Origin of the sequence: Flavobacterium kayseriense (genome assembly GCF_014305095.1) — a bacterium.
GTDB lineage: Bacteria > Bacteroidota > Bacteroidia > Flavobacteriales > Flavobacteriaceae > Flavobacterium > Flavobacterium kayseriense.
Genome location: NZ_JACRUI010000002.1, coordinates 346,029 through 461,371, shown reverse-complemented (window position 1 = coordinate 461,371; position 115,343 = coordinate 346,029). Strand labels below are relative to the sequence as shown.

Below are 115,343 nucleotides of genomic sequence, written 5' to 3'. Positions count from 1 at the left end.
AATTCATTTAGTCAGATCGGTCTTAGATACCGCTAGTTTACATGTAAGCCTTAAAAGTTTTACAAATACATCGCTCAGTAAAGAGCAAGTTCAAAGTGCTAATCGTTTTTATCGATTTGACGAAACCGAAAGTGCAGAATTTAAATATTTTTTAAATGTCGTTTTAAATTATGAGACGCAGGAAAAGTTTATTGATCATCTTTTTTTGTCTCATTTTGATGAAGAAAATGTTTTGCAAGATTTGTACATGAATACCGATCAGGTAAGGGAACTGATTAATTTAGGTTATATAGGTAGTCACACACATTCCCATTTGCCTTTAGGGCGCTATGATTATGATACTATAAAGAGGGAATTGAGTATTTCAAAAAAGTATCTTGAAAAGGGTAGTAATAAAACGATTGATTTTGTTTCTTATCCTTATGGTACAGCAGAAACAGTTACAGAGCTTGTTGCGACAACAGCAAAGGAAGTAGGTTATAGATTTGGTTTTACTACTACAGCCTCCATTAATGAAGAAAATGCTGATTATTTATTGCTGCATCGATTTGATTGTAATGATTGTATTGGAGGGAAGAATTATAAATAAATTTGTATGATTACACGTGAAGCTAATCTAAATGATTGGACAGAGTTGGAAATTTTCTTTAAAAGAATATACAGAACAGGTCATCCGTTACACCAAAGAGAATTTTGGAATTGGCAATTTGGAGATCAAGCTTTTGGTAGGTCGTTTATTTGTCTTGATGATGATGGGGCAATTGTGGGGCATGTTGGCGCTAATTTTGGAGGGAATCTATCTTGGATTATTAATGTGTATCTTGATGAAGCATGCCGAGGTAAAGGAATTCTTGGGGAACTCTACAGCCTTGCAAGAAACTATTATCCGCTAGCAGCAACAGCAGCGAACGAAGCAGGTTTAGGATTGTATAGAAACATGCGCTGGTTTAGATATTATGATTTGGTTCGTTATGTGAAGATAAATCCAAAAGTAGAGGATAAGAGTTTCGCAAATGTATGTCGAAATGTAATTGTTGATGTAGAAAGATTGAAAAATATTGACACACATTATTTTAAACAGCCCGGAATAAAAGGGATTGTGTTGTCTGATGGATCTAGAGCTGTTAGCCAAGAAAAGGTAGGTGGTTTACGTGTAGTTGCTATTTCAAATCTTGAAGAATTAGAAAAACAAACATGGGAATTAGGTTATAATTGGGTTGATTATATTACTTCATGGAACGATTTAAATATTAAAAACTTGGAAAAAATGGGTTGGGTGTTGGATTGTAAGTCAGTAGTACCTTGGAGGCTAAACCCAATTCAGGAGAATCGGTTTTGTGATATTACGTTTTTATCTGAGGAGCCTTTAGATCGAGATTTTATTGTTCATCGATCTTTTTCTGATCACGGTAGGGTAGGTAGTTTATAAGATACAATATGAAAAATTTAGGAGTTGTCATTACAGATGGTGTGGGATTTAGAAACTTTATTTTAAGTGATTTTATTAAGGAAGCAAATGATAATTTTGATTCGGTTATACTATTTTCATGTTTACCTAAAAGAGTTTTTGTTGATTTGAATTTAAAATGCAAAGTAGTTGAGCTAGCTGTTTTTGAAGAGACTTTCAAAACCTGGTTTTTTAGAAAAATCAAAGAGGTAACTCATTTACAGATATTTGCTGGGAGTAATTTTGGAATTTTAGATAATTTAAATCAATCTAAATCAAAAGAATTTAGCCCGAGGGGAATCGCAATAAGATGCATGCATCTTTGGTCAAAATTTATTAAATCTGAAAACTGGATTTTACGATATAATAAATGGCAACAATTTACCTTTAAGGGAAATAGTCTAACAGCCCAATATCAGACGCTTTTAGAAGAACATAAGATTAGTATGTTGTTCTTTACCCATCAAAGACCTCCATTTATAGCGCCATTAATTTTTGCTGCTGAAGTTTTGAAAATTAAGACGAGTACTTTTATTTTTAGTTGGGACAATCTGGCTTCAAAAGGTCGAATGGCTGGGAATTTTAATTACTATTTTGTTTGGAGTCATTTAATGAAAATAGAGTTGCTTCATTTTTACAAATCGGTACAAAAAGAAAATGTTTTGGTTGTAGGAACGCCACAATTTGAAGCTTACACCAATGATAAATTTGGTTATTCTAAAGAACAATTTAAAGAAAAATTCAAGGTAAGTAAAGATCAAAAAATCATCTTTTTTACCTGCAATGACGCAAGCAGTAAAAACGATATCATCTATCTAGAGATTTTGGCAAATTTTATTTTGGCAAACAAATTAGTAGAAAAGGTAGCTGTAATTGTAAGAACATCACCTGTTGAAGATGCTTTGCGATTTAAGTTTTTGGCAGATAAGTTTTCTTTCTTAATTTGGAATTTTCCAGATTGGAATGTTAGCAGGACTAATCATCAAGAATCTTGGAGTCAAAGAGTGCCTTCTGTAAGTGATTTGAATGATTTAAAATCATTATTGAAATATTGTGATATATGCATTAATGTTTTGTCAACAATTACTTTGGATGCTTTTATTTTTGACAAACCTGTTATTAATCCTGTTTTTGGAAATGAAGCTAACGGAATGTTTGATGACCAAAAATTTTTAAACTATGCTCATTTGGCTAACTTAGTAGACTCTAAATCAAGTGATATTGTAAAGACTACAGAAGAGTTTTTAGCAGCACTTAACAATGTTTTAAAAAATAAGGAAGATAAAAGTATTTTGAGAGCAAAGTTTCTGGAGTTGCAAATTAGCGAATCTCTTGAAGGAACTAGTAAGCGTATTGCTCAATCTCTAGCACAACTCAATGGATAGTTTAAAGAAAATAGCAGTACTCTGTAATTATGAATTACTTCCCGAAAGAGTGGGTGGTATGGATTATTTCTTTTGGGAGTTTGATGCGACTTGTAAGCAGAATAACATTCAAGTGGATTGGTTTTTCCCGAATACGTCCAATCATGGTGATTATAACAAGCTCACTATTTATGAAAGCGGAAATCATAGTATCGAAGCTTTTTTTCTATATTTTAGCAAAAAGAACGAGCCTACTTACACCCATATTATCACGCATTTTATAGCATTGTGTACGCCTTTTTTTAAAAAAACAAAAAAGTTGTCAACTGCAAAAGTGATAGCAGTAGATCATAATCCAAGACCATTGAATGGTTATCCTTTAAAAAAGAAAATCGAAAAAAGACTAAAAGGACTGCTGTATTCCCGATATATTGATCAGTTTATTGGAGTGTCTCCTTTTTCAATTGCTAGTATGATTAGTGAGTTTGGTAACCATATACAATCCAAAACGAAGCTTGTTTATAACGGATTGCAACAAGCCAATTTTAAACAGAAAACCAGTTTTAGCACAAATAATCGTTTTATAGTAGCTTCGCATTTACGAATAGACAAAGGAATCCAGGATTTGATCATGGCGGTTAAATTATTGAACGATGAGGTCACATACGATTTTACCATTGCCATTTACGGCGAAGGATATTACCAAACTACTTTAATAGATTTGATAGAAAGATACCATTTGGAGGATTATTTTAGTTTTAAAGGCAGTGTTTCTAATCTTAAAGATATTTATGCCAACTATGATTATTTAATTCATCCATCGCATGGAGAAACTTTTGGCTATGCGGTTTTAGAGGGGCTATTGGCTCATTTGCCAGTTGTAACTACCGTTAATCAAGGGAATGTTTTGGGATTAGTAATCGATAATCATAATGGTTTTTTGTTTCAAGAGCAAGATGTTATAGGATTAAAAACAATTCTTCAAAATATTTTGAGTTCCAAGGTAGCTATCAATAGCAATGCATTCACCGCTAATTTAATTGATTTCTCACTTGATACCATGGTTAAAAATCATTTAGAATTACTTTCTTAAAAAGAAAAATAACAATCCTGAACTAGTATATTTGCGCCTTTCATTTATTTGACCTTATGTTTTTTAACTCCTTAACCTTTGCGGTTTTTTTACCCATCGTTTTTGTTCTGTACTGGTTTGTTTTTAATAAAACCAAAAGCAGCCAAAACCTACTTTTAATTCTAGCAAGCTATTATTTCTACTCTTGTTGGGATTGGCGTTTTTTGTTTTTATTGGTTTTCTCTACTTTTCTCGATTATTATACGGGTATCCAAATAGAAAAAAATAAGAACGAAAAAATCAGGAAATTTTGGTTCTGGTTAAGCATCGGAATCAATTTAGGATTGTTGGCCATTTTAAAATACTATAACTTTTTTGCGAGTTCATTTGCGACACTTTTAAGTGATTTCGGACTTAAATCAAGTCCGTTTTTGTTAGACATGGTCTTGCCCGTAGGTATTTCGTTTTATACATTTCATGGCCTGTCTTATGTGATTGACATTTATTATAAAAGAATAAAAGCCGAATACAACTTTGTAGATTACTCCCTTTTTGTGAGCTATTTTCCACTCTTGGTTGCTGGCCCTATTGAGAGAGCTACGCATTTGCTGCCTCAGGTCAAGTTAAAAAGGACGTTTGACTACGAGAAAGCCAAGCAAGGTGCGTATCAATTTATATGGGGATTGGTAAAAAAAGTGGTCATTGCGGATACTTGTGCAACCTATGCCAATGCTATTTTTGACAATTATACCCAAATGAATTCCTGGTCCTTAGTGTTGGGAGCAGTTTATTTTGCTTTTCAGATTTACGGAGATTTTTCAGGCTATTCGGATATGGCGTTAGGAATGTCTAAGCTGTTCGGGATGGATTTACTTCGTAACTTTAATTACCCTTATTTTTCGAGAGATATTGCTGAGTTCTGGCGTCGCTGGCACATTTCCTTGTCCTCTTGGTTTAGGGATTATTTATATATTCCGTTGGGAGGGAGTAAAGGGTCTAAATCGAAACAAGTACGCAATGTCTTTATCATTTTTGTAGTCAGTGGTTTTTGGCACGGAGCCAATTGGACGTATCTGGCTTGGGGATTTATCAACGCCTTCTATTTCTTGCCGCTTTTATTAGGCAATAAAAACCGTTCTAATATGGAAATGGTGCAGTTGCAATGGAATTTCGCTTCCGCAAAAGAGATCCTGCATATCTTTTACACTTTTGCATTAGCATGCTTGGCTTGGATCTTTTTTAGAGCGAAGTCGATTACAGATGCCGTACTGTACATTAAAAGAATTTTTACTGAAGGTAATTTTAGTTCGCAATACCTTACTAACGAACGCTACAATTATGAACTATTGTTGATGATTGCACTTTTTGTTGTAGTCGAGTGGAACAATCGATTCAAAGAAGAACCGCTATCAGGTAAAAACAGTTGGTTGAAAGTAGCTTTAGCAATTGTCGCTATTGTAGCCTTAGGAACCTACTCCGATTACAAAGAATTTATCTACTTCCAGTTTTAAAATTATAAAGTACTAATTGATATGAAAAAGTTTTTACTTTTTATTTTAAAAATAAGCATCGTTCTTGTAGTTGTTGCAGTAGCGTTAGACTTTGGTTTCACGACTATCTATAAACAGTCAAAAAGCAGAGGAAAAATCGATTATGTTTTTAATTCTTCTGCTCGTAAGTATGATGTAGTTATTTTAGGTTCGTCAAGAGCCAACAATCATTTCGTTTCTGATTTATTCGAAAAACAAGGCTTAAAAACATTCAATTACGGGATGAGTGGCGGGCATTTATTTGAAGCTTCATTATTGCTTAAATTGATGATAGAACGAAAATACCAAATCAAAAATGTAATTCTTGAAGCCGATTTGAATTTATCAAATGACCAGCAATCAGAGGGGGTTTCGGCCAAATATTTACCGTATTTACATAGCTCCGAAACCGTACGTAAACATTTTGAAAACGAACAAGATTTCAACGAACTTTATTATATTCCGTTTTACAGGTATTTGAAGTTTGAAACCAAAATTGGGTTTCGTGATATGTTCAAAGTGGCAACCAATGAAAAAACGTCAATTTTAAATCACAAGGGCTATTACTCTTTAGGGAAAACCAAAGGGAATATGAAAAACAACATTACTAAGTTGAAACCGTTGGCTAAAAATAAATATTATGAAGAGATAAAAGCGTTATGTAAAGCCAATAATATTAATTTTATTGCGGTAATGACGCCTATGTGTGAAAATGTAACAGGCATGAATTATTTTGAGAAAGTACACAAAGCCTATCCTGAAATTCATAATTATGAAAATGCAGTGGTAGAGAACAAGTACTTCTCCTCTTGTGGTCATATGAATGATGAAGGTGCGCGCCTATTCACGAATAGTATTATTCACGATTTTTTTAAATCTAAGAAATGAAAATAGCTTTCCTTACACCAGAATATCCGCATGTTCTTACTGGTAATTCAGGAGGAATAGGAACTAGTATCAAGAACCTAGCGGCAGGACTTGTTGCTGCTGGTTGTGAGGTGCGTGTTTTAGTGTATGGACAAGCTCAGGATGCAGTTTTTATGGATGAAATGGTAGTAATTCAACGTATAAAAAATATCAAAATCAAAGGCTTGTCTTGGTTTTTTACTCGAAAAAAACTTGAACGAATTATTAATGAATTACATGAAAGTAACCAAATCGATTTAGTAGAAGCCCCAGATTGGACAGGAATTACCTCTTTTATTAGTCCGAAAAAATGCCCGATAGTGATTCGCCTGAATGGTTCAGATACCTATTTCTGTAATTTAGATAATCGTTCAGTTAAGTGGAAAAATAAATTTCATGAAAAACGGGCAGTACAAAAAGCAGACGCGGTACTCTCCGTTAGTCAGTTTACCGCTGACCAAACCAATGCTGTTTTTGGGCTAAATAAAAAAATTACGATCATACCTAATTCCATTGACATAAATTCGTTTAATCAAAACAAAGATAGCGTCGTTGTGCCCAATACCGTTTTGTATTTTGGAAGCCTCATTCGAAAAAAAGGATTACTAGAATTACCTTTGATTTTTAATAAATTAATTGAAATAAATCCAGCTGTAGAATTGATTATAGTTGGTAAAGATGTGTCAGACATTATTTCGGGTGCTGCTTCAACTTGGGAAATGATGCAAGAACGGTTTACTCCAGAAGCTTTATTGCGGGTCAATTATGTTGGGGCTGTGCCGTATGCAGCAATTCAACCTCATATAAATGCAGCAACAGTTTGTGTTTTCCCCTCTTTTGCAGAGGCTTTACCAGTCTCTTGGATAGAAGCTATTGCGTTAAGAAAACCGATTGTAGCTTCCAATATTGGCTGGGCTACAGATGTGATTGATGATGGAATAAATGGATTTTTGGTACACCCAAAAGAACATTCACTTTATGCTAGTAAGATAAATTCGATATTAGAAAATGCAGCTTTGCAGCACAGATTAGGTTTAGCCGCCAGAGAAAAAGCAATAGCGAAATTTAGCGTTGCTGTTGTAGCAAAACAAAGCATGGATTTTTATAAAAATGTAATTTTTGATAATGATTAATTTAAAAGAATTTATAACCGCTAACGGAGAAGTTATACTCTATACCGGAAATCCCAATTTTGATCAGTTAGAAGATTTATCAAAAGGTGCGGGAGATATTTGGCATAGCTCATTTGAACAAGGTTATAAAAATGCTTTTCCAGAATTAGTATATCAAACAGCCGTGTTTTTTTGGTATTTAAATGATTTTAATGGTTTAGATCAATGCGTTAGTTGGAGGGTGAATCCAAATGCTTTTGCCGTACGTAAATCAGTTTGGGAATTAACAAAAGGATTTGATACAGACTACGAAAATATTCAAATGCAAGCGTTGGAATTTGGATTTAGATGCAATCGTTTTCTTGGAGCAGTACCTTTATATGTTAAAAATTTATTTTCAAATACAGTTACAGAAGATGTAAGGATATCAAGAAGAGATCGTCATGTTTTTTTTCGAAAAAATTACAAATCAAGCCATGCTCTTTATATGATTTTTAGGATGGGTTTTTGGAGAATAAACGAATGGGTTAGTTTCTTTAAAAGTAAAAAACGATATGAGAAAAAGGATAACTCAAATAGCATTCCTCCAAGACAACTACAAACAATAGAAGGGCGTCCTACAGTAAGTTATATTATTCCTACCATGTTTAGACAGGAATATACAGTACAATTATTGGACGATTTATCATGTCAGAGTTACAAACCAACTGAAGTTATCGTTGTTGACGCAACCCCAGAGACGATAAGAAACGAAAATGCGTACCAAACAAAGAAGTATCCCTTTGAATTGAAAATTATTTGGCAGCAATCAAAAGGGAGTTGTAGAGCGCGAAATGAAGCTATCTCAGCAAGTACAGGTGAATACATTGTTTTTGGGGATGATGACATTAGGATACCTCAAAACTTCATCGAAAATCACATTCGGTTTTTACAAACGTATAAAGTTGGCGCCTGTAACGGATTAGATATTCTAGCTGACCATTACAAGCAAGACCTATATGACCTACAAATAAAAATTGAAAACTGCAAGGCATCGCAACTTCTTGCGGGATGTTCCCAAATGTTTTCTAATGCTAACTCCTGTGTGAAAAGAGAATTTGTAAATCAACTCATTGGGAACGATGTTAATTTTGATGGAGGTTATGGCGAGGATAGCGATTTTGGAATGTCATTAAGTAAAATAGGCGTAATAGTGTTGGCTAATCCTTTTGCGGTTAATTTACACTTAAAACCACCTAGTGGAGGGTATCGCTTCTGGGGCAATCAAGCGAGGATTGTGGGTAAAAAAAGAAAAAGTCAACCCTGGGAATTAGATATCCCAGTTGGAATCATAAAGCCCATTCCAAGCCCAACAGTGATGTATGGCATAATGAAGCATTATAATGCTGATCAACTTACGGAATATAAGTACAAACATTTTTTGCATTATGTATTACAAGGAAAAAAAAGTAGTTTTTTATACCGTTTTCTTCGAATACCTTACAAAAACATACAGTTTAAAAAATCCGTGTTTTATGCTCAAAGGTTACTTAATTTAGGAATTAGACACCAATAACTAATGAAATTCTCCCTAATTGTTTGTACTTATTTGCGTCCTGAAGCTTTGCTGCGGTTATTGCTCTCAGTACAACAGCAAACGCTATATCCAGACGAAATTTTAATTATAGATGGGTCTACAAATGATGCTACGAAAACAGTGGTGCAGCAGTATGTTTTTGATAATCTAGTATATTATAAAGTATTAGACCATGAAAGAGGATTAACCAAGCAACGCAATTATGGGATATTGAGAGTAGGAGATGCAATAGATGTGGTGTGTTTTTTGGATGATGACACGGTTCTTGAAGCAAATTATTTTGAGCAATTGATACTAACTTTTGAAAATGACAGGTCCATTACTGGAGTTGGAGGTGTAGCAATAAATGAAAACAGGTGGAAATTATCCAAACCCAACAAACAATACAATAGAAAAAAAACATATCAATTCGATGGTTTTATTTATGAGGAAGGGTTACGAAATGTAATGCGAAATTATTTAAAGCTACAATCAGATTTAGATCCGGGAAGAATGCCTGATTTTTCTCATGGCAAAACTTGTGGATTTCCTTTAAACGGAAAATCGTATGAGGTAGACTTGTTAATAGGTATGTCGATGGCTTTTAGAAAAGTAGTGGTTGATAGTATTAAATTCTCATTTTACTTCGAAGGATATGGTTTGTATGAAGATGCTGATTTTAGTATTAGAGCGTTACAATTTGGAAAAAATGTTATTAACACTAAAGTGCAATTACATCATTATCATGATGCTGCGGGTAGACCGAATCAATACTGGTATGGCAAAATGGTGGTACGCAATGGTTGGTATGTATGGCGAACTAAGAATCCCAAACCTTCGGTAAAACATAAATTAAAATGGCACGCCATTACTATAGTATTAACGGTGATTCGATTTACAAATGTAATTACAAGTTCGAGTAGGAAAGAAGCACTCACCGAAGCCCTGGGTAGAACGATTGGCTGGTGGAGTTTATGGATAAGTAAACCAAAATAATTTTTTAGAGTTGCGATTACTCTACCCTTTTATGAAAAAGATAGAATTATTAAATATTCCTAATTATTATACCTCCTACTATTTAGTAGGGTTACAGCAAGTGTGTAATCTATCTTTTAAAATGGATTCAAACTTTATTGAATACAATAATAAACCAGTTCTTCTTTTTAGAATTGACGGTAAAATTGTAGTAATTGATAATGATGATCCTGTAGGAGTGCATCAAGATTTATATGAAATATGCAGTTTGTATTTTGTTACAAATAAGTTAGTAGGACAGGCTTCATATGAGCAGTCTAAGATCAAACCATTGTATCCTCATTATCCGGTCAATATAGTGGTACTATATTGTCGTATTTTTGGTGTGGAATTATTTAGACATTTAAAATTAAAAGAGGTGATTAGGCAACTCTATATTCTAATACGGAGGCCAGTTTACAAAAAGTATAAAGAGCGTTTTAAGAAAGAAAATTTTGTTTTTTTTTCGTCAAATATTTGGAGAAAAGAAGCAGAGACAAATGAAATTAGAGCAGCTTTCATTCGTTATTGTAAATCAGACACCCGATTACAATTTAAAGGCGGCTTCGTTCCAAGATCAGATGGCTTTAATTATGGTTATGATAAGGAGCTTAATAAGGTGAGGTATTCACCAAGTCAGTTTTCTAAATGGAGTGCTAAATCGATGATAGCATTAAATAATCCAGCGGTTTGTGGTGCTGTAAGTTGGCGACTAGCCGAATACCTGAATCAAGGATTGTTTGTCTTGTCATTTCCATTTAAAGTTGAGCTACCAACTGATTTTGTTAAGGACTCTGGGCTTTTTTCAATTACAACTTCAGCGCAGTACAAAGATGTAATAGATTATTTATTTGAAAACCCTGACGCTCACGAAACCATTGCTGCAAAAGGGAAAAGCTATTTTGATGCTTATTGTACACCCATAGCACAAGCAAATTACATTATTAATGCTATTTTTGAATAGTTACTGTTACTAATGCTACTAGCATCATAAGTTAAAACCATGAATTTTCTCATCATCACGCATGTTTCTCATATTTATCAAGATGAAAAGTATCATGCGTATGCTCCATATACAAATGAAATGAATGTTTGGGCGAAGTATGCTGATGAAATTACGCTTCTAGCGCCCCAGTCTTGCAAAGTACCCACAGCAATTGACTCTGTTTACCAACACAATCATATCAATTTCATGAAATTAGAGAATTTTGATATTCTCACTATAAAAAGCATAGTCTTGGCAGTAAGCAAAGTCCCAAAGATTTTGGTGCAAATGTATCAAGCCATGCAAAAGGCAGATCACATTCATTTGCGTTGCCCCGGAAATATTGGTTTGTTGGGATGCTTTGTGCAAATTCTTTTTCCTAATAAAAAGAAGACAGCAAAGTATGCAGGCAATTGGGATCCAAAAGCAAAACAACCTTGGACTTATAAATTGCAGCAGAAAATACTTCAAAATACTTTTTTAACCAGAAACATGCAGGTCCTGATATACGGAGAATGGGAAGGGCAAACGAAGAACTCTAAGTCTTTTTTTACAGCAAGCTACAGAGAAGAGGAAAGAGTATGTATATCTCGCGCCTTTTCAAATACCGAACTTCGTTTTATTTTTGTTGGATCTTTGGTCAAAGGAAAAGATCCTATGTATGCAATCCAGTTAATTGAACAGCTTTACAATAAAGGGTATGCCGTTACTTTAGATTTATACGGAGAGGGTGCAGAACGGGAGTATTTAGAGCAGTATATTTTAAAAAACAACGTGGATAAAATCGTTACTTTAAAAGGAAATCAAGACAGAGAAAATCTAAAAAAAGCCTATCAGAAAAGTGATTTTGTGGTGCTTCCCTCTAATAGCGAAGGTTGGCCAAAAGCGATTGCCGAAGGAATGTTTTGGGGTTGTGTTCCGCTTGCAACAAATGTTTCTTGTGTTTCCACAATGTTCAATAGGGAGGAGAGAGGACTATTATTGACAAAAAAATTAAATGAAGATGTTGCTACACTCGTGTTGCTTATAGATAATCCAGAGGTATACAATTCGAAACAAAAAGCAGCAATCACTTGGTCACGGCGATACACACTAGATCTTTTTGAATCTGAAATTAAAAAACTGATTCTATAATGCGTATTGCTCAAATCATAGATTCTCTTGAAGCTGGTGGCGCAGAGCGTATGGCTGTTAATTATGCGAATGCTTTGACTGAAAAAATTGATTTTTCAGGTTTAGTTTGCACGCGTAAGGAAGGAGCTCTTCAACTGCAATTAGATAAAAAAGTAGTGTACTCATTTGTTCACAAAAAGAGTGCTTTAGATTTAGTTGCTATATGGAAATTACGTCGCTATGTAAAACGAAATAAAGTTGGTTTATTGCACGTTCATAGCACTTCTTTTTTTATGGCACTAGTGCTAAAATTGATTTGTCCATCTATAAAACTAATTTGGCATGACCATTATGGACAGAGTGAATTCTTGGCTTCAAGAAATAAAATACTGTTTAGAATAGGGCTCCCTTTTTATCACGGGGTAATTAGTGTCAATAAAAAATTAAAAAAATGGACTACGCAGTCCTTTCATTTTAAAAATGTGATATACTTACCTAACTTTTCGTCTCAAGTCATTAAAGCGACTCATCAACCAGATACTATTTTAAAAGGTAAGCAAGGTAAGCGCATTGTGCTATTAGCAAATTTAAGGCCTCAGAAAAATCATTTTTTATTAATTCAAATTGCAAAGCGAGTAAAATTATCTCATTCTGACTGGACATTTCATTTAGTAGGAAAAGATTTTAAAGATGCATATGCAGCGCAAATTAAAAAAGCAGTAATAGAAAATAAATTGGATGATACGGTTTTTATTTATGGTAGTAAAGAGGACGTTAGCCATATTTTAAGTCAAAGTACAATTGGGATTTTAACATCTTCCTCAGAAGGCCTGCCGCTTGCGTTGCTAGAATATGGGAACGCTACTATTCCTGTAGTAGTTACTAATGTAGGTGAGATTGCTGAGGTTGTAACTAATAATACAAATGGATATGTAATAGCAGGTAATGAACAACAGTTCTATGAAAAATTAGTAAATCTGATGGAAGATCAGGAGAAACGAGCTACTTTTGCCAAGGCATTATCGGTCACTATGTTAGAGAAATTTGGAATGAACAACATCATAAAACAATATTTAAAGTGGTTAGACAACAACATTAAATGAAAAAAGAAGAACAGGTATATTTTTATTTGATTTTATTCCATGTTGTATTGGGAGCACTTGTTTATGCCTTGCCATTTATAGCTAAATTATATGGTTACAGTATTTTTTTATTAGGTATTTACATTGTTATTAAATCCCAAAACAAAAAGGATGAAGCTCTTCTGGTGGCAGGCTACGTGGTTGGAAGTGAAATTTTGCTGAGAATGACTGGTGGAAATATCACCTATGAATTTTCGAAGTATGAAGTGCTTATTTTTATATTCATGGGGATGTTTTACAAAGGGTTTTCAAAAGGAGCTGTCCCCTATTGGGTTTTTCTATTGCTGTTGGTGCCTGGTGTAGTGATGACCGGCTTTGTATTGAATTATGATACTAATATCAAAAATTCAATTGCATTTAATATTTCAGGACCTGTGTCTTTAGCTTTCGCATCATTGTACACCTACAGAAGAAAAGTGTCTTTGGAGAGAATGAATAACATTCTCCTCTGTATAGGTTTACCAATTATTAGTTGTGCCGTTTACCTTTCTTTATATACACCTAATATAAGAGACGTTATCACGGGTACCGATTCTAATTTTGAAACATCCGGAGGTTTTGGCCCCAATCAGGTGGCTACTTTTCTAGGGTTAGGTATGTTTATCTTTTTTTCTCGCATTATTCTAGAATCAAAAACGAAGGTTTTATTGGTTATTAATCTTATTGTAGCTTTAAATATTAGTTATCGAGGTATGGTCACTTTTTCTCGAGGAGGTATGATTACCGGTTTTTTAATGATTGTCCTCTTGTTAGTATTCCTTTATTTTAAATCTAATTTTCAAGGAAAAGTGAAATTAAATTATATTTTCGGACTCATTTTAGTGGCAATGGTTGGGGTTTGGAGCTATACGTCGTATCAAACAGGTGGACTTATAGAAAAAAGATATGCTAACCAAGATGCAGCTGGACGAGCGAAGGAAAGTCAATTTACGGGTCGAGAAGATGTTGCCCAAAATGAAATCAAGCAGTTTTTAGAAAATCCCATCTTTGGAGTAGGCGTAGGGAAAGGAGTTGAAAATAGACAAGTTCAAACAGGTACTTTCATACTATCACATGATGAGATAACTAGAATGCTCGCTGAGCACGGTTCATTAGGCGCTTTAGGTTTGTTGATTTTATTTGTGACGCCTTTGGTGTTATATCTTGAAAATAAGTTTAATATGTATTTATTGTGTTTCGTTGCATTTTGGTTCTTAACCATTAATCACGCCGCAATGCGAACCGCTGTTCCTTCGTTTATTTATGCTTTATCATTACTTAATGTACAACTCATACCAACGAGACCACAAAAAGTAAGAGATACATACAAACACATCTAGAAACCTGTTAGTAAGTAGTTAATAGTTTTGTTTTATTTAAACTCGTTCTTATTTCAAAATTCTTACATTGCGACTATAAGTATACTGTAGTATGTCAAGTCCTAAAATCCATTTTGAAATATCAGAGCGAAAAATGATCCTGTATCTGTTCGATCTTATTTTCGTTTGGCTTGGCTTGTATACAGTTGGTTATTTTTTTGATTTTGAGTATCTTGAATCCCTTACTACAGAGGGAGTTCCTGCACTTGTTTTGGCGATTTACTTAAGCGTTTTTGGACTTATTTTCGAAATGTATAAATTACAAGTTGCTAGTAACGAGTTTCAAATTTTACGAAGCACGATCCTTACGGCTTCCACCACCGCTTTTGTTTACTTACTGACTCCCATTTTTTCACCTGAACTACCGTCGAATCGTATTCAAATACTGGCCTTCTTTGTGATGCTTTTTAGTAGTTTGATGGTTTGGCGACTGTTTTATGTTCGTTTTTTAGCTTCAAATCGTTTTATGCAAACCGCGATTCTTGTATGCGAAAACCAAGAAGTAGAAAAATTGATCTTAGGTCTAGAAGATATCGATCCTCATTATAAGATTATTGGCTATGTTAGCGCAGACGAGGTCGAGTGTGATAATGCTAGAAATCATTACGTTGCTCAAATCATGAGAAACAATTTAGCCAGTTTTGTTAAAGAACATAGCGTATCAGAAATCGTTATAGCTTCTCAAAGAACCGATGGTATTACGACTGTTTTGTACCAGCAACTACTTCATTTACTGGAGTCGGGTAATGTGATCAGGGAATATACGCAAGTCTACGAGAGTAAGACTCAGCGAATTCCGGTTCACTACATGGCTAGGGATTTTTATAGTTTTTTTCCATTTAGCAGAAGCAATCAAAATAAACTATACCAAACAATAGTTCGAGGCCTTGATATTATATTGTCCATTATAGGGGTAATTTTTGGAGTAGCTCTTTTGCCCTTAATCGGGATAGGTAATATTTTAGGAAATCCCGGACCTTTGTTTTACGTTCAAAAGCGAGTGGGTAAAGATGGAGTTGCTTTTGATATTTTGAAATTGAGGACAATGGTCAAAAACGCAGAAAATGATGGAGCTGTTTTTGCCTCTTGTAATGATAGTAGAATAACTCGATTTGGAAAGTTTTTGAGGAAAACTCGAATGGATGAAATTCCCCAATGCATAAATATATTAAAGGGCGATATGGCTGTGGTAGGGCCTCGTCCTGAAAGACCTGAATTTGTTAAGGAAATAGCAGATAGAATGCCCTTTTATGAAACCAGACATGTTATTAAGCCAGGACTAACGGGTTGGGCACAAGTAAACTATTCCTATGGAGAAACAATCGAGGACAGCTTGATTAAGTTGCAATATGACTTATACTACATCAAACACAGAAGTTTTTACTTAGACCTTAATATTGCTTTAAAAACAATAACTACAGTCTTATTTTATAGAGGACAATAATTGTTTCCTCATTTTACTATTTCCTGCATTATACTAACTTATAGTATAATTGGGATTCTTTTTTTGTTTTTTAAAGCAAGTCGAGTCAATAAAAAAGCGCTCGTTATAATCAATGGCAGAACAATTAAAAAGTGTGCCTTATTGATTAATAGTAAGCAGTACACTAACAAGCAAAGTATATTAAATAGGGCTGTCTTGTAAATCCATCTTGAATTATCCCTAACGTAAAAAACAGATAGTAACAACAGTCCTGGATTGAACAGTAAGATATTGTAGTTGTATTCTAATTCCAAATGATCAGAGTAGAATCCCATAAATATAAAGAATAATCCTAAAATTCCCATCGTAATAAAGTAAAATTGATTTAGGGATTTTTTATTTACTACCGCAATAAGAACTAATACGATTATGTACGTGTATGCATTATTCCACCATGAGACAGCTGCTATTTCCTTAAATTCTAATAAAGTTTCTTGCTGTTGTGCTAAAGGTTTGTTTTGAAATTGAGTTGTTTTTAAGCTTTTAAGTAATTCAAACGGAAGAAAAATATTGGTACCCAATCGATCTACTTTTGTACCAAAGATGATACTCGTGCCTAGTTTTTCATAAAAATGATTGTCAAAATAAGGATATAAAATAGAGCGGTACGTAATATCTGTATCTGCCTTTTTAGTTATTACAGTGCTGCCAAGAGTTTTGTTAATGATGTCTACCACCATTGAGGTACAGTTTTTATCAATAAACTTATACGTATAGTGACTGTCGCCAGAAGCTAATGAAATAGATAAGTTATCAAACAATTGTTGTTTTTTGTCAGTAGATATAAGTAACTCTTGCTCGTATACAGAACGTTTCTCATAGGTGTATTCGTTTATAAAATCAGTGTAACTATGAGCCACAGCAAAATATTCTAAATCTCCTTTAGCAAATTTTGCAACAAAATTAGGTGTGTTGAAATCAAATGCACCATAATTAAAAACAGCATCTATAGAATTTTCAGGATCTGAAATCCGAATGGCGGTGTGCCCAAAAAGGGAGTAGGATTCGTTACCGGTACCGCAAGTAATTACACTCACGCGACTGTTCTGAGATAACAATCTAGTTTGACTAAAACTAAGTGATGTGAATAAAAATAGGAGTATAGAGAATACCGTTTTTGTAATTTTAAAAATAATGGAAGTCATTTGTTTTTTGTTATCAGTTTCTAAAAAGAGCCAAATCTATTTTAAGCGAAAAAATATTAGAGTACAACGCTGTGCTTTGATTTCCTAAATCAGTTAATGCATAATCAATTTGAATGCCTTTGTATTTGAATCCTAAACCTACGTTGGGTTGAAAACCCACTTTTTCGGAAGTATCAAGTTGCTGTACATTTTGGAAATTACCCACACCTGCTCGAACAAAAACCAAGTCCGTGTATCCAAATTCTAATCCTAATGCAGGATCGATACTCACGTATTTTGTCGAAATAATGTCATTAGTTTGTGTGAAACGCATATTGGCATTGGCAGCAGCCATTATACTGTAGTCATATCGGATAATAAATTTTTTAGAAAGTCCTAGCTGCGCTTTAGGTAATGTTATTTCAGTACTTTCTGGTAGCTCTTGATTTTGTCCAGGAACCGCATCAGCAATTTTTTGGTACTCTTTTTCATTAATATTCCAAACATTGTAGGTAGTTGTAATATCGCGAAGCATCAGACCAAACTTCCAATCGTTTTTCTCAAATTGTAGACCCACATCAAAACCAAATCCCCACGAATCAGCAAATTTTCCTATAACTCTTCGAATGATTTTTGCATTTACACCGTATTGAAAGCCGGGTACGGGCAACTTGCGAGCGTAAGAAAAGGTAAACCCATAGTCAGCAGTCGAAAAAAGACTTATGCGATTGTAATCAATATTGCCTTCGCTATCAATCAATTCAGTTGTGTTTAAAATGTCATCAACACCAAAGCGTATTACCGATATTCCCCAAGCAGATCGATCATCTATAGGACTGGCATAAGCTAGATAATCGTATTGAGCAATATTGGCAAAATAACTAGCATGCATTAAGGCGACTTGATTGTCATCTAGCTGCACCAAACCTGCTGGATTCCAGTAGCCTGAATTTACATCGTTCGTAGAGGCTACTGCGGTATTAGCCATTCCCAATGCAGCAGCATCAACTCCAATATTCATAAACTCATTCGAGTATTTCCTGGCGGTCTGCCCGTAAGAAATACAAGTAAGGAGGAGGAATAGTAGAACAAACTTTTTTTTCAATTGAACCGGATTTATCAAGCGTAACAAACGAGTTTATATTTTTATCAAAAATATAATTTTTTAATGAGCTTAATAGGTGATTTTTAAATTAAATGGGAAACTATAAAAGGGAGTAACAATCTTTGATAAAACTAGGATATGATTCACTTATTATGCTAATTTTGTTTCTCTGATTTTAAAATCCTAATTGACTATGAATATTAAAAAACACATACCTAATTTAATTACGCTCATTAACCTTTTTTGCGGCTGTATTGCAGTTGTATTTATTGCTGAGCAAAAGTTCGAATTGGCTTTTTATTTTGTTAGTTTGGGTATATTTTTTGATTTTTTTGATGGCTTTTTTGCGCGATTATTCAAGGTGGCTGGTCCCTTGGGTTTACAGTTAGACTCTTTGGCTGATATGGTTACAAGTGGCGTCGCACCGGGTTTTGTAATGTATTTTTTGATGTCAAATAGCCAACACGAAATTTCATCAAGTCCTTATGTTCCTTTTCTAGGATTTATTATCACCTTAGGCTCTTGTTATCGCTTGGCTAACTTTAATATTGATATAAGACAAACCAATTCATTTGTAGGATTGCCTACGCCTGCAAACACCTTGCTAATCATGAGTTTGCCTTTAGTAATTGTTTACAGTGATTCATTAATTGTTTTAGAGATTTTAACTAATCAATGGTTTTTACTGATTGTCACCTTATTTAGTGCTTATATTCTGAATGCCGAGATCCCTTTGTTTTCCCTGAAAATTAAAAAATTCAATTTAAAAGACAACGCTTTACAAATAGTTTTTTTAAGTTTTTCAGTCGCTCTAATACTATTTCTTCAGTACATGGCGATACCTTTAATCATTATTTCTTACGTTATTTTGTCTATAATAAGTAATCGATTTTCTTTAGATGAAAAGGCAAAACGTTAAACGAAAGTATCAAGCTAGACGGTCAGTCAAAAAAAGTTCTTTTCGACAAAATGTGATTAAGTATTCACTTTATGTCTTGTTTGTTAGTTTTGTATTGGCAACTGGATATCATTATCGTAATGGTTTGGCTTATTATTTGAGTTTTAAATCGAACAAAATTGCCAAACAAGATAAAGAAGCGAAACGTATTTCGGATGTACGTAACTTTCAAGTTTTGCAAAATAAAGGAACCAAAGCGGTTGGAATAGATGTATCAGAATATCAAGGAGCTATTGATTGGCCTGCAGTGAATGCGATCGAGGAAAAATTCCCAATTCAATTTGTTTTTGTAAGAGCTACTGTGGGTAACGATCGTGTAGATAAAGCTTTTGATGAAAATTGGCTTGGCGCCAAAGATAGAAAGATAATTAGAGGAGCTTATCACTACTATCGTCCTAACGAAAATTCCTTAGAGCAGGCTGCCCTTTATATTAAAACGGTGCGGCTGTACAAAGGAGATTTACCTCCCGTATTAGACATTGAAAAACTTCCTGAAAATCAATCGGTTGCTCGCTTAAAAATAGGGTTGAGGCGCTGGTTAGAAGCGGTAGAGTCGCATTATAAAGTGAAGCCAATTATTTATACTGGCGAAAAATATTATGATGATTTTTTGAAAGAAGAATTTTCAGATTACCTTTTTTGGATCGCTAATTATAATTTTTATCGAGAGAAAATGAAAGAGGATTGGCTCTTTTGGCAATTTACAGAGAAAGGCTCCGTGCCAGGAATCAATGGGAATGTAGATGTCAATATTTACAATGGCGATTTTCAGCAATTGCAGTTTATAACCGTAGAATAAAGTTTGTTTTGTTTGTTCTGTTTTTTGGGCGTGCCTCAACTTCCACTATCGTTTCAGTTCAGTCGGGCTATTCGTTTCAATCTTTTTGGGCTAAAAAGCCTTAAAAAGGATTTCCACTGCTATCCCTCACGCGAAAGGAAAAAAGGCAAGAAAATCTATGATTTTTTAAGTACAATGAAGAGTGTTACAAAAATGAAAAAGGCCATCATTCCAACAAAAAACAAAACCGACTTTGTATTAGCAAAATTTACGGTCCATCCCATACATTCCTGCCTTTTTGGGGGTAATAGTCTCTTGTCTTGTTTGTTGTAATAAAAAATACCGCATCTCCAAATATCAGGATCTTTGTGCCATTTTTCTAAGGTTTCTTTAGATGGTTTTTCGGGTGTTTCCATTTCCGATTTTGGTTTAAAGATGTTTAGAACAGTAGTTAAAACTCTAGTTTTTTCTTGCGAAGTTCAAAGTTTTGACCAAGATAAACACGACGTACCATTTCATCCTCTACTAATTCCTCAGGAATACCAGCTTTCAGGATACCACCTTCAAACATCAAATACGTTTTGTCTGTAATAGCAAGCGTTTCTTGTACGTTATGGTCTGTTATCAAGATCCCTATGTTTTTGTTTTTTAGTTGGGCTACAATACGTTGAATATCTTCTACCGCAACTGGATCTACACCAGCAAATGGCTCATCTAATAGGATGAATTTTGGATCGGTTGCTAGGCAACGAGCAATTTCTGTTCGGCGTCGCTCTCCTCCGGATAATAAATCACCACGGTTGGTACGAATGTGCTCAAGGCTAAACTCTTCAATCAAACTTTCCATTTTGGCTACCTGTTCTTCTTTGGTCAATTTAGTCAATTGTAGTACGCTCAAAATGTTGTCTTCGATACTTAATTTTCTAAAAACAGAGGCTTCCTGCGCTAAATAACCTATACCTTGCTGAGCACGTTTGTACATAGGATAATCTGTAATATTTAGATCATCAAGATATATGTTTCCTGAATTAGGTTTAACTAATCCAACAATCATATAAAACGAGGTTGTTTTTCCAGCTCCATTTGGACCCAGCAAACCAACAATTTCTCCCTGATTAACCTCTACCGATATGCCTTTTACGACGCTTCGTCCTTTGTATGTTTTTACTAAATTCTCCGCTCTTAAGATCATCTTTTTTGTTTTAAACTTTTCAAAGTATATTAAAGCCAAACGTTCCTTTGTTTAAGCGTAGCAAATTAACGAATAAACAAAGGAACATCTTAATTCCTTAACAATTATTTAGTTTCCTGAATTATTTTGTGGGTACCAGTTTTGTTACTTTTTTTAGTTGCTTATTTTGTAGCATTCTCATCCAACGCTTCCCAAAATTCATAAGCTCTACGCAAGTGCGGTACTACAATTGTACCACCCACTAAAGTTGCGATACCCATAGCTTCCATCATTTCTTCTTTAGTGACACCTTCTTTGTGACTTGTCTCTAAATGGTATTTTACGCAATCATCACATCGTAAAACAGCTGATGCTACTAAGCCTAAAAGTTCCTTAGTTTTAACATCTAAAGCTCCAGCAGCATAGGCATTGGTATCTAGGTTAAATATTCTTTTGACGATTTTGTTATTGTCAGCCAAAAGTTTTTCGTTCATTCTAGAACGGTATTCGTTAAATTCTTCAATAATATCAGCCATTTTGTTCTATTTTAGATTTTGAAACAAATACTGAAATCCAGATACTTGCTTCGTATATTAATAACATCGGGATCGCTACTATGGTTTGGCTTACAACATCTGGCGGCGTAACAATTGCCGCAACTATAAGCACCAAAACAATAGCGTATTTTCGATAGGTTCTTAAAAAAGAAGGGGTTACAAGCCCTAGTTTTGTTAAGAAGAATATAATTATGGGAAGTTCAAAAAACAAGCCGCTCGCAAGGACGGATGTCTTTACCATTCCGATATAGGAGTCAAGTGTGAATTGATTTAAAACCACCTTACTAACCGTAAACGTGGCTACAAAATTTACTGACATCGGGATTACTACAAAATAGCCAAACAAAACACCAATAAAGAATAAAATAGAAGAGAAAAAGATAAAGACTTTTGCATTCTTTTTTTCTTTCTCGTAAAGTGCAGGTCCAATAAACTTCCAGATTTCCCACAATATATAGGGAAAACTAAGTATGAATCCTGCAAGGATACAGATCCAAATAAATACGTTTACTTGTCCCTCCATTTGTGTGTTTTGTATAATGAAAGGCATCTCGGTAATGCATATACTATCACCTATTCCAATGTAATTTGAAAGGTCACAAAAAAAAGTATAAGTGATAAAAGTGGGTCTTGTAGGTCCGAAAATGATAGTATCAAACAAATAGTCGCTTATAAAATAGGTTGCGATTCCCATTATAATGATTGCGATAGTACTTCTTACGAGTAGCCATCTCAAATCTTCAAGATGATCTAAAAACGACATTTCGTTTATATTCTTTTTTGCCATTATAGTATTCCTTCTTTTAAAATATCGTGTAAATGCAATACGCCTTGGTATAATCCTGCTTCATCAATTACTACTAATTGTGTGATTGCATGATCTTCTAAAATATTAAATGCAGCTACAACCATATCAGTAGATTGAACCATTTTAGGGTTTTTAGTCATAATATCTTTAGCGGTCAAATCAGTGAAAGTCTCTCGATCGTTTAACATCCTACGAATATCGCCGTCAGTTATAATACCAATTACTTTCTCATTTTCTACTACTGCTGTAACACCCAATCTTTTTTCAGATATTTCAAAAATAACCTTTTTAATAGAAGCATCAGGAGTAACCATTGGTTTTAACGTGTGTTCGAGCATATCTTGCACGCGCAAAAGTAATTTCTTACCTAGGGCACCTCCTGGATGATAAATAGCAAAATCTTCTGGTTTAAAATTGCGTATTTCCATTAAACAAACAGCAAGCGCATCTCCCATAACTAATTGGGCTGTGGTGCTACTAGTAGGAGCGAGGTTGATAGGACAGGCTTCTTGGTCTACTGTAGTATTTAAAACGTGATCAGCTCCTTTTGCAAGAAATGAAGTCATGTTGCCTGTAATGGCGATCAATGTGTTTTCAAAACGTTTTAATAGTGGGACTAATACTTTTATTTCAGGACTGTTACCGCTTTTCGAGATGCAAATAATAATATCATCCTTTTGCATCATTCCTAAATCTCCATGAATGGCTTCAGCTGCATGCAGAAACATGGATGGTGTTCCAGTCGAGTTAAAAGTGGCAACCATTTTTTGTCCAATGATTGCGCTTTTTCCAATTCCGGTTACTATTAATCGACCTTTAGAATTGAATATTGCCTGTGTTGCATTGTAGAAACTTTCATCTAAGTAAGAGGCCAGTTTTATAATTGATTCACTCTCAGTTAAAATGGTTTTTTTGGCTAATGCCAATATATTTTCTTTTGATATCAAAACAGAATATTTAAAAATTTGTGTGTGTGAAAGAAATTAGTATCTTTATGTGGTGCAAATTTATACAAAATACCATTATAATAAAGAATGAATTCAAACGAAATTGATATCCATAAAGAATTAAAGAAATATTTTGGCTTTAGCCAATTTAAGGGATTGCAGGAACAAGTGATCCAAAGTTTGTTGGCTGGACAAAATACTTTTGTTATCATGCCAACAGGCGGTGGGAAGTCGCTCTGCTATCAGCTACCAGCTCTAACAAAAGAAGGAACCGCAATCGTTGTTTCGCCTCTTATTGCTTTAATGAAAAACCAGGTTGATGCCATTAGAAGTTTGTCTTCAGAGAACGGTGTTGCACATGTATTGAACTCCTCTCTCACAAAAACGGAAATTACTCAAGTTAAAAAAGACATAACCTCAGGTTTGACTAAGTTGCTATATGTGGCTCCAGAATCCTTAACCAAAGAGGAAAATGTTCAGTTTTTAAAAAATGTTACCATCTCTTTTGTTGCTATAGATGAAGCGCACTGTATTTCAGAGTGGGGACACGATTTTAGACCAGAATACAGGAATTTAAAAAATATTATAAAGCAATTGGGTGATATACCCATTATAGGGCTTACTGCAACTGCAACTCCAAAAGTACAAGAGGATATCTTGAAGAATTTGGATATGGTAAATGCTAAAACATTTAAGGCTTCGTTCAATAGACCTAATTTGTATTATGAAGTTCGTACAAAGACAAAAAATATAGAGTCGGATATCATTCGTTTTATCAAACAGCACAAAGGGAAATCTGGTATTATCTACTGTTTAAGCCGTAAAAAAGTAGAGGCTGTTGCCGAAGTTTTACAGGTAAACGGTATTAGCGCTGTGCCGTATCATGCCGGTCTAGATGCTAAAACGCGAGCTAAACACCAAGACATGTTTTTGATGGAAGATGTTGAGGTTGTTGTTGCCACGATTGCGTTTGGAATGGGAATTGACAAGCCCGATGTTCGTTTTGTGATACATCATGATATACCAAAATCGCTCGAAAGTTATTATCAAGAAACAGGTCGCGCTGGTCGTGATGGTGGAGAAGGACATTGCCTAGCCTACTATTCCTATAAAGATGTAGAAAAGCTAGAGAAGTTTATGTCAGGAAAACCTGTTGCTGAGCAAGAAATAGGTTTTGCTTTATTGCAAGAGGTAGTTGCTTACGCAGAAACGTCAATGTCTAGAAGAAAGTTTTTACTCCACTACTTTGGAGAAGAATTTGATGGCGAAAATGGCGACGGTGCAGACATGGATGACAATGTTCGTAATCCAAAAACTAAAATAGAAGCACAGGATCAGGTTGTGCAATTGCTAAAAGTGGTACGTGATACTAAACATATCTATAAATCAAAAGAAATTGTTTTTACACTGATAGGAAGAGTTAACGCTGTGATTAAAGCGCATAGAACAGATGTTCAATCATTTTTTGGTTGTGGTGCAAGTCATGATGAAAAATATTGGATGGCATTGCTTAGGCAAGTGCTAGTTTCGGGTTTTTTATCTAAGGACATAGAAACCTACGGTATTGTAAAAATCACCAAAAAGGGACTTGATTTTATCGAAAATCCATCCTCCTTTATGATGTCTGAGGATCATGAATACAATGAAATAGGTGATGAAGCGATTGTGACAGCTGCTAAGTCTACAGGTGCAGTAGATGAGGTTTTGATGGATATGCTTCGTGATTTGCGCAAAAAAGTTGCTAAAAAACTAGGTGTGCCACCATTCGTCGTTTTTCAAGAACCTTCGCTAGAAGATATGGCTTTAAAATATCCTATTTCCCAAATTGAATTAATCAATATACACGGAGTTGGAGAAGGAAAAGCAAAAAAATATGGTGCAGAATTCATTGCACTCATTAGTAAATATGTAGAGGAGAACGATATTTTTAGACCTGATGATCTTGTGGTGAAATCTACAGGAACAAACTCAGTCAATAAACTTTACATTATTCAAAATATCGATCGCAAGTTATCTCTTGATGATATTGCAAAAGCAAAAGGACTTACAATGGATGCTCTTATTAAAGAGATGGAGCAAATAGTATATTCAGGTACAAAACTTAATATAAAGTACTGGGTTGATGATATGCTCGACGATGACCAACAAGAAGAAATTCATGACTATTTTATGGAGTCTGCGACTGATAAAATTGAAGATGCATTAAAAGAATTTGAAGGAGATTACGATATTGATGAATTGCGATTCATGCGTATTAAATTTATTAGCGAAGTAGCTAATTAAGTAATTCAATTTTTAATTTTTTTCATCATTTCTTTATTTTTAGAACACTCTATGGTTTTAAGTATTATTATTCCCACCTACAACGAAGCAGCGATTATTCGAAATACAATCGAATTTCTCCAACGCAATCTAGTAAGTAACAATGTTGAAATTATAGTTTCTGATGGCGGCAGTACAGATCAAACTGTCGCAATAGCTAAAAGTCTTGGCGCAAAAACAGTCCTTTCTCCAGTTAAAGGTCGCGCGGGACAAATGAATCACGGCGCCAAAAACGCCTTAGGTGATGTGTATTTTTTTCTACACGCAGATAGCGCTCCAACCCATTCCTCTTATAATCTAATTAATGATGCTATTCAGAAAGGTTATAATTGTGGGAGTTTTAGAACCAAGTTTGATAGCTCTAGTGTGTTACTAAAAGTTAATGCTTTTTTTACACGGTTCAATTACCTTTTTTTTAGAGGAGGTGATCAAGGTATTTTTGTGACAAAAATTTTATGGGATCAAATTGGAGGGTATAAGGAAGAGATGGTAATCATGGAGGATTATGACTACATTGCTCGTTTATGGAAGCAAGGTTCTTTCAAATTAATTCCTAAAGCTACTATAATTTCAGCTCGGAAATATGAAGAAAACTCCTGGCTTACAGTTCAATTAGCCAACTTACAAGTGGTCAGGATGTATAAAAATGGCGCGTCTCAAATGGCAATGATAGCTAAATACAAAGAACTTTTAAGGTACAGAAAAAATGCATTTTAAAAATAAAGTGGTTTGGATTACTGGCGCCTCTTCAGGGATTGGAAAAGAATTAGCCATTCAATTAGCACAACAAGAGGCAATTCTCATTCTAACCTCTTCTAATATAGTTTCCCTAGAAGATGTGAAATTAGAATTGAAATCAACTCCTGTCCATATTTTACCTTACAATCTTTTAGAATTGGATGCTATTAGTGTTTTAGTTGATAAAGCAGTATCGCTAGAAGGACGTATCGATTATGTAATTCAGAGCGCAGGTATTAGTCAGCGATCATTAGCAAATGACACAACAATGGATGTGTACAAAAAGTTGATGGATATTAATTACTTTGCACCAGTAGCAATTACCCAAGCAATTTTACCTTACTTTAAAAAGAATAATAGTGGTAGTATGACTGTTATCAGTAGTATCGCAGGACTTATTGGTTTTCCCTTACGTTCAGGATATGCAGCATCTAAGCATGCCATTAAAGGATATTTAGAGACGTTGCAATGTGAATTGTTTAAAACCAATATTACCCTTTCTCTCGTATATCCGGGTAGAATAAATACTAACATTTCAAAAAATGCTCTTGTGGGCGATGGAAAGCAGTATGGGGCAACCGATGAAAATAATGAGGTAGGGATGGATGTTACTATTTGCGCAAAAAAAATTATAAAAGGATTGCGCTCGAACAAAAAATCAATTATCATTGTTAAGGCAGAACGCATTTTGTTCTGGTTGTGGTGGTTTGTGCCTTCGCTGTATTATAAAATTGCGCACTACAAAGGATTACAGAACAAATAATATTAGCTTATGCATCATTTTTTATCAGGAATTCAACAAGTGGGAATAGGGGTTACTAATGCCGTTGCAGCAATGCACACATACAAACACTTATTTGGCATGGACGTGTTGATTTTTGACGACCAGGCGAAAGCTAATTTAATGACACAGTATACCGGTGGAACGATATTTAACAGAAGAGCAATTTTAACTATGAATCTCCAAGGAGGAGGCGGTTTTGAGATATGGCAATACTTAGATCGTATTCCTCAAGAGTCAGCGCCAATTGAAATGGGAGATTTAGGTATAAACGCAGTTATTCTGAAATCAACCAATATTGAGGCGTCTCATCAAAGATTAAAAAAGGTAGAAGGAGTAACAGTTTGGGATGTTATAAATTGTAAGCACAGTGGTGCTTATTTTTGGGTTACTGATGGTAATAGCAACACCTTTAAAATTATTACTTCAAGCGATTGGTTTCAAACAGGGAAACATGATTTAGGAGGAGTAGTGGGTGGTGTTATTGGAGTAAGTAATATGGAAAAATCAATGCTTTTTTACCAAAATGTTTTAGGTATAGATACAATTCTATATGATTTTGAATATACTGTAGATGATTTATTATACCGTAAAGTAGGATTGCAAAAAAGAGCCACAGGTAAAGGTGCCTTCAATAAATTACTAGGAGATGTTACAATCGAATTGGTGCAACTTAAGAGTAAAGAAGCTAAGAAAATCTATGAAAACCGTTATTGGGGAGATTGTGGTTTTATACATCTTTGTTTTGATGTTTTAGATATGAAAAGTCTTAAGGTCCACGCCGAAAAGCAACAGTGCTTTTTTACGGTAGATAGTAATAATACTTTTGAGATGGATAATGCTTCAGGGAGATTCTGTTATGTCGAAGATCCTGACGGAACATTAATAGAGTTAGTAGAAACACATAAAGTTCCTATCTTGAAAAAAATAGGTTGGTTTTTGGATTTACAGAAAAGAAATAAAGAAAAACCACTGCCTAATTGGATGATAAAAATGTTGGCTTTAAGTAAAGTAAAATAATTTAGATAGCTTTGTATTGTGAATAAGTCCACGCTGATATTGGAAAGGATATAAACACAAGCATCGCTACATATAAATTGAATATTATACCAGTGACTGCAGCAATAATCAGCACAATAAGTGGATAAAATAGAAGCAATAAACCAAAAAGAACCGAGTCATAAAAAACGGTATTTTTGGTTTTTTTATGGGCTATATTTTTAAAAATGATATAAATACTTCTATTCAGTAGATATCCTAATAAAGCTGGCAAAGCGAGTAAAACTTTTTTAGTAATTGTAGCACGATTTTCAAACAAGTGAATTTCCTTTTTTTCTAATTGAATTACTAAATTGTTTTCTAAGCCTTGTTTTAGTTGTAGATTAAATTGAGAATAAAACTCAGATACCTTTGCTGTAGAATCCTTTGTAGGACCAAACTCGGAATTAAAATTTACCAGTACTTCCTTTGGATTGCTTGTAAAGGAAGAGTAATTTAAATTTGTAGGTTGAATTCTTAAATTAGGTACGCCCTCTTGATGTGCAAGTAAAGCCAATCGAGCTGTTCCTTTTTTTAAGGGTCTTAATCTCCATTCATTTACACATAGGCCTTCTGAAAAAATCAAAATAGTCTGGTTTTGTTTTAGAAGCTCAATACATCGTTTAAAAGTGTCCTCGTTTTTTCCTAAATTGTTTTTTCCTTCAGTTAATCTGTAAATAGGTATAAGATGTAATGCAGTAAGGACCTTTGCAATTAAAGGGCTGTTAAAGGCATCTCCTCTGGCCAAAAAATAAATGGGTTTAGGATAATTGACTGCTATCACTATTGCATCAAAAAAAGAATTGGAGTGATTAGCCCCAATTATTTTTGGATAATTATAAGAAGTATTTGTATTAAAATTAACTACAGTTTTACTGCAGTATATTCGCATTGCTATTTTAGCGCCAATTTTAAAAAATGAATACAAATTAAATGTTTTGTTGAGGTTTGTATAAGTAACGATTTATAAAAAATTATTTAAATCGATAGTCCAATCATAATCTTTGTAATCTAAATCAGGTTTAACATCATTTGGTATGATATTAAATTGTTTAGCTATTTTAATAACTCCTTTTTTACAGCCAAAGTCACCTCTAAACCAGCTCATTAGGGCAGGAACAACTAGGTTGTTTTTGTCTTTAGTGTAGGTAGTATTCGCTTTTAGATATTTATCCGTCGAAGCATCTAACTGTTTATCTAAATTTTTAGCATCATACATTCCCACAGGAGGACAACTTTTTGCTCCACAGTTTAAACTGAAATGAATACGATAATCTACATCTTTTACGCGGAATTTTCTATCTAATTTAGAGGGGAATAGTTTGTGTAACGTGCCTAAACTCCATTTAATACTAGATCTTCTTAGAAAGCCATGTTCGATTATGTCCAGACTCACCTTGTTTCCTGCAATTACAAATTGCTCTGATTTAAAAAAAGCACCTCGATCTTTATATTGTTCTGGGTCTTTACGTAAAGAGATATTTGTAAAACCATTATAGACATTAATAAAGAATGCTTTTTTAGCGGTATCGCCTTCTAATTGTTTGATTAATGTGTTTTCATCGGCTTTAGCGATTAAATCCATATAACCTGTTGCCTCTTTAATGTTTTTGGCTTTTGCAGCTTCAACTAATTTTTTTGAGATAGCGATGTAGTCAGTGGTTTGCGAAAAACCAAACTGCACAGTTAAGAGCAGTAGTATAGCTAGTAATTTTTTCATGATAAAATGTTTCGTTTATTCTATGTACGTAATTTACGTTTAATAGTTTTCGTCGATCTTTAAATGGGAAAATATTAACTTTTATTACAATCTCATATAAACGGCTAGTGATTGTAGTTTATTACCAGAATTCCTCTTGATTAATCAGGTACTATATTTAAAATGCTATTTTTCTAAATAAATTTCTCCACGATGAGGTTTTAAGGCATCTCGAACTTGTATCATGTTGTCATCGGTCACAACCATAAAAGCGATTGCTAGCATCTCGTCTTTGATTTCGAAACCAGTTATATTTAAGGGTAGCTTTTCTATTGCAATGTATTCCTTAAGATGTACCTCATGATGTTCAGCTGTTTTTGCTGATGCGGGTCCTCGAAAATCCCAAATTAATTTTATTTGTCTAGACATGGTATTTGAAACTGTTTTATATGCAAAGTTACAAAGTTTAGTGCCTCAAAAACTAAAAGGCCTAAAACTAAGAATGAAATCCACACTAAAATAGTATTTTTGCATCTTGTTTTCCGATATTCAAAAAACAAATAATAGAATTACTACAAAGAAAATGGCTCAAGAACTCCTGCTACAAGTAACACCTGAGGTTGCTGCAAATGAAATTTTGCTGAAAGAATACCTAGGGAAGCAATTAAAAGTACAATCCGTAGATATCCAGCAAGTCGTTATTTTGAAACGATCTATTGATGCGCGTCAAAAAGCAATTAAGATTAATTTGAAAGTATTGATTTACTTAAAAGGAGAGTTATTTCATGAAGAAAAGATTCAGCTACCGGATTATCCTAATGTAAGTACGAAACAAGAGGTAATTGTAGTAGGTGCAGGTCCTGCCGGATTGTTTGCTGCTTTGCAATTAATTGAATTAGGTTTAAAACCAATAGTAGTCGAACGTGGGAAAGAAGTTAGAGGTCGTCGTCGCGATCTAAAAGCAATTAATGTAGATCACATTGTCGACGAAGATTCTAATTATTGTTTTGGTGAAGGTGGTGCGGGAACGTATTCAGATGGTAAATTATATACTCGTTCTAAAAAAAGAGGCGATGTCACCCGAATTTTAGAATTATTAGTAGCCTATGGGGCAACGCCTGATATTTTGGTAGACGCGCATCCGCATATTGGTACGAATAAATTACCTCAAATTATCCAAGATATTCGCGAAAAAATTATTGAGTGTGGTGGGCTTGTTTTATTTGAAACGAGAGTCACTGATATAGTGATCAAAAATAATGAAATTGAAGGTGTTGTAACTCACAAAGGGGAAACGATCCTTGCTAACAAACTGATATTAGCCACAGGACATTCAGCACGAGATATTTTTGAACTATTAGACAGAAAAAAAGTTTTTATTGAAGCAAAACCTTTTGCTCTAGGAGTTAGGGCAGAGCATCCACAATCATTAATAGACAGTATCCAGTACAGTTGTGATTATAGAGGAGAATTATTGCCGCCTGCTCCTTACAGTATTGTTAAGCAAGTAGGAGGTAGGGGAATGTACTCTTTTTGTATGTGCCCTGGAGGGATAATTGCGCCATGTGCTACTAGTCCTGGCGAAGTGGTAACTAATGGCTGGTCGCCTTCAAAAAGAGATCAAGCTACTGCGAACTCAGGAATTGTTGTCGAATTAAAATTGGACGATTTCAAACCATTTGCAAATCATGGTGCACTGGCAGGCTTAGAATTTCAAAAAAGTATCGAGCAAAAAGCGTGGCACCTTGCGGGAGAAACTCAAAAAGTACCTGCTCAGAGAATGATCGATTTTACAAAATCAAAAATTTCAACAGATATTCCTAAGACTTCCTATGTTCCTGGAACGACCTCAGTAGAATTGGGTCAAGTGTTTCCTGGTTTTCTAACGCAAATATTGAGAGAGGGTTTTACGGAATTTGGTAAATCAATGCGTGGCTATTTAACAAATGAGGCTATTTTACATGCGCCAGAATCTAGGACGTCATCCCCAGTTCGTATTCCTAGAGATCCTTTAACCTATGAGCATCTGCAAATAAAAGGGTTTTATCCTTGTGGAGAAGGAGCAGGGTACGCGGGCGGAATAATTTCTGCAGCTATTGATGGAGAGAAATGTGCGCAAATGATTGCTGCTTCATTAAACATATAAGCCTCCAATTGAAACAGTATTGGAGGCTTGTAAAGTTTGTTTTGGTTCTGATTTTAAATAAAAAGAGGTATTCTTGTTTTAAAATCTATTTTTTAGTCTGCATTTCCATGTAATCTACTGTTAGATTTGCCATAGTCTTTACTCCCAAAACGAATCCACTTTCGTCAATATAAAAATCAGGAGTGTGATGTGGTGCAGTTTCACTAATAGGTTTTCCTTTAGGGGCTCCTCCTAAAAAAAAGTAAAGTCCTGGAATTTTATCTTGGTAAAACGAAAAATCTTCCGCTCCCATAACTGCGGGAGTAAGAAGTACTTTGTCTTTTCCAGCTACTGCTTTTAAAGTCGGTAACATTTTTTCAGTCAAATTAGGATCGTTGTAGGTTACGAGAGTTTGTTTTGTAATTACTATGTCGGCTTTTGCTCCAGCGCTCTCGGCAATTGAACTTACAACTTCTTTCACTCTTTTATGAATCATGTCTTGTACTTTACTGTCTAAGGTTCTAATGGTTCCATACATATTGAGTTCTTCAGGGATAACATTGCTTCGGACACCTGCATCAATTTTTCCAACACTAACGACAGCTCCAGTTTCGGCTATGTTTAGATTTCTACTAATAATAGTTTGTAAACCAAGAACGATTTGAGATGCAGTAACAATTGGGTCAATTCCTAACCAAGGATAAGCACCATGCGTTTGTTTACCTGTAATTTTTATTTTAAACCAATCCGAAGCAGCCATAGTTCCTTCTGGACGGTATTTTATTGTTCCTACTTCGGTTTGTGCATTGATGTGCAATCCAAAAATCACATCAACTTTAGGATTGCTCAAAACACCTTCTTTAACCATTAATTCGGCTCCTCCTTCTTCACCATCTGGAGCTCCTTCTTCTGCCGGCTGAAAAATAAATTTTACGGTTCCTTTTAGCTCTTTTTGAATCGATGCTAAAACTTCTGCAGTACCCATTAACATGGCAATATGCGTGTCGTGCCCACAAGCATGCATAATATTGACCTTTTGACCATTGTATTCCCCTTCTTGTTTTGATGCAAAGGGAATATCGACTCTTTCCTTAACTGGTAAAGCATCTATATCTGCTCTAAGTGCTACTACTGGTCCTGGTTTTCCTCCTTTTAGTATTCCAACAACTCCAGTTTTAGCAATTCCAGTTTGAACCTCCATACCTAAAGATCGTAGGTGAGCAGCTATTTTCTCGGCTGTTTTAAACTCTCGATTACCAAGCTCTGGGTTTTTGTGGAAGTCTCTTCGCCATTCAATTACTTTGGATTCTAATGATTCTGACTTTGAATTAATTTTGGTCTTTAATGCTGTATTTTGAGCAATTGAAGAGCAAAATGATAATAAAACGATACTTCTAAAGATTGTTTGTTTCATGTTATGGTTATACTTGATTATGGAACAGTACTAGTTCGAGAACTACACAAATATACTGAAAATCATATGCGCTATAGCGCTTAATAGTGTAAAAAGAAGAGTTTGTGGCAGCTGAAATACATTATTTTTTTGCGTTGTACACAATATTGTGGATAATTTTCGATAGATAAAAATAGCTGTATGGTACCAAAAAGTTTAAAAGAGTAGGCAAAACCAATAAGGTTAAGTTCCCACTATTGATTGGTATTGGGTATAAACAATATGAAAGAGAACGTTAAAGCCCGCTCTGTTGTCCGTCTTTTTTTTGTATTTTTGTTCTGCTAAACCTAAATATGATAGAAGAAAACGTAATTTTAGTAAACGAGCAAGACGAGCAAATTGGCTTAATGCCAAAGCTTGAGGCTCATGAGAAAGCAGTTTTACACCGTGCATTTTCTGTTTTTATTTTAAATAGTAAAAACGAAATAATGTTACAGCAAAGAGCGCATCATAAGTATCATTCACCACTACTTTGGACTAATACTTGTTGTAGCCATCAACGTGCTGGTGAGACAAATATAGAGGCAGGAAGTCGGAGACTCTATGAAGAAATGGGTTTTAGGGCAGAGCTCAAAGAACTTTTTCATTTTATTTATAAAGCACCATTTGACAATGGTTTAACGGAACATGAGTTAGATCATGTTATGATTGGATATTGCAACGATGAGCCAATAATTAATCCAGAGGAAGTTGAGAATTGGAAATGGATGGGTATTGATCAAATCAAACAAGATATGATCATTTCTCCAGAGCTATACACGGTTTGGTTTAAAATTATATTTGACGAGTTTTACCACTATTTAGAAGATCATAAAATTTAGGGTATCCCTAATTTTAAATACAACAAAATAATATGAGGGTTACAATTAGTAGAAAAGCACATTTTAATGCAGCGCATCGCTTATATAGAAAAGATTGGACATTCGAAAAAAATGATCTAATTTTTGGCAAATGCAACAATCCTAATTATCATGGACACAATTACGAGTTAATTGTTAATGTAACTGGTGAGATAGACCCAGAGACGGGTTTTGTGATGGATGTTAAAATCCTAGCAGATTTGATAAAAGAAGAGGTGGAAAATAAATTTGATCATAAAAATCTCAATTTAGATGTTGCTGATTTTCAAGATTTGAATCCAACAGCAGAAAATATCGTGGTTGTTATTTGGAATAAACTTCGAGCTAAAATCGAAAACAAGTATGATTTAGAAGTAGTTTTATTTGAAACTCCAAGAAATTTTGTAACCTATAAAGGACTATAATGGCATTAAAAGTAGGTGATAAAATCCCCAATTTTACGGCGATAAAAGTTGATGGTACTGTGTTTGAGAGTACATCCATAGTTGGAGAAAAGGTGGTAGTAATTTATTTTTATCCAAAAGATAATACGTCACAATGTACTGCGCAGGCTTGCGACTTTAGAGATAAATATCAGGATTTTAAAGACTTAGGTGCAGAAGTTATTGGTATAAGTAGTGACGGCATTGCTTCTCATGAAAAATTCAAGCAACAATACAAATTACCTTTTATTCTTTTATCTGATCAAGATAAAAAAATTCAAAAAATGTTTGGAGTTCCAAAAGCACTATTTGGTATTTTGCCCGGTAGAGTAACCTATGTTGCTGATAAAAATGGCATTATAATCATGATTTTTAATAATATCATGGCAGCAAATCATATACCTAAAGCACTTAGAGCAGTGAAGAAAAGCGTATGATAAAGGAGAAATGCTTCTAAGTTTTATTAATAAAAGATAATTGTAAAAAGATTAATAATGAAATTATACCCTCTACAGTTTGAACCTATATTCAAAGAACGAATATGGGGTGGAGAAAAACTGAAGACAATACTTCATAAACCTATCAAATCCAAAACTACAGGTGAAAGTTGGGAACTATCAGGTGTGGAAGGATCTGTGAGCATAGTTTCTAATGGTGTTTTAAGCGGGAGATCATTAGCTGATTTAGTAAATGAAAATCCTAACGAAATTTTAGGCGGTGTTGTTTATGAAAAATTTGGTGTTCAATTTCCACTTCTATTTAAATTTCTCGATGCTAAGGAAGATTTATCTATTCAAGTTCATCCTAATGATGAATTAGCTAAGAAAAGACATAATTCTTTAGGTAAAACAGAGATGTGGTACGTTATGCAGGCTGATGCTGGTTCTAAGGTTATTGTTGGTTTTAAAAAAAATTCTAATGCTGGAGAATGTGTGCGGTATCTAAACGATGGAAACTTGTCGTCGCTTCTCGATGAAATAGTAGTTAAAGAAGGAGATGTGTTCTTTTTAGATACAGGGACTGTGCATGCAATAGGTGCCGGTTTGGTTATCGCTGAGATTCAGCAAACATCAGATGTCACATACCGATTGTATGACTTCGACCGAAGAGATGCGCAGGGTAATAAAAGAGAATTACATGTTGATCAAGCATTAGAAGCTATTAATTATGAAAAGGTAAAAGCGCTTACCTCCTATACAAAGGAGGTTAATGAGGCAAATGTAGTAATTGATTGTCCTTACTTTACAACCAATTTCGTTCCTTTATCAGGTACTTTACCGGTAAAAAAGACAGGAGACACATTCACAGTGTATATGTGTGTAGATGGGACATTTACAATTACCTATGAGGGGATTGTTTACAACTATAAAAAAGGAGATACAGTTTTACTACCTGCAGCAATTCGCGAATATGAGTTAAATGGAAAAGCTTCAATTTTAGAAATTTACATTTCATAGTCGCTAATAGAAAGATTATATGTACTTTTGCAGACGCAAATTAAAATTTAAAAAAAATGGCAAACGTTAAGAATTTAAAAAAAGACATAAACTACGTTTTAGGTGATATCATTGAAGCGGTTTACTTGTTTGAAATTTCTACTACAGGAAAACCAACAACTGAAACTAACAATTTAATTGATGAGGCTATCGCAGCTTTTGACGTTTTGATCACAAAAGTGAATGCAAAAAACGTTGAAAACAAAAAAGCACATTTCAAACAAATCAATGTTGAATTGGAACAAACTGCAAATCAATTGATTGCTAAAATCAATGAATTGTAATCAAAAAAAACGATAAAAAATAGCAGATTTGTTTTGGAAAAGACGAATTCATCTGTATATTTGCACCCGTAATGAGACGCCAGCGTAGCTCAGTTGGCTAGAGCAGCTGATTTGTAATCAGCAGGTCGTGGGTTCGAGTCCCTCCGCCGGCTCATCGTAAAACCATCTAACTTTTGTTAGGTGGTTTTTTATTTTAAGTTAAAAAGTAAGGATTTATAATATTTTTTTGAATCAGTAAAAGATTCTAAAATAAAATAAGTTTTTAGTTTGGAGAATTAAAATTCATCTGTATATTTGCATCCGAAATGAGACGCCAGCGTAGCTCAGTTGGCTAGAGCAGCTGATTTGTAATCAGCAGGTCGTGGGTTCGAGTCCCTCCGCCGGCTCATAAAAAAAACCACTTAACAAAGTTAAGTGGTTTTTTTAATTTAAGTCTATAAAAAAGGAAGTAGCTCTTCGTTACTTTCGATTTTATATAAAAATGCTTGTTTTAAGCTAGGGTTATATTTGAGATTACAGCTTCTGCTCCTTCTAATAGATCACTTCTAAAATGCACTGTAGAATCATTTCGTTCTGCTAACTTTTTCACGAGATTCAATCCTATTCCTGTACTTGAATCAGCTCTTGATGAATGCCCTAAAGTGTAAAACATATCAAATACTTTGTCTTCTTGGCCAGCAGGAATACCTGGACCGTTATCTTTAATTGTGATAGCGCTATCTTCTTCAGAGAAACTAATAGTTATTTTGGTTACCTCTTTGTCGTTGTATTTGATAGCATTTGAAATTAAATTCTGAATTATTTGTTTGAAAGCAATTGGCTGAAACTTTATGTGGTGATCTAAATTAATTTTATCAATAAGCACTTCGTCATCAATCAGAATTAATTTTAAAACCGCATCTACTTCTGAGCGTATCTGCAAATTCATCTTTCCCTCTGTGTTCTCAACATTTTTAGAATAGTACAAAAGATCATCAATTAATTTTGACATAGAGCTAGCTGATGTCTTAACCATCTCAAACAAGTCTGATGCTCCTTCCTTTAATTCTAAAATATGGTCTTCCTCAATAAACTCGATCAATGATTTTATATTTCCTAAGGGTGTTTTTAAATCGTGTGCAATAATATTCGCAAATTGTTCTAATTCCTTGTTTTTTTGAATAAGTTGGTCATTTACTTTTTTTAATTCCTGATCATAATCCCATATTTTTAAAAAAGAATCCACTTTTTTACGGGTTACTTCAGTAACAAGTGGTTTAAACAGAAAATCTACAGCACCAAGTTCATACGCTTTGTTAATATGCTTGGGTTCATCACTTATTGCTGTAACAAATATGGTAGGGATATTAGATGTATTAGGATGTTGTTTTATTATTTCTACAAATTCATAGCCATCCATTTCTGGCATTTGTACGTCTACTAATATTAATGATATTTTCTCTCTTAGTAATATTTGCAAACCTTCGCTTGCTGATAAACAGGTTATTATATCTCGGTTGTCATTAACTAGCATACTTTTTAAAGAGATAAGATTGGCAGGCTTATCGTCTATCAATAATAAAGTATGCTTTTTTTTATTTGTACTCATTATTAAGTAGTTTTATTATGTTTATAGTATTTAATTCTAAGTGGTATTTGTATATTTTTTTTGCCGCATTTGGCATATTATCATAGTCAGCTTCTGTACAGTCTTGAATTACGGTTGTACCATGATTTTCTGCTATAATTTTTAAACCTGTCGCTCCGTCATTATTAGATCCTGATAATAGGATAGCTAAGCATCTCTCTTTTAAAATAAGAGAAAAAGATTCAAAAATTACGTCTATTGAAGGTCGGCTATAATTTACGGCCTCAGATACATCTAACGAAATTGATAAGTCTGATTCTAGTAAAACATGATAATCCGATGGTACCGTGTAGAGTATTCCTTTTTGAAGTGGATCATTATTTTCAATTTCTTTAACGCGGTAGTGTGTGTTACTTTGTAAAATAGCTTCAAAAATGGATTCAGCATTTTTTAGCCGATGCAATACAATTACTATCGGAGTATCTATTGATTTGTCTAACCCTTTTAAAATCGTTAGTATACAATCAAAAGCGCCAGCTGACCCGCCTATTAGAATTACATCATTCATTATCGTATTTTTTGATAAATTTTTTCATTTCGATCTATTTCTTTAAAATTCTCATACACAACACTAAAACGTAAAGATTCTTTTTTTCCTAAAACTAAAAAACCATGAATAGGTAAACTATCATAAAATAGTTTTAATACTTTATTTTGTAATTCATTGTCAAAGTAAATCAATACGTTGCGACACAATATCAATTGACATTCCTTAAAGACGCCATCGGTAACAAGATTATGATTTGTAAATAAAATATTTTCTTTTAACTCTGAATTAATTATAGAATCCTTTTCATCAGATACGAAATAATCGTTCAAAGAGTTTTGACCTCCACATTCAAAATAGTTTTTAGAATATTCTTTAAAATTAGTAATAGAATATATTCCTTTGCGAGATTTTTCAATAGCATTAGGACTTATGTCTGTTGCGTATAATCTAGTCTTGTGAATGAGATTGTTTTCCTTTAGTAAAATATTTACGGAGTAGGTTTCTTCACCAAATGAGCATCCAGCGCTCCAAATGTTAATATTTGGATAGCTGTCTAGATAAGGGAAAACATTATGGACTAATGATTTATAAAAGCTAGGGTCTCTAAAAAACTCACTAACATTAACTACAATTTCATCAATGAAGTTTTTAAAAATTACAGGATTATTTATTAATTCGTACTTTAATTCCATGTTGGATCTAATGCCATTTATTTCCATGAAGCGATTTACCCTGCGGAGCATCGATGCTTTAGAATAGTTGGAGAAATCATAGTCAAATTGCTTTTTTATCATAAAAAGTAATTCCTGTAAGTCAGTTAGATAAATCATTTGTAAATCCATATACTGATTAATGAAATAAGCTTCTGAATATCAATAGGTTTAGATTGATAATCTGATGCTCCTGCTTTGATAATCTCGTCACGATCTCCCTTCATTGCCTTAGCTGTTAAAGCTATGATTGGTATCTTTTTCCATCGAACATTCTCTCTTATTTTTCTTGTCGCTTCAAAGCCGTCCATTTCAGGCATCATTATATCCATTAAAACGATGTCAGTATTCGGATTACTTTCTAACGCATCAAGAGCTTCTAGGCCATTAAACGCAGTTGTTATTATAGCGCCTTTACTAGTAAGCGCGGCAGATAAGGCGTAAATATTTCTAATATCGTCGTCAACAATCAATATGTTTTTATTGTTAAGAACTTCTCCTCCCGCTAGATTAGGAGCAGTCCTATAAGCAGTTTCTGCTGTCGTTTCGATTTTATTTAAAAACAACATTAGTTCATCTTTTAAACGTTCCGTTGCATTGTTTGTTTTAATGATGATGCTATCTACACTTTTCTCTAGTTCTAACTGCTCTTGTTCAGTTAATGATTTCCCCGTATTAATTATGATCTTTATGTTCTTATTTTTGGATTTGTTTTTCAGGTCTGAAACTGCTTTAATATTGTCAGAGTCTGGAAGTCCTAAATCTATGATGGCACAGTCTATATCGTCATTCTTCAATATTTCCTCTGCTTCAGAGCGGGAATAGGCTTGCAAGCAAATGATATTGTTGTCATTTGAATGAAGTAGTTGTTTGATTGAATAGTTTAAGTTTTCATCATCCTCCAATACTAATATTTTTTTGAAGACCTTATTTATTTGGTTGTCTATAGATTCAAATGCTGATTTTAGCTTTTCAGGTGTAATTGGTTTAACTAAAAAGTCGAAAGCTCCCATTTCTTTTGCTAGTTTCTCTCTCTTCATTCCTGACATGACATGCACTGGAATATGCTGAAGATCTTTATCGTCTTTAAGCCATTTTAAAACCGTCCATCCGTCTACTCCTGGTAATTTCATATCTAAGATTATCGCCTTTGGATTGTACTTCTTAGCATACTGAAATCCAGTTTCACCTTGGTGTGCAATGATTGCTTTAAAACCATTGTTATGGGCTACTTGAAACAGGACTTCGGCAAATGAGGGGTCATCTTCAATAATTAGAATAGTTTTGTCGTCTAGGCCTGCTTTATTTCGGTCATCATCGATAGTGGCAGAGAGATCAACATATTCTTCTAATGGATTTGGATATTCACTTTCGATTGATTTGCTACTTATTTTTGAATTGACAACTGTTTCATTACTTTCAATGTCTATTTCCTCTATTCTTGCAGGAAGTAACACGCCAAAGGTACTTCCTTGGTTCAGATTACTATCAAAATAAACTTCCCCTCCCATCAAAAATGCTAATTGCTTAGAAATATATAATCCAAGGCCAGTTCCTCCATATTTTCGGCTAGTTGAACTATCAGCTTGCTGAAAACTTTGAAAGAGTTTTTTCTTGTTTTCTTCGGATATACCGATGCCACTATCTTGAATTTGGATTGCCATAATTTGATCTGGCGCCAATAATGCAAGAGAGCTAGAGGTGTATTTAAAATTTTTATCGGGTTGACTAAAAGTCATCGTGACCACTCCACTATCTGGTGTAAACTTTAAAGCGTTAGATAGAAAATTCTTAAGAATCTGTTCCGTTTTTCCAATATCAGTATAGATAGCTCTTGGACAATCATCTGCGATGACGGTATTGAATGTTATTTGCTTTTTTTCCATCTGAACTCGGAACAGGCTATCCATATCCGAGAAAATTCTTTCTACGACAGTTTCTTCAGGATAAAGTTCTACTTTTCCCGCTTCTATCTTAGAGATATCTAAAATATCTGTGATTAGGTTTAAAAGGTCTTTTCCAGAAGAATTGATTACAGATAAATTTTCGATTTGTGAGTTACTCAGGTTACCAGCGGTATTGTCTTTTAATAAGTCTGATAAAATTAGAATACTGTTTAAGGGTGTCCTAAGTTCATGTGACATGTTTGCCAGAAATTCTGATTTATAAGAACTAGCTTTCGCTATTTCCTCTGATTTAATATTTAACTTTTCTTGTGCTACAATTAATTCCTCATTTTTTTTCTCTATTTCGTAATTTTTGTTCTCAAGTTCACGACCTTTTTCTTCTAAATAAGCGTTTGTTTGCTCTAGCTCAGCGGCTTGATTTTTTAATTCTTCTTCTGATTGCTGTAAAAGCATGGAGTGCTTATTCAATTCCTCATTGTTTTGCCTGAGCTCTTCCTCTTGTACTAATAAAATGCTGTTTTTGCGATTTATTTCTTCAACAGATGCTTTAAGCTCTTCGTTTCTAATAAATACCTCGATCGCACTACCTATGTTTTCCTGTAGTGTGTTTAATAAGGTTTGGTCTATATGGTTAAAGTATTCGAGAGATCCTATTTCGATTACACCAATGACTTTATTTTGATAAGCAATTGGAGTTATTAAAATATTATAGATTGCTGATTTTCCTAGTGATGAAGATAAATAGGAATACTCTTTATTCAAATCATTTAGACATTGCTGCACATTACTTTTTGCTACTTCACCAACTAATCCTTCCCCAATTTTTATTAGTTGAGGAATATTTTTATTTCCTGCGTAACTAGCGATGTTAATTAACTGGTCTTTGTGTTCTATGTAATCAGTCAAATAAAGAGTTGCTTGACATCCTCTAGTTTGTGCTGTTAATACTCGACAAAGATTTGCGCCAAAATCGGCTAAAGTTTTAGAATCCAGTATGATTTTGTTTACTTCAATGATATTCTTTTTTAGGAGATTATTTTCTTTTTCTTCATCGCTGTATTTTTTTAGGTCTAAAGACATCGTGTTAAGCGATCTATTTAAAACATCTGATTTGCTGCGTAGAGCGACAGTTTTACCAAAAACGCCATTACTAATTGTAGTCGACAAATCTATTTGTTCCTTTATACCTTTGCTTAGGTCTTGTAATGATGCATTAATTGCGCTGAATTCTTCATTTCCAGACAGCATAAATTGGCGGTTAATATTTCCTAAAGCAATTTTTTTAATTGAATTCGAAATTATGTTTAAGGCAGTTGCTGTATTTTTAATTAAATAATAAACTAAAATGATTGTAATTAGTAGTAAGGACAATAGTAAAACTACTGTTAGGATTGTATTTATGAAAATAGATTTTTTCTGCTCTTGTGCAAATTGAATGATGTTTTCTACTTTCTCATCTCTAAGTTCCTTTAATTTGTTATTTACTGCAGTCGAAGTTTGCCACCAAGCTGTTGCTGATAAATTTAATTGAGAAGCCATAATTAGATTCGCAGTTGCTGCGAAAGTTTTGAATTCCTTACTGTTTTTGTAATTTAGAATTTCATTATTGATTCCGTTATTGTTCAAAATCGCTAATTTGTAATTCGAATTGTAACTTAAATGCTTCGCATTTTCAAAGTAGTAAACTAGAGCCGTATCGCTACTGTTTTGCGTAATTTTATCCAAAACAGTACCTCGCATTAAATTCGTAGCTGCTTTCGCTTCAATGTAGCATTTTAAATTACTAGCAAGTTTGGCAAGTTCAGTATCATCACAGTTAATGATTTCTCTTTCTATTAAATTATCTAGAATTAAATTTATTTCATAATAATTTTTATAGGTTGCAGGCAAGGAAGTTGTGTTTTCAGTCCTTAGTGCGCTTATCTTATTAAAAAATGAATTGATTAGATTGATGTTTTTTATGACAGTGGTATCATTTGATTCGAACTGAGATAAGCGATTATTTACTTGTTCTAATTTTTTAGTATATTCTTCTACTATATTAGAGTTGACTTTTGAGTACTCATAAAGTGCTCTTTCGTCATTAATTAGGGTTTTAGTCTTAGATAAATAGGCTATAATTTCTAGGTTTTCAAGACTGTGTTCTAACCTTAAATAGTTTCTGTAAGTTATATTTAAGTTAGAGACAGTAAAATAGAGTAATCCAGATATTGGAATTAGTAAAATTAATATAATCTGATTTTTGAAGGGTAAATTTTTCCACATATCAATCAAGTAGGTTAAGTAGCTAATATATTTAATTTTTTTATCACTTAATAGTTTTTATGTTTTAATCTCTCAGTTTTTGAAGGTGTTTTTGGAGAATGAGAGCACAAAAAAAGAGCATTTCAATTTTTTGAAATGCTCTTTACAAAGTATTGGTCTATTATTATTCTTGTTTCTTAATGTTCGCAATATATGTTGTAAGTTTTTTTCCGTAAAGCGATTTTGCCACCTTTGGTGTCATTGATTTTTGAATAGTATCTAAATATTTTACATTAATATCATAAATTTCAGCCAAGGCGATATAAGGTGCAATTTCATATTCTCTATGATTTATAGCAAAATTGGTTGCAAATAGATAGCTTCTTTTTGTGTTTGAATCTTGTTTTTGTGTTAAACTATCGATTGCTGCTGCATTTTGTCTTTTAATGGCTTTGAATTTTTGCTCAATTAAAGTTAAGTTTTTATCCTTAAAACGATTGCTGATTTTTTTATACTCTTCGAATAAATCATGATTTGTAGAACCAGTTACTTTTGCAGACATTAAATACGAGTCAAGATTTGTCTCTACTGTCATATTGCCAGGCTCTGCAAAAAACATCAAATTATTATCTAGAGAATTAGTAACTCCTCTATCTAGAAATAGATAAAGCATTTCAGGAGATTCTAAATTTAGATCACTTTTAAAATTAGAATTCCCATCAATAGAAATAGTATCAATAGGTACTAATACAGTGTCAACAACACGTTGGATGTACAATGTTCCTTTTTTAAGTCCTTTTATATTCCCACTAATATGTAGATTAGTGTTTGACTCTGTTTTGTTGCAAGATGTAATTAGCGCTAGTGTAACTAGTGCGAGAAAAGTTTTTTTCATTGGTTCTAAATTTTGCTGCAAAATAAAGAAAATAGTTGGAAAGAGATGATACTCTTCAAGGGTTATTTAAGAAAAAAAATCCCAATTTAATTTAAATTGGGATTAGAAGGTTTTGAACTAGTTTTTCAACCAAGCCTCTCTAAGACTTGCTTTACTAGCATCAGTAGCTGTAAGCGATTGTTTCTCTTCAAACGGGAGACTCACTAGGCCTTTAATGATCTTTGAAACACCATTTCGTTTAATGTTTACTGTGATATTACTTTTCTCTTTCCACTTTTGACTTTCACTAATCAGGTCATAAATGTTGTCTAAGTTATACGGTTTTTCATTAATCGATTCGATTATGTCACCACCTTTTAAATCTAACCCTGTAAAAAACGCATTTAGCTCTATATTAGGAATAACAATGATCTCTTTGGTTTCTTGATTTACGGTTATGTATGGTACTTGTCCTTTAAGGAAGATAGACGCAGGTGATTTGATATTTGAAGTAGTTACTCCTACTTTTGCAAGATAAAAATCATAAGGAATTGGCGTTGTCCCGGCCACGTAGGTCTTTAAAAATTCACCTACTTCAGGATAGGTTAGTGTCGTTATTCTATCAAAAAGTTCGTTGTCATTAAACGCTTTAGAAACTCCAAATTCAGTAGATAGTTTTTGCATCAGATCAAGAATTCCTTTTTCTCCATTGCTTTTTTCTCTGATTATAATATCAATACACATTCCAATAAGTGCCCCTTTTTGATATACATTAATGTATTGATCCTTATAAGGCTGCTCTAATACGTTTGCACTCATTTTTGTAAACGACATAGTATCATTCATAGCATTTGCTCGCTCTATTTGATCAGAAAGTCTGCCATAATAGTCTTCCTCATCAATTAAACCTTGGTTAATTTGAAAAAGATTGGCAAAATATTCAGTAACTCCTTCATACATCCATAAATGTTCTGACATTTTAGGATCGTTATAATCAAAGTCTTGAATCTCTTTAGAGTGAATACTTAATGGCGTAACGATGTGGAAGAACTCGTGTGATACGACGTCCATCATAGATTTAACTAATTCCTCTTTTGGCATTATTTCTGGCAACACCACAGTAGTAACAGTAGGATGTTCTAGAGCGCCAAAGCCTTTTGCATCTTCCTCGGTTAAAGTAGATAAGTACAATAAAACACTGTATTTTTTTGTTGCATTTATTTTGCCTAAAAATGTTTTTTGGGCAGTCATCATAGTCTTCATTTCTGGAGTAATACTCTCCGCAGTAAATTTTCCTGTAGGGGAGTAAATACTAATAAGTATATCCATTCCATCTACATTAAAAGTAGTGTAGTCAGGCTTAGAGTACATGATTGGATTTTCGACTAACTCAGCATAACGTGAAGTAATAAAAGTGTCTAAAGTAGTACTTGGATCTTGGTCAGTCATAGATGTGCTACCCCATAATGTCTCCGGATGCGAGATAGTAACATTATAAGGTGTTGTCATGAAATTGGTAAAATAACCTACGAAGCAATGTGTGTTTAACATAATGTTTTCTCCAACCAATATATTTGATCCTGCAGGAGAAAACACATCATCGCCTCCAAAATTCCCTCCTTTTTCTGTGTCAAAGGAATCATTAACTAGATAGGTGATTTTTTCTAATGTTTTTGCATTAGCGATCGACCACGAGTTTTCATCAGTTTTTTTAACAGAAAGAAGATTTCCTTTTTTATCGAAAGCTTTTAAATCATCTATAAACCTTCCGTAATTATCCTCAGAGTAGGTGCCAGGTACTGTTTTAGGTATATGGTAAGTGATTTCATCTGTGCCTATAGAGGGAGCTTGTACAGTAACAAGCACTTTGTCGTCTTTTATTTCATTTAAATTTATTGCAACGCGAACCTCTTGTTTTTGAGTAGAACTTAAAGAACTAACTGGTTTACAACTCCAAAAGAAGGGTAGTAGTGCAAGGGTATAAAATATTCTTTTCATTTTTATAGAATTGGTTTAGGGATTAGACTGCAAAGGTTAATAAAAGTTACAATCGTGAGGTAGTTTCAAAGGAAATGGGTTAAAAAAAAACACTCTTGAATAAGAGTGTTTGTATATGATTAGTCTAGTTTATTTTTGATGTAATATTTACCATCCAAATCTTCATCAAAATCATCAATTTTAACTGGTTTTGGTTTAGGCTTATTGGCTGCAGCTTTTTTCTTCCACATCTCAAATTTTTCAGCTGGCATCTTTTTTTTCATGATTTCCAGAACTTCTTTTTCGGCTAGTCCAAATTCTTTTTTAATAATCTCAAAAGGATTTTTCTCTTCTAGAGCTAGTGTAACAAGTTTTTCTGTTTGATCCCAGGTCAGTTCTTTGCGGTTACTCTTTTTCATCACGTGAAAATTAATTCAAATAGGTTTTATAATTAATAATGTAAATGCTTGTCAATAAGGTACCAATATTAATAAAAAAAAATAGGACTTCGTATCAAAACTCACTTTTTTTTTATTTTTAAAAAAAGTTTTTTTGAATTCTACTGTTTTTTATGCCGTAGGGTTTACTATTGTCCTGTCTATACCTTGATAAGAATACCTTACATAGTAAATTATGTAATGCAAAACACTGCATTTACGTCAGAACCTTCATCTCATTTGAATAAAAATAACTACAAAAAAGTATACTGATAAGCCCAATACATAAGTAATAGTTGTAGCGGCATTCGTAAAAGTAGCGCCCATACAGGTAATCCCATTCTCGCTTTTGGATTTTGATACATGTAGACATGCGTTGGAAACACAGCTACCAATAAGGCTATTATACCCCATGCAGCAATGCTGCTAAGTGGAGTAATTATTAATGCGATTCCTAAAATAATTTCAGCGAGACCACTGATCGTGTTAAGCGCTTTTGGATTAGGTAAATACGGAGGAATTATTTTTAAATACAATCTAGGGTTTCTAAAGTGATTTAATCCTGCGACAATATAAATTACTGCCATTAAATAGAGATGCCAAGGTAAAATCATTCAATTGTATTTTTAGTTTGCCTAGCTAAAGTAAGGATAAATTAACAAAGCACTTGTTTAAAATCCGTACAAGCGTATGAATTAATTTAGTTTTTACTCTTTTTCCAATTAATATTCATGATTACAATGGCAATGATAATTAATAAAATACCTAACCATTGTGTAATATTTACATCTTCGTTTAAAAGCACATACGCCATCATTACGGAAACAGGTAGCTCTAAAGCTGATACAATACTTCCTAAACCAATTCCGGTTAACGGAAAACCAGCATTCATTAACATAGGAGGGATGATTGTACCAAATAAGGCTAAAATGATTCCCCACTTTGCGAAGATTGCATAGTTAAATGGAGTTACTTGAGTTGCTATCGAAAAGCCAAACACGATTATTGCACCTCCCAAAAGCATATATAAACTTCTCTGTGCCGAAGAGATATTAGTAGCTACACTATTTGCTGTAAACATAGTAGTAGTAAAGGATGCTGCAGCGAGCATTCCCCACATGATGCCATGCCAATCTAATTGAATCTCATTGTTGATTAAGTTTGTTGCCAAAACAGTTCCAATTAGAACAATAAAAACCGAAATAACTTTTTGTTTAGAAGGTAATTTTTTCTCTAGAATCATCTCTAAAAGGACACCCATCCAAACCGTTTGCATCAAAAGCACGATTCCTATAGATACAGGAATGTATTTCACTGCTAAATAATAAAACACACTAGTCATTCCTAAAGAAGTTCCGGCTAGCATAAGCTGAAATATATTGCGCGAAGATGCCTTTGTTGCTGTGTTTTTATTTTTTATTTTTTGGAATAAATTAATCAGCAATATTCCTATGATACCAAGTATAAATTGAGAGGTAGTTACCTCTGCAGTTGTATAATTTTCTGTGTATGCCATTTTTACAAATGTAGCAAGCATACCATAAGTCGTTGCACCTAAACCTACCAAGAAAACGCCTTTTAAGACATTATTTTTAACCATTTTTTTATTTTTTAAAGCAGGCAAAGATAGACTTTCATCCTTAAGCGAACTTTATAAGAATGATTATTTTTAAAATAAGTCGGTTAGTGTAGGGTTTTTGATGCCAATTTTACTTGGATTGAAGCCTAGTTTGTTTTGTAATAAGTTGGCATACACACTTCTAAAATCGATTTGATGTTTTAAATCACCTTGTTGTAAGTCAGATAGATTGGGATTGTTTCCGATAACTTTTCCCTTATTATTTCCGCCAATGACAAACATGGGAGCCGCAGTTCCGTGATCTGTTCCGTTTCCGTTGTCTTTAACACGTCGTCCAAATTCCGAAAAAACTACAATTGTTACATTTTGCAGCAGTTTAGCCTTTTTTAAATCAGTATAAAAGCTAAATAAAGAATCATTTAATTCAGTTAATTTGTTTTTGTGAATTACTAATTGATTGTCATGCGTGTCAAAACCACCTAGTGAGGTGTAATATACTTTTGAATTTAAATTACCTTTAATTAAGCGACCTATCCATTCTAAGTTTTTACCTAAACCAGTGGCTGGATATTGCGTTTCTGCGTTAGATTGAGAAAGTGCTTTTTGAATTAATTCTGATCCTTCGACTGCAGAATTGGCTATTTTTCGAACAAAATCTAATGCTGGATTATCAGATAGCGTGTTGTTGTCGTCTTTGCTATTTTTTATCTTGAATTTGTTAGGGTCTTTGATCGTAATGGCATTTGGCTCTTCGCCTTTTAAAGCCAAGTTATCAATAGTGTCAATATTAATTCCTGCTGTAGGCATGTGAGTGGTGCATTGCAGGTCAAGATACCGTCCTAGCCAACCTTCATTAATATATTGATCAGCATCAGAGGCTGTTTGCCAAATTTCTTGACTTCTAAAATGAGATCGGTTGGGTTCAGGATACCCCACGTTTTGAATTACACTTAAATCTCCGTTTTGTTGCATTTGTGCGAAACCCTTTAGAGCGGGATGAAAAGCCATTTCTTTGTTTCCCGCAATTACTTGCTCTTTAGATAATGCAATTTTAGGTCGCATTTCATAATACAAGGGATCGAGATAGGGTATAAAAGTATTTAAACCATCATTACCGCCATTGAGTTGCACAAAAACAACACATTGATCACCAATAATTAGGTTTTCCTGTTTACTAAAGGAGAATAAAAAATCGGGTAATAATAACGATCCACCGGTTAATGTTCCTGTAAGTGATAAAAAGTTTCTTCTGTTCATAATTGTAGTTCTTTGATCGTTATACTAGATTAGCTGAAATTCAGGTTCTTTGATAATTGCATTGAATAACCGTAAAACTGCTTGATCACTATTGGGTGAATTCGCATCAAAATCATATTTTAAAAGGTTTTCAAAATCTTTTTGTGTTTCTGGACTTACACTAAAAAGTAAGCGATCTGTAAGCTCTTTTATAATGGCTTTGTTAGTGCCTTTATGCCATTGCAAATGCGTTGTTTTTGTTTTTATTCTAGACATTTGGCTAGACATTTGGTTGTTGTCATTTCCTCTAATAAATCCACGCCCCTGGCACACAGCATCAGCAACCGCTTCTCTTTGTAAATAAATTTGAGTGGTTAGCCATGATTTACCGCCGTCCCAACCTTTTACATTGGGCTGATTGAATAAGTCCATACTTTGCTGTCTTAAAAAGAAAACGATAGGGTTGCTCTTTACAATAGGTAGTTGTAGCTCGTTTAGTATTTGTAGGCTAAATTCCAGCGGATTTTTAATCTTGGATCCTGCTGTCTTCTTCTCATATTCCTCTGTGAAAATTTTAGTCAGCAAGGGTTTAAATTCAAAATTTACACTTCTAAAATAGTCTCCATAATACTGAACTAGTTCTTTCGAAGGATTATCGTAAATAAACCATTGTAATATTTTTTTTGTCATCAGATACGGGATACTCTTTTGTTCAAAAATAATATCGACCATATCATCCGCTTTAAAAACACCTTTTTTTCCAAAGTAGGTAATAGGGGTGTCATCCTGCAAAAACTTGCGGTATTGCGCACTCTCTTCGCCTATTGTTAAACCTGCGAGACCTTTCGCTCCATCTTTAATATCCTCTTCAGTATAATTGCCTATCCCTAGCGTAAATAACTCGAGTAACTCTCGGCTAAGATTTTCGTTAAGTTTTCCTTTTTTATTATCACTATTGTCTAAGTATCGCACTATGGCATTGCTTTTTATTATCTCTTTTGTGAGCGTTTTAAAATTGCCAAAAGCATGCTTGCGCAAAATTTGATTGTGCTGAAAAATCCAATAATTAACTTTTACCTTTTGATGTGTGGCTACAAAATGATTGTGCAGCATTAAAGTCATTTTTTCCTGTAGGGGAAAATCGCTCGTCATAATTTTGTCAATCCACCATTGCTTCATTGCCTGTGTAGTGCCGTTCTCAGCCATGCGTGCTGCTTTTTTTTGCTCGTCAGTGGCATTCTGTAAAATTTGTCGTTGTGCTTTTAAATCAGCAGAAGTCTTAGGACTATCTTTCAAGAAATCAGGTATGCTAGCATCAAAAGGGACTTTGAACGATGCAGACAAGAAACCTTGTATTCCTTTATTAGCAATAGTTTCACTTTCCTTATTCGAAAAACCTAATCGGAGCGACCATAATGTGTTTTGATTCATAGTTCTTGTATTTAAGTAGGCATCACATAGTTTAGATGTAGTAAATCGATAAAGGTTTAATAGCGATCAATGTTAAGTTTGTTAACCTTCTTTGTAACATATTACTTATAACGCATACTTATGCCGTAACTGATATAATAAAAATGAAAAAAAATTATTTGATTGCATTATTTATTTTAGCTTGCTTAAATAATGTCACTGCACAAACTAGTCCCGAAAAAGCACCTGAAAAAACAACGGAACTAAATGAAGTATCGATTATTAAAACTAAAAAAGCGATAGAGCAAAAAGCAGATCGAACTATTTTTAATTTTGCTGATCAACCTAGTTTAAATACGGGTTCAGTTCTCGAAGGAATAAAAAAACTACCAGGTTTAATCGCCTCAGATATTGCTGGAATGATGTACCAAGGAAAACAACTAGATGTTTTTATGGACGGAAGACCTCTTAATATCTCCACTACAGAACTTAATGCTTTTTTAGAGGGAATGCCGGCAAATGCAATTGAAAAAATAGAAATAATAACGCAACCAGGCGCTGAATTTCCTGCTACTTCTGGTGGAGCTATTTTGAATATTATTACCAATAAAAACGCAAAAAATTATTTGAGTGCTACTTATACAAATAGCACTAGTTTTACTAATTATGACGATTTTCGCCTGAGGGTAAATAATAGTTTGTTGTTAAGTGCAAAGAACAAATATTTTGGATGGCAATTAAATGTAGGGCAAAATTATAGAGAAAGCGCTACCTGGACTTCTTTAGAAAAACAAGAAAACGGAACAAATTTTCTATTAAGTAAAACAGATTCCGATCGTACCGGAAGAAATAATTTTATTAAATCGGCACTGACGTTTGATATTGGTAAAGATCGATTGTTACTTAATTACGATTTAACTCAAAACAATAATAATAGTACAACTTTAGGAACAGGTCCTGGTTTTGAGAATAATGATTTGTCAAAAAGTACGGGTTTGCGTCAAGATGCGGTTGTGACTTATCAGAAGAAATTTAGTAATAGCGCTAAAAAGTTAGAGTTCAAATTCAATTATAATAATAACACTAATGATTTTGCTTTAAGTCCAGTGAGTAATTCATCATTGACATTAGCCAACTCATCGAACCAAAATTTTTATAATTTTAAATTTGATTATTCGCAACCCATAAAATTTTCTGATGAAGGAAAATTAAGTTTTGGTAGTTTATACGAAGAGTTGCTTTTTGAAGCCACTAGTAGAGACGTTGTGAACTTAGATTATAAACGTAGAACAGCTGCCTCCTATGTTGAGGTTCAAACCAGATTTGATAAAGTGAATTTTATTTTAGGTGGTCGTGCCGAAGATTATAATATTACCGGAAGCACAGATGTGGCGACCTTGTCTCCTTTTAAGCAATTTCGTTTTTTTCCTAATGCCAGTGCACAGTACAATTTTAGTAGCTCGATTAACTTTAATGTGAATTACAATAAAAAAATCACACTGCCTAGTACCTCAGCTTTAAACCCTAATAATACGAATTATCAAAACCCTAATGTTGATTATTCAGGTAATCCCAACCTACAACCAACTATTTTTAATAATTATGAGGTAAAATTAAGCGCATTTGATTATGCATTTATTAGTTACAATATAAGCGCAGCAAAAAACCAAGTCATCAATAGAGTATCGCTTACTAATGATGTGGTAATTAATACAAATGAGAATATTCCGGAGGTTAAAATTCATAATTTTAGCGCAGGTATGCCTATTCCTTATATGTTGTTTACTAAAGGACTAGCTGAAACCATGAAGATGAATGTAAATCCAGATACAATGAATTTTCTATATGTATATGGAGGATATCAGTACCACCAGATTCCTAATGTCGATACTAATGGTTTTTGGATGATAAACTTAATGTCTCAGATTGTACTGCCGTCTAATGTCAAGTTTGTTGCTAATTACAATTACGTTTTTCCTAAAGGGAATTACTTTTATTTCATCGCAACAGAGCCAATTAGAAATTCTCTTGATTTTACTTTCTCTAAAAAGTTCTTGAAAGACCAATTGACACTGTCAATCTATGCGGATGATATTCTAAATACAAATAAAAATGGTTTTAATTCATTTGAAACCCCGCTGCTAATTAGTAGTAAGCAGGACACTAGGAAATTTGGTTTCAGCTTGAATTATAAAATTCCAACCAAAAATAAATTAGCTAAAGAAAATTCTAATTTATTGAACGAAGAGAAAAAAGACGAAGGCGGTCTTTTGAATCCTTAACCGAATCAATTATAAGCAAAAAGAGCTGTGTAGTTGCTACACAACTCTTTTTTTTTTTGGTGATAAATCAATATCTATTTTTCAGACAAATCGCTTAAGTGTACTTGTAAAGCTTTTACTGAGATACTTATTTCCCAAAATGATAGTGCCAAGGATATCAATAAACTTAACAAACTAAAGCCAAAAAGATATAAGCCGAACGACTGAAAATCAAAGAAGAGTAGTAGCATTGCAAAAACCGAAAGAAACAAACTAAGGACTCCAAAAAGCTGCATGTATCGTATCAAGGTCAATCGCAAATTGAGATTATTAATTTCGATTAAGATACTTTTGTTTTCTTTTTCGTCATAGGTTTTCTTGAGACTTCTCACAATTGTGGCAATCGTTAAAAACCGATTTGTGTATGCTAAGAGAATCAATGAAGTTGCAGAAAATAATAGTGCAGGAGTTTCGATGTTTAATGTCATTGTGTTTGAAAAATTTATTCAGCAAAAATCGATCCTTAACTTGCTGCTTTTGTGTTTTATATTTATTTTGTTAGGATACTAGTGAATTATTGTAGCTCAACTATAATTTCATTTTTACGATTAAAAATCTCATAAGGAGCATTGTATCCTAAAAAGTAAAAACGGTTGGTATATTGTACTCCCACAGCATCCAATGCAGTAATAAGTTCTTGTTTATAACTTGCGATTTTTTCGTCATTGGCCCAGCCGCCAAAACTAATGGCAGCAACAGTTTTTGCAGGTTCCTCTTTAAATTTTATGTTAGATTGATTTGGCTCCGGTAGTGTTTCCTTCTTGAATTTTTTAGGAACCATAAACATCATTGTCGTAGAAGAGTCTAAGGACATGCTTACAGGTGAAGTCATTGCTATTTTTTCGCTTTTTTTGTTGTCTCCAAAAATATATCCCGCTAGAATAGAAAATCCTTTACTAGACGATTCTTTATAAGCATTGGTTGGAAGTTCCACCGAAGTAAATAAAGTAGCCTCGTAAGTTCTTGTTTCAAAACGGTCATATTTTTTAACCACTTGATACGAATAAGTTTCAATATTGCGTTGACTGTTCCAAGCAAAAATTTGGCTCCCAATAAAAATTATCAGAACAATTCCGAGGATAATATAAAGTGCTTTCATAATGTTGTTTTTTTTCTAAGATACAAAAATTACCCCTTTGAAAAACTGATCGATTTAAGTTCCTCTATTATTAATTACTAGTCGAGTAGTGAAAGCCTTCAATATCGTCCTCAACGTTGATTTTTTATTATATAAAAGCCATTAAAAGCTTTTGAGATCTTCATTTTTTTTGATGAATCCCTAAGTCAGTGCCATCAGTGGCTTTGCCTTTAAGACCTGATTTGTCTGATAATTCGTAGGTACCTTCAATAAAATTAGGATTTGCATCTAATGAGTTGGAAAGATTGTACTGTTGATCACCGGTTACGATCAATTTATCTGATTTATAAAAGTCATTGTTAGCAATGTTTACTGATGGTTCTCCTACCACTAGATGCATTTCAACTGCTTTTGCATCCTTAAAAATATTATTTTTAATGTCAATTACTTGAACGCCGTATAGAGAAACCGCTCTCTCGTATTTGTTTTTTGAACCGTGTCCCACTTGATCAAAAACATTATGTTCCATTTCTAGAAAAGGACCGAAAGTACTTTCGTCTTTCCCACCACGGTATAAACGTAAAGCAGCTCCTTGTAAATCAGTTATAGTGTTGTTTTTCATTATAAAATATTCTACGTTGTAAGCACCAATATCATCAGTTTCTGTGTCTAGAGCAGCGATATGACCTGTGATGTTCTTAAAAGTTGAATTTTGAATGCTAATGGTGTCGGCAAAAGTACCTTTAGAAACACGTAATACGTCAAAGGAATGGTTTACAATAAAATTAGTAAATGTGCAATTCTCAATAATTAACTTATAATTGTCTAACATGGCATTTTTGGATGTGCTAATGGCTGAATTCCCCGCGTAATCTGGCGATTTATCTCCATCGAATATAATATTCTCTAATGACAAGCTTCCTCCATTTTGAATTTCGAAAGCCATCATTAATTCAAATAAAATGGTAGCTTTATTTTTACCAACAGTTTTAAATGTTAGTGGATGCGTAATTTGAACCGCTTTGGTCAACAAATATTCTCCACCATTTTCTAGCTCTAAAATGTCACCTGCTTTTGAATTTTCGGCAGCATCATATAACGTATTAATTCCTGCGGGAACTTTTATTGTTTTTCCGGAGTTTAAGGCTATTGTTTTATCTGTTTTTGAATACCAAGATACTCCAGTGTTTTCTTTGGTAGCGATATTTGGACTGATAACTATTTTGTTTTTTATTGCTTTGGATTCTGGAATTAAAAATCCCTGCTTGTTTTTGACTAGTTTGATATCAGCATTTTTAAATCCTGATGGAATAGTTGTTTTTAAGTTCTTAGCTAAAATGTTATTTTCAAATTTAATTCCGCTTATGTCGTCATCAATAGAGAAGAGGTCTGTTTTATTTTCATTGTAGAAAACATTTCCAGAGATCTCAGAAGTTCTAGGTGCTTGACTTCTTTCGGCATCGCTACCAGCACATAGTACAATATTATCGCAGTTAACGAAGGTGTTGTTGTTTACCTTAGAGTCGATTACTGGAACATAACGGTTTGGAGTGGAATTTGGCACTCCGTTCATCATCACAAAGGCACCTCTAAATCGAGAACCGGTTAACCCTATATGGTAATTATTTATGACTGTTTGCGTTTCATTTATAACGCGAACACCACCAGTGCTTGGTTTTCCGTTTCCAATAAATACATTTCCATCGACCATCGTTTCGTTACCGTGACGCATAGTCAATGTTCCTGTACATTCAAAAAACACATTGTATTTAAATACATTTTGACATGATTTGTTCGAAATTATTTCATGCTCTCCATTTGTTCTGTCAAAGTAATTAGACTCTACTATTGTTTTTGAATTTTCTAATGAGCTATGACTAGTTCCAATGCGTAAAGTTTCCCCTCCATTATTCCCATAAGTTGGGCGTGGTCCAAAGTAGTTATGGTCTATTTTATGATTGTTTTCGACACTTTCTTTAGTGTCTAATCCTACTATCATTGTTACTCCTAAGTTTTTCTTTCCTATGATATGATTGTGGTCAATGCGATTGTTTTTCCCGTAAATCGTGATCCAATAATCTTGCATCTGACGTTCTGGATTGTTAAAGTTATCGATCACACATTCTGTCATGCGTGAATTGTTTAGCATTTCATTGCGGTTTTTTCTAAAAGAAATTACGGCATTTGTAGGGGTGTATCCATTTTTGAAAACCAATCCTTCTACATGCAAATATTCACCAGCCATTTGTAAATTTGATTTTCCTTCTAACGTAACCAATCCTTTTTCTTCAACGTTTAAAGTTATTGGCTGCTCCTTTGTGCCTTTACCTTCAAAAACTAATTCTGCATTTTTCCAAACACCATTAGCAAGAGTAATCGTTGTTCCTGGCTTAGCATTTTTTACGGCCAAATTAAATTCAGTAATGTTATTTACCTTGATTTTTTTTTGACTTTGTGCGATTGCCGAAACTGTCAAGCAAACAGTTAGTAGTACTAAATAAAAATTTTTCATTAAAGTGGTTTTGTTTTTTGATTAGCTAAAAGAATCCTATTTCATTTGAAATATAGGAAAGTCTCTTTTTCAAAAATAGTAAAAAAAATTGGTTTACCAGTTGTAAGTACTGTGCTAAGTATTAAAGTAGTTGTTGAAAATCAGCAAAAAGACTTTTTATTTTGAATAAAGTAAGGACTGCTTCAGTGACTAAAGTTATAGTTTCACTAATAGTTGAAGACTAAAAAAAGAGCTGTTTTACCTGTTTGGGTACAACAACTCTTTTTATCAATACTATTTTTTTATTACGTTAGTTTTTGCAACTGCTCGATAATTTCCTGAGGCTCTGATCGGGTTCGATAATCTACATTGACGTAGGTCCAAACAATAATCCCATTTTTATCTAAAATAAAGGTGGCAGGAATTGGAAGCACATGTGCATTTCCATTATTGATTTTGGCCAAGTCTAGATTGCGGTCTACACGCATATGACTTAATAAAAATTCTGGTACCTCCCAAGCTACACCATATTGTGATGCGACTGATGCGTTTTGATCCGACAAGACGGTAAAGTTCATCTGGCTAATTTCACTTTTTGCTAAGGATTCATCAGGTACTTGTGGGCTAATAGCTACCAGTGAAGCCCCCATAGCTTGCATTTCATCTAAACGGGCTTGTAATGCTCTAAGTTGTAAATTACAATAAGGGCACCAATCTCCGCGATAAAAGGTAAGTACGACTGGACCATTTATCAACAAAGAGTCTAACGATACAGTCTTGCCTTCTTGATTTGGTAATTCAAATAAAATCGCTTTTTGTCCCATTTTTAAGGCAAGCGCTCCTTCTTCAAAATTTTTTGCTTTCGCTATTGCGGCATCGACACCTGACATGAAATCAGGATTTGCTTTGCGTCCTGCTTCAATTTTTGCTTCAGTTTGCTCTTTTAACGTTTTCATTGTAAAATTTTAATTTGATTAGAAAAGTCAACTATTTTTGTAGTTGCAACTCATCTCTTTTAATTTGATCCGTATTCTTTTTTTGATTCCAATACGGTTCATTTATACTCTTCTTAAGTTTTGCTTCCGTAATTAATCCGTCTCCATCATCTTCTGTCCATGACTCAATTTTGTAAGGAAATGCTTTTTGGACAGCTATTGTTATTTTTCTATCATAATTGGCATACTTAATTGTATAGTTCATCAAGCCTCCTGATTCTGTTCTGCTAATAGTGGCTTTTGTAGCTTCTTGCTTCTTATAAGAAAACCGACTGTAAAGTGTCGAAAAAATCAGATCGACTTCTCCTAAGGGCAGCTGTCCTTTATTGATTCGCAAGCGGGTCATTAATTCTTCCTCTAATAATGCAACTGGAATGTCACTTTCGCTATCTCCATCGGCTTCAAAATAAGAAAATTGTTTTATGTGATACTTGTTTTTACCAAGATTGAATTGCGTAAAAGTATGACCACACCACTCTTGAATACTAGTTGTTGATTTTAAAGTGTTGGGGTAGTGCTGCAAATCGACAGGAGTAAAGGTAGAGGTCATAATGGAGTAATCGTAAATTCCCGTACTGAATTTTCTAACTTGATTTAATTTCAAAACAGATACATTATCTTTTCCTGCTTTTTCAGGATCGTCTAGTTTAACCTGTTTTTTTAGTGAAAATGGTTCGGTTACAAATACTAAGACCACTTCACCATTTCGAATTTCACCATAGCGAGATTGTTTTAATTCGTAGCTACTCAATTCTGCTTTACCCGCATACCAATAGTCATTAAACTCTTGGTTTAGGTTAGAGCTGTTTTTGATGCTATCTTGATCTTTACTTATTTTAGTATCTGACTGGCAACTGAATAGTGTTATGATGCTAATACAACAAACTGTTTTTAGGAAATTATTCATGAGTTACTATTTTGAAATGAAATTATATTCTGGATGCGGTTCATTCAAATATAGTGAAATTTTAAGGAGTATTAAATGACTACTGTTTTTACCGACTCTTATTTTATAGGTTAATTACGTCCTTTTAATTCGTGTTCTAAAGCCTTGTACGACTGAGAAGGGGTTACCAACTTGTACAAAAAATACAGTGGAATCAATATATAGCTACGTAGTTTTTTTTTAATGCTTTAGCTAATTATTTCTATCGAAAAATCAAAGAAAAACGATTAGTTATTTTATTTGATTTTCTTTTTTTTGCTTCCATGGTTAATTCCTGATCGAAGGTGATGTAGTTCTTGCGGAGTTGTTTTTTCAAAAATTTTGCGATTTGAATACTATGTAATAAAGCTAATTATCCACAAGAATTGAGGGTATCTAGAAAGTAACTGTGTCAGGATTTAATCCTGCACCACCTTTAGGATGGTCCATATCATTAATGATTTTCATATCGGATGCGGTTATTTCGAAATCAAAAACCTCAAAATTTTCTGTTATTCGTTGCGGTGTTACGGACTTTGGCAAGGGCAGTACTTGATTTTGTAATGCCCATCGTATACACAGTTGTGCTACTGATTTGTTGTAGGTACGCCCCATTTCTATTAGAATTTCATTTTTTAACACTTCACCTCTTCCTAGCGGACTCCAACCTTCTATTAGGATGTTATGTGACTTACAAAATTGTACGCAGTCATTTTGCATAAAACCGGGATGGTATTCTATTTGGTTCACCGCTGGTTTGATAGTCGCCGTTTCTAATAAGGCTTCCAAGTGATGCGGTAAAAAATTACTCACTCCAATAGATCTCACCTTTCCCTCTTTGTGTAATTTTTCCATGGCGCTCCAAGTCTCGGAATTAATAGCTTTCCAATTGGTAAATTGTTGGGCATTAGCAGGCCAATGAATAAGATAGAGGTCTAAGTAATCTAATTGTAAATCATGTAGCGTTTTCTTGAATGCTTTCAAGGTTGTTTCATAACCTCGCTCTGTATTCCAGACTTTGCTCGTTATGAATAAGTCCTTTCGTTCAAGACCGCATTCTTTTATGCCTGTACCTACGCTTTTTTCATTTTTGTAAATTGCTGCGGCATCTATGTGTCTGTATCCAGCTTTGACTGCTGACTTGATCGTATCAATGGCTGTTTGTCCAAGAGGTGTTTGCCAAGTACCAAAGCCTATTGATGGGATTGTGATGTTATTATTAAGCTTAAAATTTTTTTCCATTGTTGCAATTGTTTCTAGCTGTATAAGAGTTGTCGCATTTACTTCTGTTAAAAATAGGTAGTACTTGTCAATAATGCTTTTGTAAAAAAGCATCAAGGACGATGAGGTTCTTTAAGCTCAATTATACGATCATCAGAAATGAAATTGTATTCCAATTTTATAAAGCAATGCTATTAAAAATGCTTACTAGATAAAGATTTAATTTAGGATTTTAAAATCAAAAACTAATTTTTTAGTATGAAGTAAGGTACGCCAATTAATGAAAAATAAACAAAAAAGCAGTACAAAACCTAAAATCAAACTAGCAATTGATTGCCAGGAAAAAATATTATCGATGATATTTTGTTGGTTTTCCGATGCGAATTTTCCTAGATGTAAAGCGATGGCATCGCTAGTGAATTTCCCTACTAAGAATGGAGCAATGATATAAATAGGTTTTATTTTAGAAATACCAGCACCTAAAAAAAGCGGTGTGGTAGGAATAGGTAGCAAAGAATAAGCAAGTACGACTAAGATTCCTTTCCATTTGTTTTGATTCATTTTGTCTCCAAGGAACTTAATATCTTCATTTTTAGATACTTTTAAATATTTGTCTGCCAGTAATGGCGCATATAGTAGAAGAATATATCTACCTATTACGGATCCAACAACTCCGACAATAATAACTATCCAAACATCCAGCTTAAAAAGAATTTGAAAAAAAACCATTATTGTAAATGCCGGTGCAAACGGAAAAGGTACTATATCAAATAATAGCGCGCCAAAAAAAACTAATACATACTGCCACCACATAGATATTGAATATTATTGTATGACCAAGCTAATTAAATAAGTAATATTACTCTTCTACACTCGACCTATGAACTTCAAAACTACAATTAAATTTGTTGAGATATTGAAATAGTTATTAGAGAAAATAGATTAATCCATCGAGATTTATTTTGACTTTTGTCTAAAGTACTATATTACGAAATAGTAATAAGGTTTCTTTTTTGAACTTTTTTGGAGCTGCACACAGTATGGTTATGGCTGTTTCCCCATTGCCTACACAACTATAAGCAATTAGAATGCAAAACCCTATACTGCAGTAGTAGCCCAAAATAAAGAATGAAGCCAATAGCGGTAGGGAAGTAGTTATGGAAATCATTCGTTCTGCTACATAAAAAAACCTGCCAGTTTATACTAGCAGGCTTGATTTTTATTCTAATGATCTACAAAAAAAATTATTTGATCATTTCAAAACTACGTTTTACAAAAGCAGTTAATGCTTCTCCTTTTAATAAGTTTTGAGATAGTTTAGCTAAGTCTAGCGCTTGTTTTACTAGATGCTCTTGCGATGCTTTGTCCTCGGTGCTAAGAATGGTTGTTGCTAATGGCGAATTGGTATTTACCACTAGGTTGTACATCTCAGGCATGTTACCCATACCGAACATTCCGCCACCACCAGATTGACTCATTTCCTTCATTCTACGCATGAATTCAGGTTGCGTTATGATAAATGGAGCAGCTTGGCTATCCATTGCTTCTAGTTGTACAGTATACGTTTGTTTAGGAACAATAGCTTCTAAAACTGTTTTTAGACCTGTTTGCTCGTCTTCAGATAATTTAGAAATGGTAGTTTCATCTTTCTTGATTAAGTTATCAATATGATCAGAATCTACACGCACAAATGTGATGTCGCTATTATCACCTTCAATTTTCTGAATCAAGTGCGAGATAATAGGTGAGTCAAGAAGGAGTACTTCATATCCTTTTTCTTGAGCTATTTGTATGTAAGAGTGTTGTGCCTCTTTGTTTCCAGCGTAAAGAACAACTAGTTTACCATCTTTATTGGTTTGTTTGTCTTTAAGGTTTTCTTTTAATTCTTCAAGCGTAAAGTATTTGTTATCTACCGTTGGGTAAAGTACAAAAGCACCTGCTTTTTCGTAGAATTTATCTTCAGAAAGCATTCCGTATTCTAGAACGATTTTAATGTCATTCCATTTTGCTTCAAAGTCGGCACGGTTTTCAGTAAATAATGATTTCAATTTATCAGCTACTTTACGAGTAATGTAGTTTGAAATTTTCTTTACAGCTCCATCTGCTTGTAATCCTGAACGAGAAACGTTCAATGGAATATCTGGAGAGTCTACAACACCGCGAAGCATCATTAAGAATTCAGGTACAATTCCTTCTACGTTATCGGTAACGTAAACTTGGTTTTGATACAACTGAATTTTATCTTTTTGAATTTGTAAGTCGCCACTTAATTTTGGGAAATATAAAATTCCAGTTAAGTTAAACGGGTAATCAACATTTAAGTGAATATGGAATAAAGGCTCTTCAAACTGCATAGGATACAATTCATGGTAGAACGTTTTATAGTCTTCGTCATTTAAATCAGTTGGTTGTTTTGTCCACGCTGGATTTGGGTTATTGATGATGTTATCTGTTTCTACAGTTTCAGCAACATAATCTTCAGGAGCATCCTCAGGCTTAGGAAGTGTTTCTGTTGAAGTTCCAAACTTAATTGGAATAGGCATAAACTTATTGTACTTATTTAAAAGACCTTTTATTCTTGCTTCTTCTAAAAATTCTAATGAATCCTCAGCAATGTGTAAAATAATCTCCGTACCACGAGTCGTTTTGTCAGCCGTTTCTAATGAAAATTCTGGGCTACCGTCACAAGTCCAATGTGCTGCAGGTTCTTCTTTATATGATTTTGTAATAATCTCCACCTTAGAAGCTACCATGAAAGCAGAGTAGAAACCTAGACCAAAATGCCCAATAATTCCAGAGTCTTTTGCCGTGTCTTTGTATTTTTCTAAAAATTCCTCAGCACCAGAGAAAGCCAGTTGGTTGATGTATTTTTCAACCTCAGTAGCTGTCATACCAATACCTTGGTCAATGATGTGTAATTTTTTCCCCTCTTTATCGATTTTTACTTCTAATATCGGGTTGCCATATTCTACTTTGGCTTCTCCAATATTCGTAAGGTGTTTTAGTTTTAAAGTTGCGTCTGTCCCGTTGGATATCAATTCACGTAAAAAAATTTCGTGATCACTGTACAGGAACTTCTTGATTAAAGGGAAGATGTTTTCTACCGAAACATTAATTTTTCCAGTTGTCATAGATACTATTTTTATAGGGTTTTACATTCGAGACAACGTAATTCAAATAGAATACCAATTGTGATCTAAGTGACAAATTGTCTCTAGTAGTAAATGTTGATACAAATTATTTTAATATTGAAACCTTAACAATTGATTCTCGTTGTATCTTTGTACCTATAAACACAAAATAAAGCAAAATGAAAAAAATATTATTTTTAGCAGCATTGTCGTTGGTGATTTTCTCATGTAAATCTACTTCGGCTACAGATACAAAATTAGATAAAGGAGCTCAAGTAGCAATGAAAGGCAATTGGGTAATAAGCTCGGTAACCTATCCTGGTTCAGAGGTAATTAAAGTAAATTCTTTTCAACTTGCTGACTCAAAATGTTTCGAAGGAAGCACTTGGAAGTTTATTTCTAATAACAATAAAGGTGAAATGGCTTTGACAAGTTACAATTGTCCTGCGTTTAGCTCTCCAATTACCTGGTTTGTGAATAAAGACGGTCAATTTGTTTTAAAAGTTCTTGACGCTGGGGAAAAAGCTAAGAAAGTAAGAGATGGTTATATATTGTATGTAGCTAATCAAAGTCAAGATAATTTTCAATTGATAGATAAAATCAATGTGGGAGGTAAGATGACTGATGTTGTTTACCAATTTCAGAGAGCAAACTAAGAGTACATTTTAAAAATTAAAAAAAATATAATTATGAAAAAATTTTCTATATTAGCCTTGGCATTAGTGATGACAACGGCGACCCTATTTACAGGTTGTGAATCTATTAAAAACACTAATAAAAAACAAAGAGGAGCTGCAATAGGAGCTGCTGGTGGTGCTATTTTAGGAGGAATCCTTGGTAATAATGTTGGTAAAGGAGGAAATGGTGCACTTGGTGCTGTTCTTGGTGGTGTCGTTGGTGGTGTTGCTGGTGGTGTTATTGGAAATAAAATGGACAAGCAAGCGAGACAGATTGATGAAGTACTTCCAGGAGCTGAGGTTAAAAGAGTAGGTGAAGGTATTCAGTTAGTATTGAACGAAAATGCAGTACGTTTTGACACCAACAAATCTTCATTGACTGCTACTGCAAAATCTAACTTGGACAAATTGGTTCCTGTTTTTGCAGAATATCCTGATACTGATATTACGATATTTGGTTACACTGATAGTACTGGTCCAGCGGATTATAATTTGAAATTGTCAGGTGAGAGAGCTTCAGCTGTTAGAAATTATTTGGTAAGCAAAGGTGTTCTTTCAAGCAGATTTAAAGTAACAGGAATGGGAATTGCTGATCCAATCGCATCCAATGAAACTACTTCTGGTAGAGCTGAAAATCGTCGTGTAGAGTTTGCTATTACTGCAAATGCTAAAATGCAACAAGACGCTCAAAAAGAAGCAGGAAACTAAATTTTACTTTTAAATAATATGGTAGAGTCGTCTTGTTGCAAAACAAGGCGACTTTCTTTTTTTAATTTAAATCGATTCATTAAAAATATTTTCTCAAAAGAAATTATCTTTGTATTCTCAAAAAAAATATACTCATTACAATGCTGCAAGTTCAAAATATCTCATTTGGGTACACAGATAAACCCGTCTTAAAAAACATTGATTTTACTATCGAGAAAGGTCAGAATGTTGCAATTATTGGAGAAAGTGGATGCGGAAAAAGTACACTTCTTAAACTAATGTACGGCCTACATGATTTAGATGAAGGAACAATATCGTGGGAAAAAAAACAAATACTAGGTCCAAAATTTAATTTAGTCCCTGGAGTGCCCTTTGCAAAGTATCTAGCGCAAGATTTTGATTTGATGCCTTATACAACTGTTGCCGAAAACGTAGGTAAGTTTTTGTCTAATGGTTTTAAAGCTTTAAAAAAATTGCGTGTTGAACAACTACTAGAAATGGTTGAGATGACGGAGTTCGCTAATGTGCAAGCAAAGTATTTAAGTGGTGGTCAGCAACAACGTGTTGCCTTGGCAAGAGCACTTGCAGAAGAACCTGAAATATTGCTACTTGATGAGCCGTTTAGTCATATTGATAATTTTAGAAAAAATGCTTTGAGACGTAATTTGTTCGCCTATTTAAAAACGAAGGGAATTACTTGTATCGTGGCAACTCACGATAGTACAGACGCTTTGTCTTATGCAGATCAAACTATAGTTCTACAAAACGGAACGTTGATAGATAGGGGAGATTCTTTTAGTATATACAACAACCCTATTAATAAATATGTGGCATCACTTTTTGGTGAGGTTAATGAATTAAAACTATCGCAGTTGGTAGTCGTAGGTTCTCAAGAGGAGGATGAAACTGTTTTGTTATATCCGCATCAGTTAAAAGTGGTAGATAACGGTTTGATGAATGTAGTTGCTAAACAATCCTATTTTAAAGGCGGTTATTATTTGATCAAAGCCGTTTTTGATAAAAAAGTAATCTTCTTTCAGCATGATGTTCCTTTAGAAATTAATCAAGAAGTTAGCTTAATGATATCATAATAAAAAAAGCCTCCATATTTTAAAATTTGGAGGCTTTTGCTTTCAACTAGTTTTTTAGGTATTTTTCTAAGAATTGATCTTGTTCCCATAAAAGATGTAAGATATTTTCCTTAGCAACATAGCTGTGTGCTTCTTTTGGTAAAATAACCATTCTCGCTGGAGCACCTAATCCTTTTAAAGCCTGAAAATAACGCTCTGTTTGTAGCGTAAATGTCCCTGGGTTGTTATCAGCCTCACCATGAACGAGTAAGAGTGGTGTTTTCATTTTATCTGCATTCATGAAGGGTGACATTTTATTATAAACATCTGTCGCTTCCCAATAATTGCGTTGTTCTGATTGAAAACCAAAGGGAGTCAATGTTCTGTTATATGCACCGCTGCGTGCAATACCGCAAGCAAATAGATTAGAGTGTGTCAATAAATTGGCTGTCATAAAAGCGCCATAAGAGTGACCTCCAATCGCTACTTTCTTTTTATTAATATATCCTAAAGCATCAACTGCATTAATCGCTGCTTCGGCATTATCTACTAATTGTGTAATGAAATTATCATTTGGTTCTGTAGTTCCTTCGCCAATAATAGGGAACGAAGCGTCGTCTAATACCACATATCCTTTAGTTACCCAATACACGAACGATCCATAGTACGGTAGCGTAAATTCATTCGGATTTTGATTGTTTTGTCCTGCTGAGTTTTTGTCTTTAAATTCTGCTGGATAGGCCCAAATTAATAGTGGTAATTTTTCTTTTTTTGTTTTATCATAACCTGCAGGAAGGTATAGTGTACCAGATAAAGCAACTCCATCTTTTCTTTTGTACTGAATAACCTCTTTACTTACGTTTTTAATACCTTCAAAAGGGTTTTTAAAGCTAGTTATAGGTGTAAGTTGTTCTTTTTTGTAAATGTTTCTAAAGTAATAATTTGGAAACTCATTTTTAGACTGAATTTGAACTAGAACTTCTCCTTTTTTGAAATCCTTAATAGACAACAAATCTTCTTTTTTGTCTGTATATTTGGAGGTGTAGATTCTCTTTGTTTGTAGATTTTTTAGATTGAATTCAGAGATAAAAGGGAATTGACCCTCTTTAGTGTAACCAGCACCTAATAAATACATGTTGTTATTCTCTATAGCTAAAACTTGTTTTCCGAACGCATTTTTTACTGTTTCAAAATCTCCTGGATCAGCATAGATATCTTGAGAGTTTCTATCTGATATAACCTTTGGTTGCTGTTTTACATCAGATGGATTAAATAAGTAAGTCTTAGTGTTACGTGTATCATACCATTGATCCATTGCTATTGCTATCGTTTCATTTCCCCACATAATACCTGCAAAACGTTGTTTTGTTTTGATCAGTAAACTAGGGTCTTCGTTAAAAGGCGCTTTCCATGCAAGTACTTCATCTCTGTACTCTACTTGGTTTTCCGGATTACCCTCGTCTAGGGCTTGCACAAAATACAAGGTAGCTGCTTGATCATTTCTCCATCCCATATTTCTTTTTCCAGTACGTGTTGCCATGAATCCCTTAGGCATGATTTCGTTTAATGGGACTTCGTTTACCACTTTAATTTCTTTCCCTTCTTTGTCATAGACAACTGTTTTAGAAGGAAAACGATTTAATGGAACAATATAAGAGAAGGGTTTTTGAATCGTACTAATCATTAAATAATTCCCATCCGGAGAGAAATTTTCTCCTGCATACAAATCAGCTCCTTTAAATAATGTTTTAGAACCATTTAGATTTACCTTGTATAATTCTGCAGTAACAATAGTTTCAAAATTTTGTTCGTCTCTTTTGTTCTTTAATAAATCTTGATACGTTCTATTAGATGAAGCTGTACCGTTTGCATTAGAAACAATAGGTCCAGTTGGCAAGTTTTTTTTCTCGTCTAATAAAGCTGGTCTGTTTTTAGGAAGCATTTTTACTAAAATGTTTTCATTGTCATTGTACCAGCTAAAAGGATTTCCAAGATTAGCATTTACGTTATCTTCGGTTAGCATAGTCGCTTTTGCCGAAGCAACATCTACTACCCATAAAGCAACGCCATTACTGGTTGTATTCGAAAAAGCAATTTTCTTTTCATTCGGAGACCAAGATAAATTAGTGATTCTTGCGTTTTCAGGTAATCCACTTACTTGAACTTCGTTTTTATCCTTAATTTTTCTTAATTTAATATTATTGATGTAGGTAACAGAACTCGATATGTTGGTTGTAGGGTTTATTCTTAATCCGCCTAATCGCATTTCGTCTTGATTTAAATCATCAAGGGTTTTATAGGTATTTCTGTAAGAAAGTAACATATACTCCTTTTTAGTGTCCATAGACACAGAGGGAGCTCTTTCGTAATCAACTAAATCAAGAATAGATTTGGATGGTTTTTGATAGGTTAGGTTTTCTTGCGCTAAAGCACTTAGGCTTAAACCTAGGAATAAAACGAAGGTTGTTTTTAATTTCATAAACAAATTTTTTGGTATTTAGTATAAGGTATTGGACTCAATTCTTAATAAATCGTTACATTAGATATAAATATTTTCGCAGAATTTGTGCGGTTTGAGAGCTAAAATACAACATTTTTTTCTTTAGGTATTTTTTTAAAAATTGTTATTTACTAAAAAACCAGTAATTTGTACACTTATATTTTAAACTATTATTAAATTTGTAACCTTATATTAATAAAACAACAATATGTATCATTCAAAAATTGCGGGGTTAGGATTTTATGTTCCTTCCAATGTTGTCACCAATGATGATCTAACAAAAATCATTGATACAACTGACGAATGGATTCAGGAAAGAACAGGGATTGAGGAGAGAAGACACATTATCAGAGGAGAAGATACAACTACATCTATGGGAGTTAAGGCTGCCAAAATTGCAATTGAACGTTCTGGTGTAGCCAAAGAGGATATTGATTTTGTAGTTTTTGCTACACTGAGTCCAGATTATTATTTTCCTGGTCCGGGAGTATTGGTACAACGTGATTTAGGATTAAGAACTGTTGGAGCTCTTGATGTTAGAAATCAATGTTCAGGTTTTGTATATGCAGTTTCTGTTGCAGATCAGTACATTAAAACTGGAATGTACAAAAACATCCTAGTTATTGGCTCTGAGGTACATTCAACAGGGTTAGATATGACAACTCGTGGACGTGGCGTTTCTGTTATTTTTGGAGACGGAGCTGGTGCAGCTGTATTGAGCAGAGAAGAAGATTTGACTAAAGGAATACTATCTACGCATTTACATTCAGAAGGGCAGCATGCTGAGGAATTAGCACTTATTGCACCAGGAATGGGAGCGAGATGGGTTTCGGATATTATAGCAGATAATAATCCAGACGATGATAGTTACTTTCCGCACATGAACGGACAATTTGTGTTTAAAAATGCTGTTGTACGTTTTGCTGAGGTCATTAACGAAGGATTGGAAGCTAATAATTTAAAGGTTTCTGATATTGATATGTTGATTCCGCATCAAGCGAATTTGAGAATTTCGCAGTTTATCCAAAAGAAGTTTGACTTGAATGATGATCAAGTATACAATAATATTCAAAAATACGGTAATACGACTGCAGCCTCAATACCAATTGCTTTAACTGAAGCATGGGAACAAGGGAAAATTAAATCTGGTGATACCGTGGTTTTAGCTGCGTTTGGAAGTGGATTTACATGGGGAAGTGTTATCATCAAATGGTAATTTATTCCATTTAATAAAAATATATTTTTTCGCATAGTATAGAACCCGAAGTCATAATGGCTTCGGGTTTTTCTTTGTTAAAGCACAAACTACAGTTGTAGTTTAGATGTAAAAATAATTTTATCAAATAGAAAATGGAGGTGGTTTAGGGTCTGCTTAGTTTAATTTGTTCGGCTAAGAAGAATACTAAATCGCTATTTTACATGGGTGAATTAGTAAAAACTAAAATTTTAATTTTTTTGAAACCATAAAACAGTTTTTTGCGGACATATTAGTTAATTAGAATTATCTTTGCACTTCTAAAATTATATTCATGACATTACCAGAAATTCTTACACCTTCTATTGAGAAAGCAATTCAGGCTTTATTTGACGTAGCTATTGACAAAGTCGAATTTCAAACTACTCGGAAAGAATTTGAAGGAGATATCACGATGGTTATTTTTCCTTTATTGAAAGTAATCAAAAGTAATCCTGTAGAATTAGGAAATAAAATAGGGAACTACTTAGTCGAAAACCTTGACGAAGTAAGCAGATTCAATGTTGTGTCTGGTTTTCTAAATATAGTAATAGCAGACACTTATTATTTGAACTTTTTTGACGGGATTAAGGACAATGATAAATTTGGTTTTGTGACTCCTAATCCTGAGGATAAAGCGGTTATGGTTGAGTATTCATCCCCAAATACAAATAAGCCTCTGCATTTAGGTCACGTTCGTAACAACTTATTAGGATATGCTGTTGCCGAAATTATCAAAGCTTCTGGTAAAAAAGTATACAAAACACAAATTATCAACGATCGAGGAATTCATATTTGTAAATCGATGTTGGCTTGGCAAAAGTTTGGTAACGGAGAAACACCTGAATCAACTGGACAAAAAGGAGACAAGCTAGTAGGTAACTATTATGTGGCATTCGATAAAGCCTATAAAGAAGAAATTGCTCAGTTAATTAGCGCTGGTAAAACAGAAGAAGAAGCTAAAAAACAAGCACCAATTATAATTGAAGCTCAAGAAATGCTTCAAAAATGGGAAGCGGGAGATGAAGCAGTAAAAGCACTTTGGGCCAAAATGAACCAATGGGTTTATGATGGCTTTGCTATTACTTATAAAAATTTAGGCGTTAATTTTGATAAATATTACTACGAGAGCAATACCTACTTATTGGGTAAAGATGTTGTGAATATTGGACTTGAGAAAGGGATTTTTGAAAAAGATCCTGATGGTTCCGTATGGATTGACCTAACGGACGAGGGTTTAGATCGAAAAATTGTCTTGCGTTCAGATGGGACTGCGGTTTACATGACACAAGATATAGGTACCGCTATTCAGCGCGTAAAAGATATGCCTGATGTAGGTGGAATGGTTTATACTGTAGGGAATGAACAAGACTATCATTTTAAAGTATTGTTTTTAATCTTGAAAAAGTTAGGTTTTGATTGGGCTTCTAGCTTGTATCATTTATCATACGGAATGGTTGATTTGCCTTCTGGGAAAATGAAAAGTCGTGAAGGAACTGTAGTTGATGCTGATGATTTGATGCATGAAATGACGAGCACAGCTCAGAAAATCTCTGAAGATTTGGGGAAATTAGACAGTTACTCCGAAGAGGAACGAGCACAATTATACAATACAATTGGTCTTGGTGCCCTTAAATATTACATTTTAAAAGTAGATCCTAAAAAACGAATCCTGTTTAATCCGGAAGAATCAGTAGATTTTGCAGGAAATACAGGTCCGTTTATTCAGTATACTTACGCAAGAATACAGTCAATTATTCGTAAAGCTAATTTCGATTTTTCTGCTATTTCAGGAATGGTAACTCTGCACGAAAAAGAGAAAGAATTGTTGAAACAAATTGAATTATTCCCAGAAGTAATTCAAAATGCGGCACATAATCATAGTCCTGCTTTGTTAGCAAATTTTACCTATGATTTAGTTCGTGAATACAATTCGTTCTATCAAGCAGTACCTATTTTGGGAGAAGAAGATACAAGCAAAAAAATATTTAGAGTTCAGTTATCTAAAAAAGTTGCGGATGTTATCGCAGCCTCTTTTGGTTTACTTGGAATCAATGTTCCAGAACGCATGTAATGTCGCGAGCATTTTAACTGTTTAATGTTTTAGAGTGAGTACAACAAAAACGTATTTTTTTCAATCATTTTGGATTCTACTTCTAGCAACTTTTTTTTTCATCGGAATTAAGGAGGTTTTACCTAAAAAACTTTTTTCCGATAAAGAGACGGTTACTAAAAATGTTCTAATTGACAGTATGTTAATAGATGCTCTTAAAGCGGATAAAGAGTTAGGAGAAATAGGAACAACTGGCGAAGCTATTTCTGTGGATACTATAGATTCTGAAAGTAGCATAAGTCAAAATCCACCAGCTGCTAACACTACGGGTCAGGGTTTTGTTTTTATGGAAGACTCTTATGATAGTTACAGTGGTTTGCAATACCTTTCTGCATTTTACGAAAAGTTATATCAACTTGAAACCAATCGTAAAGGGAAAGTTCGCGTTGCTTACTACGGCGACTCAATGACTGATGGCGATTTTATTGTCCAAGATTTTCGCGCCAATTTTCAAAATAAATTTGGTGGTCAAGGCGTTGGATTTGTTGCGATTACTTCAGAGTCGGCTTCTGCCCGTACTTCAGTAACACACCAGTTTTCTGAGAATTGGAAAATGCAATCGTACCTTAATGTTAAAAATCCAATTCGGCCTTTTGCCGTCAATGGTCACGTTTTTTTTGCTAATGATACGATTAATGCAACTTGGGTAAAATACAAAGCGGGAAAAAGTAAAAACACTTCACAATTAAACAATCCAACATTATTCTATGGTAGTGCTGCAAATCAAAACGGCTATATTTCCTATCAAATTAAAAACGATACCATTGCTAAAAAGTTAAGTCCCAATACAATTTTAAATACGATGCAGTTGTCACCAAATAATTTGCAATCACTTAATATTGGGTTTAGAAAAGCAAAATCTATTCCCTTTTACGGACTTAATTTTGATGACGGAAAAGGTGTGCATGTAGATAATTTTTCGCAACGAGGTAATTCTGGAATTCCAATTTCTAAATTTGATGTTACTCTAATGAATGCTTTTCAGCAAAAGTTAGGATACGATCTTATAGTTCTTCACTACGGAACGAACGTTTTAAAATATGGAACATTAGATTTTGGTTGGTATGATAAAAGTATGACACGGACTGTAGAGCGTTTGCAAAAAAGTTTTCCAGGTGCTGCTATTTTAGTTGTTTCTACTGCAGATAAAGCTACAAAGTATGATACAGCAATGAAAACAGACTCGGCTGTGGTACCATTAACTCGATCACAAAAGAGTTATGCTATCAAAACTAAATCGGCTTATATTGATTTGTATAAATTAATGGGAGGTGAAGGTTCAATGGCTAAATGGGTAGAGCAAGATTTACCTCTAGCTAACAAGGATTACACGCATTTTAACTTTAGAGGCTCAAAAAAAATTGGTAGCATGTTGTTCCATGAATTAGATAGAGGATATGAAAAATACAAGCTTTTACGGGAGCAAGCAAAAATGTCTTCTCGAACTAACAGTCTCGTTAAAAGAAAGGCAGATACTTTAATGAGTAGGAAAAAAAGTGTAAATGGGCTATAAATTATATGTACTAGTACTACTAGGATTGATGCCATTTAAAGGATGTTCTCAAACAAATGACACAGCTGAAACTATGGATGTAATCGCAACAACGGAGACAATTCCTGTTTCTGAAAGTAATTTTGATAAAATTGAGAACGCTAATGAACTAGCTTCATTTTTTGCTAAATTAAAAAAGTTAAAAAATGATAAGAGAGGGAAAATAAATATTGTACATATTGGTGATTCTCATATTCAAGCCGGCATAATGACTGCTGAAATTCGGAAGAATTTACAATCTTACTTTGGTAATGGGGGTAGAGGATTTATTTTTCCACATAATTTAGCCAAAACTAATGGAGATGCTGATTTTAAATTTTCATCCAATGTTTTGTGGAAAAGTTACCGAAATATCTATCCTGAAAAAGGAGATGAAATAGGGCTTAGTGGTATTTTGTTTAGTACTAAGTCTAAAAAATTAGTACTTCAATTGAACGCTAAAGAAGTTTCTAATGCATTCAATACTATAAAAATATTTACTCCTGGGAATCGAAATTTATTTGAGGTTGCTACCTCTAAACAACAAGTTGTTGTAAAGGCGGCCGCGCCTAAAGTGATACTTCATAAAATTAAAAAAGGCGAAACGATCTCAGAAATTGCTGAAAAGTACAGTCTGAGTATTTCACAAGTTAAGAGAGCAAACGGATTAAAGTCAGATCGAATCACATTTGGGAAAACTTTAAAAATCCCAACAAAGGAAACGACTTCAGTTGATAAAACTATATACTCATTTATGTCATTGCCCTTGTTGAGTACAAAGAACTTTCACTATTATCAAACTGCCGATGCCCTAAAAACGATCTACCTATTACCAAATAAGGAGGAACAAGATTATGTTTTGAGCGGCATAATTTTAGAAAATGATAAGCCAGGAATTTTGTATCATAATTTAGGTGTAAACGGCGCTAAGTTTTCAGATTATAATAAATATCCTTTGTTTTTTGATCAACTAAAAGGACTGCAACCCGATTTAATTGTAGTCTCTTTTGGTACTAATGAATCCTATGGTAAGTTAAGTAACGCTGAGTTCATGCAGCAATTAGAGCTGTTTGCTCAAAACATAAAGAGGACCAACCCTAATTCTCCCATTTTAGTACTGACGCCTCCACCCTCATTTCTAGCAAATCATAAATTGAATACCATCGTAGACGGATATTGTAAAGAGATGAGTAAAGCTGCAATTAAAAATCAATACGCTTTTTATAACTTTTATTCTTTATTAGGAGGAATGAATGGTGTAGAACAGAACTTTAGAAGTGGTATAATTGCAGCCGACAGAGTACATTATACTGTAAAAGGATACCAATTGCAAGGCAAATTAGTGTCAGACGAAATTATACAATCATTTCATAATTATAATAAGTAGAAGTACGTGGATTTTTTATTTGAATTACAAAAATGGTTTATGGATTCCTATGGACAAATCACAATTGCTGAGGTAGGAAACTGGTTTACCTACAATCCGAAAGAACCTATCTTATTCAATACACCTTTCTTTTTAGGGATTTTTTTAGTTTTCTATCCGCTCTATATATTGACTACAAAAGCAAGCACGCGAATGTATCGCAATGTTTATGTTTTTGCTTTTTCATTATTTTTCTACTATAAATCTAGCGGAATTTATTTCTTCTTACTACTGTTTTCTGGAGTGATTGATTTTACGCTAGCCAAATTTTTGTATCAAGAGACAGATGAGCGCTTTCGTAAATTTTTTATAATTCTTAGCGTCATATTTAATTTGGGATTCTTAGGTTATTTCAAGTACTCTAATTTTATGATAGTTAGTTATAATGGTTTGTTTGATGGAGATTTATCGTTACAAAACATTATTTTGCCTGTGGGGATTTCATTTTATACTTTTCAATCAATGAGTTACATTATTGATATTTATAGAAGAGAACTAGAGCCTACTAAGAACTTTTTTGATTACATGTTTTTTGTGTCGTTCTTTCCACAACTAGTAGCGGGACCTATTGTAAGGGCGTCTGAATTTATTCCGCAAATTTATAAAAAAACTACGCTATCTCGAACAGATGTTAATAATGCCTTGTTCATGATTATTGGGGGACTGATCAAGAAAACAGTGGTGTCTGATTATATTTCTCTCAACTTTGTAGACCGTGTTTTTGATGCACCAAAGAGTTACACCGCTTTTGAAAATTTAATGGCAGCTTATGGCTATACATTGCAAATCTATTGTGATTTTTCTGGGTACTCAGATATGGCTATAGGGATTGCTTTATTAATGGGCTTTAAATTGTCGACTAACTTTATTACACCATACAAGTCAGCTTCAATAACGGAGTTTTGGAGAAGGTGGCACATATCCTTATCGACTTGGTTGCGCGATTATTTATACATCACAATAGGAGGAAATCGTTCAGGCTCAGTTGCCGGATTTTTATTTCCAACATTGTTTTTTAGTGGTTTGATAGGCTATGGTTTACTTATTTTTGCCACTAGTCCTGTAGTTTTTGTTATCGGTGTAATCGCTTTAATCGTTTTTATATTAACAATTTTGTTTTCTAAGAATTCAGAGAAAACAATGTACACTAACGTCAATATGATGACGACCATGTTACTAGGTGGTTTCTGGCATGGCGCTAGCGTTCGCTTTATTGTTTGGGGAGCCTTGCACGGCTTGGCACTGGCTATTAATAAAGTTTTTGCAGAATATTTTCCAGATAAAAAAGAGGGTAAATGGACCATTGGTAGAGGATTCTTTCATGTTGTTTCAGTACTAATTACTTTTAATTTTGTTGCTTTTAGTTGGATTTTCTTTCGTGCAGGCACTTTTGATGTGGCGTTAGATGTATTGAATTCGATACAGCAAGTGACGTTCGATCCAGCACAGTGGTTGGTTATTATACAAGGATATGAAAATGTGTTTATAGTAATGCTTTTCGGTTTTGCATGGCACTTTTTACCAACTCAGGTAGTTGATTTTAATAAAGTTATTTTTGATAAAATGCCTATTGTTTTTAAAGCTTTTACTTTAGCAATGACATTTTGGGTAGTTTATGCAACAGCTACTAGTGGGCCACAGCCTTTTATTTATTTTCAGTTTTAAACCAGAAGAATTCAAAGATTGAAAATCACCTTTATTTTGAGAGGAAATAACAAAGTTTTAAAGATCAAAATCTTGTGTCTCTAATCCTTTGTATTATATTTGCAATTCCTAAAACAACAATTACATGTTTGATAATTTAAGCGATAAACTAGACAAAGCCTTTCATATATTAAAAGGGCACGGAAAAATAACAGAAGTAAACGTAGCTGAAACGCTCAAAGAAGTGCGTCGTGCTTTGCTTGATGCCGATGTGAACTTTAAAATCGCCAAAGATTTTACTGCTAGAGTAAAAGAAAAAGCAATTGGTCAAGATGTTTTAACGACGCTACAACCAGGTCAGTTATTAGTGAAATTGGTTAAAGATGAATTAACTGAATTAATGGGTGGTGATGTTGCTGGAATTAACTTGCAGGGAACACCATCTGTAATTTTAATGTCTGGTTTACAAGGATCAGGAAAAACTACTTTTTCGGGTAAACTTGCAAATTATCTTCAAACCAAAAAAGGAAAGAAACCTTTGTTAGTAGCTTGTGATATTTATCGTCCAGCGGCTATTCAGCAATTATATGTTGTAGGAGATTCTATAGGTGTTGAAGTGTATTCAGAACCAGAAAATAAAAATCCAGTTGAAATTGCTCAAAACGCGATCAAACACGCAAAGGCAAACGGATTCAATGTAGTAATTGTCGATACAGCAGGTCGTTTAGCTGTCGATCAAGAAATGATGGATGAGATTGCTCGTGTTCATGATGCGATCAAACCACAGGAAACATTATTTGTTGTGGATGCAATGACTGGTCAAGATGCCGTAAATACAGCAAAGGCTTTCAACGATATATTGAATTTTGATGGAGTAATCCTAACCAAATTAGATGGTGATACTCGTGGTGGAGCTGCCTTATCGATTAAATCGGTTGTTAATAAACCAATTAAATTTGTAGGTACAGGAGAAAAGATGGATGCTATTGATGTATTCTATCCTGTGCGTATGGCAGAGCGTATCTTAGGAATGGGAGATGTTGTTTCCTTGGTAGAAAGAGCACAAGAGCAATTCGATGAGGAAGAAGCGAGAAAGATTCAAAAGAAAATTGCTAAAAATGAGTTTGGTTTTGATGATTTCTTGTCACAAATTCAGCAAGTGAAAAAAATGGGTAACATGAAAGACTTAGTCGGAATGATACCAGGTGCATCTAAAGCAATGAAAGATGTAGAAATAGAAGATGATGCTTTCAAACATATCGAAGCGATTATCCACTCTATGACACCAATTGAAAGAAGTAAACCTTCTGTAATTGATGTGAAGAGAAAAAACCGAATAGCAAAAGGTTCTGGAACTAAAATAGAGCAAGTTAATCAACTGATGAAACAGTTTGATCAAATGAGTAAGATGATGAAAATGATGCAAGGCCCGGGCGGAAAAAATCTAATGAAAATGATGGGTGGCATGAAAGGAATGCCAGGCGGAATGCCGAAATAATAGTTTTAAGGTTTAAGATTTCTTCACGAAATTTTAAACCTTAAATTTTTACTATGAATTTGAACAACAACTATATGGTTTTAGGTTATGAAACAAGAGTAGCGAAAACAACTTTTGGGATGTGATTTAAAACGTTTAACTAAAACGAAATGCAACTACTAGACGGAAAAAAAACAGCAGAAGACATCAAGAGCGAAATTGCGATTGAAGTTGAAAAAATGATTAAAAACGGTGAAAAGGTACCTCATCTTGCAGCAGTTATTGTTGGAAACGATGGGGCAAGTTTAACTTATGTAGGAAGTAAAGTAAAAGCATGCCAGAGAGTAGGTTTTGAATCGACATTAGTAAAAATGCCAAGTACTACCTCTGAAACTGAATTATTAAAAAAGATCAAGGAGCTTAACGAGGATGATGACATTGATGGTTTTATCGTGCAATTGCCTTTACCTGTGCAAATAGACGAACAAAAAGTTTTGATGGCGGTATGTCCAAGTAAAGATGTTGATGGATTTCATCCTGAGAATTTTGGAAAAATGGCTTTAGATATGAGTACATTTATTCCAGCAACACCTTTTGGGATTTTAGAACTATTAGAGCGCTACGGAGTTGAAACGCAAGGGAAGCACACCGTAGTTATCGGTCGTAGTCATATTGTAGGTCGTCCTATGAGTATTTTAATGGGACGAAAAGGATTCCCCGGTAACTCAACAGTGACATTAACGCACAGTTATACAAAGAATATCGCACAAATAACAACACAAGCAGATATTATTATTACGGCTCTAGGCGTGCCAAATTATCTAAAAGCCGAAATGGTTAAAGATGGAGCAGTAGTGATTGACGTAGGTATCACTCGTGTAGCTGATGAAACCGCTGAAAAAGGATATATCATTACGGGTGATGTTGATTTTGAACATGTAAGTAAAAAAGCGAGTTTCATTACACCTGTTCCAGGAGGTGTTGGTCCTATGACCATCGCCATGTTAATGAAAAACACCTTATTAGCTAGAGAAATGAAAATGGCTAAAATATAAATTGAAAGAAACCTACTCAGCCGAGTAGGTTTTTTTTTGCTGTATTAAATAAAACATAAAAAGTGACTTCATACGAATTGACGATAGAAATAAAGAATACTTTTGCATCACTAAATAAAGATTTTTATCTAATGGACGATTATTATTCGGGAATGTTTAATTAAGCATAGCTCTTGCTCAATTTCAAGTGGCTATACAATTACTATAGAATTTTGAAATGAGAGCTTTTTACAAAAACAATAACGGATTAGTTGCTGTACCAGAGTGGTTTCCCAATTGTTGGATCGATGTAGAATGTCCAACGGAAGCAGAAAAAAAGTATGTACTGGATGAACTCCAAATTCCAGAAGCATTTTACAATGATATCGAAGATATAGATGAAAGACCCCGTATCGAGGTCGAAAACGGCTGGACGTTAATCATCATGCGTATTCCTGTGAAAAGTAACGATGTTAAATTACCTTTCAATACTATTCCTGTAGGGGTTGTATTTAAGGAAGAAGTGTGTGTTACCATTAGCTTCCACAAAACGGAGATGCTGACTGATTTTGTTACTTATTCCAACAAAAAAAACATCGATATCAAAGATAATTTTGATCTCGTTTTGAGATTGTTATTGTCTTCGAGTGTTTGGTATCTAAAGTATCTGAAACAGGTGAATCAAAAAATCAAGCTTGCTGAAGATAATTTAGAGAAATCGATTAAAAATGAAGAGTTACAAGCGCTATTGCAAATAGAGAAATGTTTAGTATTTTTCATGACTTCATTAAAAGGGAATGATATCTTGTTGCATCGTATCAAAAATATAAAATCGCAACGTGTCAATTATGATATGGATTTGCTAGAAGATGTCGAGATTGAATTGCGTCAAGCGCAAGAAACTACGAACATATACAGCGACATATTAACCGGCACTATGGATGCTTACGCTTCAGTGATTTCAAATAATATGAATACTATCATGAAGCAGATGACTTCTATCTCTATTATTTTAATGATTCCTACTGTGATCGCTAGTTTTTACGGAATGAATGTTCCTAACGGTCTGCAGAATAATCCATTGGGATTGCTAATCATAATTTCGATTTCGATTCTTTTTTCTGTTTTTGGAGTTTTCTTATTTAAAAGGAAAAGATGGTTTTAAAAATAAAAAGCTGTAAATACAATTTACAGCTTTTTATTTTTACCTAATAATCTCCTTTTTTCTTGAAGCGAGGATCGTCTCTTTTTATAAATTCATTTCGTCGTTTTGGAGCTTCAGGTTTAGGTAAACTTGCTTCTTCTGTCTTGCTCGACGGTTCAATTAATTCGTTCAATTCCTTGATTTCAGCATCGGTTAAATCACGATAACGACCTACTGGAATATCTAGTGATATGTTAATGATTCGGATGCGTTTTAAGGCGGTCACTTCATAACCTAGGTACTCACACATTCTACGAATTTGGCGATTTAGTCCTTGGGTTAAGATGATTTTGAATGTGGTTGCGCTAATTTTCTCTACTTTACATTTTCTTGTAACAGTGTCTAAAATCGGTATTCCGTTGCTCATCTTGTCGATAAAACGGTCTGTGATAAGTTTGTTTACTGTAACCGTATATTCTTTTTCGTGATTGTTGCGAGCGCGTAATATTTTGTTGACAATGTCACCATCATTAGTCATAAAAATTAATCCTTCACTGGCTTTATCCAAACGACCAATAGGGAATATACGTGTGGGGTAATTAATGAAATCTACAATGTTGTAACGTACATCTAGATTAGTCGTACATTCTATTCCTGTGGGTTTATTAAATGCTAAATAAACTGGTTTTTCTTTCCTGTCATGGATTAGTTTTCCATCAATACGTACTTCGTCATTTGGAGAAACTTTTGTACCAAGTTCAGGAACGATACCATTGATAGTAACTCGTCCTTGCTCAATTATTTTATCTGCTTCACGACGGGAGCAGTAACCAGTTTCGCCTATGAATTTATTCAGCCGTTTTAAATTTTCTTCCATAATGCAAAAGTAATCAATTTGAGAATGAGATTAGGCGTTGGTACTAGAAAAGTGATGGTGTTGTTGCGCGTGAGGGATAGCAGCGGCATCTCCTGCTTTACAAAACAAGGCGCTAGCCGTAGGTTTTGTTAGCGGGAATATAGCGGATAGCTCGACCGTGGCTCATTTTTTTTATGAGGCAGGGTCACGCCCAAATTTAAATCAGTGGTGTGATTGAAATAAAAACTGGCAAACTTGCTCGTACAGATCTTTACTGTGCATACTATGACCTAAGCCATTTGTTTCTATGAAAACTGCATTTTTCCAGCTTTCGGCTATTTTTTTTCCTTCTGTAAATGAGACTACAGTGTCATCAATGTCGTGAGCGACTAATCCTTTTGTCTTGATGTTTGAAGCAAAGTGTTTTCCTGAAAACTGATCTAGGGTTAGGTTGAAATTATTTATATAATGTGCTTCAAGTCCTCTAGCTATAATCGAATTTAGACTTAGCATTTTTATGTAGTTATTCAGAATTATTTTGAAATCACTTGGAGCACCTAAGATCACCATTTTTGATATAAGATCGTTTTGGTAATGTGATTGATAATATAAACATGTTTTACCTCCCAATGAATGACCAATGAGGTAGGAGGGATTGAATTTTTTAGCTAGTACATCAATATAAGCTGCGTATTGCGGAATATTAAATTCTTTTCCGCTGGATAAGCCGTGAGCTGGAGCATCGATCGCTATTATAGTGCTACCTGATTTTTGTAAGTAGGGTAGTAGTTCTTTCCATCTTGATGCATTACTTTCCCATCCATGGACGAGTAGTATGACAGTGTCATTGCCTTTCCAAGTGTAAGTTTGAAATTGAACGTCATCATGAATATGCGTTTCTTTTTCTGTCTTAAGTAAAGATTTTGGAAGACTCTCATTAGTTAACCTTCCATCTCTAGGTTCGCTAAATAAGGCATAAGCTAGCTTTGTAGCTTTATTAGGGGCAATAAAACTTAGGAGGTTTACGTAGAGACCTACGGTTTTGGTAAAAAGGAAATAGATGGTTTTTTTCATAATAAAAAAGTCCCGATGTGGATCGGGACTTAAATATAATTAAAATTTAGAGAATAAATTTTCCATTTTTTCTTTTTCTTCATCAGCTAGCATACTGTCTACTAGTATTCGACCTGAATGCTCATCTATGATGATTTTTTTTCTTGAAGCAATTTCCACTTGTGTTTGTGGAGGGATAGTGAAGAACGATCCTGCAGATGCACCTCTTTCAATAGATACTACTGCTAAACCGTTACGTACGCTAGAACGAATTCTAGTATAGGCAGTTAGTAAACGCTCCTCTATTAAAGCTTGGAATTCAGCAGATTTCTCTGTTAAAAATTCTTCTTCCTTTGCTGTTTCTGCCATGATAGCATCCAATTCCAGCTTTTTATGCTTCAAGTGATTAGATTTTACTTCTAATCTTTCTTTAGATTGAGAGATAACTTCTTTCTTGTGTTCAATAGAAGCTTTCATTTCTTTCATTTGCTTTTCAGCTAATTGAATTTCTAGCTCTTGGAATTCAACCTCTTTAGTTAAGGAGTTGAATTCTCTATTGTTACGAACTGTTTCTTGTTGTTTTGTGTATTTTTTGATAGCCTCTTTGTGATCGTCAATGCTATTCTTTTTTCCTTTAATCAGGTCCTCGATTACCTCAAGTTCACTTTTTAATTTTTCAGAACGTGTGCTTAAACCAGCAACTTCATCTTCTAGATCTTCCACTTCTAGAGGTAGCTCACCTCGTACATTTCTAATTTCGTCAATTCTAGAGTCAATTAGCTGTAAATCGTAAATTGCTCTTAACTTGTCCTCAACACTCAATTCTTTCGTATTCGCCATATTCTATAAGTACTTAACTGGATTTGTATTTTCTTCAGATAAAATGATTGCAAAATTAAGGATTTTTTTCCGAAGAAAATCAACAATATAATTTTTTGTATAGCGTTCGCTCTCAAAATGTCCAATATCTGCCAAAAGTAGCTTGTTTTCGGCCTCATAAAACTGATGATACTTTAAATCTGCGGTTAAAAAGACATCGGCTCCAGCCTGAATTGCATTTTTTATAGCATAACTTCCAGATCCTCCTAATACAGCAACCTTTTTTATAGGTTTTTCCAAAAACACGGAGTGTCTAATTCCGTCTGCTTGCATTTTATTTTTAACGTGATTTAAAAATTCAGTCCCATTCATTGGAGTTGCTAATTCGCCTATCATGCCAAGGCCAATGTTTTGATGAGAATTTTGCATTACATAAATCTCATAAGCCACTTCCTCGTATAGATGCGCAGTAAATAGTGCTTTTAAGATTTTAGATTCTAAATGTTTTTCAAAAATAACCTCTATTTTTATTTCTTCGCCTGTATGCAGTTTTCCTTTTTCTCCTATTAACGGATTACTGAGTTCGTTACCTTTATAAGTAAAAATTCCATTAGAGCTAAAACTACAATTGTCATAATTGCCTATATTTCCTGCTCCTGCTTCAAAAAGTGCGGTACGAATTACAGCAGCATTTTCAGGAACGGTGTAAGTCACTAACTTATGAATAAAGTTGAGTTTTGGGATCAGAACCTTAGTATTTATTAGTTCCAGAGCATTACAAAATATTTTGTTTACTCCGTCCTTATGATTATCCAAGGCAGTATGAACTGCATAGATGGCAATATCATTTTTTATTGCTTTAATAATAGCTCGTTCCACGTAGTTTTTACCGGTAATCTTTTTTAATCCAGAAAAAAGGATTGGGTGAAAACAAACGACTAGATTACAGTTTTGAGCAATGGCTTCGTCGATTACATTCTCTAGCGCATCATGACATACAAGTGCTCCTGTAGCTATAGCTTCTTGGTCCCCCACTAGTAAGCCAACGTTATCAAAATCTTCAGCATATGCCAAAGGGGCCATCTCTTCGAGTACTGCTATGATCTCTTTAATTGTATACATGCTATAAATTTAGATTTATTTTTTACTTCGATCTCGAGTTTGATCTGGTGAACAAATTAACGAATAAACAAATCAACTTTAAAATAAAAAATATACTTTCGTATTATGAATGTACTTAGAAAAATACTATTCCCCTTTAGCATCCTATACGGAATCGTTACTGCTATACGGAATTATCTTTTTGATACCGAAGTTTTAAAATCATACTCTTTTGCTGTACCAACTATAGTGGTAGGTAATTTAAGTGTAGGAGGAACGGGGAAATCTCCGCAAATTGAATATTTGATTCGGTTGTTATCTCCGCATTATAGAGTAGCCACTTTGAGTAGAGGTTATAAACGGAAATCAGAAGGCTTCGTCTTGGCAGATGCTAATGCTACTGCTGCAACCTTAGGTGACGAGCCTTATCAATTCTTTAGTAAATTTAAATCCGTTCAAGTTGCTGTCGATGCCAACCGTAAAAATGGAATAGAAAAATTGCTTGAGCAAAAAACTAAACCCAATATTATATTACTCGATGATGCGTATCAGCACCGTAGGGTAAGGGCGGGCTTGTATATATTGCTTACTACTTATAATGATTTGTACTGTGATGATTATATGTTACCAACGGGTAATTTACGAGAAAGTAGGAGCGGTGCTAATAGGGCTAAGATTGTGATCGTTACTAAATGTCCCAAAGACTTAGCAATCACGGAACAAGTTAAAATAAGAGCTAAACTAAACCTTGGCGAAAATCAAGAATTGTATTTTAGCTATATCAATTATGACAGTTTTGTTTTTTCAGAAAACTCGTCAATATCTAGAGAGTTGATTATAGGAGAGCCAAAGGTGCTTATCGCGGGAATTGCGCGACCGGATTCTTTTTTTAATTTTTTAAAACAAAAAGGTGATCTTTGCTTGTCGTTTCCCGATCATCATGATTTTACGAATTCCGATATCGAAGCGATTAAACTGAAGGCTGGAAACAAGATGGTAATTACTACCGAAAAAGATTATGTAAGACTAAAGGGTAGTTTGCCGGCAGAGCAGCTTTTTTACTTACCAATACAAAGTTCCTTTATTAGTGAAGGTGCTAAATTTAATAAAACAATTTATGAGTATGTGGGATAAAGTACAGGAAACAGTGCAGTTTATAAAGGCTAAAAATGATTTTAATCCTGAATATGGAGTTATATTGGGATCAGGATTAGGCAGTTTTACAGATGATATGGAGGTGGCTTTCACGTTGCCTTACAATGAGATACCTAATTTCCCAGTTTCTACAGTGCAAGGCCATAAAGGTGCATTAGTATTTGGAACTATTGGAGATAAAAAAGTGGTAGCTATGCAAGGACGGTTCCATTTTTATGAGGGCTATTCTATGGAGGAAGTGACTTTTCCTGTGCGAGTTATGAAATACTTAGGAATAAGTAAACTAGTTGTTTCAAATGCGTCTGGCGGAGTTAATCCTAATTATAAAGTAGGTGATATTGTGATAATCAAGGACCATATCAATTTTGCGCCAGAGCATCCTTTACGTGGGAAAAATGAAGAGCGATTTGGTCCTCGTTTTGTAAATATGAGTGCGCCTTATTCTCGAAATATGATAAGCAAATCGAAAGAGCTTGCTTTAGAATTAGGTGTTAAAGTACAAGACGGTGTTTATTTTGGTTTACAAGGTCCTACTTTTGAAACTTTGGCTGAATATAAAATGGTAAAAATTCTTGGTGCAGATTGTGTGGGAATGTCTACTGTTCCAGAGGTTATTGTAGCACGCCATATGGATGTAGAGACTTTTGGAGTGTCTATCATTACTGATATGGGGAACGAGGAAAGCATCGATACAATATCACATGATGAAGTACTGGAAGCGGCTCAAAATGCAGAACCGAAAGTTAGAGCTTTAATCAAAAGCTTAATATTAAACTATTAGTTTGTGACTAGATTTCGCAACAAGGCAGCGTAGAATTCTTCTGGAACAAATGGTTTTGTCACAACATCGTTCATACCGAAAGAGAGTAGCATTTCTCTGTTTTCATCTAATGAGATAGCGGTTAAGGCAATTACGGGGATTTGAGTATTAAATTCCCGTATTTTCTGTGTGGCTATGGTTCCATTAATTCCTGGTAAATGTACATCCATTAAAATTAAATCATATTTATTGTTTTTCACAGCATTGATGCTGTCTTCGCCGTTGTCTATTACTTCACAAATTACTCCCTTGCTTTCAAGCATTTTCGTGGTAATCATTTGATTGATCTTATTATCTTCAACGATAAGTACTTTTTTATTGGCTAGTGAGCTAAAGTCGTACGCTATTTTATTTTCTTTTATTATGTCTTTGTTATCATTTGCTTTAAATAACAGATTAAAAGAAAAAAGTGATCCCACTCCCACAGTACTTTTTAATTTAATGCGACCTCCTAGTAGATTCGTTAACTTTTTGACAATAGTAAGTCCTAATCCGGTTCCGCCATATTTGCGATTAATTTCAATAGAACCTTGCGCAAAACTTTCAAAAACAGTTTCTAATTTATCTGCTGCTATCCCTATTCCGTTATCCTGTATTTCAAACGCAATTAGCATATTTTCTTCTTGAAAAGAAACTAGTTTAGCTGAAATATTTACACTTCCGTTTTTTGTGAATTTTAAGGCATTGTTAATTAAATTCATGAATATTTGAGAGAGTTTAGTAGGGTCACCCAAAAGATCTTCAGGAATTGAATCATCAATAACTAGCTCTAATTTGTTATTGTTTTTTATAGCTACCTCTTTTAACGAGTTTTTGATATCAAGTAATAACTGTTTTAGATTGAAAGGGATGTTTTCTACTTCGACTTTATTCGATTCGATTCTATTTATTTCTAAAATATCGTTTATAAATGTTGTTAGATAATTACCTGAAAATTGCAAAGATGATAAGTAATGCAGTTGTGATTTTTTTGGATTTTCTTCCAGGAGTAAATGCGTAATACCATTTATGGCATTCAAGGGAGTTCGTAATTCATGACTAACAATAGAGAGAAACTCAGATCGAGCTTGGGAAGCTTTTTCTGCTTTTTCTTTGGCTGCAATAAGTTCCTTGTTCTTTTCCTTTAAGAGTAAATTTGTTTTCGTTCTAATAATGTTGTTTTTGTAAAGCGACAAGCTCAATAAAGATAAAATTGAGATAAGTGCGATAGCTAAAATATTGATTAATTTAAAAAATTTACTGGTTTTTTCGTCCTCTTTTCTTTCTTTTGCAATTTTTGCAATTTTATCTATTCTTTGTAATTCTTTAAAATTTTCGTAGTCATCAATGCCTAATTTTTCATTATTTAGTAGCATTAAACTTTCCTTTAGATTAAGGTGTTGTTTCAAGAATAGATAAGCGTTACTTTTGTCTAATTGCTTTTCGTAAGCGCTACTCATGGCGAGAAGTATTCTAGATTTCTGTTCTAAGTTCTCTATTTTTTTATTAATTTCGAGTGCTTTGTTGTAGTAATTCAAAGCAAGAATGGTGCGGTTGTTATGTTGTTCAATTAAGCCCATTTGGTATAACGCCTCGGCTTTTGTACTATCCTTTTTTGTAATAGTAGTATCGCTAATGATAGTGTTGAAAAGAAGGGCAGCTTCTGAAAATTGGTTTTCATTTCTAAGGATAATTCCCTTTTGAAGATTTATTACGTCTGCTTTTTTTTCCGTTTTTACTAGTTTGTATATAGTGCTGGCTTTATTGAAGTAATTTTTAGCAGCTTTGTAATTTAGCTTGTGCATTTCGGCTAAACCAAAATAGTAATAGGTGTCACCATATTCTACAGTGGGAGTAACTGATTCAAATAAAGAAATGCTTTTAGAAAATGTTTCAATGGCATCATTGTATTTTTGTAGGTCAAAATAAATTTTGCCTAATAAAAATGTTTGTGTTGCGTGAGCTCTAATATCGCCATTTTCTTCTGCATAATCAATAGCTTTTTGGGTGTAATAAAGAGCATTCTTGATCTTGTTGATTTGAATATTTGAAGTTGCTAAATCATTGTAATATACAAGACTATCTTTACTTTGAGAATAAAGAAAAGAAGTAAAAAAAGCAACAAAAACCCAAATGTACTTCATCCTAATTTTATTAGTTCGTTATTTTTTTGTCAATTCAATCAAATCAATTATTCTCGAGGAATACCCTATTTCATTGTCATACCAGCCTACCACTTTTACCATTTTATCAATTACAGAGGTCAATTGCGCATCAAATACACAAGAATTTCTATTTCCTATAATATCGACAGATACTATTGGATCTTCGGTATAATCAAGGATTCCTTTTAAACCGTTTAAGGAAGCATGTTTAAACGCTGCATTTATTTCTTCGATAGTGACGGCTCTCTTGACATTAAATGTAATATCTGTCAATGATCCATCAGGAACGGGTACTCGAATGCCACAGCCACCAATTTTCCCCTCTAATGTAGGAAAAATTTTTGTAATAGCTTTCGCTGCACCGGTAGTAGTGGGTACGATCGATTGACTTGCGCCTCGGGCTCTTCGTAAATCCTTATGAGGTTGATCATGTAAACTTTGATCCGTGGTGAACGAGTGTATAGTTGTAATATAAGCCTCTTTTATCCCGCAAAGGTCATCAATTATTTTAACCATTGGCGCTGCGTTGTTCGTTGTACAACTTGCGTTTGAGATAATAGTTTCACTACCGTCAAGTATATTCTCATTGACCCCTAGAACTACTGTTTTTATAGTGTCTACTTCAGATGGAGCTGATAATATTACTTTTTTGGCTCCTGCCAATATGTGTGCGTTTATCTCTTCAAAAGTTTTGTGTTTCCCTGTTGCTTCAACTACATAATCTATATCGATACCTTTCCAATCCAGGTTAGCTATGTTTTTTTCATGGAAAAAGAAAAAATGTTTTTCTTCCACAAAAATACCAGAATCATCTGTGGTAACTTTATAAGGTAGTACGCCATGAATACTGTCGTATTTCAATAAGTGGGCCATTGTCTTTGTATCGGCAATGTCATTAATGGCCACAACCTCTATAGTGGGATGGTTTAAAAGCAAGCGAAATAAATTTCGTCCAATTCTTCCAAAGCCATTTATAGCAATTCTTGTCATAGGTTTTAAGTCTGAAAATCTCATAACCTAAAGTCAGGAATTTAGGCCTTTCGACTTTCTGACTTTAGTGTCTTAGATTATAATATGTGTTTTTGTGCTTTGTATGAAGATCGAACTAATGGTCCGCTTTCGACATGACGGAAACCTAATTCTAGTCCGTATTGCTCGTATTTTGCGAATTGCTCAGGCGTTATGAATTCCTTTACCGGTAGGTGCTTTTTACTAGGCTGTAAATATTGTCCAATCGTTACCACATCAACATTAACTTCGCGAAGGTCTCTCATGGTTTGGAAAACTTCTTCTTCTTGCTCACCAAGACCAAGCATGATTCCAGATTTTGTTCTATTGATTCCCTTTTCTTTTAAGTAGCGTAAAACTTCAAGGCTACGATCATATTTAGCCTGTATACGTACTTCACGAGTAAGTCTACGAACGGTTTCCATGTTGTGCGAAACTACCTCTGGATTTGCGTCAACGATACGATCAAGGTTTCTTTCCATTCCTTGAAAATCAGGAATTAAAGTTTCTAGCGTTGTATTGGGGTTCATTCTACGAATCGCTTTTACAGTTTCTATCCATATAATCGATCCACCATCTTTTAAATCATCTCTGTCTACACTAGTAATTACAGCATGCTTGATATTCATTATTTTAATGGAGCGTGCCACTTTTTCTGGTTCATCCCAATCTACTGTTTCTGGTCGGCCAGTTTTTACGCCACAAAAACCACAAGAACGAGTACAGGTATTACCTAAAATCATAAATGTTGCTGTTCCTTCACCCCAACATTCACCCATATTTGGGCAACTACCAGAGGTGCATATAGTGTTCAAGCTATACTTATCGACAAGACCACGTAACTCAGTATATTTTTGTCCTATTGGGAGTTTTACTTTAAGCCATTTTGGCTTACTAGTAGGTAATTTATTTTCTAAAACAGTTTCCATAATTAAAAATTTCAATAGCACAAAGATACGGAAAGTGGAATTAAAATATAGACTTTAAAGGCTGAAGGTTTATCAAGGTTTTTTAGAATTACATCTTTTTTTTTATAAGGAGCTTATTCCAGCTATCCGCTATATGTCCTTTTATAGAACTGCGGTAAAAATCTTGTTCTATATAAACACGATGCCGCTGCTATCTGGGCTAGAAACTTAGGATTTAATCGCGTTCATTTTAAAAAAAAAGCATAATCAGTTCGATTATGCTTTTTTAAGTTTTAGTTAGCTTGTACTGTTATGGGTAAATTGTATGCAGTACGTACCGGCTTGGAGTCTATCATACCCGGACTCCATTTTGTTTTTAAGGATTTTAAAACTCTAATTGCTTCTTTTCCTAGGCCATATCCTGGATCGTTTTTTACTTGAATATCTGTCATGCTTCCATCTTTTTCAACTACGAAGGAAACGTAAATTTTAATATTTTTATCAGTAGATATCTCAGGTGTTTCAAAATTTCTACCAACATAAGTATAAAACTTAGTTATTCCTCCAGGAAATTCAGGTAATTTGTCTAAAGCAGCACTCGCCATTACGTTGTTGCTATTTTCAATGGGTGCTGTGCCGTTACCGCCTGCAATTTGCGGCATAGTATTAATAGTGCTCGAAGAAGCTCCTACTGTTCCCTTTGCGGGTTGTGCTATAATTTCAATTGACGTCGGAATATCATCGGTGGCAAGAGGCGCTTTGACAATAATGGGATTGGTTAATTGCTTTGTAGTTACAACAGCAGCTGGTTGGGCTTGGATTGGTTTTGGTGCAATAGGAATGATAGGTTTTACCTCGGGTTGATAAATATTTGTTACTTCAATAATTTGATCTTGAATTTGTGGTAGTATAGTAGGAACCGCTTTGTTGGGAAATAGTGCACTAATAATATTGGGGATAGTTGCCAGTGATGCAAATAATAAAATACCAATAAAAAGTGCATAGTAGGAAGTCTTTGTGTTTTCTTGTCGCATTTGATAGGCGCCGTATTCTCTATTTCTGTTTTCGAATACTAGATCGATCCAGTTGTTCTCGTAAAGGCTTAGTTTAGACATGATGATTGGATTTAAAGGTTAAGTAATTATTAGATCATAGGCAATAAACAGTTTTCAAGTAATGATTGTTAATTTAAAACCATTACACTAATTTAGTTAATTTTTAAATACTAAATCAATATTAATGTTAATAAAATAAAAATAACTTAAATATATTTTATTTCACTTAAATAATTACTGTAAACGTTAGCGTTTGCTGGTGATGATCTCTGCTAATAATTTCTTAGCACGTAGTAATTTTACTTTTACACTACTTAAGGGTTCATTGATAGTGTTAGCTATTTCTTGGTATGTCATTTCTTGAAAATAGCGTAGTTGTATTACTTCTTGATAGTGTGGTTTTAACTCTTTGATGTAGCGTAGTAATCGAGATAGGTTTTGTTCTCTAATTAGTTCATCTTCTGCAGTAAGGGTTGTGTCTGCGATGTTGTACGCTTTTTGATCTTCGCGATCGGTTAGTTCAATAAAAAGACTAGATTTCTTTTTACGAAGTAAATCAATATGTACATTCTTAGCAATGCTAATTAACCATGTATTAAACTGAAATTCAAAACTGTAAGTTTCTATTTTATCAAATGCTTTGGAGAAGGTTTCAATTGTAATGTCTTCAGCATTTGTTTCGTTTTCAGTGCGTTTTAGCATGAAACCATATACCTCATTCCAGTAATGATTCAATAGAAAGGTAAAGGCTGTCTGATCGCCTTTCTTTGCTTTTTCTATTTGAGTTTTTATTTCCAATTTACTGGTTTTGAGAAAGTATTAGTTATAAAGATATTGATTTGAATCAAAATTAGAGTAAATTCTACTACGGGAAACCAATATTTTAAATCTTTTTCTTTTAATTTCCCAGCACAGAAACCAATAACAATCCAAGCACATATATAGCGTATCACAACTAAGCTAAGAACAATAATCCATTGAAATTGAAACGACAATAAAATTATCGGTAATAGAATAAACATTAGCTGACTAAAGTAAAATACTCCAAGTTGTAGCTGGTCTCTTTTTTTATAATGTTTTGCAGTTGCGATATGTCTTCTTTTTTGGGTAAACCATTCACTGTACTTTGTTTTGGATTTAGAAACGGTAAAACTATCAGGAGTATAAGCAATGGCGGTATTTTTTGCGGTCGAAGCTTCATTTATGAACAAATCATCGTCTCCAGATCGAACTTGAATATGATTGATAAATCCGTTTACATTAAAAAATTCTTCTCTCTTGTAGGCTAAATTGCGTCCCACGCCCATGTAGGGTAGTCCCATTTTTGCCCACGAAAAGTATTGAACAGCGGTTAATACCGTTTCAAATCGAATGATTTTATTTAGAAATGAATTGTTGATTTTTTCGTATCCTCCGTATCCCAACACAATTGTTTTTTGCATAGTGAACTGGGAACTCATTGCTGTGATCCAATTTTTAGATGTTGGATAACAGTCAGCATCAGTAAACAATAAATATTCTTTTTTTGCGGCTTTTATACCTAGTGTTAATGCATATTTTTTATTGCCCCAAAACGCTTCATTATTTTGCACTTTTACCAGGCGAATATTAGAATATTGTTTTTCAAATTCTTCAAAACGTTCTAGCGTTTCATCGCTTGAAGCATCATCTATTAAAATAATTTCGAAATCAGGATAATCTTGTGCAGCTAATAAAGGAATGAATCTAACTACGTTTTCTTCCTCGTTTTTAGCGCAAACAATAACGGAAATCGGGATTCTTTTAGGTGTTATTTTTTGTGCTTTTGCGAATGCAAATTTCCCAAAAACGACCAGATAGTATATTATTTGAATGGCTACAATAGCAATAAAAAAGTAAAGAATTAGTATAAGCATCTGTGTTTAATAGGTTATTTAAATCGGTTGCAAAGGTATGAATAGAATTGTGAAAAGTAAATGATAAAATGCTAAATCTATTTGTTGATTTCGGCTGTCTTATTTTCGTTTAAATCACATTAACTTCGGCTTCTATACGAATGCCAAACTTTTCAAATACCGTTTTTTGAATATCCTTCGATACGGCCAGAATTTCCTGACCAGTCGCTTCACCATAATTAACTAAAACTAGCGCCTGATTTTTGTGAATACCTGCGTCACCAAAGCGTTTTCCTTTGAAGCCTGCTTGCTCGATAAGCCAACCAGCGGGAACTTTTACTTCTGAATCTGAAATTTCATAGTATTTCATTTCAGGGAATTTTAGGTGGATTGGGTCAAACTCTTTTTTAGATAAAATAGGATTTTTAAAAAAGCTTCCGCTATTGCCTAACTCTTTTGGGTCGGGTAATTTGCTACTACGTATTGCGATTACGGCGTCGCTAACCTCTTTTAGGCTAGGATCAGTGGTGTTGTTTTTTGATAATTCGGCTAGAATATCACCATAAGATGTATTAATCTTATGATTTTTCTTGGTTAACTTAAAAACCACTGAGGTTATAATATATTGAAATTTGAACTCATTTTTAAAAACACTTTCTCGATATCCAAAATGACAATCTGCATTGGTAAAAGTTTTGATGGTCTGATCTTTGATTGCTATGGTTTCACAGGATACCATGGTGTCTTTTATTTCGGTTCCATAAGCGCCTATGTTTTGTACAGGCGTTGTGCCAACGTTACCAGGTATTAAGGACATGTTTTCGAGCCCGCCAAAACCTTGATCGATAGTCCAGATTACAAATTCATGCCAGTTTTCGCCTGCTTGACTTTCTACCCAAACAAAGTCTTCATCTTCGCTTATGATTTTTTTTCCTTTCAAAGCAATATGAATTACAAGTGCGTCAATATCTTGCGTTAGCAACATATTACTACCACCTCCTAAAATAAATTTTTTACTAGTAGGATTAGATTGTAAAATACTGGTTAATTCACTAATCGTTTGAATTGCAATAAATTGTTTAGCTATAGCTTCAATGCCAAAACTATTGTAGTTTTTTAGCGAAAAGTTAGTTTTTATTTCCATGAATGGAGGTGCTTTTAATACGAATTTTAAGGTTCAAAAGTAAGCATTAAAATTGAGTTACATAATTTTTCATCCAGATATGCATCATAAATAAAGGCATTATAAAAGCAGTCATTGTGGTGTCTCCTTTTTTCAAGCGATCTACTAATTTTTTACTATTTATGTTTTGTAAATAAGGCATCTGAAAAATTTCACTTTTAGCAAACGAGTCTAGTTCTTGCGCAAATATGGGGCTATGTAATAGGTACTTTTCCCAAGGTGCGCTGAGACCAATTTTTTTAAAATTAAGGATTGATTCTGGCAATTGATCTTGCATCGCTGATTTTAGAATAAACTTTCCTTTTTTTCCTGTGAACAACCATTTGTCGTCTAAAGATCCTAAGCCGCTAAGTAAACGTTGATCTAAAAACGGCTCTCTACATTCTATTGATGCGCCCATAGTTGCTCTATCGTTTCGATGCAGCAAAGAGCGAAGATACGTTTGTTGATCATAATAAAGGGCTTGTCTTCTTAAATTATTAGGATACAATTCAACCGCTTCATCATATATTTGATGACGGTATTTATTGATGGGAGAGGAGCGAATTCCAAATGTCTGTTCGATATCACGGGGGTAAATATTACAGCTGTTAAATACTATTAAATCCGATTTTTTGCTCATTTGAGAATAACGAACTAACTTCTCAAAACGGGATGTTTTGTCAAAAAGATCTAGTGAAGCTATCTTAGCGATGGACTGTAGTAATGAGGGGTATTGCAATGCTTTATAACGTACATATCCTCCCATTAACTCATCAGCACCTTCGCCTGATAACAATACTTTTACTGATGGTTTTGCTAGTTCAGAAACTGCTAATAGATGTGGCTCATTTAAATGCATTATGGGTTCATCTTGAAAATAGGTAGCTTGTACTAGACTGTTGTACAGGGCTTCATCTTCTAATTGTAAGGTGTGAAAACCATAGCCAAATTTTTCACTAAGCATCTTGGCAAGATGGGATTCATTATGTTTCTCTTCTTTAAAACCAATATTAAAGGTAGAAATATTTTCAAATTGTTGCTTTTTTAAGCTCGCAAGGATTGAAGATGAATCTAAGCCACCGCTTAATAAAACTCCTACAGGAACATCACTTACCATGCGTAGTCGAACAGAATCGTCAAATGTAGCTTTGAACCAATCAAGTGGATCTTTAATTGTGGGTTGGTTTTGTATCTCTGTTTTTAGATCCCACCATTTTGTTGTTTCAATTTTACCGCTAGCATGAACAGTCATGCAATGGCCGGGTAGTAGTTTGTTAATGTTTTCGTACAAGGTATTTTCGCCTGCTACAAAGCGATTAAAGATGTATTCCTCTAGGCCTTCTTGAGCGATTTTAAGCTTTATGCCAGCGATAAAGAGAGCTTTTTGCTCAGATGCGAAGTAAAATGTTTCGTTGTGTATAGCGTAATACAAGGGTTTGACTCCCATTCTATCCTTGACAATAACAAGTTTTTTTTCAAGTGTGTCCCATATAGCGAAGGCAAACATTCCATTAAGCCGCGGAAGCATTTTTAAACCGTATAGTTGAAAAAGTTTCAAAAGAACTTCTGTGTCTGAATTTGTTTTTACGGCATACCCATTATTTCTGAGTTCACAATAAAATTCTTTAAAATTATAAATTTCGCCATTATACACCATGATAAAACGCTTGTCATCAGAGATAAAGGGTTGGTGTCCTGCTTTTGAAACATCTAATATAGAAAGTCTCCTGTGACCAAAACCAATGTTTTTATCAATGAATAAACCTTGGTCATCGGGTCCACGATGCACTAATGAATCGCGCATTTTTTTTAGAATGCGCTCGTCAACTATTCTATTTGAATTAAAATGTAGTATTCCGTTAATTCCGCACATAATTATTTTTTTGACTATACGCGTTAATCAGCTCGTGGTATTTTTGAGCAATCCTACTCATGTTCGTGTCGTAATTGGCATTGTTTTCGACAAATAATCTATTGTAAGTAGTTGCTTTATCTCGGTATGTTTTGTTATTAAAAGCCCAAATTATTTCATCTGCTAATTTTTGATAATCAGCCACAGGAACAAGTTGTCCATTTTCGCGATGTTTTATCCAGCTTTGGTTTCCGGGAATATCGGTAACAACAGGATAGGCATTACAAGCCATTGCTTCAAATAAAGAGGCCGATACTCCTTCGGTCGTTGGCATGCTTATATAAAAGTTGGCATTTTGTAATAATTCGGGTAACAGCGTATTGTCAATACGTCCTGTGAAAATAACTTTATTTTCAATTTTCAATTTTTTTGCTTTTTCTTTTAAATAATTGGCTTGTGATCCATCTCCAATAATAGTTAATACGAAATCTATTCCCTTTTGGTTTATTATTTCAAATGCTTTTAATATTGTTTCATGACTGTATTCGGGTAATAATGATCGTGTTACTATAGCACTTATTTTCGAACAATCGGCACTATTTTTATTGTTAAATCGCTTTAGATCGATTCCTTTTGGTAGAACTAATACCTTTGACAAATCGACATTGGCCTCGGCCATAGAAATTGTCATGACTGGCCCCCATGCGTGTATTAAAGTAGCTTTTTTAAAAGCGTAGTTTTGAATTATTTTTTTCAGGGGTAATAAAATAGAATTTAAAGGCCATAAGTCGGTTCTACCTTGCTGAGCAATTGCTGAAGGTTTTATGCCTGATAATGCAGCTAGAAAGCCGTAGCTAGTTGTCCGTTCTGCTATTACCATATCAGGCTGCTCTCGATCAATAATTTTTTTTATTTTAAAATAAGCAAATTTAAATTCAAAAATACGTAGAATGCGATTAGGCAAGGTATTGCTAGGTGTTTTTAGCTCCCAACAAATGATTTCGAAGTCTCCATATTCTTTTAGGCCGTTCATCCAAGTGATGGCATCGGCTCTGTAGGATTCTCCAAGAAAAAGTATTTTTCTTTTATTCATTTGTTTGGTTTAAAATTCATCACCACTTAAAGCCCTGCTTATAAATTCGTTTAACGGTTTTAAGAGAATAAGTTTTTTCGTCACCATATTTACAAACCCTTTTTCTGCAACATCTTCAAATTTAATTTTATGTGAGCTTTCAAAACTCTTGAGTTTTAATAAGTCAATTGCAGGATGCTCTTTGTCATATCCTCGAGGCGGATTTTTAAGCAGGCTTTTTTCATTACGATCAAAATCTACAAATACTTTTTTAAATTCTTTTTCAAGTAATATTTCTTCTAAATCTTCATAAAAAAAAGCGATTTCTTTTCGTATTTTTTTTAACTCCTCGGCTTCGGGAGCATACAGCCCTCCTGCGATAAAAGCTTCTTCAGGATCTAAGTGAATGTAGTACCCGGGGCTATTTTTTCCTTTTACTCTGCCACAAGGCATCCATATTCCGAGGTGTGTTTTATAAGGAGTTTTATCTTTAGAAAAGCGAATATCTCTATTAATTCTAAAAGTGCAATTTTTCACTTCTAGCATTTCAAGAGTAGGATCTAAAGGTTTCATAATTGCTAACAGTTCTGAAACAAGTTTCTGATAGTCTTTTTTAAAAAGCTCGTATCTTTTTTTATTTTCCAAAAACCAATCGCGATTATTGTTCCCTTTTAAGTCTGCAAGAAATTGAATTGTTTCTATCGCTAACATATGTAATCGATTAAGGTTGTTTTTCTATCCTTTATTAGTGTTTTTAGAATCAGTAGTTGTATCCGTAGTAATTGGGTAGTTATTAGTCCATTCTGATATACCTCCTTTGAGCTCAACTATTTGTGTAAAACCTAATTCTTCTAGTTTTTTAACCGCTTTACTACTGCGATTTCCACTTTTACAATACACATATACTGGTTTTTTCTTGTCTAGCGACTCTGTCTCTGCTTCAAAAGCATCGCCTAGCCAATCGATGTTAGTAGCGTTTTTTATATAACCTGCTGAGTATTCGCCTGGTGTTCTTACATCTATAATTTGAGGCTTAACCGCAGTGTTTATGTTATTAGCGAATTCTGTAGCTGAAACCGTTTTAATTTTATCTGAGGTTTGAGCGTTACAAGCAAATAGAGTAATAGTTACCAATAAGGCTAAAAAGGAACGAAAGTTAATCATAGGATTTGGTTTTTAGATGTGATACAAAAATAACTAATTATTAAGTGAATCCCCTTAATTAAAGGCTAAAATTCCTTTTATAAATTAAAAATTTGATAGGATTGATGAGTTGATTTTACAATGATTTCTGTTCGTTCAGGATGCGTATCCGAGATAAAAAGCTGACCAAAGGCTTCACTGTTTACCATTTCGATAATTTTAGATACTCTGCTTTCGTCAAGCTTATCAAAAATATCGTCAAATAATAAGATCGGTTTTACGCCACTTTGTTTCTTAAGAAATTCGAATTGTGCTAATTTTAAAGCAATCAAAAATGACTTCTGTTGTCCTTGCGATCCAAATTTTTTAATGGGATGGTTGTCAATTTCGAAGGATAGGTCGTCTTTATGAATCCCAACGCTTGTGTAATGTAAGGTTCGATCTCTATTTATATTTTGTTGTAATAATGTCAATAAATCATTTTCGTATAAATGACTTTCATATACTAATTGCACACTCTCGGCAGAACCGGTTATAGCATGGTGATGTTCATTAAATATAGGAACGAAAGCAGCTATAAATTCTTTTCTTTTTTCGAAAATATAAGTACCGTAAGTAGTCAATTGTTCGTTGTAGATAGCGAGTGTGTCATTCTCAAAAACATGATTTAGTGCAAAGTATTTTAGTAATGCATTGCGCTGACTCATTACTTTTTGGTATTGAATTAATTGCTGTAAATACTGGGCGTCAAGTTGTGATATAACGCTGTCCATGAATTTACGGCGTGTTTCACTTCCTTCTACAATCAAATCCCTATCAGCTGGTGAAATAATTACTAAGGGTATGAAGCCGATGTGGTCCGAGAATTTGTCGTATGCTTTGCCGTTGCGTTTAAGTACTTTTTTCTGACCTTTCTTCAAGCTGCACACGACTTGTTCAGTACGTTCTTTCTTGACAAATTCGGCATCAATGACAAAAAACTCTTCGCCGTGCTTAATGTTTTGAACCGCCAAAGGGTTAAAATAACTTTTGCCGTACGACAAATGATAGATAGCGTCTAACACATTGGTTTTACCAATTCCGTTTTTCCCTACGAAACATATTATTTTACTTTCGAACTCAAAATTAGCTTCTGAGAAATTTTTATAATTGAATAATGAGATTTTTTTTAGATACATCTTTTAGGACCTACTGAAATAGAGGTATTTGTCGTTTTTGGAGTGTTTTTAATAAAAGGTTGCAAATTATTGAAAATTATTGATAAAAAGAACTTTTGGCTATTTTGTCTCCAATTTATTTTAGTTTATCAAAGTAGATTAAGGGGTTCAAAAAATATTTTTTCGATTCTGATATAAAATATGTAATTTATTGCGTGAGTTTGAATAAAAATTTTATTTTTGCGGTTCACTAAATTAATTTTAAATGGCTACTTACAATAAAAGAGGATATAAAGCACCAAAAGAAAAAGAAGTAAACGATACTACTGTTGATAATGTTATAATTGACGAAAAAGATAGTACAACGGCGGGTGTTTTTTCAGCTTTAGATGAAACTGCTTCAAAAACTGAAGATTTCGTTGCTAGAAACCAAAAAATTATTATTGGTATAGTAGGAGCTGTTGCTTTGTTTACTGTTGGTTACTTAGTTTATCAAAAATTTATTGCTGAGCCCAAACAATTAGAAGCAGCTAATGAGATGTTTGTTGCACAACAAAACTTTCAATCAGCTATTGATGGAGTTAAAAGTGACTCTCTTTTCAAATTATCTTTGAATGGATCAGAAGGTAAGTTTGGTTTCTTGAAAATTGCTGATGAATATTCAGGTACTGATGCAGGAAACTTGGCTAACTATTACGCTGGAATTGCTTATTTAAACACAGGTAAATATACAGAAGCAATTGATTACTTAAACAAGTTTAACTCAGATGATATTGTTTTAAGTGCTTTAGCAAAAGGAGCAATTGGAGATGCATACGCACAAAAAAATCAACTTAAAGAGGCTTTAGATAGTTACAAAAAGGCAGTTGAGGCAAATAAAAATGATTTCACAACTCCACGTTTCATGTTAAAAGCGGGTAAAACTGCCTTAGCTCTTGGAGATAAAGAAGCAGCTTTGAAATTTTTTACAGACATCAAAGAAGATTTTGATACAGCACCAGAAGCAGCTTCAGTTGATGCTTTAATTGGTTTGTCTCAATAAATATAAAATACACAGTTCTAAGGTTGGCAGTTACATTTATTAAGAGTAATTTTAATACATGTAATTGTCAATTTTTTTTTAAATCAAATATTAAATATCATTTTTATGGCAACGATTAATAAGAATTTATCGGTTTATGACAAAAGCAGCTTACCTAAAGCAAAAGATTTTCGCTTTGGAGTTGTAGTTGCAGAATGGAATGAGGAAATCACAGAAGGATTATACAATGGAGCCGAAGCAGCTTTTTTAGATAGTGAGGTTCCTGCAGAGCATATTATTAGATGGAATGTTCCAGGAAGTTTTGAACTTATTTACGGTGCAAAAAAAATGTTGCAAACACAAAATGTTGATGCTGTTATCGCGATAGGATGTGTGATACAAGGAGAAACGAAGCATTTTGATTTTGTATGCGAAGGTGTGACACAGGGTATAAAAGACCTAAATGTACAGTCAGATATTCCTGTTATATTTTGTGTTTTAACAGATAATACCATGCAACAGTCGATTGATAGAAGTGGAGGGATTCATGGAAACAAAGGAACTGAAGCAGCAATTGCGGCTATAAAAATGGCTTTCATTCGTCAGCAAGCATCCTTGGCGCACGAATACAAAAAACCAGCTTTGTTGTCATCAGGTCAATTACAAATTGAAAACCTTCCTTTGAAGTTAGACGAGTAATTCGTATCATACACAAATAGGAAACCTATGCTATTTCTCAAAATAGGATAGGTTTTTTGTTTTATTTATGATTTTCTAAAGAGGTAAAGCCAATCAAATTTCCTTAAATTTGTGACTATTTGTTTGGGAGCCCAAAACCATAAATTTTTAAACTATTTTTTCTTAATGTCAAGTATAATCCAATTACTTCCTGATCATGTCGCAAACCAAATTGCTGCTGGAGAAGTGGTGCAAAGACCTGCCTCAGTTGTCAAAGAATTGCTAGAAAATGCTGTGGATGCTAATGCCTCAGACATCAAGCTCATTATTAAAGAAGCAGGGAAAGCATTAGTGCAAGTAATCGACAACGGAAAAGGGATGAGCGTAACAGATTCTCGTTTGTGTTTTGAACGTCATGCGACATCAAAAATTCGTCAAGCAGAGGATTTATTTTCATTAAATACTAAGGGTTTTCGTGGAGAAGCATTAGCTTCAATTGCCGCAATTGCTCACGTAGAGATGAAAACAAAGCAAGACCAAGAAGAACTTGGTGTTCAAATTATAATCGAGGGGAGTAAGTTTGTCGCGCAAGACGCTGCCGTGCTTCCTAAAGGAACATCTTTTGCAGTCAAAAATCTTTTTTTTAACATACCTGCACGTCGCAATTTCTTAAAATCAGATACAGTAGAATACCGTCATATCATCGATGAATTTCATAGAGTTGCATTGGCGCATCCTTCTATCTATTTTACTTTTTACCACAATGGAAGTGAAATGTTTAATCTGCCAGCTTCGACTTTAAGGCAACGTATCGTAAATATTTTTTCGGGTAAAACTAATGAGAAATTAGTGCCTGTTCAGGAGGAAACCGAGATTGTTACCATTCAGGGATTTGTTAGTAAGCCAGAATTTGCCAAAAAAAGCAGAGGTGAACAGTTTTTCTTTGTTAATGATCGATTCATTAAAAGTGGTTATTTGCATCATGCCGTAATGGCTGCTTACGAAGGACTCTTGCGTGATGGTGCGCAACCAAGTTATTTTCTATATTTAACGGTGCCACCCAACACGATTGATATCAATATTCATCCTACTAAAACAGAAATTAAGTTTGATGATGAGCACGCCTTGTATGCTATTTTACGTTCTTCAATAAAGCACAGTTTGGGTCAGTTTAATGTAGCACCCGTTCTAGATTTTGATAGAGACTCGAACTTAGATACGCCCTATAATTATAAAGATTTAAAAGGAGAAACGCCTACAATTCAGGTGGATAGTACTTTTAATCCTTTTTCTGATGATAAAGTTAATAAACATTATGCCTCGGCTAGTTCTTATAGAAAACCCGAGCCTACTGCAAGTTGGGAAAGTCTTTATGTTGGTTTAAAACAAGATTCACATTTTCAGTCTGCTGCAACTGATTTTACTTTTGAAACGGAAGAGATCACAGGATCTTTGTTTAATGATCAAGAGGTAGAGCATGCTGTTCAAAATGTATATCAAATACATAAAAAGTATATAGTATCTCCTATTAAATCAGGAATGGTTATTGTTGATCAGCAAAGGGCACATCAACGGGTTTTGTATGAGCAGTTTTTGACTAATATGACCGTGCAACAAGCATCAAGCCAGCAATTACTATTTCCTTTAGATTTGTTTTTTTCATCTGCTGAGATGGATTTAATTGAGGAACTTAAACTATCCTTAGTAAATACTGGTTTTGTTTTTGAAGAAATAGCTGATAATGCACATATAGTAATTTCTGGGATACCTGTAAATGTTACAGAGAGTGAAGTTTCTATGGTTTTAGAGCAATTGTTAAGCGATTTAGAAGATGGTATTCCAGAGAATAGCTTCAGTCAAAACGATACAATTGCAAAGTCGATGGCTAAAAGTTTAGCCGTAAAAACAGGGATAAGTTTAACAGTAAAAGAACAAGAGAATTTGGTAAATGGTCTTTTTGCCTGTAAAGATCCAAATGTTTCTCCTTTTCAAAAACCTACTTTTATTACAATGAGAGTAGAAGATTTAGATAAAAAATTCGCAATATGAGAAATATAACCGAAACGGTAAAGCAGTTACTAATTATTAATGTATTATTCTTCATTGGTACACTTGCTGTCGGAGATCAAGCTTACGATTTATTAGCACTATACTTTCCTGAGAACGGTGGTTTTCAGTTTTGGCAACCTATTACACATATGTTTATGCATGGGGGGTTTATGCATATTTTATTTAATATGTTTGCCTTATATTCCTTTGGATCTGCGTTAGAGCATTTTTGGGGAGGTAAAAAGTTTTTGTTCTTTTACCTCTCATGTGGTTTAGGTGCTGCCTTAATACACACAGGAATAAATTACTATTATTTTCAAGATGCCATTAATACGCTTGTAGAAAGTGGTTTTGAAAAAGCAGAAATTTTGAAAGTATTGAATGAGGGTAAAATTAATACACAATGGCAAGAATTGCTTACGACTTCACAATACCAAAACTTTATTAGCTCTTATGCAGGAACTGTTGTAGGTGCCTCTGGCGCTATATACGGAATAATTGTTGCTTTTGCTTTCATGTTTCCAAATGCGGAGTTAGCTTTGATATTCATTCCAGTTCCTATTAAGGCTAAATATTTTGTACCAGGATTAGTTGCAGTTGATTTATATTTGGGGGTTTCTGGTCAGTCGCTTTTTGGCGGGCCTGGAATTGCTCATTTTGCTCACGTTGGTGGTGCTTTGTTTGGGCTTTTGATAAGTTGGTATTGGAAGAAAAACCAATTTGAGAACAATCGTTGGAATTAAGTAAAAGCAAGTAAAGCCATGAATATTATAGACGATTTAAAATTACAGTATAAAGTAGGGAGTGTTGCTTTTAGAATTATCTATTGGAATGTGGGATGCTTTCTTTTATCATTAGCTTTTTTCTATCAGTATAGTGGTGGATTCTTTAGTTTTCCATCGTGGATCGCTTTATCAACTGATCCAGCTAATTTTGCAGTAAAGCCTTGGACGTTTTTAACCTATGCTTTTTTTCATGATGGTTTTTGGCATTTGCTTTTTAATATGATGGTTTTGAATTTTTCTAGTCAATTATTTTTGACTTATTTCACGCAAAAGCAGTTGCTAGGAAGCTATATTTTAGGAGCAGTTTTTGCTGGTTTAGTATTTGTTATCAGTTACTATATTTTGGGGATAAATACTTCTATTGTTGGTGCTTCGGCCGCAATTATGACTATCTTAGTTGCGGTAACAACTTATCAGCCGCTAATGAATGTAAGAATGTTGCTGTTAGGAAACGTTAAATTGTGGTATATTACAGCAGTACTTCTGATTTTAGATTTAATGCAATTTCGATTAGATAATATGGGTGGGCATATTTCCCATTTATCAGGGGCTTTCTTTGGTTTTTTATACATTAAGTTACTCGAGAATGGCACTGATTTAAGTGTGGGGGTTACTAAAATTATAGATTTGTTTGTAAATAGATTTAAGAAATCACCTTCGACACCCTTTAAAAAAGTACATAAAAATTACAACAGGCCTAGTGAACAACGCACCTCCAAGATTGTAACAAAAACAAAATCACAGCAACAAATAGATGAAATTCTTGATAAAATTAGTCAGTCTGGATATGATAGTTTGTCTAAAGAAGAAAAAGATTTTTTATTTAAAGCAGGGAATTAATTTCCAAAAATAGAGTATGTGAGCTGAATTTTAATTTTAAACTAAAATAATGAAAAACCTTTCTTGGTTCAATAAAGGGATGTATAGTTTAAACATTCTACTTATTCTTGTTACTTTTATTGCATATATTCTTCCTTTCTTAGCGCCTAAAATATTTCCTATTTTAGCAGTTTTGACATTGATGATGCCTCTTTTTTTTATATTAAACACTTTATTTTTTATTTATTGGTTGTTGCAGTTCAAAAAACGAATGATTTTATCAGGCATTGTATTGTTAATAGGCATCACTTTTATCAATAAGTTTTATAAATTTTCAGCCAATGCTTATCCAGCTGGAGAGAAAGACTTTCTGGTAATGAGCTACAATGTTCGCTTGTTTAATTTGTTTAATTGGATTGATAAAAACGATGTACCTGGCTCTATAGTGGATTTTATAAATGATAAGAACCCCGATATTTTGTGTATTCAAGAATTTTCTTCCTCTGCTACTATAGATCTAAAGGTATACAAGTATAAATATATTTTAATGGCTGGTAATAAAATTAAGTCTGGTCAAGCTATTTTTTCTAAATTCCCTATAATTGATCAAGGAAGTATTGTTTTTCCCAACTCTAATAACAGTGTTATTTATGCTGATATTAAAAAGGGCAAGGATATTATACGAGTGTACAATATGCAATTACAATCCATAAAGATTTCACCCGATGTGGATGAGATTAATGATAATATAGAGGTGATCAACAAGAGCAAGTCTCGAATGTTATATAGACGCATTAGTAAAGCTTTCAAGCAACAGCAACAGCAAGCGGAGCTATTTAAAGAACACGAAAGTCGCTGTGAGTATCCCGTTATTATCTGTGGTGATATGAATAATAGTGCCTATTCTTACGTATATCGAAATATTAAAGGTAAGTTGAAAGATAGTTTTGAAGAGGCTGGTACAGGTTTTGGCCAGACCTATAAATTTAAATATTATCCTGCTCGAATAGATTATATTTTTGCCGATGAGAGAATGATTGTCAAGGAGTTTCAAAGTTTTTCAGATATGAAAGATTCGGATCATTATCCAATAATGGCTAAACTAAGTCTGGAGTAGGAACTCTACTTAGAAAGTAGTGGCTGCTCTCTCAAATAATCAATAGTAAATTTACCTTCATTAAAAAGTAAGTCTAAGATGCTCAGGTTGTTTATAAAGCCATGTTTGTCCTCAAACACTTGCATGTATCGGTTTACTATCGAAGTATCTTTTTTGCCATCGATCAAAAACCTATAATCTTTTATATTGTTTTGATCTACCTCCCTTAAATACTCAGTTGTGGTTTCAAAAGTAATTTTTTTGCGTAAGCATTTAGAAACTATGGCTATTGATTCAAAATTTAGATCAAGTAAGTAGTTGTGCTTTTTTTCGTAAAATGGTCTTATTTCATCTTCAAAAAATTCAAAAAAGGGAGAACTACGATACGCTGTTTCAAGTGATTTAAAGTGTTGCTTCTGCCAATCTGAATCATTATCTATAATAATATCTTTGGTTTTTTGATGGGCCTCTTTGGTATGTTTTACTGGGATATTTAGAATTTGAATACCATTTGGACTATAAATATAAGTGCGGTTCCTGTTTGTTTGTTTTTGAAAATTATCTTCGATTTCAAACAGAATTGTATCTGCTTGCTCCATGGCAACGTAATGACTGATAGAAGGGAAGTAAGAGGGGTGAAGTAAGCTTTTCATTTGGTTGCGAACAAAAGTTATTAATTTAAATAAAAAAGTCATAAAGTTACTTGTTTTAAGTGGGCTTTATGACTTAGTAGTGGTTGTTATAAAATTAACTATTTTTTTCTTTTCGTTTTTTCCAAAAATATTCTCCAACAAAGAAAGCAGCCAATGCAAATAGGAAGTATTTGAAATAGGACTGCGGTTGTCCTTCACCACTTACTGTTGTGAAAACTCGATCCCATCGGATGCTCCAATTTTTAATACCATCATTGATGCCTTTAATACTCATCCAGATAAAAACGGGTTTACCCACAATATGATCCTCAGGAACAAAACCCCAGTAGCGGCTATCTTCAGAGTTGTGGCGGTTATCACCCATCATCCAATAATAATTTTGCTTAAATTTATAGCTTGTTACTACCTGTCCATTAAGTCTGATTTCGTTTCCAATTACTTTTAGATCATTTTTATCTCCTTGATCATTTTTTTCATAATCAGTTATGATTCTTTTGTAAAATGGTAGCGATGCGGTGTTTAAAGCGACTGTTTTTCCTTTTTGAGGAATGTAAACAGGCCCATAATTATCTTGATTCCATTTGTTGATTTGAGGGAATATGCTTGCCTCAACATCTTTAGCTATAATTCTGTTTACAGCAGTAATACCAGGTACGTTTTTTAATCTCGCTGCACTAGCTTCTGTTAGTGCTCTAAAGATCAAGGTGTCTCTGCTGTCATTAATATAACCTGCTGCATCTGTGATATCCATATCTTTAACAAGATATTCGAAATCAATAAAGGTTTTTCCGTCTACAACTACGTTGTACGAAAATTGAGGTTTTGCTCTTTCCGGAAGAATCAGTTTTTTTCCGTCAATATAAACCATTCCGTCTATAATAGATAAACTATCTCCAGGGATACCAACACATCTTTTTACATAGTTTGATTTTTTATCTACCGGTTTAATAACTCCTGGTTTTCCCTTTGGTTCAAAGAAATAATGTACGGTATCTACTGGCCAGTTGAAAACTACAATATCACTTCTGCTAATCGCTTCTGTCGCGGGCATTCTTAAGTACGGTATTTGAGGCCAACTTAAGTAAGACTTAGATTTGGTCATAGGTATCGAATCATGAACCATAGGAAAGGCAACGGCTGTCATTGGGATTCTTGCTCCAAAGTTAATTTTACTAACAAATAAAAAATCACCTACTAATAAGGATTTTTCTAAAGATGGAGTTGGTATAGTATATGGTTGTACTACATAGGTGTGAACTAACGTGGCTACAATTATCGCAAAAAGCAATGAGTTGATCGTGTCTCCAATAGTAGTTTGTGATTTTAGTGATCGTTCAGTTACGTGTGTTAACTTTTGCGTATAGTTAACATAGTATATGTATAGTCCCAAGGTTACTATTCCTAGAATAGTATCTATTGTACTGCGTTTTCCAAAGCTCCTTAACGTTTCTACCCATATAATAGGAAACATAATTAAGTTAATGACAGGAATGAACAACAAAATAGTCCACCAACTTGGGCGTCCTATTATTTTCATTAAAATAATTACATTATAAACTGGTACGGCAGCTTCCCAGCTTTTTCGGCCAGCAGCCACATACATTTTCCAAGTTCCAAGAAAATGAACTAATTGAATGAGTAAGAAAAATACAAACCATTGATAAAATGACATAATTGATAGGTTTAGTGTGTAATGTAAATAAATAATAGTACGAGATTATTTTAACTCTAGAACATCTTTCATAGTGAAAACCCCTTGTTTTCCAATGATCCATTCTGCTGCTATAACTGCGCCAAGTGCAAAGCCTTCGCGATTGTGTGCTGTATGCTTAATTTCGATACTGTCTACATCTGAACTGTAAGTAACTGTATGTGTACCTGGAACAGTTCCGATTCGTTTTGCTTCTATTAAAATTTGATCTGCTGTTGGTTCTTCTAAAGTCCAACTTTTATATTCACTGTTATTGATAATTCCTTTTGCTAGTGAGATAGCAGTTCCACTTGGTGCATCCAGCTTTTGCGTGTGATGAATTTCCTCCATCTTAATGTTGTAATTGTCTAGCTTTGCCATCATTTTTGCAAGATATTCGTTGATTTCAAAGAATATATTTACACCTAAGCTAAAATTTGAGCTCGAAATAAAAGCTCCTTTTGTTTCATTGCATAACGATACCATTTGTTCATAATGATCTAGCCATCCTGTTGTTCCTGAAATAACAGGTACATTCTCATTTAAGCAGTTTGTAATATTAAGCACTGCTGCGTTAGGTACGCTGAAATCTATAGCCACATCTGCGTTAGATAGGCCTTCGTAGGTATTGTGTTCTTCTTTTTTCAAAATAATTTCGTGTCCTCGCTCCATTGCGATTCTTTCAATTACTTTTCCCATTTTTCCGTATCCTAAAAGCGCAATTTTCATTTTAATGTATTTATGAATTAGAAGAAGTTTAAAGTTGATTAACGCAATTATGTTTCTCTAAAAATTATAATTAATAGTTAGACCCACATTTGCTTTTAATGTTACATCATTAGTATATAGCGAAGGTTTAAAGGAGATATTTTCGTCAACATTAAATTGCAAAAGTGCTGCATCAACATTGGCATCTATGATGTTTAGAGCATAAAAGGCGACAACAAATAAAGCAGATAGATCTCTGTTCCTTTGATAGAATTTTTGACCCGTAATTAATCTGTCAGTATCTAAGTAATCTAAGCTGTCATCAGAGTATCCTTCCAGTCTTCTTTTGTAAGCGTCGCGGTACTGGTTGTATTTTTTATTGCTATCCAGATAGAAATAAAGACTAGTTCCAATTGCACCATAGACAAGAGGGATTTTCCAATATTTTTTATTGTAGGCTTGCCCCAAACCTGGTAAAACTGCTGAGTAAAAAGCAGCTTTAGCGGGTGTTAAAGGATCAATATCATTAGATTTAATGGTATCTTGAAGAATCACGGGGCCATTTGTTTTTGCTTGAGCAAGAACAGTAGCATTTCCTATAATGAAAAGGAATATTCCTATGGAAAGAATTTTATTCACTATCCTTTTATTAGTTCTAATATACGTTTAAAATCTTCTGAAGATTTAAATGGAATCGTAATTTTGCCTTTTCCATTTGCAGCCACTTTTACATCTACTTTGTTTCCAAAATAGCTGTTAAAAACATTTTTATCAGTCTCTTCAATTTCAAAATTAGCTGATTTAGTTGCTGCAATGCTTTTAGGTTTTAAGCTATCTTGGTAGTTTTTAACTAAAGCTTCAGTGTCTCTTACAGATAAATTTTGACTGACGATCTTTTGATAAATTCCTGTTTGAGCATCTAGATCTTCAATATTAATAATTGCTCTACCGTGACCCATACTTATAAAACCATCACGAATTCCTGTTTGAATAATTGGATCAAGTTTTAAGAGACGCAAGTAATTTGCAATAGTAGATCTTTTCTTTCCTACACGTTCGCTCATTTGCTCCTGCGTTAACTGAATTTCATCGATTAATCGTTGGTAAGAAAGAGCGATTTCAATTGGATCTAAGTCATGACGCTGAATATTTTCAACTAATGCCATAACTAATGATTCATTGTCATTTGCAATACGAATGTAAGCAGGGACAGATGTTAGTCCCACAAGAGTCGATGCTCTTAAACGTCGCTCTCCTGAAATTAATTGGTATTTATTGAAATCCAATTTCCTAACAGTTATAGGTTGTATGACTCCTAATTCCTTAATGGAAGTAGCAAGCTCTCTTAATGATTCCTCATTAAAATTACTACGAGGTTGAAAAGGATTTATTTCAATGGCTTCTATATCAAGCTCAATTATATTCCCAACAACTTTATCAGCGTTTTTGTCATCTACTGATTTAATATCGTTTTCAGGATCTTTTAATAAGGCAGATAGTCCTCGGCCTAGGGCTTGTTTTTTTATCGCTTTTGCCATACAATTACTTGCTATTTTTCTTAATTACTTCTTGTGCTAAATGCAAATAGTTTGTAGCACCTTTACTTGTAGCATCATAGTTAATGATACTCTCTCCAAAACTTGGAGCCTCACTTAACTTCACATTTCTCTGGATAATTGTATCAAAAACCATGTCGTTAAAGTGTTTTTGCACTTCTTCTACTACTTGATTGGATAGTCGCAATCTAGAATCATACATAGTAAGTAATAATCCTTCAATATCAAGATCTGGATTGTGTATTTTTTGTATACTTTTGATTGTATTTAATAATTTTCCAAGGCCTTCTAACGCAAAATATTCACATTGAATAGGTATGATTACTGAATCAGCTGCTGTAAGTGCATTTAGCGTCAATAAACCTAGGGAAGGAGCACAGTCGATAATGATGTAATCGTATTCTTCCTTAATATCCGCTAAAGCTTTTTTAAGCATGTATTCTCTATTTTCTTTGTCTACCAATTCTATTTCGATAGCAACAAGGTCAATATGAGCAGGGATAACATCAACATTTGGAGCAGAACATTTTACAATAGCTTCCTTTGGACTATTGCTATGTTCTAAGATTTGGTAAGTCCCTATTTCAACACTTTCTACATCTATCCCTAACCCTGAACTCGCATTAGCTTGAGGATCAGCATCTATAAGTAACACTTTTTTTTCTAAAACTCCTAATGAAGCGGCTAGATTTACTGATGTAGTAGTTTTTCCAACGCCTCCTTTTTGATTAGCAATCGCAATGATTTTGCCCATTTATTTTCTAAATTTTGAACCGTAAAAATACAATTTATTATGGTTTCTGAAAATCTATTTTGTTAACAATTGTTAAAGATCTTTTTACGTGTAGAGGCTTGTAGGTTTATTTGTAAATTGTAAGATTTGTGAGAGAACTATTTAGCTTTGTCAATCAAAATTTACTTTAAATATAAATTTTTTATTTACTTGTTTAAGGAAAAAAGAATTGTATATTTGCAGCCGATTGCGGGGTGTAGCGTAGCTCGGTTATCGCGCCTGCTTTGGGAGCAGGAGGCCGCAGGTTCGAATCCTGCCACCCCGACTAAAACCTTCTTGTAAGCCAAGAAGGTTTTTTTATTTCTACAAATCATGTTTTACGTTTGTATTTTGTACTCAAAATCCATTGACAAGTTTGACATTGGTTACACTGTAATGGAATTGTCTGAAAGATTGCGCCGCCATTTGAGTTCGCATAAAGGTTTTGCCGGAAGGGCTAAAGATTGGGAGGTTGTTTATTTCGAGTTGATTGACGATAAAACAAAAGCAATTTTGTGCGAAAAGGAAATTAAAAACTGGAAAAGTAGTGCCAAGATTATTGAACTAATTTCGAAATAGGCTCGTTTATTGCGTCCCGATTGAAAACCGGGAAGGCCGCAGGTTCGAATCTTGCCGCCCCGACCAAAACCTTCTTGTGATCCAAGAAGGTTTTTTTTATTTCTACAAATCATGTTTTACGTTTGTATTTTGTACTCAAAATCCATTGACAAGATTCACATTGGTTACACTGTAATGGAATTGTCTGAAAGATTGCGCCGCCATTTGAGTTCACATAAAGGTTTTACCGGAAGTGCTAAAGACTGGGAGGTTGTTTATTTCGAATTGATTGACGATAAAACAAAAGCAATTTTGCGCGAAAAGGAAATTAAAAACTGGAAAAGTAGTGTTAAGATTATTGAACTAATTTCAAAATAGGCTCGTTTATTGAGTCCCGATTGAAAACCGGGATGGCCGCAGGTTCGAATCCTGCCACCCCGACCAAAACCTTCTTGTAAGCCAAGAAGGTTTTTTTTATGTCCTACTTAAAAAGACTTTGATTCGTTGATTCTTGTTTTTTTTGTCTTCAAATTAGTACTTAATGTGAGAGTGTGAATTTGGTTCTTTTTAACCTTTTTCAAGTTTTTGTTTTAGCCGAAGCTTTTGCGAGTTAATTCTGGTTGTAATTAGATAATGTCGTAAGTCTTTGATATTGAGCCTGTGTTATTTTGGTAGTTATCAAATGTTCTTAAATAAATCTAATTTCAGTCCGTTCTACAGTAATTGAAATTTATTAACTGCAATTTCTGTACTCTTTAAAAATGCAGCGAATTAAATCATAATTATTATTTTGTATTTTTAGCGTACGTTCGCTTGTTTTATGTAAAACTTTTTTATATCATTGTACTATAAAAACATAAGTACCATGGAAAACAAACTTTTACAACAATCTAAAATCAATTTCTCTAATGAAGTAGTAAATTATTATCCTGATATTTTAACGGATGAAGTCATGACTTTTATTGTTGCGCTTCATGAGCACTTTAATGCAAAAAGAAGTGCTTTATTAAATAATAGAATTGCTCATCAAATAAGTTTTGATAAAGGAAATTTTCCTGAATTTCCGAAAGAAACAATTGAGATTAGAAATTCAAATTGGACTGCAGGTACGATTCCGCATGACCTTCAAGATAGACGGGTAGAAATCACAGGACCGGTAGACCGTAAAATGATTATCAATGCTCTTAATTCTGGCGCCAAAACATTCATGGCAGATCTTGAGGATAGCACTGCGCCCTCTTGGAGAAACACGATTGAAGGACAAAAAAACTTAATCGATGCTAACCTTAAAACTATTTCTTTCACAGATGCGCAGCGCAATAAGTCTTATGCTTTAAAATCAGACACAGCTGTTTTATTAGTAAGACCAAGAGGTTTACATTTAAATGAAAGACACCTTTTGATTCATAATGAAATTACTTCTGGAAGTCTAGTTGATTTTGGATTGTATGTTTTTCACAACACGCAAACATTGTTGAATAATGATACAGCACCTTATTTTTACTTACCTAAAATAGAGCATTATGAAGAGGCACGTTGGTGGAATCAAGTATTCGAATTTGCAGAAAACTATTTAGAAGTACCAGTTGGGACTTTTAAGGCGACCGTTTTAATCGAGACAATTACAGCTAGTTTTCAGTTGGATGAAATTATATTTGAACTTAAAGATCATATTGTAGGTTTGAATTGTGGTCGTTGGGATTATATTTTTTCCTACATCAAGAAATTTAGAAACCATCCTGGCTTTGTCGTTCCTAATCGAGATCAAGTGACCATGACTAGCCCGTTTATGGATGCTTATTCAAAACTAGTAATTCAGCGTTGTCACAAAAGAGGGATTCTTGCTATTGGCGGAATGGCAGCACAAATACCGATTAAAAATGACGAGGAAGCAAATGCTGCTGCTTTAGAAAAAGTTAGAAAAGATAAAGAACGCGAAGTCTTAAACGGACATGATGGTACTTGGGTTGCTCATCCTGCTTTAGTTGCAGTAGCTATGGCTGAATTTAATAAACACATGCCAACGCCGAACCAGTTGCAAGTAACACGTAATGATATTATCGTTTCTGAACAAGATTTGGTAGCAATCCCACAAGGAACTGTCACAGAAGCAGGAATTCGAAAAAATATTAATGTGGGTATTTTGTACATTGAATCATGGTTGAGAGGTCATGGTGCTGTAGCGTTATATAACCTAATGGAAGATGCTGCTACCGCAGAGATTTCGCGAACGCAAGTATGGCAGTGGTTAAAAATCAAAGTCAAGCTTGAAGACGGAAGATCATTTAATGTACAATTATATAAAGAATTATTAGATGATGAAGTGGCTAAAATAACAAGGCAAATAGGTGAAGAAAATATAAAAAGCAGCAAGTTACATTTAGCAATCTCACTTTTTGATACCCTCGTGCTCTCTGAAGAATTTGAAGAATTTTTAACCGTACCTGCTTACCAATACATTTAAAAAAAAACAACCCTGCGATTGCGGACACAATCAACAGGATCTAATTACTAGTATTAATAACTAACACAAAATTATGAAAAATTTAGAACAAAGCAATTATAGTTCCGCTTTACAAACGGTAAGAGATTTAAAAGCGAAATATGGGACTACTTGGGACGCAATAAGTCCAGAAAGTGCTGCGAGAATGGCAACTCAAAATCGATTTAAAACGGGTTTAGATATCGCTAAATATACGGCTGCTATTATGAGGAAAGATATGGCAGAGTATGATGCAAATGCTTCTAATTATACACAATCACTTGGTTCATGGCACGGGTTTGTTGCCCAACAAAATATTATTGCAGTAAAAAAACACCATAAGACTACCAGTAAAAGATATATCTACTTGTCAGGATGGATGATTGCAGCATTGCGCTCTGAATTTGGTCCTTTGCCAGATCAATCTATGCACGAAAAAACGACTGTTCCCAACTTAATAAAGGAAATATATGATTTTCTGCGTCAAGCAGATGCTATCGAGTTAAATGATTTATTCAGAAAACTTGAGAAGGGAGAAGATGTACAGGAACAAATCGATAATTTCGAAACACATATTGTTCCCATAATTGCTGATATAGATGCTGGATTTGGGAATGAAGAAGCTACCTATTTATTGACGAAAAAAATGATTGAAGCTGGCGCTTGTGCAATTCAAATCGAAAATCAGGTTTCAGATGCTAAGCAATGTGGGCATCAAGACGGAAAAGTAACGGTGCCGCACGAAGACTTTTTGGCTAAAATTAATGCAATTCGCTATGCGTTTTTAGAATTAGGAGTTGATGAAGGTGTTATTGTAGCAAGAACAGATTCTGAAGGAGCGAGTCTGACTCAAAAGTTACCAGTAAGTACAGAACCCGGTGATTTGGCTTCGAAGTATTTAGCTTTTGTGGAAGCAGAAGAAATATCGATTAGCCAAGCAAGAGAAGATGACGTTTTGCTCAAAAGAGATGGTAAATTAGTGCGACCTGTAAGGCTACCTAATGGTTTATATCAATTTAAAGATGGATCTAATATCGATAGAGTGGTCTTAGATTGTATTACTAGTTTGCAAAACGGAGCAGATCTTTTATGGATAGAGACACCAACGCCCAATGTAAAACAAATTGCGCATATGGTAAACCGAATTAGAGAAGTGGTACCTAATGCTAAATTAGTGTATAACAATTCGCCATCCTTTAACTGGACACTAAATTTCCGTAATCAAGCCTATGATGATATGTTAGCCGAAGGTGAAAACATGACGGGCTATGATAGGAATAATTTGATGGATGTAGCTTATGATAACTCTGAATTATGTCATCGTGCCGACGATAAAA

General features: G+C 34.0%; 103 protein-coding genes and 3 tRNA genes (2 of these 106 cut by a window edge). 53 read left to right on the top strand and 53 right to left on the bottom strand.

Going from position 1 to position 115,343, the window contains the following annotated elements; genetic code table 11:
• The 14 genes from H8R22_RS08400 to H8R22_RS08335 all read left to right on the top strand — a co-directional run.
• A protein-coding gene (locus tag H8R22_RS08400; RefSeq protein ID WP_187010007.1) for a polysaccharide deacetylase family protein crosses the window boundary here: on the top strand, positions 1–589 show its 3' portion. It extends 323 nt beyond the left edge of the window; the window shows 589 of its 912 coding nt (coding positions 324–912); the start codon falls outside the window, past its left edge; the stop codon is at positions 587–589.
• A gap of 6 nt (positions 590–595) precedes the next feature.
• Positions 596–1,429: a GNAT family N-acetyltransferase gene (locus H8R22_RS08395; RefSeq protein WP_187010006.1), complete on the top strand. Its 834-nt coding sequence runs from the start codon at positions 596–598 to the stop codon at positions 1,427–1,429.
• 8 nt (positions 1,430–1,437) lie between these two features.
• A complete protein-coding gene (locus H8R22_RS08390; RefSeq protein WP_187010005.1) occupies positions 1,438–2,832 on the top strand; it encodes a CDP-glycerol glycerophosphotransferase family protein in 1,395 nt (464 codons plus the stop codon).
• Positions 2,825–3,904: a glycosyltransferase family 4 protein gene (locus H8R22_RS08385; RefSeq protein WP_187010004.1), complete on the top strand. Its 1,080-nt coding sequence runs from the start codon at positions 2,825–2,827 to the stop codon at positions 3,902–3,904. The genes H8R22_RS08390 and H8R22_RS08385 overlap by 8 nt, the downstream gene beginning before the upstream one ends.
• A 56-nt stretch (positions 3,905–3,960) precedes the next feature.
• Positions 3,961–5,394: an MBOAT family O-acyltransferase gene (locus H8R22_RS08380; RefSeq protein WP_187010003.1), complete on the top strand. Its 1,434-nt coding sequence runs from the start codon at positions 3,961–3,963 to the stop codon at positions 5,392–5,394.
• Between the two features lie 21 nt (positions 5,395–5,415).
• Positions 5,416–6,300, top strand: a complete 885-nt coding sequence (locus H8R22_RS08375) for a hypothetical protein (RefSeq protein ID WP_187010002.1) — start codon at positions 5,416–5,418, stop codon at positions 6,298–6,300.
• Positions 6,297–7,451 (top strand): glycosyltransferase family 4 protein, encoded by a 1,155-nt coding sequence (locus H8R22_RS08370; RefSeq protein ID WP_187010001.1) that lies wholly within the window; start codon positions 6,297–6,299, stop codon positions 7,449–7,451. Before H8R22_RS08375 ends, H8R22_RS08370 begins: the two co-directional genes overlap by 4 nt.
• Positions 7,444–8,985, top strand: a complete 1,542-nt coding sequence (locus tag H8R22_RS08365) for a glycosyltransferase family 2 protein (RefSeq protein ID WP_187010000.1) — start codon at positions 7,444–7,446, stop codon at positions 8,983–8,985. Before H8R22_RS08370 ends, H8R22_RS08365 begins: the two co-directional genes overlap by 8 nt.
• Positions 8,986–8,988: 3 nt before the next feature.
• A complete protein-coding gene (locus H8R22_RS08360; protein ID WP_187009999.1) occupies positions 8,989–9,981 on the top strand; it encodes a glycosyltransferase family 2 protein in 993 nt (330 codons plus the stop codon).
• Positions 9,982–10,012: 31 nt separating this feature from the next.
• Positions 10,013–10,963 (top strand): glycosyltransferase, encoded by a 951-nt coding sequence (locus H8R22_RS08355; RefSeq protein WP_187009998.1) that lies wholly within the window; start codon positions 10,013–10,015, stop codon positions 10,961–10,963.
• A gap of 39 nt (positions 10,964–11,002) precedes the next feature.
• Positions 11,003–12,118 (top strand): glycosyltransferase family 4 protein, encoded by a 1,116-nt coding sequence (locus H8R22_RS08350; RefSeq protein WP_187009997.1) that lies wholly within the window; start codon positions 11,003–11,005, stop codon positions 12,116–12,118.
• Positions 12,118–13,200, top strand: coding sequence for a glycosyltransferase family 4 protein (locus H8R22_RS08345; protein WP_187009996.1), 1,083 nt, complete (start codon positions 12,118–12,120; stop codon positions 13,198–13,200). The genes H8R22_RS08350 and H8R22_RS08345 overlap by 1 nt, the downstream gene beginning before the upstream one ends.
• Positions 13,197–14,558: an O-antigen ligase family protein gene (locus tag H8R22_RS08340; protein ID WP_187009995.1), complete on the top strand. Its 1,362-nt coding sequence runs from the start codon at positions 13,197–13,199 to the stop codon at positions 14,556–14,558. Before H8R22_RS08345 ends, H8R22_RS08340 begins: the two co-directional genes overlap by 4 nt.
• Before the next feature lie 91 nt (positions 14,559–14,649).
• Positions 14,650–16,041: an exopolysaccharide biosynthesis polyprenyl glycosylphosphotransferase gene (locus tag H8R22_RS08335; RefSeq protein WP_225876004.1), complete on the top strand. Its 1,392-nt coding sequence runs from the start codon at positions 14,650–14,652 to the stop codon at positions 16,039–16,041.
• Positions 16,042–16,079: 38 nt separating this feature from the next.
• Here H8R22_RS08335 and H8R22_RS08330 read toward each other — a convergent pair whose 3' ends face one another.
• Positions 16,080–17,225, bottom strand: coding sequence for a lipoprotein N-acyltransferase Lnb domain-containing protein (locus tag H8R22_RS08330; protein WP_187009994.1), 1,146 nt, complete (start codon positions 17,223–17,225; stop codon positions 16,080–16,082).
• 13 nt (positions 17,226–17,238) lie between these two features.
• Positions 17,239–18,309, bottom strand: a complete 1,071-nt coding sequence (locus H8R22_RS08325) for a putative type IX sorting system protein PorV2 (RefSeq protein ID WP_449534651.1) — start codon at positions 18,307–18,309, stop codon at positions 17,239–17,241.
• Positions 18,310–18,502: 193 nt separating this feature from the next.
• Here H8R22_RS08325 and H8R22_RS08320 point away from each other — a divergent pair, with 193 nt between their 5' ends.
• Both H8R22_RS08320 and H8R22_RS08315 read left to right on the top strand, forming a co-directional pair.
• Complete coding sequence (locus H8R22_RS08320) at positions 18,503–19,228, top strand: CDP-alcohol phosphatidyltransferase family protein (RefSeq protein WP_187009992.1); 726 nt, start codon at positions 18,503–18,505, stop codon at positions 19,226–19,228.
• Positions 19,209–20,066: a glycoside hydrolase family 25 protein gene (locus tag H8R22_RS08315; protein ID WP_187009991.1), complete on the top strand. Its 858-nt coding sequence runs from the start codon at positions 19,209–19,211 to the stop codon at positions 20,064–20,066. Before H8R22_RS08320 ends, H8R22_RS08315 begins: the two co-directional genes overlap by 20 nt.
• Before the next feature lie 155 nt (positions 20,067–20,221).
• Here the strand turns inward: H8R22_RS08315 and H8R22_RS08310 are convergent, their stop codons facing one another.
• The 5 genes from H8R22_RS08310 to H8R22_RS08290 all read right to left on the bottom strand — a co-directional run bounded on the left by H8R22_RS08310 (position 20,222) and on the right by H8R22_RS08290 (position 23,528).
• Positions 20,222–20,461, bottom strand: a complete 240-nt coding sequence (locus tag H8R22_RS08310) for a hypothetical protein (protein ID WP_187009990.1) — start codon at positions 20,459–20,461, stop codon at positions 20,222–20,224.
• A gap of 35 nt (positions 20,462–20,496) precedes the next feature.
• The gene (gene lptB, locus H8R22_RS08305) at positions 20,497–21,237 is read right to left on the bottom strand and encodes an LPS export ABC transporter ATP-binding protein (protein WP_187009989.1); all 741 of its coding nucleotides are present in this window, start codon (positions 21,235–21,237) and stop codon (positions 20,497–20,499) included.
• Positions 21,238–21,398: 161 nt separating this feature from the next.
• On the bottom strand, positions 21,399–21,752 hold the full coding sequence (locus H8R22_RS08300) for a carboxymuconolactone decarboxylase family protein (protein WP_187009988.1): 354 nt from the start codon (positions 21,750–21,752) through the stop codon (positions 21,399–21,401).
• On the bottom strand, positions 21,745–22,560 hold the full coding sequence (tatC, locus tag H8R22_RS08295) for a twin-arginine translocase subunit TatC (RefSeq protein ID WP_187009987.1): 816 nt from the start codon (positions 22,558–22,560) through the stop codon (positions 21,745–21,747). Before tatC ends, H8R22_RS08300 begins: the two co-directional genes overlap by 8 nt.
• The gene (locus tag H8R22_RS08290) at positions 22,560–23,528 is read right to left on the bottom strand and encodes a KpsF/GutQ family sugar-phosphate isomerase (RefSeq protein ID WP_187009986.1); all 969 of its coding nucleotides are present in this window, start codon (positions 23,526–23,528) and stop codon (positions 22,560–22,562) included. The genes tatC and H8R22_RS08290 overlap by 1 nt, the downstream gene beginning before the upstream one ends.
• Before the next feature lie 87 nt (positions 23,529–23,615).
• On the opposite strand from H8R22_RS08290, the gene H8R22_RS08285 reads away from it, so the two are divergent.
• Genes H8R22_RS08285 through H8R22_RS08270 form a run of 4 tightly spaced genes read left to right on the top strand, consistent with a single transcriptional unit; the run spans position 23,616 to position 28,389 of the window.
• The gene (locus H8R22_RS08285; RefSeq protein WP_187009985.1) at positions 23,616–25,811 is read left to right on the top strand and encodes an ATP-dependent DNA helicase RecQ; all 2,196 of its coding nucleotides are present in this window, start codon (positions 23,616–23,618) and stop codon (positions 25,809–25,811) included.
• Between the two features lie 51 nt (positions 25,812–25,862).
• Positions 25,863–26,567, top strand: a complete 705-nt coding sequence (locus H8R22_RS08280) for a TIGR04283 family arsenosugar biosynthesis glycosyltransferase (protein ID WP_187009984.1) — start codon at positions 25,863–25,865, stop codon at positions 26,565–26,567.
• On the top strand, positions 26,557–27,351 hold the full coding sequence (locus tag H8R22_RS08275; RefSeq protein ID WP_187009983.1) for an SDR family oxidoreductase: 795 nt from the start codon (positions 26,557–26,559) through the stop codon (positions 27,349–27,351). Before H8R22_RS08280 ends, H8R22_RS08275 begins: the two co-directional genes overlap by 11 nt.
• A gap of 9 nt (positions 27,352–27,360) precedes the next feature.
• Positions 27,361–28,389: a VOC family protein gene (locus H8R22_RS08270; RefSeq protein ID WP_187009982.1), complete on the top strand. Its 1,029-nt coding sequence runs from the start codon at positions 27,361–27,363 to the stop codon at positions 28,387–28,389.
• 1 nt (position 28,390) lies between these two features.
• Here H8R22_RS08270 and H8R22_RS08265 read toward each other — a convergent pair whose 3' ends face one another.
• The 3 genes from H8R22_RS08265 to H8R22_RS08255 all read right to left on the bottom strand — a co-directional run bounded on the left by H8R22_RS08265 (position 28,391) and on the right by H8R22_RS08255 (position 30,535).
• Positions 28,391–29,299 (bottom strand): 1-acyl-sn-glycerol-3-phosphate acyltransferase, encoded by a 909-nt coding sequence (locus H8R22_RS08265; RefSeq protein WP_187009981.1) that lies wholly within the window; start codon positions 29,297–29,299, stop codon positions 28,391–28,393.
• Positions 29,300–29,371: 72 nt separating this feature from the next.
• Positions 29,372–30,127, bottom strand: coding sequence for a DUF547 domain-containing protein (locus H8R22_RS08260; RefSeq protein ID WP_187009980.1), 756 nt, complete (start codon positions 30,125–30,127; stop codon positions 29,372–29,374).
• Between the two features lie 165 nt (positions 30,128–30,292).
• Complete coding sequence (locus tag H8R22_RS08255; protein WP_187009979.1) at positions 30,293–30,535, bottom strand: hypothetical protein; 243 nt, start codon at positions 30,533–30,535, stop codon at positions 30,293–30,295.
• A 154-nt stretch (positions 30,536–30,689) separates the two neighbouring features.
• On the opposite strand from H8R22_RS08255, the gene H8R22_RS08250 reads away from it, so the two are divergent.
• Positions 30,690–32,252 carry an NAD(P)/FAD-dependent oxidoreductase gene (locus H8R22_RS08250; protein ID WP_187009978.1) on the top strand — a complete coding sequence of 521 codons (1,563 nt, stop codon included), beginning with the start codon at positions 30,690–30,692 and terminating at the stop codon, positions 32,250–32,252.
• A gap of 85 nt (positions 32,253–32,337) precedes the next feature.
• On the opposite strand, the gene H8R22_RS08245 is transcribed toward H8R22_RS08250, so the two are convergent.
• Complete coding sequence (locus tag H8R22_RS08245; RefSeq protein WP_187009977.1) at positions 32,338–33,645, bottom strand: amidohydrolase; 1,308 nt, start codon at positions 33,643–33,645, stop codon at positions 32,338–32,340.
• A gap of 332 nt (positions 33,646–33,977) precedes the next feature.
• Between H8R22_RS08245 and idi the strand changes: the two genes are divergently transcribed.
• The 7 genes from idi (at position 33,978) to H8R22_RS08210 (ending at position 37,132) form a co-directional block, all read left to right on the top strand.
• Complete coding sequence (gene idi, locus H8R22_RS08240; protein ID WP_187009976.1) at positions 33,978–34,505, top strand: isopentenyl-diphosphate Delta-isomerase; 528 nt, start codon at positions 33,978–33,980, stop codon at positions 34,503–34,505.
• Positions 34,506–34,537: 32 nt separating this feature from the next.
• Entirely contained in the window at positions 34,538–34,948 is a 411-nt protein-coding gene (locus tag H8R22_RS08235; RefSeq protein WP_187009975.1) for a 6-pyruvoyl trahydropterin synthase family protein, read from the top strand.
• Positions 34,948–35,403: a peroxiredoxin gene (locus tag H8R22_RS08230; protein WP_187009974.1), complete on the top strand. Its 456-nt coding sequence runs from the start codon at positions 34,948–34,950 to the stop codon at positions 35,401–35,403. The genes H8R22_RS08235 and H8R22_RS08230 overlap by 1 nt, the downstream gene beginning before the upstream one ends.
• A gap of 57 nt (positions 35,404–35,460) precedes the next feature.
• Positions 35,461–36,423: a type I phosphomannose isomerase catalytic subunit gene (locus H8R22_RS08225; protein ID WP_187009973.1), complete on the top strand. Its 963-nt coding sequence runs from the start codon at positions 35,461–35,463 to the stop codon at positions 36,421–36,423.
• 56 nt (positions 36,424–36,479) lie between these two features.
• Positions 36,480–36,746: a hypothetical protein gene (locus tag H8R22_RS08220; RefSeq protein WP_166136440.1), complete on the top strand. Its 267-nt coding sequence runs from the start codon at positions 36,480–36,482 to the stop codon at positions 36,744–36,746.
• 78 nt (positions 36,747–36,824) lie between these two features.
• Positions 36,825–36,898: transfer RNA gene (locus tag H8R22_RS08215), tRNA-Thr, on the top strand.
• A gap of 160 nt (positions 36,899–37,058) precedes the next feature.
• A tRNA-Thr gene (locus H8R22_RS08210) sits at positions 37,059–37,132 on the top strand.
• Positions 37,133–37,236: 104 nt separating this feature from the next.
• On the opposite strand, the gene H8R22_RS08205 is transcribed toward H8R22_RS08210, so the two are convergent.
• The 11 genes from H8R22_RS08205 to H8R22_RS08155 form a co-directional block, all read right to left on the bottom strand.
• Positions 37,237–38,334 (bottom strand): sensor histidine kinase, encoded by a 1,098-nt coding sequence (locus tag H8R22_RS08205; protein WP_187009972.1) that lies wholly within the window; start codon positions 38,332–38,334, stop codon positions 37,237–37,239.
• Positions 38,321–38,881: a chemotaxis protein CheB gene (locus H8R22_RS08200; protein ID WP_187009971.1), complete on the bottom strand. Its 561-nt coding sequence runs from the start codon at positions 38,879–38,881 to the stop codon at positions 38,321–38,323. The genes H8R22_RS08205 and H8R22_RS08200 overlap by 14 nt, the downstream gene beginning before the upstream one ends.
• Positions 38,881–39,705: a CheR family methyltransferase gene (locus tag H8R22_RS08195; protein ID WP_225876003.1), complete on the bottom strand. Its 825-nt coding sequence runs from the start codon at positions 39,703–39,705 to the stop codon at positions 38,881–38,883. Before H8R22_RS08195 ends, H8R22_RS08200 begins: the two co-directional genes overlap by 1 nt.
• Positions 39,690–43,745, bottom strand: coding sequence for a response regulator (locus H8R22_RS08190; RefSeq protein WP_187009970.1), 4,056 nt, complete (start codon positions 43,743–43,745; stop codon positions 39,690–39,692). The genes H8R22_RS08195 and H8R22_RS08190 overlap by 16 nt, the downstream gene beginning before the upstream one ends.
• Before the next feature lie 163 nt (positions 43,746–43,908).
• The gene (locus H8R22_RS08185) at positions 43,909–44,619 is read right to left on the bottom strand and encodes a DUF4369 domain-containing protein (RefSeq protein WP_187009969.1); all 711 of its coding nucleotides are present in this window, start codon (positions 44,617–44,619) and stop codon (positions 43,909–43,911) included.
• Between the two features lie 117 nt (positions 44,620–44,736).
• A complete protein-coding gene (locus tag H8R22_RS08180; RefSeq protein WP_187009968.1) occupies positions 44,737–46,596 on the bottom strand; it encodes a M61 family metallopeptidase in 1,860 nt (619 codons plus the stop codon).
• A 119-nt stretch (positions 46,597–46,715) separates the two neighbouring features.
• Entirely contained in the window at positions 46,716–46,994 is a 279-nt protein-coding gene (locus H8R22_RS08175) for a DUF2805 domain-containing protein (protein WP_187009967.1), read from the bottom strand.
• A 272-nt stretch (positions 46,995–47,266) separates the two neighbouring features.
• The gene (locus H8R22_RS08170) at positions 47,267–47,626 is read right to left on the bottom strand and encodes a DoxX family protein (protein WP_187009966.1); all 360 of its coding nucleotides are present in this window, start codon (positions 47,624–47,626) and stop codon (positions 47,267–47,269) included.
• Between the two features lie 86 nt (positions 47,627–47,712).
• Positions 47,713–48,612, bottom strand: a complete 900-nt coding sequence (locus H8R22_RS08165) for a DMT family transporter (RefSeq protein ID WP_187009965.1) — start codon at positions 48,610–48,612, stop codon at positions 47,713–47,715.
• Between the two features lie 69 nt (positions 48,613–48,681).
• The gene (locus H8R22_RS08160) at positions 48,682–49,848 is read right to left on the bottom strand and encodes a DUF1501 domain-containing protein (protein ID WP_187009964.1); all 1,167 of its coding nucleotides are present in this window, start codon (positions 49,846–49,848) and stop codon (positions 48,682–48,684) included.
• Positions 49,849–49,872: 24 nt separating this feature from the next.
• Complete coding sequence (locus tag H8R22_RS08155; RefSeq protein ID WP_187009963.1) at positions 49,873–51,258, bottom strand: DUF1800 domain-containing protein; 1,386 nt, start codon at positions 51,256–51,258, stop codon at positions 49,873–49,875.
• A 143-nt stretch (positions 51,259–51,401) separates the two neighbouring features.
• Here H8R22_RS08155 and H8R22_RS08150 point away from each other — a divergent pair, with 143 nt between their 5' ends.
• A complete protein-coding gene (locus H8R22_RS08150; protein ID WP_187009962.1) occupies positions 51,402–53,519 on the top strand; it encodes a TonB-dependent receptor domain-containing protein in 2,118 nt (705 codons plus the stop codon).
• Between the two features lie 74 nt (positions 53,520–53,593).
• Here H8R22_RS08150 and H8R22_RS08145 read toward each other — a convergent pair whose 3' ends face one another.
• The 8 genes from H8R22_RS08145 to htpG form a co-directional block, all read right to left on the bottom strand.
• Positions 53,594–53,986, bottom strand: coding sequence for a DUF2721 domain-containing protein (locus tag H8R22_RS08145; protein WP_187009961.1), 393 nt, complete (start codon positions 53,984–53,986; stop codon positions 53,594–53,596).
• 86 nt (positions 53,987–54,072) lie between these two features.
• Positions 54,073–54,657 (bottom strand): SOUL family heme-binding protein, encoded by a 585-nt coding sequence (locus H8R22_RS08140; protein WP_187009960.1) that lies wholly within the window; start codon positions 54,655–54,657, stop codon positions 54,073–54,075.
• Positions 54,658–54,817: 160 nt separating this feature from the next.
• Entirely contained in the window at positions 54,818–57,148 is a 2,331-nt protein-coding gene (locus tag H8R22_RS08135) for a chondroitinase-B domain-containing protein (RefSeq protein WP_187009959.1), read from the bottom strand.
• Between the two features lie 284 nt (positions 57,149–57,432).
• Positions 57,433–58,083: a peroxiredoxin-like family protein gene (locus H8R22_RS08130; RefSeq protein ID WP_187009958.1), complete on the bottom strand. Its 651-nt coding sequence runs from the start codon at positions 58,081–58,083 to the stop codon at positions 57,433–57,435.
• 31 nt (positions 58,084–58,114) lie between these two features.
• Positions 58,115–59,029 (bottom strand): hypothetical protein, encoded by a 915-nt coding sequence (locus H8R22_RS08125; RefSeq protein WP_187009957.1) that lies wholly within the window; start codon positions 59,027–59,029, stop codon positions 58,115–58,117.
• A gap of 414 nt (positions 59,030–59,443) precedes the next feature.
• Positions 59,444–60,289 (bottom strand): aldo/keto reductase, encoded by an 846-nt coding sequence (locus H8R22_RS08120; protein WP_187009956.1) that lies wholly within the window; start codon positions 60,287–60,289, stop codon positions 59,444–59,446.
• Between the two features lie 198 nt (positions 60,290–60,487).
• Positions 60,488–61,081: a hypothetical protein gene (locus tag H8R22_RS08115; protein ID WP_187009955.1), complete on the bottom strand. Its 594-nt coding sequence runs from the start codon at positions 61,079–61,081 to the stop codon at positions 60,488–60,490.
• A gap of 431 nt (positions 61,082–61,512) precedes the next feature.
• A complete protein-coding gene (gene htpG, locus H8R22_RS08110) occupies positions 61,513–63,399 on the bottom strand; it encodes a molecular chaperone HtpG (protein WP_187009954.1) in 1,887 nt (628 codons plus the stop codon).
• Positions 63,400–63,578: 179 nt separating this feature from the next.
• Between htpG and H8R22_RS08105 the strand changes: the two genes are divergently transcribed.
• The 3 genes from H8R22_RS08105 (at position 63,579) to H8R22_RS08095 (ending at position 65,875) form a co-directional block, all read left to right on the top strand.
• Complete coding sequence (locus H8R22_RS08105) at positions 63,579–64,055, top strand: lipocalin family protein (protein ID WP_187009953.1); 477 nt, start codon at positions 63,579–63,581, stop codon at positions 64,053–64,055.
• Positions 64,056–64,088: 33 nt separating this feature from the next.
• Entirely contained in the window at positions 64,089–64,784 is a 696-nt protein-coding gene (locus H8R22_RS08100) for an OmpA family protein (RefSeq protein WP_187009952.1), read from the top strand.
• A gap of 140 nt (positions 64,785–64,924) precedes the next feature.
• Positions 64,925–65,875, top strand: a complete 951-nt coding sequence (locus H8R22_RS08095; RefSeq protein WP_187009951.1) for an ABC transporter ATP-binding protein — start codon at positions 64,925–64,927, stop codon at positions 65,873–65,875.
• 46 nt (positions 65,876–65,921) lie between these two features.
• Here the strand turns inward: H8R22_RS08095 and H8R22_RS08090 are convergent, their stop codons facing one another.
• Positions 65,922–68,333 carry a S9 family peptidase gene (locus tag H8R22_RS08090; protein ID WP_187009950.1) on the bottom strand — a complete coding sequence of 804 codons (2,412 nt, stop codon included), beginning with the start codon at positions 68,331–68,333 and terminating at the stop codon, positions 65,922–65,924.
• A 229-nt stretch (positions 68,334–68,562) separates the two neighbouring features.
• Here H8R22_RS08090 and H8R22_RS08085 point away from each other — a divergent pair, with 229 nt between their 5' ends.
• The 8 genes from H8R22_RS08085 to H8R22_RS08050 all read left to right on the top strand — a co-directional run bounded on the left by H8R22_RS08085 (position 68,563) and on the right by H8R22_RS08050 (position 79,978).
• Complete coding sequence (locus H8R22_RS08085) at positions 68,563–69,570, top strand: 3-oxoacyl-ACP synthase III family protein (protein ID WP_187009949.1); 1,008 nt, start codon at positions 68,563–68,565, stop codon at positions 69,568–69,570.
• 313 nt (positions 69,571–69,883) lie between these two features.
• Complete coding sequence (argS, locus tag H8R22_RS08080) at positions 69,884–71,662, top strand: arginine--tRNA ligase (protein WP_187009948.1); 1,779 nt, start codon at positions 69,884–69,886, stop codon at positions 71,660–71,662.
• Between the two features lie 34 nt (positions 71,663–71,696).
• Positions 71,697–73,214 carry an SGNH/GDSL hydrolase family protein gene (locus H8R22_RS08075; RefSeq protein ID WP_187009947.1) on the top strand — a complete coding sequence of 506 codons (1,518 nt, stop codon included), beginning with the start codon at positions 71,697–71,699 and terminating at the stop codon, positions 73,212–73,214.
• A complete protein-coding gene (locus H8R22_RS08070; protein ID WP_187009946.1) occupies positions 73,204–74,619 on the top strand; it encodes a GDSL-type esterase/lipase family protein in 1,416 nt (471 codons plus the stop codon). The genes H8R22_RS08075 and H8R22_RS08070 overlap by 11 nt, the downstream gene beginning before the upstream one ends.
• A 39-nt stretch (positions 74,620–74,658) precedes the next feature.
• Positions 74,659–76,323 carry an MBOAT family O-acyltransferase gene (locus H8R22_RS08065; RefSeq protein WP_187009945.1) on the top strand — a complete coding sequence of 555 codons (1,665 nt, stop codon included), beginning with the start codon at positions 74,659–74,661 and terminating at the stop codon, positions 76,321–76,323.
• Between the two features lie 124 nt (positions 76,324–76,447).
• Entirely contained in the window at positions 76,448–77,800 is a 1,353-nt protein-coding gene (ffh, locus tag H8R22_RS08060; RefSeq protein ID WP_187009944.1) for a signal recognition particle protein, read from the top strand.
• Positions 77,801–77,949: 149 nt separating this feature from the next.
• Complete coding sequence (locus tag H8R22_RS08055; RefSeq protein WP_187009943.1) at positions 77,950–78,834, top strand: bifunctional 5,10-methylenetetrahydrofolate dehydrogenase/5,10-methenyltetrahydrofolate cyclohydrolase; 885 nt, start codon at positions 77,950–77,952, stop codon at positions 78,832–78,834.
• Between the two features lie 217 nt (positions 78,835–79,051).
• Positions 79,052–79,978 (top strand): magnesium transporter CorA family protein, encoded by a 927-nt coding sequence (locus H8R22_RS08050; protein WP_187009942.1) that lies wholly within the window; start codon positions 79,052–79,054, stop codon positions 79,976–79,978.
• A 43-nt stretch (positions 79,979–80,021) separates the two neighbouring features.
• Here the strand turns inward: H8R22_RS08050 and rluF are convergent, their stop codons facing one another.
• From rluF to H8R22_RS08030, 4 genes are all read right to left on the bottom strand, one after another.
• Positions 80,022–80,834 carry a 23S rRNA pseudouridine(2604) synthase RluF gene (gene rluF, locus H8R22_RS08045; protein ID WP_187009941.1) on the bottom strand — a complete coding sequence of 271 codons (813 nt, stop codon included), beginning with the start codon at positions 80,832–80,834 and terminating at the stop codon, positions 80,022–80,024.
• Positions 80,835–81,035: 201 nt separating this feature from the next.
• Entirely contained in the window at positions 81,036–81,887 is an 852-nt protein-coding gene (locus H8R22_RS08040) for an alpha/beta fold hydrolase (protein WP_187009940.1), read from the bottom strand.
• Between the two features lie 39 nt (positions 81,888–81,926).
• Positions 81,927–82,706: a zinc ribbon domain-containing protein gene (locus H8R22_RS08035; RefSeq protein ID WP_187009939.1), complete on the bottom strand. Its 780-nt coding sequence runs from the start codon at positions 82,704–82,706 to the stop codon at positions 81,927–81,929.
• Positions 82,707–82,709: 3 nt separating this feature from the next.
• Positions 82,710–83,807 carry a Nif3-like dinuclear metal center hexameric protein gene (locus tag H8R22_RS08030; RefSeq protein WP_187009938.1) on the bottom strand — a complete coding sequence of 366 codons (1,098 nt, stop codon included), beginning with the start codon at positions 83,805–83,807 and terminating at the stop codon, positions 82,710–82,712.
• A 105-nt stretch (positions 83,808–83,912) separates the two neighbouring features.
• Between H8R22_RS08030 and lpxK the strand changes: the two genes are divergently transcribed.
• Both lpxK and H8R22_RS08020 read left to right on the top strand, forming a co-directional pair.
• Positions 83,913–84,920, top strand: a complete 1,008-nt coding sequence (lpxK, locus tag H8R22_RS08025) for a tetraacyldisaccharide 4'-kinase (RefSeq protein WP_187009937.1) — start codon at positions 83,913–83,915, stop codon at positions 84,918–84,920.
• A complete protein-coding gene (locus H8R22_RS08020; RefSeq protein WP_187009936.1) occupies positions 84,910–85,722 on the top strand; it encodes a purine-nucleoside phosphorylase in 813 nt (270 codons plus the stop codon). The genes lpxK and H8R22_RS08020 overlap by 11 nt, the downstream gene beginning before the upstream one ends.
• Here H8R22_RS08020 and H8R22_RS08015 read toward each other — a convergent pair.
• The 12 genes from H8R22_RS08015 to recF form a co-directional block, all read right to left on the bottom strand.
• Complete coding sequence (locus H8R22_RS08015; RefSeq protein WP_187009935.1) at positions 85,719–87,884, bottom strand: tetratricopeptide repeat-containing hybrid sensor histidine kinase/response regulator; 2,166 nt, start codon at positions 87,882–87,884, stop codon at positions 85,719–85,721. The genes H8R22_RS08020 and H8R22_RS08015 overlap by 4 nt on opposite strands.
• Before the next feature lie 18 nt (positions 87,885–87,902).
• Complete coding sequence (gene gap / locus H8R22_RS08010; RefSeq protein ID WP_187009934.1) at positions 87,903–88,895, bottom strand: type I glyceraldehyde-3-phosphate dehydrogenase; 993 nt, start codon at positions 88,893–88,895, stop codon at positions 87,903–87,905.
• 77 nt (positions 88,896–88,972) lie between these two features.
• Entirely contained in the window at positions 88,973–89,842 is an 870-nt protein-coding gene (gene lipA / locus H8R22_RS08005) for a lipoyl synthase (RefSeq protein ID WP_187009933.1), read from the bottom strand.
• A 272-nt stretch (positions 89,843–90,114) separates the two neighbouring features.
• On the bottom strand, positions 90,115–90,936 hold the full coding sequence (locus H8R22_RS08000; protein ID WP_187009932.1) for an energy transducer TonB: 822 nt from the start codon (positions 90,934–90,936) through the stop codon (positions 90,115–90,117).
• A gap of 186 nt (positions 90,937–91,122) precedes the next feature.
• On the bottom strand, positions 91,123–91,674 hold the full coding sequence (locus H8R22_RS07995; protein WP_187009931.1) for an RNA polymerase sigma factor: 552 nt from the start codon (positions 91,672–91,674) through the stop codon (positions 91,123–91,125).
• Complete coding sequence (locus tag H8R22_RS07990) at positions 91,665–92,771, bottom strand: glycosyltransferase (RefSeq protein WP_187009930.1); 1,107 nt, start codon at positions 92,769–92,771, stop codon at positions 91,665–91,667. Before H8R22_RS07990 ends, H8R22_RS07995 begins: the two co-directional genes overlap by 10 nt.
• A gap of 109 nt (positions 92,772–92,880) precedes the next feature.
• Positions 92,881–93,894, bottom strand: a complete 1,014-nt coding sequence (murB, locus tag H8R22_RS07985; protein ID WP_187009929.1) for a UDP-N-acetylmuramate dehydrogenase — start codon at positions 93,892–93,894, stop codon at positions 92,881–92,883.
• Between the two features lie 46 nt (positions 93,895–93,940).
• Positions 93,941–95,788, bottom strand: coding sequence for an asparagine synthase (glutamine-hydrolyzing) (asnB, locus tag H8R22_RS07980; RefSeq protein ID WP_187009928.1), 1,848 nt, complete (start codon positions 95,786–95,788; stop codon positions 93,941–93,943).
• Positions 95,775–96,860 carry a glycosyltransferase gene (locus H8R22_RS07975; protein ID WP_187009927.1) on the bottom strand — a complete coding sequence of 362 codons (1,086 nt, stop codon included), beginning with the start codon at positions 96,858–96,860 and terminating at the stop codon, positions 95,775–95,777. The genes asnB and H8R22_RS07975 overlap by 14 nt, the downstream gene beginning before the upstream one ends.
• Positions 96,861–96,869: 9 nt before the next feature.
• Positions 96,870–97,550: a DUF2461 domain-containing protein gene (locus H8R22_RS07970; protein ID WP_187009926.1), complete on the bottom strand. Its 681-nt coding sequence runs from the start codon at positions 97,548–97,550 to the stop codon at positions 96,870–96,872.
• A gap of 24 nt (positions 97,551–97,574) precedes the next feature.
• Positions 97,575–98,003 (bottom strand): rhodanese-like domain-containing protein, encoded by a 429-nt coding sequence (locus H8R22_RS07965; RefSeq protein WP_222616904.1) that lies wholly within the window; start codon positions 98,001–98,003, stop codon positions 97,575–97,577.
• A gap of 77 nt (positions 98,004–98,080) precedes the next feature.
• Positions 98,081–99,160 (bottom strand): DNA replication/repair protein RecF, encoded by a 1,080-nt coding sequence (gene recF, locus H8R22_RS07960; RefSeq protein WP_187009925.1) that lies wholly within the window; start codon positions 99,158–99,160, stop codon positions 98,081–98,083.
• A 244-nt stretch (positions 99,161–99,404) separates the two neighbouring features.
• Between recF and H8R22_RS07955 the strand changes: the two genes are divergently transcribed.
• The 6 genes from H8R22_RS07955 to H8R22_RS07930 all read left to right on the top strand — a co-directional run bounded on the left by H8R22_RS07955 (position 99,405) and on the right by H8R22_RS07930 (position 105,608).
• Entirely contained in the window at positions 99,405–100,181 is a 777-nt protein-coding gene (locus H8R22_RS07955) for a tetratricopeptide repeat protein (protein WP_187009924.1), read from the top strand.
• 105 nt (positions 100,182–100,286) lie between these two features.
• Entirely contained in the window at positions 100,287–100,859 is a 573-nt protein-coding gene (gene ribH / locus H8R22_RS07950; protein ID WP_187009923.1) for a 6,7-dimethyl-8-ribityllumazine synthase, read from the top strand.
• Between the two features lie 165 nt (positions 100,860–101,024).
• A complete protein-coding gene (gene mutL, locus H8R22_RS07945; RefSeq protein ID WP_187009922.1) occupies positions 101,025–102,887 on the top strand; it encodes a DNA mismatch repair endonuclease MutL in 1,863 nt (620 codons plus the stop codon).
• Entirely contained in the window at positions 102,884–103,630 is a 747-nt protein-coding gene (locus H8R22_RS07940) for a rhomboid family intramembrane serine protease (protein ID WP_187009921.1), read from the top strand. The genes mutL and H8R22_RS07940 overlap by 4 nt, the downstream gene beginning before the upstream one ends.
• 18 nt (positions 103,631–103,648) lie before the next feature.
• A complete protein-coding gene (locus tag H8R22_RS07935) occupies positions 103,649–104,512 on the top strand; it encodes a rhomboid family intramembrane serine protease (RefSeq protein ID WP_187009920.1) in 864 nt (287 codons plus the stop codon).
• 49 nt (positions 104,513–104,561) lie between these two features.
• A complete protein-coding gene (locus tag H8R22_RS07930; RefSeq protein ID WP_187009919.1) occupies positions 104,562–105,608 on the top strand; it encodes an endonuclease/exonuclease/phosphatase family protein in 1,047 nt (348 codons plus the stop codon).
• 5 nt (positions 105,609–105,613) lie between these two features.
• On the opposite strand, the gene H8R22_RS07925 is transcribed toward H8R22_RS07930, so the two are convergent.
• From H8R22_RS07925 to H8R22_RS07900, 6 genes are all read right to left on the bottom strand, one after another.
• Positions 105,614–106,240, bottom strand: a complete 627-nt coding sequence (locus tag H8R22_RS07925) for a WbqC family protein (protein WP_187010172.1) — start codon at positions 106,238–106,240, stop codon at positions 105,614–105,616.
• 94 nt (positions 106,241–106,334) lie between these two features.
• Positions 106,335–107,912 carry a signal peptidase I gene (gene lepB, locus H8R22_RS07920; RefSeq protein WP_187009918.1) on the bottom strand — a complete coding sequence of 526 codons (1,578 nt, stop codon included), beginning with the start codon at positions 107,910–107,912 and terminating at the stop codon, positions 106,335–106,337.
• Positions 107,913–107,957: 45 nt separating this feature from the next.
• Positions 107,958–108,659 (bottom strand): 4-hydroxy-tetrahydrodipicolinate reductase, encoded by a 702-nt coding sequence (gene dapB / locus H8R22_RS07915; RefSeq protein ID WP_187009917.1) that lies wholly within the window; start codon positions 108,657–108,659, stop codon positions 107,958–107,960.
• Positions 108,660–108,716: 57 nt separating this feature from the next.
• Positions 108,717–109,277 carry a DUF5683 domain-containing protein gene (locus tag H8R22_RS07910; RefSeq protein WP_187009916.1) on the bottom strand — a complete coding sequence of 187 codons (561 nt, stop codon included), beginning with the start codon at positions 109,275–109,277 and terminating at the stop codon, positions 108,717–108,719.
• Positions 109,277–110,176, bottom strand: a complete 900-nt coding sequence (locus H8R22_RS07905) for a ParB/RepB/Spo0J family partition protein (RefSeq protein WP_187009915.1) — start codon at positions 110,174–110,176, stop codon at positions 109,277–109,279. The genes H8R22_RS07910 and H8R22_RS07905 overlap by 1 nt, the downstream gene beginning before the upstream one ends.
• 4 nt (positions 110,177–110,180) lie before the next feature.
• Entirely contained in the window at positions 110,181–110,948 is a 768-nt protein-coding gene (locus H8R22_RS07900; RefSeq protein ID WP_187009914.1) for a ParA family protein, read from the bottom strand.
• A gap of 229 nt (positions 110,949–111,177) precedes the next feature.
• Between H8R22_RS07900 and H8R22_RS07895 the strand changes: the two genes are divergently transcribed.
• The 5 genes from H8R22_RS07895 to H8R22_RS07875 form a co-directional block, all read left to right on the top strand.
• A tRNA-Pro gene (locus H8R22_RS07895) sits at positions 111,178–111,252 on the top strand.
• Between the two features lie 47 nt (positions 111,253–111,299).
• Positions 111,300–111,545 (top strand): GIY-YIG nuclease family protein, encoded by a 246-nt coding sequence (locus H8R22_RS07890; protein WP_187009913.1) that lies wholly within the window; start codon positions 111,300–111,302, stop codon positions 111,543–111,545.
• A gap of 111 nt (positions 111,546–111,656) precedes the next feature.
• Positions 111,657–111,902, top strand: a complete 246-nt coding sequence (locus H8R22_RS07885; protein ID WP_187009912.1) for a GIY-YIG nuclease family protein — start codon at positions 111,657–111,659, stop codon at positions 111,900–111,902.
• 487 nt (positions 111,903–112,389) lie between these two features.
• Positions 112,390–113,988: a malate synthase A gene (gene aceB, locus H8R22_RS07880; RefSeq protein ID WP_187009911.1), complete on the top strand. Its 1,599-nt coding sequence runs from the start codon at positions 112,390–112,392 to the stop codon at positions 113,986–113,988.
• Between the two features lie 73 nt (positions 113,989–114,061).
• A protein-coding gene (locus H8R22_RS07875) for an isocitrate lyase (protein WP_187009910.1) crosses the window boundary here: on the top strand, positions 114,062–115,343 show its 5' portion. Its footprint extends 344 nt past the window's final position; 1,282 of the gene's 1,626 nt are visible here — the first part of the coding sequence; the start codon lies at positions 114,062–114,064; its stop codon lies off the right edge, out of view.

Excerpts from the sequence above, each read along its gene's own strand:
- H8R22_RS08395 (WP_187010006.1), top strand. The coding sequence starts at position 596 with ATGATTACACGTGAAGCTAATCTAAATGATTGGACAGAGTTGGAAATT.
- H8R22_RS08390 (WP_187010005.1), top strand. The coding sequence starts at position 1,438 with ATGAAAAATTTAGGAGTTGTCATTACAGATGGTGTGGGATTTAGAAAC.
- H8R22_RS08385 (WP_187010004.1), top strand. The coding sequence starts at position 2,825 with ATGGATAGTTTAAAGAAAATAGCAGTACTCTGTAATTATGAATTACTT.
- H8R22_RS08380 (WP_187010003.1), top strand. The coding sequence starts at position 3,961 with ATGTTTTTTAACTCCTTAACCTTTGCGGTTTTTTTACCCATCGTTTTT.
- H8R22_RS08375 (WP_187010002.1), top strand. The coding sequence starts at position 5,416 with ATGAAAAAGTTTTTACTTTTTATTTTAAAAATAAGCATCGTTCTTGTA.
- H8R22_RS08370 (WP_187010001.1), top strand. The coding sequence starts at position 6,297 with ATGAAAATAGCTTTCCTTACACCAGAATATCCGCATGTTCTTACTGGT.
- H8R22_RS08365 (WP_187010000.1), top strand. The coding sequence starts at position 7,444 with ATGATTAATTTAAAAGAATTTATAACCGCTAACGGAGAAGTTATACTC.
- H8R22_RS08360 (WP_187009999.1), top strand. The coding sequence starts at position 8,989 with ATGAAATTCTCCCTAATTGTTTGTACTTATTTGCGTCCTGAAGCTTTG.
- H8R22_RS08355 (WP_187009998.1), top strand. The coding sequence starts at position 10,013 with ATGAAAAAGATAGAATTATTAAATATTCCTAATTATTATACCTCCTAC.
- H8R22_RS08350 (WP_187009997.1), top strand. The coding sequence starts at position 11,003 with ATGAATTTTCTCATCATCACGCATGTTTCTCATATTTATCAAGATGAA.
- H8R22_RS08345 (WP_187009996.1), top strand. The coding sequence starts at position 12,118 with ATGCGTATTGCTCAAATCATAGATTCTCTTGAAGCTGGTGGCGCAGAG.
- H8R22_RS08340 (WP_187009995.1), top strand. The coding sequence starts at position 13,197 with ATGAAAAAAGAAGAACAGGTATATTTTTATTTGATTTTATTCCATGTT.
- H8R22_RS08335 (WP_225876004.1), top strand. The coding sequence starts at position 14,650 with ATGTCAAGTCCTAAAATCCATTTTGAAATATCAGAGCGAAAAATGATC.
- H8R22_RS08330 (WP_187009994.1), bottom strand. The coding sequence starts at position 17,225 with ATGACTTCCATTATTTTTAAAATTACAAAAACGGTATTCTCTATACTC.
- H8R22_RS08320 (WP_187009992.1), top strand. The coding sequence starts at position 18,503 with ATGAATATTAAAAAACACATACCTAATTTAATTACGCTCATTAACCTT.
- H8R22_RS08315 (WP_187009991.1), top strand. The coding sequence starts at position 19,209 with ATGAAAAGGCAAAACGTTAAACGAAAGTATCAAGCTAGACGGTCAGTC.
- H8R22_RS08310 (WP_187009990.1), bottom strand. The coding sequence starts at position 20,461 with ATGGAAACACCCGAAAAACCATCTAAAGAAACCTTAGAAAAATGGCAC.
- lptB (WP_187009989.1), bottom strand. The coding sequence starts at position 21,237 with ATGATCTTAAGAGCGGAGAATTTAGTAAAAACATACAAAGGACGAAGC.
- H8R22_RS08300 (WP_187009988.1), bottom strand. The coding sequence starts at position 21,752 with ATGGCTGATATTATTGAAGAATTTAACGAATACCGTTCTAGAATGAAC.
- tatC (WP_187009987.1), bottom strand. The coding sequence starts at position 22,560 with ATGGCAAAAAAGAATATAAACGAAATGTCGTTTTTAGATCATCTTGAA.
- H8R22_RS08285 (WP_187009985.1), top strand. The coding sequence starts at position 23,616 with ATGAATTCAAACGAAATTGATATCCATAAAGAATTAAAGAAATATTTT.
- H8R22_RS08280 (WP_187009984.1), top strand. The coding sequence starts at position 25,863 with ATGGTTTTAAGTATTATTATTCCCACCTACAACGAAGCAGCGATTATT.
- H8R22_RS08275 (WP_187009983.1), top strand. The coding sequence starts at position 26,557 with ATGCATTTTAAAAATAAAGTGGTTTGGATTACTGGCGCCTCTTCAGGG.
- H8R22_RS08270 (WP_187009982.1), top strand. The coding sequence starts at position 27,361 with ATGCATCATTTTTTATCAGGAATTCAACAAGTGGGAATAGGGGTTACT.
- H8R22_RS08265 (WP_187009981.1), bottom strand. The coding sequence starts at position 29,299 with ATGCGAATATACTGCAGTAAAACTGTAGTTAATTTTAATACAAATACT.
- H8R22_RS08260 (WP_187009980.1), bottom strand. The coding sequence starts at position 30,127 with ATGAAAAAATTACTAGCTATACTACTGCTCTTAACTGTGCAGTTTGGT.
- H8R22_RS08255 (WP_187009979.1), bottom strand. The coding sequence starts at position 30,535 with ATGTCTAGACAAATAAAATTAATTTGGGATTTTCGAGGACCCGCATCA.
- H8R22_RS08250 (WP_187009978.1), top strand. The coding sequence starts at position 30,690 with ATGGCTCAAGAACTCCTGCTACAAGTAACACCTGAGGTTGCTGCAAAT.
- H8R22_RS08245 (WP_187009977.1), bottom strand. The coding sequence starts at position 33,645 with ATGAAACAAACAATCTTTAGAAGTATCGTTTTATTATCATTTTGCTCT.
- idi (WP_187009976.1), top strand. The coding sequence starts at position 33,978 with ATGATAGAAGAAAACGTAATTTTAGTAAACGAGCAAGACGAGCAAATT.
- H8R22_RS08235 (WP_187009975.1), top strand. The coding sequence starts at position 34,538 with ATGAGGGTTACAATTAGTAGAAAAGCACATTTTAATGCAGCGCATCGC.
- H8R22_RS08230 (WP_187009974.1), top strand. The coding sequence starts at position 34,948 with ATGGCATTAAAAGTAGGTGATAAAATCCCCAATTTTACGGCGATAAAA.
- H8R22_RS08225 (WP_187009973.1), top strand. The coding sequence starts at position 35,461 with ATGAAATTATACCCTCTACAGTTTGAACCTATATTCAAAGAACGAATA.
- H8R22_RS08220 (WP_166136440.1), top strand. The coding sequence starts at position 36,480 with ATGGCAAACGTTAAGAATTTAAAAAAAGACATAAACTACGTTTTAGGT.
- H8R22_RS08205 (WP_187009972.1), bottom strand. The coding sequence starts at position 38,334 with ATGAGTACAAATAAAAAAAAGCATACTTTATTATTGATAGACGATAAG.
- H8R22_RS08200 (WP_187009971.1), bottom strand. The coding sequence starts at position 38,881 with ATGAATGATGTAATTCTAATAGGCGGGTCAGCTGGCGCTTTTGATTGT.
- H8R22_RS08195 (WP_225876003.1), bottom strand. The coding sequence starts at position 39,705 with ATGGATTTACAAATGATTTATCTAACTGACTTACAGGAATTACTTTTT.
- H8R22_RS08190 (WP_187009970.1), bottom strand. The coding sequence starts at position 43,745 with ATGTGGAAAAATTTACCCTTCAAAAATCAGATTATATTAATTTTACTA.
- H8R22_RS08185 (WP_187009969.1), bottom strand. The coding sequence starts at position 44,619 with ATGAAAAAAACTTTTCTCGCACTAGTTACACTAGCGCTAATTACATCT.
- H8R22_RS08180 (WP_187009968.1), bottom strand. The coding sequence starts at position 46,596 with ATGAAAAGAATATTTTATACCCTTGCACTACTACCCTTCTTTTGGAGT.
- H8R22_RS08175 (WP_187009967.1), bottom strand. The coding sequence starts at position 46,994 with ATGAAAAAGAGTAACCGCAAAGAACTGACCTGGGATCAAACAGAAAAA.
- H8R22_RS08170 (WP_187009966.1), bottom strand. The coding sequence starts at position 47,626 with ATGATTTTACCTTGGCATCTCTATTTAATGGCAGTAATTTATATTGTC.
- H8R22_RS08165 (WP_187009965.1), bottom strand. The coding sequence starts at position 48,612 with ATGGTTAAAAATAATGTCTTAAAAGGCGTTTTCTTGGTAGGTTTAGGT.
- H8R22_RS08160 (WP_187009964.1), bottom strand. The coding sequence starts at position 49,848 with ATGAACAGAAGAAACTTTTTATCACTTACAGGAACATTAACCGGTGGA.
- H8R22_RS08155 (WP_187009963.1), bottom strand. The coding sequence starts at position 51,258 with ATGAATCAAAACACATTATGGTCGCTCCGATTAGGTTTTTCGAATAAG.
- H8R22_RS08150 (WP_187009962.1), top strand. The coding sequence starts at position 51,402 with ATGAAAAAAAATTATTTGATTGCATTATTTATTTTAGCTTGCTTAAAT.
- H8R22_RS08145 (WP_187009961.1), bottom strand. The coding sequence starts at position 53,986 with ATGACATTAAACATCGAAACTCCTGCACTATTATTTTCTGCAACTTCA.
- H8R22_RS08140 (WP_187009960.1), bottom strand. The coding sequence starts at position 54,657 with ATGAAAGCACTTTATATTATCCTCGGAATTGTTCTGATAATTTTTATT.
- H8R22_RS08135 (WP_187009959.1), bottom strand. The coding sequence starts at position 57,148 with ATGAAAAATTTTTATTTAGTACTACTAACTGTTTGCTTGACAGTTTCG.
- H8R22_RS08130 (WP_187009958.1), bottom strand. The coding sequence starts at position 58,083 with ATGAAAACGTTAAAAGAGCAAACTGAAGCAAAAATTGAAGCAGGACGC.
- H8R22_RS08125 (WP_187009957.1), bottom strand. The coding sequence starts at position 59,029 with ATGAATAATTTCCTAAAAACAGTTTGTTGTATTAGCATCATAACACTA.
- H8R22_RS08120 (WP_187009956.1), bottom strand. The coding sequence starts at position 60,289 with ATGGAAAAAAATTTTAAGCTTAATAATAACATCACAATCCCATCAATA.
- H8R22_RS08115 (WP_187009955.1), bottom strand. The coding sequence starts at position 61,081 with ATGTGGTGGCAGTATGTATTAGTTTTTTTTGGCGCGCTATTATTTGAT.
- htpG (WP_187009954.1), bottom strand. The coding sequence starts at position 63,399 with ATGACAACTGGAAAAATTAATGTTTCGGTAGAAAACATCTTCCCTTTA.
- H8R22_RS08105 (WP_187009953.1), top strand. The coding sequence starts at position 63,579 with ATGAAAAAAATATTATTTTTAGCAGCATTGTCGTTGGTGATTTTCTCA.
- H8R22_RS08100 (WP_187009952.1), top strand. The coding sequence starts at position 64,089 with ATGAAAAAATTTTCTATATTAGCCTTGGCATTAGTGATGACAACGGCG.
- H8R22_RS08095 (WP_187009951.1), top strand. The coding sequence starts at position 64,925 with ATGCTGCAAGTTCAAAATATCTCATTTGGGTACACAGATAAACCCGTC.
- H8R22_RS08090 (WP_187009950.1), bottom strand. The coding sequence starts at position 68,333 with ATGAAATTAAAAACAACCTTCGTTTTATTCCTAGGTTTAAGCCTAAGT.
- H8R22_RS08085 (WP_187009949.1), top strand. The coding sequence starts at position 68,563 with ATGTATCATTCAAAAATTGCGGGGTTAGGATTTTATGTTCCTTCCAAT.
- argS (WP_187009948.1), top strand. The coding sequence starts at position 69,884 with ATGACATTACCAGAAATTCTTACACCTTCTATTGAGAAAGCAATTCAG.
- H8R22_RS08070 (WP_187009946.1), top strand. The coding sequence starts at position 73,204 with ATGGGCTATAAATTATATGTACTAGTACTACTAGGATTGATGCCATTT.
- H8R22_RS08065 (WP_187009945.1), top strand. The coding sequence starts at position 74,659 with ATGGATTCCTATGGACAAATCACAATTGCTGAGGTAGGAAACTGGTTT.
- ffh (WP_187009944.1), top strand. The coding sequence starts at position 76,448 with ATGTTTGATAATTTAAGCGATAAACTAGACAAAGCCTTTCATATATTA.
- H8R22_RS08055 (WP_187009943.1), top strand. The coding sequence starts at position 77,950 with ATGCAACTACTAGACGGAAAAAAAACAGCAGAAGACATCAAGAGCGAA.
- H8R22_RS08050 (WP_187009942.1), top strand. The coding sequence starts at position 79,052 with ATGAGAGCTTTTTACAAAAACAATAACGGATTAGTTGCTGTACCAGAG.
- rluF (WP_187009941.1), bottom strand. The coding sequence starts at position 80,834 with ATGGAAGAAAATTTAAAACGGCTGAATAAATTCATAGGCGAAACTGGT.
- H8R22_RS08040 (WP_187009940.1), bottom strand. The coding sequence starts at position 81,887 with ATGAAAAAAACCATCTATTTCCTTTTTACCAAAACCGTAGGTCTCTAC.
- H8R22_RS08035 (WP_187009939.1), bottom strand. The coding sequence starts at position 82,706 with ATGGCGAATACGAAAGAATTGAGTGTTGAGGACAAGTTAAGAGCAATT.
- H8R22_RS08030 (WP_187009938.1), bottom strand. The coding sequence starts at position 83,807 with ATGTATACAATTAAAGAGATCATAGCAGTACTCGAAGAGATGGCCCCT.
- lpxK (WP_187009937.1), top strand. The coding sequence starts at position 83,913 with ATGAATGTACTTAGAAAAATACTATTCCCCTTTAGCATCCTATACGGA.
- H8R22_RS08020 (WP_187009936.1), top strand. The coding sequence starts at position 84,910 with ATGTGGGATAAAGTACAGGAAACAGTGCAGTTTATAAAGGCTAAAAAT.
- H8R22_RS08015 (WP_187009935.1), bottom strand. The coding sequence starts at position 87,884 with ATGAAGTACATTTGGGTTTTTGTTGCTTTTTTTACTTCTTTTCTTTAT.
- gap (WP_187009934.1), bottom strand. The coding sequence starts at position 88,895 with ATGACAAGAATTGCTATAAATGGCTTTGGAAGAATTGGACGAAATTTA.
- lipA (WP_187009933.1), bottom strand. The coding sequence starts at position 89,842 with ATGGAAACTGTTTTAGAAAATAAATTACCTACTAGTAAGCCAAAATGG.
- H8R22_RS08000 (WP_187009932.1), bottom strand. The coding sequence starts at position 90,936 with ATGTCTAAACTAAGCCTTTACGAGAACAACTGGATCGATCTAGTATTC.
- H8R22_RS07990 (WP_187009930.1), bottom strand. The coding sequence starts at position 92,771 with ATGCTTATACTAATTCTTTACTTTTTTATTGCTATTGTAGCCATTCAA.
- murB (WP_187009929.1), bottom strand. The coding sequence starts at position 93,894 with ATGGAAATAAAAACTAACTTTTCGCTAAAAAACTACAATAGTTTTGGC.
- asnB (WP_187009928.1), bottom strand. The coding sequence starts at position 95,788 with ATGTGCGGAATTAACGGAATACTACATTTTAATTCAAATAGAATAGTT.
- H8R22_RS07975 (WP_187009927.1), bottom strand. The coding sequence starts at position 96,860 with ATGAATAAAAGAAAAATACTTTTTCTTGGAGAATCCTACAGAGCCGAT.
- H8R22_RS07970 (WP_187009926.1), bottom strand. The coding sequence starts at position 97,550 with ATGTTAGCGATAGAAACAATTCAATTTCTTGCAGACTTAAAAGGGAAC.
- H8R22_RS07965 (WP_222616904.1), bottom strand. The coding sequence starts at position 98,003 with ATGATTAACTTTCGTTCCTTTTTAGCCTTATTGGTAACTATTACTCTA.
- recF (WP_187009925.1), bottom strand. The coding sequence starts at position 99,160 with ATGTATCTAAAAAAAATCTCATTATTCAATTATAAAAATTTCTCAGAA.
- H8R22_RS07955 (WP_187009924.1), top strand. The coding sequence starts at position 99,405 with ATGGCTACTTACAATAAAAGAGGATATAAAGCACCAAAAGAAAAAGAA.
- ribH (WP_187009923.1), top strand. The coding sequence starts at position 100,287 with ATGGCAACGATTAATAAGAATTTATCGGTTTATGACAAAAGCAGCTTA.
- mutL (WP_187009922.1), top strand. The coding sequence starts at position 101,025 with ATGTCAAGTATAATCCAATTACTTCCTGATCATGTCGCAAACCAAATT.
- H8R22_RS07940 (WP_187009921.1), top strand. The coding sequence starts at position 102,884 with ATGAGAAATATAACCGAAACGGTAAAGCAGTTACTAATTATTAATGTA.
- H8R22_RS07935 (WP_187009920.1), top strand. The coding sequence starts at position 103,649 with ATGAATATTATAGACGATTTAAAATTACAGTATAAAGTAGGGAGTGTT.
- H8R22_RS07930 (WP_187009919.1), top strand. The coding sequence starts at position 104,562 with ATGAAAAACCTTTCTTGGTTCAATAAAGGGATGTATAGTTTAAACATT.
- H8R22_RS07925 (WP_187010172.1), bottom strand. The coding sequence starts at position 106,240 with ATGAAAAGCTTACTTCACCCCTCTTACTTCCCTTCTATCAGTCATTAC.
- lepB (WP_187009918.1), bottom strand. The coding sequence starts at position 107,912 with ATGTCATTTTATCAATGGTTTGTATTTTTCTTACTCATTCAATTAGTT.
- dapB (WP_187009917.1), bottom strand. The coding sequence starts at position 108,659 with ATGAAAATTGCGCTTTTAGGATACGGAAAAATGGGAAAAGTAATTGAA.
- H8R22_RS07905 (WP_187009915.1), bottom strand. The coding sequence starts at position 110,176 with ATGGCAAAAGCGATAAAAAAACAAGCCCTAGGCCGAGGACTATCTGCC.
- H8R22_RS07900 (WP_187009914.1), bottom strand. The coding sequence starts at position 110,948 with ATGGGCAAAATCATTGCGATTGCTAATCAAAAAGGAGGCGTTGGAAAA.
- H8R22_RS07890 (WP_187009913.1), top strand. The coding sequence starts at position 111,300 with ATGTTTTACGTTTGTATTTTGTACTCAAAATCCATTGACAAGTTTGAC.
- H8R22_RS07885 (WP_187009912.1), top strand. The coding sequence starts at position 111,657 with ATGTTTTACGTTTGTATTTTGTACTCAAAATCCATTGACAAGATTCAC.
- aceB (WP_187009911.1), top strand. The coding sequence starts at position 112,390 with ATGGAAAACAAACTTTTACAACAATCTAAAATCAATTTCTCTAATGAA.